The organism is Streptomyces sp. NPDC058796 (assembly GCF_042745235.1).
GTDB lineage: Bacteria > Actinomycetota > Actinomycetes > Streptomycetales > Streptomycetaceae > Streptomyces.
The window spans coordinates 1-98,971 of sequence record NZ_JBHYOP010000017.1 but is presented as its reverse complement, the minus strand read 5'-3'; the positions used below and the strand labels follow the sequence as shown (position 1 = coordinate 98,971).

The following is a 98,971-nucleotide window of genomic DNA, read 5'->3' as shown; positions in this document are numbered from 1 at the left end:
TGGTGGTAGAGGGTGCGGGCCATGCCGGGGTACTGGCAGCCCTGTCCGGGCAGCAGGAAGACGGTGCCGCCGGTGGTCGGGGTGTGGTGGCCGGTCACGAGGGCCGGATGCGGCGCTCCCCCCGCGAGCGCCTCCAGGGCCTCCAGGGCCGTCCGGCGGGATCCTGCGGTGACCACCGCCCGGCGCGGGAACACCGTGCGGGTGGTCACCAGCGCGTCCGCCACCCGCGACAGCGGCAGCTCCGGGCGCTCGGCCAGGTGGGCTCGCAGCCGCGCGGCCTGTCCCCGCAACGCGCCCGGCGTCCTCGCGGACACCACCAAGGCCACCGCCTCCTCCGCCGGTCGGCGCTCCTCGGGCCGGCACGACACCGACGGCGTGGGGGGCGGGGGCTCCGCCAGGACCATGTGGCAGTTCGTGCCGCCCATGCCGAAGGAGCTGACGCCCGCCACCCGGCGTTTTGCGGCCGGCCAGTCGGTCAGTTCCCGTTGGACGCTGAGGCCCAGGTCGTCGAGCGGGATGTCGGGGTGCGGCCGTTCGAAGTTGAGGGAGGGCGGAAGCAGGCCGTGGCTGATGCTGAGCGCCGCTTTGAGCAGCCCCGCGATGCCGGCGGCGCCCTCCAGATGGCCGATGTTGGTTTTGACGGAGCCGACCCGCAGGGCCCGGCCGGCCGGGCGCGTCGCGCCGAACACGGCGCCCAGGGCGGCGGCTTCTACGGGGTCGCCGGCCCGGGTGCCGGTGCCGTGGAGCTCGACGTATGCCACGACGCCGGGTGCCACGCCGCTCGCGCGGTGGGCAGCGCGCAGTACTGCGGCCTGCCCGTCGGGGCTCGGGCGGGTGAGGCCGTCGGTGGCCCCGTCGTTGTTCGTGGCGCTGCCGAGAATGACGCAGTAGACGGAGTCGCCGTCGGCGACGGCCTCTTCCAGGGGCTTGAGTACGACGACTCCGCCGCCTTCCCCGCGGACGTATCCGTTGGCCCGGGCGTCGAAGGTGAAGCAGCGGCCGTCGGGTGAGAGCGCGCCGAACCGGGCGGCGCCGACGGCGTTCTCCGCGGCGAGGTTCAGCTGGACCCCGCCGGCCAGGGCCAGTGCCGAGGCTCCGCTCCGCAGGCTTTCGCAGGCCAGGTGGACGGCCACGAGGGAGGAGGACTGGCCGGTGTCGACGGTGATGCTGGGACCGGTCAGGCCGAGGGTGAAGGAGATGCGGTTGGCGATGATGCCGCGGTTCAGGCCGGTGAGGGAGTGCCGGGTCAGCGCGCCGGGGCCGGGCCGGCGGGCGAGGGCGGCGTAGTCGTCGCCCATGACGCCCGTGAAGACACCGGTGCTGCCGCCGCTCAGATCACCGGGGACGATGCCCGCGTCCTCCAGGGCTTCCCAGCTCAGTTCGAGCATCAGGCGCTGCTGCGGGTCCATCGCCGCGGCCTCGCGCGGTGAGATGCCGAAGAAGTCGGCGTCGAAGGCGTCGACCTGATCGAGGAATCCGCCGCGGTGCGTGCCGGGTTCGCGTAGGGGGCTGCCGGTGTCGCCGCCCGCGCCGGGCAGCAGCCAGCGTCCCTCGGGCACGGTGGTCACGGCGTCGCGCCCGTCGCGCAGCAGTCGCCAGAAGGCCTGCGGGTCCGGTGCCTGCGGCAGTCGGCACGCCACCCCGACGACCGCGATCGCCTGCCGCGGCACCGCTCCGGGCGCCTCCCCGTCATCGTGCATCGCACTCATGTCCCCTCCGCACTCGACCGCGTACCGGACCGGCCGGCGTCCGCCGGACGGCGGACCGCACCAGTTCCGCATCCTCGCGGCCCGTCCAGGGCGCGGCATCTCCGACGTTGCCGCACCACTGGGCAGGACAAACCCGTCCGCGGCAACGGCAACTTGGGAGATGCCGGGCTGTGTGCGGGCACCGGAGAATCCCTGGTGCCCGGGCCGGTGGGCCCGGCCCGATCTCTGCGAGAGGAAGACATGCTCCGTCCAACCAGACTCCTTGCCGCACTCATAGGGGTGCTCGCGATCGTCCTGGCTGCCGCGATCCCCGCGTCGGCCCATGTCACGGTCAGCGATCCCGCGCAGGTGACCGCGGGTACGTTCAAGCGGATCACGTTCTCGGTCCCCAACGAACGCACCGCGGCCAAGACCAAGAAGCTGAAGATCGTTCTGCCCGTCGACGAGTCGCAGAAGCTGGCCCGTGCGCTCGCCAAGCGGCTTCCGGGCTGGAGTATGTCCATCCGCAAGCAGAGCGGCTCCACTGAGATCGGCGAGGGCGTGCTCTCCGTCACCTGGACCGCCTCTTCGTCGGCCTCCTCCATCGCGGCCGGTCAGTTCGAGGAGTTCACCCTGACCGTGGGCCCCATCCCGAACACCGACCGGATCTACTTCGACGCGGTTCAGTACTACGACAACGGCGAGGTCGTGCGCTGGGACCAGCGCCCGACCGCCGAGACCCCGCACCCCGAGCACCCGGCGCCGTCCGTGAAGGTCGTGCCGGCCTCGACCGCCTCCGACGCCAAGGCCGCGTCGACCACCAGCACGGTGGCCCTGGCTGGTGCCGACGCCGCCACCGGGGACGGCCGCGGCTCCTCCGACACCGCCCTGCTGATCGGTGCCGTCGCCGCCGTGGGCGCGGGCGGCCTGCTCTGGCAGCGCCGTCGCGTACGCCACGCCGACCGGGTTTCCTGAGCAGGACCCGCGTCGCCCGGTCCGTGGTCCCGCACACCGTGCGGGGCCGTGGGCCGGGCTCACCGCACGACCGCTGCCGTCAGTCACTCCTCCGCCTCGCCCGTCGCCCCGACGGGGCCGTGGCGGCCGATGCGAAGAGGCCCGATCACATGCCTGAAGTCGCACAGTCCGGCCACTGGGACGATGTGGTGGTGGGCGGTGGCTCCGCCGGCGCCGTCCTGGCCGCCCGGCTCTCCCAGGACCCGGATCGCCGGGTGCTGCTGGTCGAGGCGGGGGTGGAACGCCTGGGCGAACCCCAGGCCTCCTATCCGCTGGGGATGGCGGTACTCAGCGGATACAACTGGGAGTACGCCGCCTACATGGGCACCAGGCCGTCCGGCCGGCAGGGGCCGTACGGGGTGGGCAGGCTGCTCGGCGGGTCCTCCGCGATCAACGGTGCGATCGCCCTGCGCGGCCTGCCCGCCGACTTCGAGGCGTGGGCGGCCGCGGGGAACCCGGAGTGGTCGTGGAAGTCGGTCCTGCCCTACTTCCGCGCCCTGGAGACCGATCCCGACTTCCCCGGCGAGGAGCACGGCAGCGACGGGCCGATCCCGGTGCGCCGTCCCCGGCCCGAGGACCTCGACCCGTTGGCGCGGGGCTTCCTGCGGGCCTGCCGGGAGCAGGGCCTGCCCGAGGTGCCGGACATGACGACCGGCGCCGTCGGGGCGGGGCCGCTGCCGAGCAATGAGCGGGACGGGCGCCGCGTCTCGACGGCCGAGGCCTATCTGGAGCCCGCGCGCGGCCGCCCGAACCTGACGGTGTGGACGCGGACCGAGGTGTCCCGGGTGCTGTTCCGGGGGCACAGGGCGCGCGGGGTGGAGGCACTGCGCGAGGGCCGTACGGTCACGGCCGGGGCGGACCGGGTCACGCTGTGCGCCGGCGGTGTCAACACGCCGCTGGTCCTGGAGCGTTCGGGTCTCGGGGACGGCCGGAGGCTGACGGCGCTGGGCGTTCCGGTCGTCGCCGACCTGCCCGGTGTGGGCGAGGGTCTGGCCGATCACGTGGCCACGGTGATCTGGGCTGTTCCCAAGCCGGAGGTGTGCCGCAAGGGGGTGCCCTGGCATCAGGTGATGGCCCGGCTGGCGCGCCCGGACGGCCTGCCGGACCTCGGGATCTTCCTGGCCGGCAACGTCACCGAGGAGACCATCCCGGAGGTGGGGATGGTGACCGACGAGCGCATCGCCGTCGTGCTGTCGGCCATGCTGCTCGCCCCGAAGTCGCGCGGAGCGGTCCATGTGTCGGGCGCGGCGCCGGGCGACGCCCCGGTGATCACGCTGGGCATGCTGTCGGAACGGGCCGACGTGGAGCGGTTGATGGAGGGCACGCGGCTGCTGTGGTCCCTGGTGCGCTCCCCGTCCATGGCCGGCCATCTCCAGGACGTCCTGCTGTGGACCGAGCGCATGATCCTGGAGGAGGACCGGCTGCGCCGGTCCGTGAGCCGTTTCGCCACGCCGATGTGGCATCCGTCGGGGACGGCCGCGATGGGGCCGGCCGACGACGCCTCGTCGGTGGTGGACCAGTACTTCCGGGTGCATCAGGTGGAGAACCTGCGGGTGGTGGACTCGTCGGTGATGCCGTCGCCGCTGCTCTCCCCCATGAACCTCACCTGCATCATGCTCGCCGAACGGGCCGCCGCGTGGCTGGCCTGATCCTCCGCGCGGGCCCGTTAGGGCCGTGCGGGCAACCGTGTGCGCAACGCCGCCAGACAACCTCAGAACGGGGAGAGCACCGTGAGTGAGATGGACCTCCGCGGCCCGGCTCCCGCCGACCGTGAGCCGGCCGCCGACCTGCCGTCCGGCGCCTCCCACGAGTTTCCGCTGACGGACATCCAGTCCGCGTACATCGTGGGCCGCAGCCGCATGGTGGAGCTCGGCGGGCAGCAGCAGTACTACATCGAGCTGGACGCGGTCGGCTTCGATCCGGCGCGCGGCGAGGACGCGCTGAACGAGATGGTGCGCCGGCACGAGACCCTGCGCACCGTGATGGGCGCCGACGGGTACGGCCGGGTGATGGAGCCGGGGCAGCAGCCCCGGGTGCCGATCCGGGTGGTGGACCTGGCGGGCCTGGACCCGCGGGAGCAGGAGGAGGGCATCCGCCGCACGCGTGAGGGCATGTGCTCCGAGGGCCTGGACCCCACGGGCTGGCCGCTGTTCGAGGTCGTCGCCAGCCGGCTGCGCCGGCACCGCTACCGGGTGCACTTCCGCTACAGCCTGATCCTCGTCGACGCGCCGAGCCTGAACACGGTGGTCGACGAGTGGCTGGAGGTGTACCACGATCCGGGCGTGCGGCTGGCGCCCGTGGAGAAGACGTTCCGTCAGTGGCGGGCCGAGCTGCTGGCCGACGAGCGTGGCGAGGGCTTCGGCAAGCAGTGGGCGTACTGGGAGCAGCGGCTGGACAGCCTGCCGGAGGGGCCGCAGTTGCCGCTGGTGCGCCAGCCGAAGAGCATCGACGCGGTCCGTTTCACCGCCCGGACGGTCTTCCTCAGCCGGGAGCAGTGGGAGACGTTCTGCGCCAACGTCCGCAAGCACCGGGTGATGCCGGCCACCGCGCTGATGCATGTGCTGTCCGAGGCGCTGGCCTCGTGGGCGTCGGTTCCGCACTTCTGTCTCAACGTGGTCCACCTCAACCTGGTGGCCCGGCGCCCGGGTCCGCCCGTGGTGGGGCAGCGCACCGCGACCCTGCCGCTGGAGGTGGACCACCGCGGCGAGGGCGGCTTCTGGGAGCGGGCCAAACTGCTGCAGCGCCGCCTGTGGAAGGACATGGCCAACAGCGATGTGACGGGTGTGCGGATCAGCCGGGAGCTCGCGGCGCGCAGCGGCTGGTCGCAGCGGGCCGCCTTCCCGTACGTCTTCACCAGCAACCAGGGGCCGGGCTGGGACACCCCGCCGCCGCAGAGCCGGCCGGCGTTCCGGCCGGTGGAGCGCATTCAGCACACGCCTCAGGTGCTGCTCGACAACCAGATCCGCGATCTGCCGGGCGGTGGCGTCGCCTCGAACATCGACTTCGTGGACGAGGCGTTCCCGCCGGGGCTGCCGGATCTGCTCGCCGAGTGCTACCGGAGCATGCTGGAGGCCCTGTCCCGCCCGGACGGGGCGGACGGGGAGTCCGACCCCGTTCCGGCCGCCCACCGGGCGCTCGTCGACGCGCTGAACGACACCGCGCGTCCGCTGCCCGAAGGCCGTCTGGAGGACCGGTTCCTGCGGCGGGCGGCCGAACTGCCCGAGGCGCCGGCGGTGGTCACCGAGGGCCTGACGCTGAGCTACGCCGAGCTGGAGGCGCGTTCGCGCGCGGTGGCGCACTGGCTGCTCGGCCAGGGGGTGCGGCGCGGCGACATCGTGCCGGTCGTCATGGTCAAGGGGTGGGAGCAGGTGGTCGCGGTGCTCGGTGTACTCCGGGCGGGCGCCGCGTACGTGCCGATCGACGCGCTCATGCCGAAGGGGCCGATGGCGGACCTGCTGGAGGAGTGTTCGGCCCGGGTGGTGCTGGCCCAGTCCCACACGCCGCCGGAGCTCGGCGGGGCGGCGCGCCCGGTGCTGCACGTGGACGAGACCGGCCCCGCGCAGGACGGCCTGCCGACGGTGGAGTGCGGCGCGGACGACCTCGCGTACATCATCTACACCTCGGGCTCCACCGGCCGCCCCAAGGGCGTCATGATCGAGCACCGTTCGGCGCTGAACACCGTCCTCGACATCAACGAGCGGATCGGACTGGGCCCGGCGGACCGGGTGTTCGGCATCTCCTCCCTCGCGTTCGACCTGTCGGTGTGGGACGTGTTCGGCACGCTGGCCGCCGGTGCCGCGCTGGTGGTCCCGGACCCGGCGCCGCTGCCCGACCCGCTGTCCTGGGCGGCCGCCGCGCACCGGCACGGCGTGACGGTGTGGAACTCGGTGCCCGCGCTCGCCGAGATGCTGGTGGAGGTGGCGGAGGAGCGGCCCGAGCTGGGCCGCGCCCCGGTCCGCGCCTTCCTGCTGAGCGGCGACTGGGTGCCCACCACGCTGCCGGACCGAATGCGGCGGCTGTGGAGCGCGGTCCGTGTCATCGCGATGGGCGGCGCCACCGAGGCGTCGATCTGGTCGAACATCTACGAGGTGGGCGAGACGGACCCGGCGTGGCGGTCCGTGCCGTACGGGCGGCCGCTGACGAACCAGACGATGAAGGTGCTCGACCACCGGCTGGAGGTCCGCCAGCCGTGGGCGGTGGGCCGGATCCACATCGGCGGCGTCGGGCTGGCCCGGGGCTACTGGCGGGACGAGGAGCGCACCGCGGACCGGTTCATCACGCATCCGCGCACGGGTGAACGCCTCTACCGCACGGGCGATCTGGGCCGCTACTGGCCGGACGGCACCATCGAGTTCCTCGGCCGCGAGGACCGGCAGGTGAAGATCCTCGGGTACCGGGTGGAGCCGGGATCGGTGGAGGTGGCGCTGCGCGCACATCCCGGGGTGCGCGAGTGCGTGGTGTGCGTCGACGACGCCCCCGGCGGCCAGCGGCGCCTGGTGGCGCTCACCGTGCCCGAGCCGGACGCACGGCTGGACGGGCAGGCGCTGACGGCCCATCTGCGCGAGCATCTGCCCCACTACATGATTCCGGGGCACATCCGGATCGTGGACCAGCTGCCACTGAGCGCGAACGGCAAGGTGGACGTCGCCCGCGCCCTGGAGCTGGTCGCCGCGCCGCAGGACGGCACGGCCGGGGTGCGGGACGACGACCCGGTGCTCAAGCAGCTCGCCGAGCTGTGGTCGGAGCTGCTGGAGGTGCCGTCCGTCGGCCCGGACAGCAACTTCTTCGCCCTGGGCGGCAATTCGCTGCTGGCGCTGCGGATGGTCAACCGGGTGCGCGGCGAGTTCGGGACCGACCTTCCGCTCGGGCGGGTCTTCGAGGCGCCGACCGTGCGGGAGTTCGCCGGCGCGCTCACCCCGGACGGCGTCAGCGCCCTCCACCGGCCGTCGTGCGCCGTGCAGTTGTCCGACGGCGAGGGGCCGGAGCTGACGCTGTTCCATGTGATGGGCGGCTCGGTGGCGCCGTACGTGCCGCTGGCGCGGAGCTGGCCCGGACCGGTCCGCGCCTTCCAGAGCCGGCCGCACGTCGATATGTCGGAGGACGCCTTCGCCCCGGACCTGGCGGCCATGGCGGCGGGCTATCTGCGGGAGCTGCTGCGGCTGCGGCCGGAGGGCCCGTATCTCCTGGGCGGCTGGTCGATGGGCGGTTTCCTCGCCTACGAGGTCGCGTGCCAGTTGCGGGAGCTGGGCCGTACGGCGCACGTGTTCATGATGGACAGCCGGATCACCGATCTGAAGGTGGCCGACACCGAGGTGGAACGGCATCTGGCGTTCGTGGTGACGCTGGCGCTCGGGCCGGCGCCGCGCACCGTCGAGACGGCGATCCGCTCGGCCCGCCCGGAGAACCTCTCCCAGGTGGCCCGGGACGTCTGTGTCGCGCACGGGCTGCTGCCCGGTGAGGTCGACGTGGCCGGGTACGAACGGCTGCTGCGCATCCAGCAGCACGAGACGCGGCTGACGGCCGACTGGCGGCCGCGGCCGCACGACCAGCCGACGCTGCTGTACATCGCCGACGAGGAACCGCTGCCCGATCCGGCGTCGGTGTGGCTGACGGTGTGTCCCGGCATCGACCTGGTGCGGATGGCGACCGACCACGCGGGCATCGGGCGGCCGCAGCGGCAGGAGGAGATCGCCGCCCATCTGGCGGGGTGGTTCGCCGAGCGGCGGAGGCCGTGATGCGGGCGGCCCAGCTGCGGACCCCGCGCCGGGGCCCCGAACTCGTCGAGGTGCCGGTGCCGGAACCGGGTTGGGGTCAGGTCCTGCTGGCGATGACGGCCGTGGGCCTGTGCCATTCGGACTTCCTGCTGCTGGACACCCCGCTCGGCATGCTGCGGCGCATGGGCATTCCGGTGCCGCTGACGCTGGGCCACGAGCCGGTGGGCACGGTCGCGGCGCTGGGCGCCGGCGTGCACGGGCTGCGCGAGGGCGATGCCGTCGCCGTGTACGGGCCGAGGGGCTGCGGCGCGTGCCGGCGGTGCGCGGGCGGCGCCGAGAACCTGTGCCCGCGCAGCGCCTCCCTCGGGATCGCGCCGCCCGGGCTCGGGGCCCCGGGCGGTCTCGCCGAGTACATGCTGGTGGACTCGGCGCGGCATCTGGTGCCGCTCGGCGGTCTGGACCCGGTCCAGGCCGCGCCGCTGACCGACGCCGGACTGAGCGCCTACCACGCCGTCCGGCGGTCCCTGCCCAAACTGGTCGCGGGAAGCACGGCCGTGGTGATCGGCATCGGGGGCCTCGGGCATCTCGCGGTCCAGTTGCTGAGGGTGCTCACCGCCGCCCGGGTCGTCGCGCTGGACGTGAGCGAGGCCAAGCGGCAGCTGGCGGCGGAACTGGGCGCGCACACCACGCTGATGTCCGACGAGGCGGCCGCGCCGCGGATCCGGGAGCTGACGGACGGGGCCGGCGCGGACGTGGTGCTGGACTTCGTCGGGACTCCGCAGACGGTGGGGCTGGCCGGTGCCTGTGTCGGCATCGGCGGGGACGTGACCATCGCGGGCGTGGGCCGCGGGGCGCTCCCGGTCGGCTTCGACACGCCCGCGTACGGTGTGTCGGTCGCCGGGACGTACTGGGGCACGCGCACCGACCTCGTGGAGGTCCTGGAACTGGCCCGCTCCGGGCTGCTCACGTCACGCGTGCGGACGTTCGCGCTGGACGAGGTCCCCGAGGCCTACGAGATGCTCCGCCAGGGCCTGGTGACCGGCCGCGCCGTCGTCCTGCCGGCACGGTGACCGCCGGCCCCTTGGCGCACCGGCCGTAGGCGGGCGGCGCGCCCCCCGCACGCGGTCCGGCCCCGCTCCCGTCGACGGGAGCGGGGCCGGTCCTTGTGCGGGGCAGGTCAGGAAGTCCGGGCGGCCTTGGCGGCGGCGCGCTCCCGGCGGGCCCGCGCGAAGTCGTCCAGGCCCGCCTCCAGCGCCCGCAGCAGCTCACGGACCTCCGCCTCGGACCAGGTGAGCGCGGGGAAGAGCTGGACACAGCTGGGGCCGGGGTAGACCAGCGCGCCCCGGGCCCGCACCGCGTCGATCAGCTGCATGACGTGCGGCTGCCAGAACACGGTGCCGTTGGGCGTGCGCAGGTGCAGCGCCTGGAAGCAGCCGACGCCCGTCGCCTCCGCGGCCAGGTCGGCCCGGTCGACGAGGTCGGCGAGCCCCTCGGCCAGCAGGCGGCCGTTGCGCCGCGCCGTCGTCAACGCGTCGAGTTCCTCGATCTGCCGCAGGGTCGCGAGGATCGCCGCACAGCTCGCGGGGGTGCCGGCCTGGGTCTCGCCGTGGATGAGCGTGGCGTTGTGCCGGGCGAACTCCTCCCACACCCGGTGGGCGACGAGGATGGCGGAGGCGGCGCAGGTGCCGTTGGTCAGCCCCTTGGAGGTGAGCAGCAGGTCGGGCGACTCGGGCCACAGCTCGCTGGCGAACAGGGTGCCGGTCCGGCCGAAGCCGGTGGCGACCTCGTCGCACACCAGCAGGTAGCCGTGCTCGTGCCGCAGGGTCACCAGAGCCTTGACCAGCTCGGGACCGAGCGCCAGCGAGCCGGTGCCCAGGACGGGTTCGACGACCACGGCCGCGACCTGCGAGCCGCATTCCTCGAGCAGCCTGGCCAGCTCCTGCGGGTCCTTGTGGCCGACGTGCCGTACGAGGCGCGTGTCGGCCCCGTACATCGGCTTCTGGAAGTCCTCGCCGGACAGCGCGAATCCGCCGTAGGTCTGCCCGTGGTAGCTGCCGTACAGGCCGATCACCAGCTTGCGGTCGGGCTCGCCGCGCAGATGAGCGTACTGGCGCACCATCTTCATCGCGACGTCGTTCGCGGAGCTGCCGGACGTCGAGTACAGCACTCGCGCGTAGCGGTCGGGGCCGGCGGCCTCGACGAGGGCGCGGGCGGCGTCGCGCGCGTAGTCGTGCGTGCGCCGGAACGTGCCCATGTACGACGCGTCCAGTGTGGCGTCCGCGACGGCCTGGGCGATGGCTCGGTTGCCGTAGCCGAGGTTGGCGTTCCACAGGCCGCTGGTGGCGTCCAGGACCTCGGCGCCGTCGGCGAAGGTCAGGCGGTGGCCCTGGGCGCGCACCACACGGCGCTCGTCGGCGCCGTGCTCACTGGGCGGCAGCAGCAGGTCCCACACGAGATGATCATCGACTTCTGACACGGGTCGTCCCCTCAGTCGAGCCACGAAGGCCGGTCGGTGATGCGGATGGCGACGGTGGTGCCGCTCCAGCCGGGCGCGGCGGCGTGGAGCACGGCGTGGTCACCGGGCACGAGCGTGCCCGCGGCCAGCATCCGTTCCAGGGAGATGAACTGGTCGCAGCCACCGACGTGTCCGATGGTGCGGCCGGTCTCCCAGCTGGTGGCCTTCGGCCGGATGCCGAGCGGCTCCAGGAACCACTGCTCCAGGGCCCGGCCGTCGGCGTTGACGGAGATCAGCGCGGCCACGTCGGAGGCGTTGAGGCCGGCGTCGACCAGGGAGCGCTGCACCAGGTCGAGACTGAACCCGCTGATGCGTTCGATGGCGTCGGTCATCGGCAGGACGCTCTCGGTGAACTCGGCGACGGTCCGCGCCAGGCTCAGCGGTTCGAACTTCGCCTCCTGCGGCGGCAGCAGGTCGTCGTTGCCGCGGTGCCATCCCTCCAGCAGCGGCAGGGTGCTGGAGTTGACCGCGAGGACCTCGGCGAAGCCGCCGTCGGTGCTCAGCGTGACGGCGGCCGCGCCGTCGCCCATGACGATGCCGGGGGCGAAGCCGCGCCAGCGGTCGACCAGCGGTGTGGAGTGGTTCTCGGCCGCGGTGATCAGCGCGTTGCCGTACTGCGCCGCCCCGGTGAGCTGCCCGATCGCCGTCTCCAGGCTGACGAGCATGCCGTTGCAGCCCTGGCGGACGTCCAGCGACGGGATGGCGTCCAGCCCCAGCTCGCGCATGATGTAGCCGGGCACGGAGATCTCCGCCGGTCCCTGGTAGAAGGCACCGGAGTGCAGGAAGGACGCCACGGGTTCGCCGTCCTCGCCGAGCCGATCCAGGGCCGTGCGGGCGGCTCGGACGGCCATGTCCGGGGCCGAGAGGCCGTCGGCCACGTGGGTGCCGCGCCAGCCGACCGTGTCGTACAGCTCCTGGTCGTACAGGCCCTCGGCGATGGCCTCCTGGGCCGTCACATGGCGCGGCAGGTACGTGCCGACGGAACTGATGTACACGCCTTGCACTTTCACGGAGCATCTCCCCCAGTTCGGGTCGTCTCGGGTGGCGGGAGGAGCCGAGCCCTCACTGGAGCCGCTCCTTCAGGTGGCGCACGAGCAGATCCACGGTGGGGTGTTCGCGCACCAGGGTGGTGGGCAGCCGCAGACCGGTGGCCTTGCTCAGCCGGTTGCGGAACTCGATCGCGCTGAGGGACTCCAGGCCCAGCTCCTTGAGCGTGCGGCCGGTGTCCACGGAGTCCGGGGAGGCGTACGACAGGACGGCCGCGACCTGGGTCCGTACGAGGTCCAGCAGGACCGTGCCCCGCTCGCCGTCCTCCAGGCCGGCCAGCCGGGCACGCAGCGTGCCGTCCGGCTCGGCCTGGGCGCGCGGGGTGACGATCGGCCGGTCCGGCAGGCGCACGAGGCCGCGCAGCAGCGGTGGCAGCGTTCCGGCCCTGGCCCGGCCGCGCAGCACGGTGGCGGTGACCTCGGCGGGCACCAGCAGCGGGCCGCCGCCGGTGAGGGCGAGGTCCAGCAGCACGGTGACGTCGTCGGCGCCGAACGGTGCGAAGCCCGCCCGGTGTCCGCCGCCGGGGGCGCCGGTGGTCCGGCCGTCCGGCCCGTCCCAGTCACCGGCGACGCTCACGCCGGCCTGCCGTGCCGCGTGCCGCCGCTCCATGAGAGCGTCGAGCAGGGCGGCGTCGGCGGCCCGCTCCGGCTGATCCGGGCCGCCGAGGAGCGCGGTGGCGGACGAGAACACGACGAACGCGTCGAGGTCGATACCGCGCTCCAGGAGGAGCCGGTGCAGGGACCAGGCCACCGCGGCCGAGGGCTGGGGGCCCACCGGGGCGGTGACGCCCGCCGGATCGAGCAGCTCCGGGGCCGGGTCACCCGACGGACGGGGTGCTCCCAGGGCCGCGTCGCCCGGCAGATCGGTCAGTTCCGGGGCCGCGTCGCCCGGGGAATCGGGCTGTTTCGAGGTGTCGGCGCCCGGTTGGTGGGGCCGTGCCGGGGCGGTGGTGTCCGGTCGGGGTTGTGGTGCGTCTGGGGGTGTGGCGTGGACGACTGCCGTCAGGGGGGCCGTCGCGGGCAGGGTGTCCAGCAGGGCGGCGAGCGCCTTCGGGTCGGCGGGGTCGCATGCGCTCACGGTGACGTCCGCGCCGTGGCCGCGGAGTTCCGCCGCCAGGTCGGCCACGCCGGGCCGGTCGGCGGCGGCCGGGCCGGCGAGCAGCAGCCGGCGCACGCCGTGCCGGGCGACCAGGTGGCGGGCGACCCGCGCGCCGAGCGGCCCCTTTCCGTCCGTGACGAGGACCGTTCCCCCCGGTGTGAGCCGGGGCCGGTCCGCCGGCCAGGGCCGCGCGGTCAGGCGCGGCAGGTGCGGGTGCCCGGCGCGCAGGGCGAGCTGGGGCGCACGGCTGAACAGGGCGGCGGCGAGGGCGCGCAGCGAGGCCGGCCTGCCGTCGACGTCGACCAGGGCACAGTCACCGGGGTGTTCGGCCTGCGCGGAGCGGATCACTCCCCACACCGGGGCGTCCATGAGTCCGGGCACGTCCTCGCCGTCCCGGACGGCGACCGCCCGCCGGGTCAGAAACACCAGGCGCGCGCCGCGCAGCCGTTCGTCCGACCGCCACCGCTCCACCGTGCGCAGGGCACGCCGGGTGGAGGCATACGCGAGGTCGGGGCCCGGTTCGGCCAGGGGCGGCGCGCCCAGGGACGCGCCGAGGACCAGCACCGTGTCCGGCACCGGGCCGCCCGCCCCGACGGCCTCGCTCAGGGCCGCCATGTCGGGGTGCGCCTCCGCGTAGGTGCCGGCCCTCATCAGCGCCCCGCGCAGCCCGGTCGCGTCGTCGCCGACGACCGCCCAGCGGCCGCGGTCCGCGGGCACGTCGGGCAGGGCGGTCCTGGCCCACTCCACCCGGTGCAGGGCCATGGGCCGGGTCGGCGGGGCGGCGGCCGGTGCGGGGGCGCCGTACGCGAGGGACGTCACCGTCAGGACCGTCTCGCCGTCCGGGTCCACGGCCACGACGGCGCTCTCCCCGCCCGGTCCGGTCACGACCCGCACGCGCAGGCGCACGGCGCCGGTGGCGTGCAGGCGCACACCGCGCAGGACGACGGCGGGCACCTCGTGCGGTGGCCGCGCGGCTCCGTCCTCCGCGCCCTGCGCCAGGCCTGCTGTCGCGAGGACTCCCTCGAGAAGCAGCGGGTGCAGGCCGAAGGCGGGGGCGGTGCTGTGCAGGTGCTCGGGGAGGGCCAGTTCGGTGAGCGTCTCGTCGCCGCGTCGCCACAGGGTGCGCGGCCCGGCCGCGGGCGGTTCGCCGGGGCCGGCGGGCTGCTCGGAGGCGTCCGGCGGAGGCCAGGCGGTGAGGGCCTGTCCGTGACCGCGTACGGCCGGATCGGCCGGCGTGGCGCTGTCGTCGGTGAGGCGGCCCTCGGCATGCCGCGTCCACGGCTGGCCGGGCAGCGCGTCGTCGGCCCTGCTGTGGAGGGTGAGCGGCCGCACCCCCTGCGCGTCGGGGGCGCCCACCCGTACGCGCAGGGCGAGGTGGCCGCGTTCGGGCGGCGACAGCGGGGTGTGGACGGTCAGTTCGGCGAGCCGGCCGCACCCCGCCTCGTCCGCGGCGCGGACGGCTAGTTCCAGGAGGGCTCCGGTGGCCGGGGTGCCCGCAGCGAGCCAGGGCTGGTCGCGGGCGGACAGCCGCCCGGTGAGCAGGACGCCGTCGTCCTCGGGAACGTCCACCACCGCGCTCAGCAGGGGGTGTTCGGCGGTGGAGAGGCCCGCGGCGGTGACGTCGTGGGCCGCGGACTCCTCGGGGCGTGGCCAGTACCGGGTGCGCTGGAAGGCGTAGGTCGGCAGGTCGGCGGGGGCCGGTCCGTCGCCGCCGAGGACGGCGGCCCAGTCGACGGGGACTCCGCTCACCCAGGCCTGGGCGAGGCCGGCCAGGAGGGTGGGGTGTTCGGACCGTCCCGCGCGCAGGGCGGGCGTGAACACCGGTTCCCGGTCGCCGCCGTCGCCTCCGCTCAGCGCCGCCGGTCCCAGGCCGCTGAGCACACCGTCGGGCCCCAGCTCCAGGAACACCGAGGCGCCCTGCCGGGCCAGATGCCGTACGCCGTCGCTGAACCGGACGGCCTGCCGCACGTGCCGTACCCAGTAGTCCGGCGAGGCGAGTTCGCCGGGGGCGGCGAGCCGCCCGGTGAGGTTGGAGACGACGGGCAGCCGCGGGGTGCCGTAGGCCAGGTCGCGGATCTCCTGGCGGAAGGCGTCGAGCATGGGCTCCATGCGCGGCGAGTGGAAGGCGTGCGAAACCCGCAGCCGCTTGGCCCGCCCGCCCTTGTCGCGCCACGCGTCGGCGAGCCGCAGCACCGTCTTTTCGTCCCCGGACACGACCACGGAGTCGGGGGCGTTGACGGCGGCGACGGCCACGTCGGGGCCCGCCGTCTCCAGCAGCGCGGCGGCCTCCTCCTCGCTCGCCTCCAGTGCCACCATGGCGCCGCCCGGCGGCAGCGCCTGCATCAGCCGGCCGCGTGCCGCCACCAGGCGCGCGGCATCGCGCAGCGAGAGCACGCCCGCCACGTGCGCCGCCACGACCTCGCCGATGGAGTGGCCGCCCAGGAAGTCCGGCCGCACTCCCCAGGACTCCACGAGCCGGAACAGCGCGGTCTCCACAGCGAACAGTCCGGCCTGGGTGTACACGGTGCGGTCGAGCAGCTCCGCGGCGCCGGGCAGCACCTCCCCGCCGGGACGGCGTCCGGTCACCACGTCGGCCACCGGTTCAGGCACATGGCCGGCCAGCTCGCGGTCCAGTTCCGTGCAGGCGGCGTCGAAGGCGTCGGCGAACACCGGGAGACGGGAGCGCAGTTCGGCGCCCATGCCCGGGCGCTGTGCGCCCTGTCCGGTGAACAGTACCGCGAGCGGCGCTCGTTGCCGGGTCACTCCCTCGATCAGGCCGGGCGCCTGCTCGCCCTCGGCGAGTGCGGCGAGGCCGTCGAGCAGCTGCGGGACGCGGCCGTCGTCGGTGAGCACGACCGCACGGTGTTCCAGTGCCGCCCGGTGTGCCGCCAGTGCCCGGCCGGTGCCGGCCGCGTCGAGGCCTTCGGTGTTCTCCTCGCGGCTGCGTGCCCAGGTGAGCAGCCGCCGGGCCTGGGCGCGCAGCGCGCCCGCGCCGCGCGCGGAGACCACCCACGCCGCGGCGCCGTCCGCAGCGGCGGTGCGGGCCGCGGTGCCGGGCCCCGCCTCGGCGGCCTGCTCCAGCACCAGGTGGGCGTTGGTGCCGCTGATGCCGTACGAGGACACCGCGGCGCGGCGCGGGCGCCCCCCGGTGTCCGGCCAGGGCTGCTCCTCCGTCAGCAGGGCCACCCCGCCCGCGGCCCAGTCCACGTGCGGCGACGGCTCGTCGACGTGCAGGGTCCTGGGCATCCGGCCGTGCCGCAGCGCCATGACCGTCTTGATGACCCCGGCCACGCCCGCCGCGGCCTGGGTGTGGCCCAGGTTGGACTTCAGCGATCCGATCCACAGGGGCCGGCCGTCCTCGCGGTCCGCGCCGTAGACTGCGAGCAGGGCCCGGGCCTCGACGGGGTCGCCGAGCGCGGTGCCCGTGCCGTGGGCCTCCACGGCGTCCACCTCGCGCGGGGTCAGCCCGGCGTTCGCCAGGGCCTGGCGGATGACCCGCTGCTGGGCCAGGGGGTTGGGGGCGGTCAGTCCGTCGCTCGCGCCGTCCTGGTTGACGGCCGAGCCGCGGACGACGGCGAGCACCGGATGACCGTGGGCGCGGGCCCGCGAGAGGCGTTCCAGGAGCAGGACGCCGGCCCCCTCGGCCCACGCTGTGCCGTCAGCCGCCGCCGAGAACGGCTTGGCCCGGCCGTCCGGGGCCAGTCCGCGCAGCCTGCTGTACTCGACGAACATCGTCGGGGTGGCCATGACCGTCGCTCCGCCGGCCAGGGCGAGGGAGCACTCGCCCCGGGACAGCGCCTCGCAGGCCAGGTGCACCGCGACCAGGGAGGCGGAGGAGGCGGTGTCGACGGTGAGCGCGGGCCCTTCCAGGCCGAGCGCATAGGCCACCCGGCCGGACAGGACGCTGCCGGCGGTGCCGGTGAGCACATGGCCCGCGCTCTGGTCGCCGGCCCGCCGCAGCACGTCCGCGTAGTCCTGGCCGCTGGTGCCCGTGAAGACCCCGACCGGTTCGCCGCGCACGGCGGTGGGCGGGATGCCGGCGCGCTCCAGTGCTTCCCAGGAGATCTCCAGGAGCAGCCGCTGCTGCGGGTCCATGGCCAGCGCCTCGCGGGGCGAGATCCCGAAGAGGCCGGCATCGAAGTCGGCGGCGTCGTACAGGAACCCGCCCTCGTGGGCGAGGGAAGCGCCGGGCCGGCCCGCGTCGGCGGAGCGCAGTCGGTCCAGGTCCCAGCCGCGGTCCTCGGGGAGGGCCGAGACGGCGTCACGTCCGGCCGCCACCAGGTCCCACAGGTCCTCGGGCGAGGTGACCCCGCCGGGGAAGCGGCACCCCATGGCCACCACCACGATGGGCTCACGCTCGCCGGCTGTCACGTTCTCCACCCGTCACCACCTCACGGCGCCATGTCCCGCGCCAGTCGACCGGGGCCGCCGCGTCGGCCCCCACGAACCGGACGGGACGCGCTGCGTGTGCTGCGTGTGCGGCGTCGCCGTCGGCACAGCCCAGCCTGCGATCGCCCGCATCCGCTGTCATCGCCCAGATTGCTCATCCGCCGCCCGACCGCCACGCGCCGGCCGCGCCGCGGCGGGCCCGGCACGGTTCGGCAGGGCTCTCGGCACGGCACAGCGCGGCACACCACCGCGCCGTACGAGAAAGCACGGCGCGGCGCGGCACGGCGAAAGCGCAGCGCGGCCAGGCAGCCGGATCCGGCGTTCGCGCGCCGGATCCGGCTGGCCTCGCGGCCCGCGTGCCGCCGTGGTCGCCTCCGACGACCCGCGGGCCGCCGTGGTCACCTCCGAAGACCCGCGGGCCGCCGTGGTCACCTCCGGCGGCCCGCGCCGCCGTCCTCACCTCCCGCCGGTCACCGTTCGCCGACCAGGTCCTTCGGCCGGCCCGCCGCCGGGTCCTCACCGGGGTCCCGGCCCTCCACGGCGACCCGGGGCAGGGCGCGGTCCAGGCCGCGCGGCAGCCACCAGTTGGCCTTGCCGAGGAGGAACATCAGCGCGGGTACCAGCAGCGACCGCAGGACGAAGGCGTCCACGGCGACGGCACCGGCGAGGGCCACGCCGGTCATGACCGCGGCCTGGTCGGCACTGAAGATCGCGGAGCCGAAGACGAACACCATGATCAGCGCCGCGCAGTTGATGACGCGGGTGGTCTCGGCGAGACCGGTGCGCACCGCGCGGGCGTTGTCCCCGGTGCGCAGCCACTCCTCGTGCATCCGGCTGATCAGGAACACCTGGTAGTCCATGGACAGGCCGAACAGCAACGGCAGCATGAACGCCGGGATGTAGGAGGTGATCGGGCCCTCGCGGCCGAGGCCCAGCGTGTCCAGGCCCCAGCCCCACTGGAACACCGCGACGATGATGCCGAACGCGGCGCCCGCGGCGAGCAGGTTCATCACGGCGGCCGTCAGCGGTACGACGACGCTGCGGAAGGCCAGCATCAGCAGGATCGCGCCGAGGACCGCGATGAGCGGGATGAACACCGGCAGTCGCTCGGTGATCTCCTGGGCGAAGTCCTTCTGGACGGCCGTCTGGCCACCGATGTGGACGTCGAGGGTGGTGCCGCGCTCGGCCTGCGGCACGGTGGTGTCGCGCAGCCGGTCGATGAGGTCGTCGGTCGCCTGGTCCTGCGGCGCGTGGGCGGGGATCACCTGGTACACGCGCGTGGTGGCGTCGGCCGGGGTGGGCAGTGGGGCGACGTCGACGATCCCGTCCATGGTGCGCACCTGGTCGATCAGCCCGTCCAGGGCCCGTTCGTCGCCGGCGCCGCCGGGGACGTCCGCGACCAGTTGCAGCGGCCCGTTGAAGCCGGGGCCGAAGCCGTCGGCCAGCAGGTCGTAGGCCTGGCGTGTGGTCATCGACTCGGGCTGGTTGCCCTGGTCCATGGTGCCGAGCCGCAGCGAGAACGCGGGGATCGCCAGGAGCACCATCACCGCCACGGCGGCCGCTCCCACGGCCCGCGGCCGGCGCTCGACGAACGCGGCCCACCGTACGGCGGCGCGCCCGGCCCCGCTCGTGGGCGCGGCCTCCGCGCTGCCCAGGGCGCGGCGTTCGCGGCGGCTGAGCACCCGCGGACCCAGCATGCCGAGCAGGGCGGGCAGCAGGGTGACCGCGCAGACCACGCTCAGCAGGACGACGATCGCGGTGGCGACGGCGATGCCGTTCAGGAAGCGCATGCCGAGCGCGAACAGCGCCAGCAGCGCGAGGCACACGGTTCCGCCGGCGAAGACCACGGCCCGGCCGGAGGTGTTGAGCGCCCGCTCCACGGACGTCGCCGGATCCAGGCCGGACTTGAGGCCCTTGCGGTGCCGCGTGACCACGAACAGCGCGTAGTCGATGCCGACGCCGAGGCCGACCAGCGAGCCGAGGATCGGGGCGGCGTCGGGCAGGTCCACCACGTGGCTGAGCACTCCGAGCAGGGACACGCCGGTGCCGACCGCGAAGATCGCGGTCACGATGGGGACCAGCATGCCCAGCAGCGAGCCGAAGGCGAGCAGCAGCACGACGGCGGCTGCCAGGACGCCCACCAGCTCCGAGGCGCCCTCGGGCGGCTGCTGCGCGTACTCGATCGCCGCGCCGCCCAGTTCCACGCTCAGCCCGTCGGTGCGGGCGTCCTCGGCACGGTCGACGACCTTCTTGGTGTTGTCCTTGTCGAGGTCGTAGGCCTGCTTGGTGAAGGTGATCTCGGCGTAAGCCGTCTTACCGTCCTTGCTGATGTGTCCGGCGCCGTCCGGGTCGTACGGGCTCACCACGTCGCCGACGTCGGGCATCTCGGCGATGTCGCGCAGGGCGCCGGCCATGCGCTCGCGCACCGCGGCGTCGCGGACCGTGCCGTCCTCGGTGTGCCACACCACGGTGTCGACGTCGCCCGCCCGCTGCGGGAAGACCTTCTCCATCCGTTCGACGGCCCGCATCGATTCGGTGCCGGGCAGGTCGAACGCATTGGAGTAAGAGGTTCCGGCCCCCGCGCCCACGGCGGTGCCGACGAGTGCCACCACCCACAGGAGCAGCACCACCATCCGGTGCCGGTAGCACCATCGCGCCAGCTTGCTCATGACCCTCCCGATGACGGAGCGGAGAACGTACGGGTGGGGAGGGGATCCGGCGTCGGAGACGTGCGGGGGACGACCGCTCCTGCCGCATCCCCTCCCACCGCCGGCCGGGGGGCCGACGCGGGTCCAGGCTGCCCCCCGGCGCTCACAGCGCACACGCAGCCCGCTCACATTCCACGGACATTCGCAGCTCACGCGCGCGCCTCGGATGACACCATGGGGCGCATGCATGTTGGATTTCTCGGACCACTGGAGGTCCGGAACGGGGGGAAGTCCATCGCAGTGGGCGGCACCCGGCTCCGTACGCTCCTGATCAGGCTGGCGCTCGACGCGGGGCGGGCGGTGCACGTGGGCTCGCTGTCCTCGGCCCTGTGGCCGGACGAGACGCCGGTGGACAGCGGGCACGCGGTGCAAACACTGGTCAGCCGGCTGCGCCGGGCGCTGCCCGACGACGCCCCGCTGCGCTTCACCAGCGGCGGCTACTGTCTGGGCGTCGAACCGCAGGCCGTGGACGCCCTGCGGTTCGAGGCGCTCGCCCGGGAGGGTGGCCGCGCGCTGCGGGAGGGCGATGCCCGGGCCGCGTTCAGACTGCTGGACAACGCGATCGCGCTGTGGCGTGGTGAGCCACTGTGCGACATGCCGACGTCGGCGTTCGTGACCGGTGCCGTGGCGCGGCTGGAGGAGCTGCGGCTCACAGCGCTGGAGGACCGGGCCGCGGCCCGGCTCACCCTGGGCACCGAGTTACCCGGGCTGATCGCCGAGTTGGAGGCGCTGTCCTCGCTGCATCCGCACCGGGAGCGGCTGCGCGCCCTGCTGATCCGCGCCCTGGACGCGGACGGGCGGACCGCCGAGGCACTCGGTTCCTACGAGCAGTTCCGCTCCTGGCTGGCCGACCAGCTCGGGATCGATCCCTCCCCGGATCTTCAGCAGACCCAGCTGGCGGTGCTGCGCGGACAGCGCGAGCCCGTGCCGCCGATGGACCGGCGCCACAACCTGCGCGCCGAGCTGACCAGCTTCGTGGGCCGCGACCCCGAGTGCGAGCAGCTGCGCGCCCGCCTCGCCCATGACCGGCTGCTCACCCTCGTCGGGGCGGGCGGCACCGGCAAGACGCGCCTGGCCACCGCGCTGGCCGGCGAGCTGGCGGACGAACTGCCCGGCGGCGCGTGGCTGGTGGAGCTGGCGGCGGTCAGCGCGGACGACGAGGTGGCGACGGCCGTACTGGCCGCCGTGGGCACCCGCGTCATCGGGCCGGCGCAGTCCACGGGCGCCTCGGGCAGCCCGCACCAGGTCGTCGAGCAGCTGGTGGAGGTGCTGTCGGCGGCCGAGACCCTGGTCGTGCTGGACAACTGCGAGCACGTCATCGGCGGCGCGGCCCGGATCGCCGAGGAACTGCTCGGCCGCTGCCCGCGGTTGGGGATCCTCGCCACCAGCCGGGAAGCGCTCGGCATCCTCGGCGAGACCCTCTTCGCGGTGCCGCCGCTCGCCCTGCCCCGGCCCCGGTCGTCCCTCGAGGAGGTGTCCGGGAGCCCGGCCGTGCGGCTCTTCCGCGACCGGGCGGCGAGCGTCCGCCCCGGTTTCGAGGTCACCGCCGGCAACGCGTCGGCGGTGGCGGACGTCTGCCGGCGGCTCGACGGGCTGCCACTGGCCATCGAACTGGCCGCCGCCCGCCTGCGCACCCTGTCCGTCGAGCAGCTGGCGGCCCGGCTGGACGACAGGTTCGGGGTCCTCACCGGCGGCAGCCGTACCGCGCGTCCCGCGCACCGCACCCTGCGCGCGGTGGTCGCGTGGAGCTGGGACATGCTCGACGGGAACGAACGCCGGCTCGCCGAGACGCTGTCGGTGTTCCCGGCCGCGTTCACCCTCGAAGCCGCGGAGGGCGTGGACACCGACCCGGCCACGACCCTGGACACGGTGACCTCACTCGTGGAGAAGTCCGTGCTGCAGGCCGTGGACGGAGCGACGGTGCGGTTCCGGATGCTGGAGACCATCCGGGCGTACGGCATGGAACGCCTCGCCGAACAAGGGGGCCTGGACCGCGCGCGGCGGGCGCACGCCGCGTGCTTCCTGGCCCTCGCCGAGAGCGCCGAACCGCATCTGCGCACCGGCGCCGGCCAGGTGCGCTGGGCGCGCCTGCTCGCCGACGACCGGGACCACCTCCTCGCGGCGCTGCACTTCGCCTGCGAGTCCGAGGACGCGAGTACGGCCGTCCGGATAGGCGCCGCGCTGTGGTACTTCTGGATGCAGCGCGGCGAGCACGCGCTGGCGGTGCAGCTGCTGCGGGCAGCCCTGAGCCTGCCCGGTCGGATCGATGCCGTGCCGCGCGCGGTGGCCACGGTCGGCTGCCTCCTCAACGGCATCTTCGCCGGCGACCCGCACGGCTCCGGCAGCGTGCCGCCCCGCCCGTCCGTGCCCGATGCGTCCGCCCCGCCGCCCGAGGCCCATCCCGCGCTGGCGCTGGCGGCGCCGCTGCACGCGTGGATCAGCGGGGACTCCGAGCGTGGCCTGCGCCTGATCGACGCGCAGCTGGGCGCGACCGACCCGTGGACCCGGGCGATGCTGCGCTTCACCCGGGCCATGTTCGGCCTTAACCACGGCGACGTACGGCAGGGCTGCCGTGATCTGCGGGACAGTGCCCGGGACTTCGCCGCCCTCGGCGAGCGCTGGGGCCAGGCCACCACACTGACGTACCTCGCGGTCGCGCTCATCTCGCGGGGGCGGTTCGAAGAAGCGGTGGACGCCCTGACGGACGCGATGAAACCGGCCGGTGAACTCGGCGGTGACGGCATGCAGCGGATCTGGCTCGCCGTGGCCCACCGGCACGCGGGGCGCGTCGAGGCGGCCCGCGGGGAACTGCAGTCCGTGGTGACCAGGCCGTTCTCGGCGCGTCACATCCGGATGGCGCGGCTGCTGCTCGGGGACCTGGCCCGGCTGGACGGCGATGTCCGCGAGGCCGCACGCCAGTACGCCCTGGCCAAGGACGCCTGCTCGCCCGACACCTTCGACGACGCGGCCTTCGCCACGATGTACTGGACGGGCATCGGCCGGCTGTCGCTCGCCGAGGACGACCCGGTGGCGGCGCGGTACGCGCTGCGCAAGGCGCTCGCCGGAGCGGGGGCCTCCGGTGACATGATGCTCATGGGGATCATCGGCGTCGCGGTGGCCCAGCTGCTGTACCACCGGCGGCAGCCGGGGCCGGCCGCCGTGCTGCTCGGTGCCTCCCACGGGCTGCGCGGTGCCGCCGAGGCCGGCAATCCGGACATCTCCCGGCTGGTCGATGCGCTGACGCGGGAGCTGGGCGAGGCCGCGTACACGGCGGCGTACGACGAGGGCCGCGGCCTGGACCGCGACGACGCCGTGGCGCTGATCCGGTCCCGACTCGATGGACGCGGCGTCCCACGCCTGGCAGGCGCGGCCCACGCCTGACCTCGGGCGGCCTCGGCTCCCCGGACCTGAGCCGCCCGCCACAGACACCCGGAAGGCGCAGGCGATCGGCCGCCCGGTCACGGGGCGTTCGGGCGACTCAGGTGATCCGCCGCCCGGTGACGGGGCGTTGGGGCTGCTCAGCGTCCCGCTGATCGGCGAGGCCGCGGCGGCGGGCCTGGTGCTGTTCTTCGTGGGCATCGAGAACTGTCTGCGCAGTGACGAGGGCAGCCTTCCCGCGTGATCGACGACCTTGCCGACGCGACCTGGGACCGTGAACTCGACGACCTCTTCCTGCGCATCGGCCACCGTTTCGGCCGTGCCGACCTACGACGCCGCATGCGTGACTACGTCCGCGCCCTGCTCGGCCCGGTCGGCCGCAAAAACGGCTGGCAGCCGGCCGAACACGCAGGCCACCGCACCCCCGACGGCCTGCAGCGGCTGCTGAACGGATCCACTTGGAACGCCGACGACATCCGCGACGACCCGGCGAGTTTTTCTGCGGTGGGCCATGTGTTCTTGGAAGCGACGGCGGCGCGAACGGCCTGATGCATCAAGGTCGCCATCGTCCAGGAGGCGGCGGCCAGATCGTATTCCAGTGTCCAGTGGTCGGAAACGAAGGTGCGTACGTGGCCGTCGTCCTCGTCTCTCAACCCTGCGACGTGTTTGTCGATCTCTTCCTTGGTCATCTCTGCCGAGCACTTCAGCTTCTTGCGCATCTCGGCGGAGGTGCCAGCGGGAACCAGGTCCCAGTCTCGGATGCAGGCCACCGCGACCGGGATCTGTTCTCCTTCGCGCTGGAAGATCCGGCTGCAGCGGAAGAGGCCGACGCCGCCGACGCCTACGACGCTCACGCCGCATTCGTTGAACGACTTGCCGACGGCCTGTGCGAGCGCGGGCAGAACGATGGCTTCGGCGTCGCCTTCGACGATGGCGACGCCGCGGGCGAAGAACAGGTTGGCCTTGGTCACGTCAAGGAAGCGGGTGAGGAAGGCGTAGTCGCCCTCGTCGAGGTGAGTCAGCCCAGGGGCCAGTCGAAAGGTGGATCCGCGAGCGACAAGAGTGAGGTGTTCGACCGGGATGGCCGATGCGAGGTTGGGGCTGTGGGTGGTGAGGATGACCTGGACCGGTGGTGTCCCAGCCGTCTTGGCGGCGCCGGCGCGATCCCGCAGAAGGTCCATGATGCGGGTCTGGAGCTGCGGGTGAAGGTGGGCTTCGGGTTCCTCGATCAGCAGTAGGGGCGCGAAGGCGTTGTTGTTGTTCAGCAGGAGCAGTTCGGCCGCCATGGACAGGGCGTTGTCGTAGCCCAGACCGTGTCTGGTCCACTCGCCCGTGCCCGCGAACAAGGTGAGCTCCAGGCGCTCCAGCGCGCGGGCGAGCGTGGCATCGCCTGCGACGCCGATCTCGCCACGCAGTACGTCGGAGCCGATGGAGAACTTCTGGAGGTAACCGGTGTTGATGTCGTCCCGGGCTGCGGTCACCGCGTCGTTGTCGCCGATCTGGCGCTCTGCGCGGCGTAGGTTGCCCACCAGGGTGCTCGCGCTGCCCGTCTTCTCGTCGAAGTCGTCCTCACCTTGTGCGCGCATGGCCGGGTACCCTGCGAGGATCTGTGACAGCCGTGATCCACGGCCCGAGCGCAGCTCTGCCTCGGCGTCCCGCAACGGGCGCAGGTAGGTGGCCTTCAGCAGTTCACGCGCGGCGCCGTCCAGGGCCGGCCCCTGCCCGTCGCGGCCGGTTCGTGTCGTCACCGCGACGCGGTGGGGACGCAGCGGGTCCATCAATTCCGCCTTGACGGTGACGTAGAGGGCGACGTTGCCGTTGCCGTCCACGGTGAGCAGTTCCAAGAAAACCGCTTGTTCTTCCGTCGACAAGTTCTTGAAGCCACAGGTGATCTTGAAGGTGTCTGCACGGCCGTCTGGACCGACATGAATGTCGTCGCGTGTGATGCGGTAGAAGTCCGCGGCCGTCGTCAGAAGGCTCAAGCGGATCGCGTCAATGATGGCCGTCTTGCCGCTGTCGTTCTCGCCGACGAGGACGTTCGTGGCGGGACCGAAGTCCAGGCTCAGGCTGGCGTCCTCGTCACCGTTCTTCTGTGGCGTCGCACCGAAGATCCTGAAGTTTTCTGCGTACAGACAGGCCAGGTACAACGACGCCCCCACGTTCGTCCAAGGCCTGGACCCCCATTGGCACAGGCGCTTGCACGCACGGTCGGACACCTCTCAGCCCCGCAGCGTCCCGCCCCTTGTCCAGGGACTTTTCAGGGACTTTCAACGCTGGCCGAGGGACTTTCCGCCGCCTACGTAACGCAGCACGCCCTGAAAGTGCGGAAAGGGCCTACGACGCAGGTCAAAGGCCCTTTCTCAGGCAAATCCACAGGTGGCGGCAGACGAGTCGGGCTGTACACCGGGTTCTGTTCCTCGCAAGGAGACAGCCGGGGCAACCTGTCGGCATCCCTTCCCCCTCCAGTGCTCTTGAGGCTACACATCACTCGCTACAGCGAGTATTAAGGTGCATTCCGATAGATGTACGCATCCGTCCGAATGCCAGAGCAACAAGCTCAGGGCACGTACGGCGCACTGGAAGGAAACAAAGCCGTGCATGGCGAGTACAAGGTGCCCGGCGGCAAGCTGGTCGTCGTGGATCTGGACGTCGAGGACGGTGTCCTGCGCAACATGCGAGTCGCCGGGGACTTCTTCCTGGAGCCGGACGAAGCGATCCTCGCGATCAACACAGCCCTTGAGGGTTCACCCTCATCGACGGACGCTGCAGGGCTGGCCGCCCGGATCACGGCGGCGCTGCCGGAGTCGACCGTGATGCTCGGGCTGACAGCAGAGGGCGTCGGCATCGCCGTCCGGCGCGCTCTGGCCCACGCGACCGAGTGGAGCGACTACGACTGGCAGCTGGTGCACATGGAGCCGCAGGCACCGGCCCTGCACATGGCGCTGGACGAGGTGATCACCGCCGAGGTGGCCGCTGGGCGGCGAGCCCCGACCCTACGGGTATGGGAGTGGGCCTCGCCTTCCGTGGTGATCGGCAGCTTCCAGTCCCTGCGGAACGAGGTGGACCCCGAAGGGGCCGCGAAGCACGGGATGACCGTGGTACGCCGTATTTCCGGTGGTGGGGCCATGTTCGTAGAACCCATGAGTACGATCACGTACTCACTGTCCGTGCCGGAGTCCCTGGTCTCGGGCCTCTCCTTCGCGGACAGCTACGCCTACCTCGACGACTGGGTGCTCGGCGCGCTCGGCGACATGGGCATCAAGGCCTGGTACCAGCCCCTGAACGACATCGCCACCGAGGCCGGCAAGATTGCCGGTGCGGCCCAGAAGCGCATGGTCGGCCCTGATGGTGGCCCTGGAGCCGTCCTCCATCACGTGACGATGTCCTACGACATCGACGCCGACAAGATGCTCGAGGTGCTCCGTATCGGCAAGGAGAAGATGTCCGACAAGGGCACCAAGAGCGCCAAGAAGCGTGTCGACCCGCTCCGTCGGCAGACGGGCCTCGCGCGGGAGCAGGTCATCGGGAACATGGTCGCCTCTTTCCGTAACCGCTACGGGCTGACTGCCGGCGAAGTCACGGCGGAAGAGATGGCCCGCGCTGAGGAACTGGTGCGGACGAAGTTCGCGACCGAGGAGTGGACCGCGCGCGTGCCGTGAACGCCGCGTCCTGTCGGGTGCCGCCTCGCACCTGGCAGGGCGAGTAGGCCCTTGCCCATGATCACGCCGGGTCGTAGTGTCTTCCCCGTCCGACCTTCGTGGAGCCCGGCAACACGATCACCTACTCGCTGTCGGTGCCGGACGCGCTGGTCCAGGGCCTCTCGTTCCAGGACAGCTACGCCTACCTCGACGACTGGGTGCTGGGCGCGCTCGGCGAGACGGGGATCCGCGCCTGGTACCAGCCGCTGAACGACATCGCCACCGAGCAGGGCAAGATCGCGGGCGCCGCGCAGAAGCGCGTGGTCGGGCCCGGGGGCGGTCCCGGCGCCGTGCTGCACCACGTGACCATGTCGTACGACATCGACGCCGACAAGATGCTGGAGGTGCTCCGCATCGGGCGGGAGAAGATGTCCGACAAGGGCACCAGGAGCGCGAAGAAACGGGTGGATCCGCTGCGCCGGCAGACCGGTCTGCCGCGGGAGGCCGTGATCGACCGCATGATCACCTCCTTCGGCGGCCGCTACGGCCTCACCCAGGGGAAGGTGACCGACGAGGGGCTGGCCCGGGCCCGGGACCTGGCGCGCACCAAGTTCGGCTCCGCTGAGTGGACCGCGCGGGTGCCCTAGGCGTCACAGGTGTGCGTTGGGCGTCGGCGCGCCTCCACCAGTCCCGACTCGTAGGCGAAGACCACCAGCTGCGCCCGGTCCCGGGCGCCCAGCTTGGTCATCGCCCGGCTGATGTGCGTCTTGGCGGTCAGCGGGCTGATCACCATGTGGGCGGCGATCTCCTCGTTGCTCAGGCCGCGTGCGGCGAGCGCGGTGACCTCGCGTTCGCGGCGGGTGAGGCAGTCCAGACCGGGGGCGGTGGCCCGGTCCGGGGGACGGGCCACGAACTCGCCGATCAGGGTGCGGGTGACGGACGGGGAGAGCAGGGCCTCGCCGCTCGCCACCACCTCGATGGCCTGGAGCAGGTCGGCCGGTTCGGTGTCCTTGAGGAGGAAGCCGCTCGCGCCCGCCCGCAGCGCCTCGAAGACGTACTCGTCCAGGCCGTAGTTGGTGAGGATGACCACGCGTACGGCGGTGAGGGCGGGGTCGGAGACGATGCGGCGCGTGGCCTCGATGCCCGGCATCACGGGCATCTGGACGTCGACGAGCGCGATGTCGGGCACCTGCGCCCGCACCAGCGCCACCCCCTGCTCCCCGTCGGCGGCCTCGCCGACCACCTCGATGCCGTCCTCGGCGTCGAGGAGGGCCCGGAAGCCTGCCCGCATCAGCGCCTGGTCGTCGACGAGCACCACCCGCAGGACCTGCTCGCTCATCCCCGCTCCCCCAGCGGGAGCCGGGCCCGTACCGAGAACCCGCCCTCCGCGCGCGGGGCGGCGCGCAGGGTGCCGCCGAGGGCCGTGACGCGTTCGTCCATGCCGGTCAGGCCGGTGCCCGGCGCCGGCGGCCGGGCCGCGTCGCCGGCGCCGTCGTCCTCCACGTGTATCGTCAACTCCCCCTCCTTCTCGGTGCCGTGGTCGATCCGCACCGACACCTTCGCCGGTCCCGCGTGCCGTGCCGCGTTGGTGAGGGCCTCCTGGACGATGCGGTAGGCGGCCCGGTCGACGGCCTGCGGCAGCGGGCGCTCCTCACCGGTGACCGTCAGGTCGACGGCGAGCCCGGCCGCGCGCGCCCGTTCCACAAGGAGCGCCGGGGTGCCGGCCGGTTCGTCGGCGCGCAGCACCTGGAGGGCGGAGCGCAGCTCGCGCATCGCCTCGCCGCTCGCCTCCTGGATGGCCAGCAGCGCGGGCGGCACCTCCTCGCCCCGCTTGCGGGCGAGGTGGACGGCGACGCCCGCCTGGAGCTTGACGATGGAGATGCTGTGGGTGAGCGAGTCGTGCAACTCCCGGGCGATGCGCAGGCGTTCCTCGCCGGCCCGGCGCAGGGCCGCCTCCTCCCGGGTGCGCTCCGCCTCCAGGGCGCGCTGCTCGGTCTGGCGCAGGTACGCCTGCCAGTTGCGGTCGGCGAGCCCGGTCACCACCGCGCACAGGAACCAGCCGGCCAGCAGCCCGGCCCGCTCGGCGACGTCCTGGGTCCCGGGCCCGGTCGCCACGTATCCCGCCAGGAACACCGCGCCGCCGGCCGCCGCGACGCCCCGGTGGCCGACCCGGGCCGCGGTGTGCACGGCGGCCAGGACGGGCAGCGCGGACAGCGGTCCCGGGTGGGCGTGCACCACGTACGCCGTGCCGAGCACGGTGGCGACGGCCAGCACCGCGCGCGGGGCGGCGCGGTGGAAGGCGAGGGCCGCCGAGGCGAGGGCGATGAGCGCGTGGTCGAGGACGGTGGTGTCGTCGTCGAAGGCCGCGACGGTCACGCCGAGCGCGCCGACCACGACCGCGAGGATCGCGTCGGCGAGCCGGTCGCGACCGGTCCGCGTAGTCTGACGCCCACTCATGCCCGCACCTTAGACGGGACCGCCGACGGCCGCGTCGGCCCTGTGGACGGCTTTCGGACTACTCCCGGCGAAGTAGTGGCCGCCCGGAACGGGCTCCGGCGCCGCAGCGGGGACCGTATCCGGCCGTACGACGACCGCGGGCACCCCCACGCCGCACTCTGCTGTCCATGTCCACCACCTTCCGTCACACCGATCCCCTGCCCCCGAAAGCGGCCACCGGCCGCGTCGCGGAGCTCTACGAGCAGATGGCGCGGGACTTCGGCATCCCCGAACCCGCCCCCTTCGTGGCCCTCTCCTCCGCCCCCCCACGCTCCTCGCCCCCACGCTCCTCGCCCCCGCCTGGGCGCTGATGCGCGAGTCCCTGCTCGCCGGCCCCGGCGACCGGACCGGCAAGGAGGTCGCCGCCTTCGGGGTGTCGCAGACCAACGGGTGCCGGTTCTGCGTGGACGCGCACACGATGCTGCTGCACGCGACCGGCGACCACGACCTGGCCGAGCGGCTGGCCCGGGGCCGGGAGCCGGCAGACGGGCAGCACGCGCGCGTGCTCGACTGGGCGCGCCGCACCCGGATTCCGGGCGCCGCGCGGGAGCCGTACCCGTTCCAGCGGGAGGAGGCGCCCGGCTATCTGGGCACCGCGCTGGCCTTCCACTTCATCAACCGCATCGTGTCGGCCCTGGTGACCGAGAGGCTGCTCCCGGCCGACGCGCAGCGGCTGCGTGCGGTGCGGAGCCTGGCGGGCCGGTCGCTGTCCCGCACCGTGCGCCGCCCCGTCGTGTCCGGCGCGTCCCTGCCCCTGCTCGACGACCCCGGCCCCGGACCGGCGTGGGCGGCGCACACGCCGGTCGGCCCCGCGTACGCGGCACTGCGCACGGCCGCCACGGCGGGCGCCGGCCTCCTCGCGGCCGACGACCAGGCCCTCGTGCGCACGGTCGTGCGTGACTGGACGGGTCGCATCCGCCCTTCGACCCGGACCCGTTCCCCGACCGCCGGGAGAGGCCCGGCGCCCGGCTGGCGCTGCTGGCCGCGTTCGCGCCGTCCCGGATTTCCGAGGCGGACGTCGCGGCGTGGCGCCGGCCCGAGCACACCGACCACTGCCTGGTGCACCTCGTGGCGTACGGCGCGTTCGCCGCCGTGGACCGCGTCGAAAGCGCCCTGACCGCACCCACCGTGGAGGAGACCTCATGACCTTCGTCGCCAGCCAACACCGGGCCGAGGCCCGGACCGGCCCCGTCGGCGCCCACTGGGCGGGGCCCCGGACCCGGTACGACGCGGTGCCCGCCGGTGTGCACGACGCCCTGTTCGAGGCGGCGGGCATCGTCCCGGGCGACCGTGTGCTGGACGTCGGCTGCGGGGCGGGCGCCACGACCCGGATCGCGGCGCGGCTGGCCGCCCCCGGTCACGCGGTGGGCGTCGACGTCTCGGCGCCGCTGCTGGAGCGGGCCCGCGCGAGCACGGCCGCCGAAGGGATCGACAACGTCTCCTACGTGTGCGCCGACGCGCGGGGGCACCCCTTCCCCGCCGGCGGGTACGACGTGGTCGTCAGCCGGGGCGCGGTGATGCTCTTCGCCGGCCACGCCGTCGCCTTCCGCCGTCTCGCGCGGGCGCTGCGGCCGGGAGGCCGGCTCGCGTTCGTCTGCCCGCGGCCGCCGGGGCCGCGCCGGGAGGACCCGGAGCGCGTCCGGGAGGTCCTGGCCGGGTTCGCGGAGGTGACGGTCGAACCGGTCACCATGGAGGCGCCCTGGGGCCGGGACGTTCCGGGCACCACCGTCGAGTTCCTGCTGTCGCCGTTGCCCGGCGGCGCGCTGCCCGCCTCCCGGCTGGCCGGCCCGGAGGAGGTGCTGCTCCCGTTCGCCGCGGGCAGCAGGGCGCGGATGCGGGCGGGCGCGTGGCTGGTGACGGCCGTCCGGCCGTGACGCCACCGCCCGCCTCCGCCCGGCCCACCGATACGTCTGCGTCACCGCCCGGGCACGCACCGAGTTCGCCCTTCCGCCGCACAGGGACTCGTGTGACACTGGCGTCCCGTCCGCAGTGCGGACCCCCTCCGCACCATCCCCCACGAGAAGTGCGCCGTGCGTCCTCTTCCCCTGCCGTTCGCCCTGACCGCGCGTCTGGCGCCGGTCGCCGTGCTCGCCACGGCCGGCTGGGCGCTGTCGTCCGGGCCGGACACGACGTCGGCCGCCAAGGACGAGACGCCGCCCGACACCGCGAACCGGTCCGCCTCCGCCCCGGCGACCGAGGCGGTGACCCAGACGTACGCCGCCGCCCCGGCTCCCTGCGAGAGCCTGGCCGAGAAGACGGTCACCTCGCTGGTCCCGGGCGCCAAGGCGGCCGGCAAGGAGATCCCGTCGACGGACACCAAGGTCCGCCGCACCTGTTCATGGAACGCGCTCAAGGGCTACGACTACCGCTGGCTCGACGTCTCCTTCGAGGTGATGAAGTCGGACGAGGCGGCGCAGAAGTCGTACAAGGAGCGGGTCGCCGACCGGAGCGGCGGGGGCGCGGTGCCGGGGCTCGGCGACGAGGCCTACTCCGTCGTGAACCTCACCACCGAGGACGAGCAGCAGACACGCGAGGGCACCGTGCTGGTCCGCGCCTCCAACGCCCTGGTGATGATCACGTACAACGGCAGTGACTTCGAGTCGAAGAAGGCGCCGAGTACGGAGACGATCAACAAGGGGGCCATCAAGGCGGCCAAGGAGGCGGCGGCCGCCCTGGAGGACGGTCAGGGCTGAGCCGGGGCCCCCTTGCCCGGCCGGGTGGCGGGCAGCAGCATCAGCGCCAGGTACAGCACCATGGAGGTGCCGAGGCCCACCGCCCAGCCGTAGTCGGCCAGCGGTTCGAGGAAGGGCACCGGACGGCCGTCGACCAGCGGGTGGAAGTCGGCGCCGCCGATGGCCAGGACGCCGCCGGCGAGGAAGGCGACGACCGCCCGCCAGTTCCAGCCCCGGTCGTACCAGTAGCGTCCGCCCGTGCGGTACAGGTCGACGAGGTCGAGGCGGGCGCGGCGCAGCACCCAGTAGTCCGCGATGAGAATGCCGGCGACCGTGCCGAGCAGGCCGCCGACCAGGCCCAGCCAGGTGAAGATGTAGCCCTGCGGGTCCGAGTACAGCTTCCATGGGAAGATCAGCACGGCGAGGACGCAGGTGACGATCGCGCCGGCCCGGAAACTGACCTTGCGCGGCGCGACGTTGGAGAAGTCGAAGGCCGGTGAGACCAGGTTGGCCGCGATGTTCACCGACAGGGTCGCCACCAGGACGGTGACGAGGGCGAAGAGCAGCCCCACCACGTTGTCCGTCTTCGCGGCGAGCTTCACCGGGTCCCAGATCGGCTCCCCGTAGACCGCCTGCGAGCCGGAGGTGACCATCACGGAGAGGAAGGCGAACAAGGTCATCGTGGTCGGCAGGCCGAGGGCCTGGCCGCGCGTCTGGGCCTTCTGGCTCTTGCCGTAGCGGGTGAAGTCGGGGATGTTGAGGGACAGTGTGGACCAGAAGCCGATCATGCCCATGAGGGAGGGCCAGAAGAGCTTCCAGAAGTCGCCGCCCCAGCCCAGCCGCGACGGCTGCTCGAAGAGCGGACCGAAGCCGCCCGCCTTGTCGGCCATCCACCACAGCATCACGAAGGCGCCGACCAGGACGAAGGGCGCCGCCCAGTTCTCGAACCGGCGGATCGTCTCCATGCCCCGGTAGATGATGGCGACCTGGATCGCCCAGAAGATCGCGAACGACAGCCACATCGTCCAGGCGTAGCCGCCGAACGTCGCCGCGTTGGTCCAGCCGTCGCCGATCAGCTTGCCGGCCAGGAAGTAGATCGCCTCGCCGCCGATCCACGTCTGGATGCCGAACCAGCCGCACGCCACCAGCGCCCGCGCCACGGCGGGCAGGTTGGCGCCGCGGATGCCGAAGGAGGCGCGGGCGAACACCGGGAAGGGGATGCCGTACTTGGGTCCCGCGTGCCCGGTGAGCAGCATCGGGACGAGCACGATCACGTTGGCCAGGGCGATGGTGAGCACCGCCTGCTTCCAGTCCATGCCGACGGCGATCAGGCCGGAGGCGAGGGTCCAGGAGGCGGTGTTGTGGGCCATGCCGACCCACAGGGCGGAGAAGTTGTACGTGGTCCAGGTGCGCTTGGCGACGGGGACCGGCAGCAGGTCCTCGTTGGCGTAGGGGCCGCTCGGCGGTGGGGAGCCCGGGGCGAGCTCCACGCGCCCGTCGGGGAGGGTGACTTGGGCGGACGGCGGTATCGCCGTGGGCGCGGTGTCGGTCATGGGCAGGCCAATCGTGCGGTGGGACGGGAGAGGCCGTGCGTGCGGTGCCGAGGGGGGTGCGCGGGTGCGCCCTGGCCCCTCCCCCGAGGGGAGAGGGAGGGGGTCGGTCAGGCGTTGACGGCCGGGATGATCCGCGTGCCGTAGGCGTCGATCACGGACTCCTGCGCGTCGTGCATGTCGTACAGCGCGAACTGGTCGACGCCGAGGGCGCGCAGGGCCTTGAGCTTGTCGATGTGCTTCTCGGCCGGTCCGATCAGGCAGAACCTGTCGACGATCTCGTCCGGCACGAACCGGGTGTCCGGATTGCCGCTGCGCCCGTGGTGGGCGTAGTCGTAGCCCTCGCGGGCCTTGATGTAGTCGGTGAGTTCCTCGGGGACCGCGCCGGTGTGGGCCCCGTACTTGTCGACGAGGTCGGCGACGTGGTTGCCGACCATGCCGCCGAACCAGCGGCACTGCTCGCGCGCGTGGGCCAGCGCCTCGGGCGAGTCGTCGGCGGTGACGTAGGCCGGGGCGGCGACGCAGATCGTCACCTCGTCCGGGTCGCGTCCGGCGGCTACGGCGGCGTCCTTGACGGCCTTGACCATGTACTGGGTGAGGTAGAGGTCGGCGAGCTGGAGGATGAAGCCGTCGGCCTCCTCACCGGTCATCTTCAGGGCCTTCGGGCCGTACGCCGCCATCCACACGGGGACTTCGGCGCCCGGCTTGATCCAGGGGAAGCGGACGACGGTGCCGCCGCCGAGGTCGGCCTCCTCTCCCCTGCCCAGCGCCCGGATGACCTTGATGGCTTCGCTGATGCGGGCGAGGGTGTTGGGCTTGCGGCCGGCGACGCGCATCGCGGAGTCGCCGCGTCCGATGCCGCAGACGGTGCGGTTGCCGAACATGTCGTTGAGGGTGGCGAAGGTGGAGGCGGTCACCTCCCAGGTGCGGGTGCCCGGGTTGGTGACCATCGGGCCGACCTTGAGTTCCGAGGTCTGGGCCAGGATCTGGCTGTAGATCACGAACGGTTCCTGCCACAGCACGGCGGAGTCGAAGGTCCAGCCGTAGCGGAAGCCGTTGTGCTCCGCCCGTTTCATCAGGTCGACGACGCGGGAGGCGGGCGGGTCGGTCTGCAGGACGAGTCCGAAGTCCATGGGCACCGCTCCTAGTTCAGGTACTGACAGGTGGCGCGCGGGGTGTAGACGCCGTGGCCCTTGCGCCCGGTGTACTCCCGCTCGGTGACGACCGGCACGCCGCGCGAGAGCACGGTCTCCACCCGGCCGGTGATCCGCTTGCCCTCGTACGCCGAGTAGTCGACGTTCATGTGGTGGGTCTCGGCGGAGATGACCTGCTCGGCGTGCGGGTCGTAGACGACCACGTCGGCGTCGGCGCCGGGCGCGATGGTGCCCTTCTTCGGATACAGGCCGAACATACGGGCCGGGGTGGCGCAGGCGATCTCGATCCAGCGGCGGCGGCTGATGTGTCCGTCGACGACGGCCTGGTGGAGCAGGTCCATGCGGTTCTCGACGCCCGGCATGCCGTTGGGGATCTTGGAGAAGTCGCCGCGGCCCAGTTCCTTCTGGCCGGTGAAGCAGAAGGGGCAGTGGTCGGTGGAGACCACTTGGAGGTCGTTGGTCCGCAGGCCCCGCCACAGGGCGGCCTGGTGCTCCTTCGGCCTGAGCGGGGTGCTGCACACGTACTTGGCGCCCTCGAAGCCGGGCTCGGCGAGGTTGTCGGTGGACAGGAAGAGGTACTGGGGGCAGGTCTCGCCGAAGACGGGCAGCCCCTCGTCGCGGGCGCGGGTCAGCTCCGCCACCGCCTCCGTCGCGGAGACGTGCACGACGTACAGGGGCGCGCCGGCGACCTGGGCGAGCTTGATGGCGCGGTGGGTCGCCTCGGCCTCCAGGAGCGCCTTGCGGACCTCGCCGTGGTAGCGCGGGTCGGTTTCTCCGCGGGCGAGGGCCTGCTCCACGAGTACGTCGATCGCGATGCCGTTCTCGGCGTGCATCATGATCAGTCCGCCGTTCTCGGCGGCGCGCTGCATGGCCCGCAGGATCTGGCCGTCGTCGGAGTAGAAGACGCCGGGGTAGGCCATGAACTGCTTGAACGAGGTCACCCCTTCCTCCACCAGCAGGTCCATCTCCTTGAGCGTCTTCTCGTTGACGTCGGAGACGATCATGTGGAAGGCGTAGTCGATCGCGCAGTTGCCCTCGGCCTTGGCGTGCCAGGCGTCCAGGCCGGAGCGCAGCGAGTGCCCGACGCTCTGGATGGCGAAGTCGACGATCGTGGTCGTACCGCCCCAGGCGGCGGCCCGGGTACCGGTCTCGAAGGTGTCGGCGGCGTAGGTGCCGCCGAAGGGCATCTCCATGTGGGTGTGGCCGTCGACACCGCCCGGGACGACGTACTTGCCGCTCGCGTCGATGACCCTCTCGGCCGTGAAGGCCCGGGCGGCCGGGGTTCCGGTGGCGGCGAGGGCGGCGATGCGGCCGTCCTCGATCAGGACGTCGGCGTGGATCTCGTCGGACGCGGTGACGACGAGGCCACCGCGGATGACGGTACGGCTGCTCATGCTGCTTTTCCCTCCTGTCGGGACCCCGCCCGGTCAGGGCGCGGTCAGCGGGGAGTACGCGCCGGGCGCGCGGTCGCGGTAGAACTGCCAGCGGTCGCGGACCTCGCGCAGCTTGCCCATGTCGAGGTCGCGGACGACGAGCTCGGTCTCCTTGTCACTCGCGACCTCGCCGACGAACTGCGCCTCGGGGTCGACGAAGTACGAGGTGCCGTAGAAGTCGTTGTCGCCGTACTCCTCGACGCCGACGCGGTTGATGGCGCCGACGAAGTACTCGTTGGCGACGGCCGCCGCGGGCTGCTCCAGCTGCCACAGGTAGCCGGACAGGCCGCGTGAGGTGGCCGACGGATTGAAGACGATCTCGGCGCCTTCCAGACCCAGCGCCCGCCAGCCCTCCGGGAAGTGCCGGTCGTAGCAGATGTAGACGCCGACCTTGCCGACGGCCGTGTCGAAGACCGGCCAGCCGGAGTTCCCGGGGCGGAAGTAGAACTTCTCCCAGAAGCCGCGCACCTGCGGGATGTGCGTCTTGCGGTACTTGCCGAGGTAGGAGCCGTCGGCGTCGATGACGGCGGCGGTGTTGTAGAGGACGCCGGGCTGCTCCTCCTCGTACATCGGGAGGACCAGGACGAGGCCGTGCTCGCGGGCGAGCCGCTGGAAGCGCTCGACGATCGGGCCGTCCGGGACGCGTTCGGCGTAGGCGTAGAACTCGGGGTCCTGGACCTGGCAGAAGTACGGCCCGTAGAACAGCTCCTGGAAGCAGAGGACTTGCGCCCCTTGCGCGGCGGCGTCGCGCACCGCCTGCTCGTGGACCTGGATCATGGATTCCTTGTCGCCCGTCCAGGCGGTCTGGAAGAGCGCGGCACGGATCACTCGGCTCATCTTCGGCCTCCACTCGCTCGGTGTGGCGCTCGGTGTACGGCGAGACTAGGGGCGGCGGGCGGCCGGACTGAGTGGCACGGTGTCACGTCTGTCGAGGTCGGGCATTGCACGGTGTCACCCCTGTTGGGCGTCGTGGGCGAGGAGCGCGATGTGTACGGAGGCGGCCTGCTCGAAGTCGTCGAGGTCGATGCCGAGCCGGCTCTGTATCGCTTCCAGGCGGCGGTAGAGGGCGGGGCGGGAGACGTGGTGGAGCTGGGCGGTGCGGGACTTGTTGCGTCCGGTTGCGAGGTAGGTGCGCAGGACGGCGAGCAGGTCCTCGTCGGGGCCGGAGAGCAGCCCGTCCAGCTCGCGTTCGGCGAAGGACTGCACGTGCGGGTCGTCGCGCAGCAGCCGTACCAGTCCGCGCAGGTGGACGTCGCGCAGCCGTACGACGGGCGGCGGGTCGAGGCCGGGCGCCGACTCGGCGACGGCGTCGGCGACGTGCCGGGCCTCGCGCAGACCGGCGGGCACGTCGTCCCAAGTCCGGGAGTCGGCCGCCGCGACCACGGCGCGGGAGGACTCCGGCTCGGAGCGCAGCCGGGCGGCGAGGTGGGCGGTGAGTGCCCTGGCGTCCTGGTCGGGGGCGAGACTGAGCAGGACGGCGACACGGTCGTCGTCGAGCCCGGCGGCGATCCCCGCCAGGCCGACCAGCCGCAGTACGCGGTCCAGGCGGGCGGGCTCACCGCCGCGTACGACCAGCGGGACGAAGATCCGCCGGTTGACCGGCAGCCCGGCGGCCCGCGCCCGGGGCAGCAGTTGACGTGCCGGTACGGCGCCGGTGACCAGGTCGGTGAGCAGGCTCCGCGCGGACTGCTCCGCCCAGGAGTCCCAGGAGCCGCCGGAGTTCTGGGCGTAGGTGCCGTGGCCGGCGAGCATGCGGTACAGAACCAGGGCCTCGGCGGCGCGGTCGGCGAGCAGGCGCCCGGCGGCCCTCTCGCCCCGGTAGCCGCACAGCACCAGCCGGCCCCAGCGTTGCCCGCGGCAGCTCAGCTCGGCGCGGATCCAGCCGTCGGCCGACCCGGCACCGGCCTGGCGGGCGATGCGCTCCCAGTCCCGCAGCACGTCGTCGACGGCCGCCCGCTCCCCCGCCGTGGCGAGGACGCGGTGGGCGAGGTTGGTGACGACGACGGGGCAGCCGCCGTGCCGGGCCACCTCGTCGAGCAGGCGCTGCACGGGGGCACCGGCGGTGATCAGACCGGTCAGTTCGGTGCGTACGGCCTCGGAGAGGCTGACCGCGGCGAACTTGCGCCGCAGCAGCCGGGACTGGACCTCCTCGGTGAGTTCGGCGAAGGGGAAGGGCCGGTGCAGGACGACCATGGGCAGTCCGCACCGCTCGGCCGCCGCGCGCATCCCGTCGGGCGGGGCGGGGAAGGCCCGGCCGAGGCCCAGCACGACGGCCGAGGCCTCGGCGCGGTGCAGGGAGCGGACGTACTCGCCCTGCTTGTCCTCGTCGCCGGCGAGCAGCACCCCGGTGGTGAGGACCATCTCGCCGCCGCTGAGCATCACGCCGACGTCGGCGGCCTCGGCGACGTGCACCCAGCGCACGGGCCGGTCGAGCCGGTGGGCGCCGGCCACCACCTCGGGCTGCCCGGCGAGCACCCGCTCCAGCCCGAGGACCTGGCGGACCGACAGGGCGGGTTCCCAGTGCTGCCGGCCCTGGTCCCAGGTGGTGGTCATGGCGGCGCCTCCTCGGCTCGGGACGCGGCTTTCGGGTGTGGTGCGGGGCGCGTTGGTCAATCGCCCTACGGGCGCGCGGGTCAGAGAGCGTGCAGGGCGCGTTCGAGGATCGCCGCGCCCTCCTCGGCCTCCGCGACGGTGAGGGACAGCGGCGGGGCGACGCGCAGGACGCTGGTGCTGTGGCCGCCGCCCTTGCCGACGAGCAGCCCGCCCGCGCGGGCCTCCTCCAGGACGGCGGACGCCGCGTCGGGGGCGGCCTCGTCGGTGCCGGGCCGGGTCAGCTCGACGCCGATCATCAGCCCGCGTCCGCGCACCTCCCGTACGTGCGGCACCTGGGCGGCGACGGCCCGCAGCCGTTCGATGAGCAGTCCGCCGACGCGCCGGGCGTTGCCCTGGAGGTCGTGCTCCAGGAGGTGGTTGAGGTTGGCGAGGCCCGCGGCCATGGTGACCTGGGTGCCGCCGAAGGTGGAGATGCTGTTGGCGTCGAGGCAGTTCATGATCTCGGCGCGGGCGATGACGCCGCCGACCGACATGCCGTTGCCGATGCCCTTGGCGAAGGTCACGATGTCGGGCGGGCCGCTGCGTGCGTGGGCCTGCCAGCCCCAGAAGTGCTCCCCGGTGCGGCCCCAGCCGGTCTGCACCTCGTCGGCGATCCACAGGATGCCCCGCTCGTGCAGCACCTCGCGGAAGGCCGCGTAGAGGCCGTCCGGCGGGGAGGTGAAGCCGCCGACGCCCTGGACGGGTTCGGCGATCAGCGCGGCGGGCGGGCGGGTGTGGCCGAGGACGTCCAACAGGTCGGCGACGCAGGCGTCGATGAAGTCCCGGTCGTCGAGGTGGGCGTAGGGCCCGCGGGTGCGGACGCCGCCGTGGACGTAGAGCGTCTGGAGCGGGGAGAGGGAGGTCGGGGACCAGCTTCGGTTGCCGGTGATGCCGACGGAGCTGAAGCTGCGGCCGTGGTAGCTGTTGCGCATCGCCAGGATCGTGTTGCTGCGCCGGTGGGCGGTGGCGAGCAGCAGGGCGGTGTCGTTGGCCTCGGTGCCGGAGGTGGTGAAGAAGACGCGGGCGTCCGGGATGCCGGAGACGTGGGCGATCCGCTCGGCGAGTTCGACCATGGGCCGGTTGAGGTACAGGGTCGAGGAGTGGATGATCCGCCCGGCCTGCTCGCCGACCGCCTTGGTCACCTCGGGCAGGGCGTGCGCGGTCATCGTGGTGAGGATGCCGCCGAAGAAGTCGAGGTACTTGTTGCCGGCGGAGTCCCAGACGTGCCGGCCCTCGCCGTGGGTGATCTCCAGCGGGTCCTCGTAGTAGAGGGCGAGCCAGTCGGGCAGGACGGAGCGGTGCCGGGCGTAGAGGTCCTTGGTCACGGCTGCACCAGCCCTTCGTAGGCGTCGGGGCGGCGGTCGCGGTAGAAGGCCCACTGCTGCCGCACCTGCTCGATGAGGTCGAAGTCCAGGTCGCGGACGACGAGTTCCTCCTTGGTGTCGCTGGCGACGTCGCCGACGAACTGGCCGCGCGGGTCGACGAAGTACGACGTGCCGTAGAAGTCGTTGTCGCCGTACTCCTCCTGCCCGACCCGGTTGATCGCGGCGACGAAGTACTCGTTGGCGACGGCCGCCGCGGGCTGCTCGAGCCGCCACAGGTGGGCGGAGAGGCCGCGGTGGGTGGCGGAGGGGTTGTAGACGAGCTGGGCGCCGCCGAGGCCGAGTTGGCGCCAGCCCTCCGGGAAGTGCCGGTCGTAGCAGATGTAGACGCCGACCTTGCCCACGGCGGTGTCGAAGACGGGCCAGCCGAGATTGCCGGGACGGAAGTAGAACTTCTCCCAGAAGCCCTTGACCTGCGGGATGTGGTGCTTGCGGTACGTGCCGAGGACGGTTCCGTCGGCGTCGATCACGGCCGCGGTGTTGTAGTAGAAGCCCGACTGTTCGACCTCGAAGACGGGGACGACGATCACCATGCCGGTCTCGCGGGCGAGCGCCTGCATGCGGCGGGTGGTCGGGCCGTCGGGCACGGGCTCGGCCCAGCGGTAGTGCTCGGGGTCCTGGACCTGGCAGAAGTAGGGGGCGTTGAAGACTTCCTGGAAGCCGATGACCCGGGCGCCCCGCCGGGCGGCCTCGCGGGCGTGCTCCTCGTGTTTCGCCACCATGGACTCGGTGTCGCCGGTCCAGGTGGCCTGGACCAGAGCGGCGCGTACGACGTTGGCCATGAGCTGCTCCTTCGACACGACGTCAGAGCCTCTACGCCCGTAGAGCAGGCCGTAGAGGGACGAACGTAAGCCTGGCCGGAGGGGCTTGCCAAGACCATCGTCGTCAAGGCGCGGTGTCGATCGCGTTTCGCACTCCTGTGGGTGAGTGCGGGAGCCCTCAGGCCGCCGCTGCGGGCTCGCACCTCCCGACCAGGTCGTCCATGGACAGCCCCAGCGCGCCGGCCAGCGCCGCCACCGTGAAGAACGCGGGCGTGGGCGCCCGGCCGGTCTCGATCTTGCGCAGGGTCTCGGCGGAGACGCCGGCCACGGCGGCGACCTCCGTCATGCTCCGTTCGCCGCGGGCCGCGCGGAGCAGGCGGCCGAGCTGTTCGCCGCGCTCGCGCTCTTCGGGGGTCAGGGGGGTGCGCACCATGCCGTCATTCTAATACCGGTGCCGCGCGACCGCCCCAATTCAAATACCGGTATAGTAATTGGCATGGTGGAACTGAAGACAGACACATCGATCGACGCCATGCACGCGGCCGGCCAGGTCGTCGCGCGCGCCCTGACCGCCGTACGGAAGGCGGCGGACGTGGGCGTGTCCCTGCTGGAGCTGGACGCGGTGGCGCACGAGGTGCTGCGGGAGGCGGGTGCCGGGTCACCGTTCCTCGGCTACCGTCCCTCCTTCGCGCCGACGCCCTTTCCCGGTGTCATCTGCGCGTCGGTGAACGACGCGATCGTGCACGGCATCCCCGACGGCTACCGGCTGCGCGACGGCGACCTCGTCTCCATCGACTGCGGGGCGACGCTGGACGGCTGGGCCGGCGACTCGGCGGTCAGCTTCATCGTGGGCGCCCCGCGCGCGGCGGACGTGACACTGATCGAGACCGCCGAGCGCGCCCTCGCGGCGGGCATCGGGGCGGCCGTCGTCGGCAACCGCGTCGGCGACATCGCGCACGCCATCGGCACGGTCTGCCGGTCGGCGGGCTACGGCATCATGGAGGACTTCGGCGGCCACGGCATCGGCCGGCACATGCACGAGGACCCGGGGGTGCCCAACGAGGGCCGGCCGGGGCGCGGGCTCCCCCTGCGGCACGGCATGGTCATCGCCATCGAGCCGATGCTGATCAGCAGCGGCCGGGACGACTACCACCCGGCCCCGGACGGCTGGACCCTGCGCACCAACGACGGATCGCGGGCGGCCCACGTGGAGCACACGGTGGCGATCACGGACAGCGGCCCCCGCGTGCTGACGTCCCGGGACGGCCTCTGACGACGCCGTGGGCCGGGCGCCGCGAGGACCCCACGAGGGCCAGGGGCGGAAGCGGCCCCCTGGCCCCCGGCGCGGGGCGCAGCACCGTGGCCCCGGTGAGGGGCGCAGCACCGGGGGCTCGGCGTGGGACCCAGCACCGTGCCTCCGATGCGGGACGCGCACCATGGCCGGGGCAGGGCGCAGCACCGTGCCTCCGATGCGGGACGCGCACCATGGCCGGGGCACGGCGCAGCACCGTGCCTCCGATGCGGGACGCGCACCATGGCCGGGGCAGGGCGCAGCCTCGTGGGCCAGCAGGAGACCCGCCCACGGGGCGGTACGGGACGCAGCGCCACGCCCCGACCCACGCGTCCTCCCGAAACGCGACACAGCACCACGACCGGGGCGGGGCCCGACACCACGACCAACAGCAGACCCGACCCCACGGCCGAAACCGGACGCAACACCGCGCCCCAGCAGAAGACGCGCCCACGGACCCAACACAGCACCCAGCACCGCACCCCCGACACACGCCCCAGCCCTCGAAGCGCAACACACCACGGCCCAGGCGGGAGCCGGCGCCGTTGCCCCGAGGGGGACGACCGGATGCCCCGGCGCGAGACGGACTCGTACCCCCGCGCGGGACAGCCACGTCAGCCCGGGAGGGATGATCCCCGCGCCCCGGCGCAAGACGGACGCCACCGCCCAGGACCAGACGAGCCCCGCGACCCGGCACACCGCGTCCGCCGCCCCGCACCGGGCGCCCGCAGCCCCCGCACGCCACGCCTCGTGCCCGGCGGCGCGGCGCTCCGCCCGCCCGGGTTGCCGGACATGCCCGCCGGAGCAGAACGTGTCATGTTGGGCATGACCGCGCCCCGACCGGGTTACCCGGCCCCGGCACGTCGACAGCGATGCAGCGGAGGTCCGTACACGATGACCAGCGGCTACATGGGCCCGGAGGGCGACCCGTTCGCGGAATTCCTGGCACGCTTCTTCGGCGGGCCCAGGCCGAGGCAGATCGACATCGGCCGGCTGCTCAGCCAGCCCGCCCGGGAGCTGGTGCGCGGGGCCGCGCAGTACGCCGCCGAGCACGGCAGCCGGGACCTGGACACCGAGCACCTGCTGCGGGCGGCGCTCTCCACCGAACCGACCCGGGGCCTGCTCAGCCGCGCCGGCGCCGACCCGGACTCGCTGGCGTCGCAGATCGACGAGCGCAGCGGCCCGGTGCAGCACCCGCCGGGCGAGGTGCCGCCGCCCACCTCGCTGTCCCTGACCCCGGCCGTCAAGCGCGCCCTGCTGGACGCGCACGAGCTGGCCCGGTCGACCGGCACCGGCTACATCGGTCCGGAGCACGTGCTCAGCGCCCTGGCCGCCAACCCGGACTCGGCCGCCGGGCACATCCTGAACGCGGCCCGGTTCGCACCGTCGTCTGGTCTGCCGACGGAGACGCCGGACGCGGCGAAGGGCCGCACCGAGGGGCCGCAGGCCACCAACACCCCGACCCTCGACAAGTACGGCCGCGACCTCACCGACCTGGCACAGCAGGGCCGGATCGACCCGGTGATCGGGCGCGAGGACGAGATCGAGCAGACCGTCGAGGTGCTCTCCCGGCGCGGCAAGAACAACCCGGTGCTGATCGGTGACGCGGGCGTCGGCAAGACCGCCGTCGTCGAGGGGCTGGCCCAGCGCATCACCGACGGCGACGTCCCCGACGTGCTGATCGGGCGCCGGGTGGTCGCCCTGGACCTGACCGGCGTGGTCGCCGGCACCCGCTACCGGGGTGACTTCGAGGAGCGGATGAACAACATCGTGGGCGAGATCCGCGCCCACTCCGACCAGCTGATCATCTTCATCGACGAGCTGCACACCGTCGTCGGCGCGGGCGGTGGCGGCGAGAGCGGCTCGATGGACGCCGGGAACATCCTCAAGCCGGCCCTGGCCCGCGGCGAGCTGCACATCGTGGGCGCCACCACGCTGGAGGAGTACCGCCGGATCGAGAAGGACGCGGCCCTCGCCCGCCGCTTCCAGCCGATCCTGGTCCCGGAGCCCACGACCGCGGACGCCATCGAGATCCTGCGCGGCCTGCGCGACCGCTATGAGGCCCACCACCAGGTCCGCTACACCGACGAGGCGCTGGTGGCGGCCGTGGAGATGTCCGACCGCTACCTCACCGACCGCCGGCTCCCGGACAAGGCCATCGACCTGATCGACCAGGCCGGCGCCCGGGTGCGGCTGCGGGCGCGCACCAAGGGAACCGACGTACGGGCCATGGAGCGCGAGGTCGACCAGCTCATCCGGGACAAGGACCAGGCGGTCGCGGACGAGCAGTACGAGCAGGCGACGCAGCTGCGCGACCGGATCGTCGAGCTGAAGCAGCGGATCACCGAGGCCGACGGCGGTGGCGAGGCCGACGAGGGCCTGAACCTGGTGGTCGGCACCGAGTCCATCGCCGAGGTGGTGTCCCGGCAGACCGGCATCCCGGTGAGCAGCCTCACCCAGGAGGAGAAGGACCGGCTGCTGGGCCTGGAGTCCCACCTGCACGAGCGGGTGGTCGGCCAGGACGAGGCCGTACGGGTCGTCTCCGACGCCGTACTGCGCTCCCGCGCCGGTCTCTCCAGCGCCGACCGGCCCATCGGCAGCTTCCTCTTCCTCGGCCCGACCGGCGTCGGCAAGACCGAACTGGCACGGGCGCTGGCCGAGGCCCTGTTCGGCAGCGAGGACCGGATGGTCCGGCTCGACATGAGCGAGTACCAGGAGCGGCACACGGTCAGCCGCCTGGTCGGCGCCCCGCCCGGTTACGTCGGGCACGAGGAGGCCGGTCAGCTCACCGAGGTGGTGCGCCGGCACCCGTACTCGCTGCTCCTGCTGGACGAAGTGGAGAAGGCCCACCCGGACGTCTTCAACATCCTGCTCCAGGTGCTGGACGACGGCCGGCTGACCGACTCGCAGGGCCGCACGGTGGACTTCAGCAACACGGTCGTCGTGATGACCAGCAACCTGGGCTCCGACGTGATCACCCGGCGCGGCGCCGGCATCGGCTTCGGCGCCGGCGGCTCGGAGGCGGACGAGGAGGCCCGGCGCGAGCAGGTGCTGCGCCCACTGCGCGAGCACTTCCGCCCCGAGTTCCTCAACCGCATCGACGAGATCGTCGTGTTCCGCCAGCTCAGCGGCGAGCAGCTGCGGCAGATCACCAGCCTGCTGCTGGAGGAGACCCGGCGCATGGTGCACGCGCAGGGCGTCACGGTCGACTTCACCGACGCGGCCGTGGACTGGATCGCCGAGCGCGGCTACCAGCCCGAGTACGGCGCGCGGCCACTGCGCCGCACCATCCAGCGCGAGGTCGACAACCAGCTGTCCCGGCTGCTCCTCGACGGCCGCATCGCGGAGGGCGGCCGGGTGACGGTCGATGTCGAGGACGGGCGGCTGGCGTTCCGCACGCCGCAGCAGCCCGTCCCCGAACTGTGAGCCCTAGCGCACCGGCCTGACGACCATCGCCGAGCCGCCGCCGCGTCGTTCCTTCTCGGCGGCGGCCAGCCACTTGCCGTTCGGCAGCCGCTGCACGCCGGTCGCCGCGCCGATCTCCGGGTTGCGCTTGAAGGAGTGCCCGATGGCCTCCAGTTCCTCCCGCAGGCCACTGTCGTAGAGCCCGGGTTCGAGTTCCGTCTGCGCGGCGTTGCGCTGGCTGGCGCGCGGGGCGGCGATCGCGTCGACGAGCGGGAGGCCGCGGTCGATGACGCCGGTGAGGGTCTGGAGCACGGTGGTGATGATGGTGGCGCCGCCGGGCGAACCGACGGCCACGACCGGCTTGTGGTGCTGGTCCAGCACGATCGTCGGCGCGATGGAGGAGCGCGGGCGCTTTCCGGGACCGGGCAGGTTCGGGTCGTGGACGGCCGGGTTGGCGGGGGCGAAGGAGAAGTCGGTCAGCTCGTTGTTGAGCAGGAAGCCCCGGCCGGGCACGGTGATGCCACTGCCGCCGGTCTGCTCGATGGTGAGCGTGTAGGCGACGACGTTCCCCCACTTGTCGGCCACGGTCAGGTGCGTGGTGCTCTCGCCCTCGTACGTCGTCGGCGCCGCCGTACCGCCGTCCGCGCAGGGGGCGGGGTCGCGGGGGTCGCCGGGCGCGAGGGGGCTGGTGAGGACCGCGTCGTCCTTGACCAGGCACTCGCGCGAGTCGGCGTACCGCTGCGACAGCAGCTCCTTCGTCGGTACGTCCTCGAAGGCCGGGTCGCCGACCCAGCGGCCGCGGTCGGCGAAGGCGATGCGGCTGGCCTCGATGAAGCGGTGCAGGTAGCGGGCCTTGCTCGCCTGGGAGAGGTCGGTGCGCTCCAGGATGTTGAGGGCCTCTCCGACCGTGGTGCCGCCGGAGGAGGAGGGGGCGATGGAGTAGACGTTCAGGCCGCGGTACGAGGTGCGCGTGGGCGCCTGGAGTTCGGTCTCGTAGGCCGCGAGGTCCTCGGCGGTGAGGTCGCCGGGGCGGGCGTTCCAGCCGGAGTCGGGGTCCACGGGCGGTTCGCCCACGGTGTCGACGATGTCCTCGCCGAGTTCGCCGTGGTAGATCGCGTCGACGCCCTCGCGGGCCAGCTCCTTGTACGTGCGTGCCAGGTCCGGGTTCTTGAACGTTGAGCCGACGACGGGGAGTTCGCCGCCGGGGAGGAAAAGTTCGGCGGTGTCCGGGAAGTAGCGGAACCGCTGCTCGTTGGCGGCGGTCTGGGAGCGGAAGGTCTCGTCGACGGTGAAGCCGTGCCGGGCCAGGCGCTCGGCGGGCTTGAGTACCGAGGACAGCTTCCGGCTGCCCCACTTGTCCAGAGCGGTCTGCCAGGTGGCGGGCGTGCCCGGGGTGCCGACGGCGAGGCCGCTGCTGACGGCGTCGGCGAAGGGGATGGGCTCGCCGTTCTCCGTGAAGAGGTCCTCGTCGGCGCTCAGCGGCGCGGTCTCGCGGCCGTCGATCGTGCGTACGGTACGGGACTCGGCGTCGTAGTAGACGAAGTACCCGCCCCCGCCGATGCCGGCGGAGTAGGGCTCGGTGACGCCGAGGGCGGCCGCGGTGGCCACGGCCGCGTCGACGGCGTTGCCGCCCTTGCGCAGCACCTCGATCCCGGCGGCGGAGGCGTCCGGATCGACGCTGGCGACCGCGCCGCCGTACCCGACGGCGACCGGGGTCTTGGGGACGGCGGGACTGCTCTGCGCGGCGGGTGGCGCAGCCGCCCCCACCGACACCACGGCGGCCGAGACCGCCAGGACCGTCAGATTCCGTGCGACAGGGCGACGCAGCATCCGCACCTCCAGGGAAAGGCCGTCCGGGCAGCTTAGTTGAACGTCATGGTCGCGTCAGGAACGCCTGGAGAACGCATACGAGACGGTCCCGCCGCGGCCCGTCGAACACCGGTACGCCGACGCCCGCTAGCATGCGCGCCCATGACTGACGACGTACGCAACATCGTCCTGGGCGTGGTCGCGGCGGGCATCAGTGCCGCGCTGGGCTGGCTGGCCCGCACCTACCTGTGGAAGCGCAGACTCCGGCGCAAGCAGGCGTTCTTCGGGCTGCCGGACAGCTCCGAGTCGCTGCTCGTCGTCAACCGTGACCCGGCCGCCACCGAGCCGGCGGTCCACCGCTTCGACGTCTTCGCACTGCTGGAGCTGGCCGCCCTGATCAAGGACTGCGGTGCCCATACGCAGGTGGTGACCCAGGACATGGTCCACCAGGGCTTCGGCGAACGCACGGAGTTCTGCGTGGGCGGGCCCGGGTCGAACCGCCGGATGGCGGCCCACATGGCGGCCATGCTGCCCGGGGTGCGGGTCAACGTCGACCCCGAACCCGGTCCGGACCGCGGCGCCTTCCAGATCGGCGCCGAGCGCTACCGCATGGACCCGGGCATCACCGAGTACGTCCTGCTGGCCCGGCTGACGGCCGGGGACCGGCGCGAGGCGCGGCCCGCGTTCCTGTTCTGCGGGCAGCGAGCCATCACCAACCAGGCCGCCACCCGCTACCTGGCACGGCACCACGAGAAGCTGGCGCGCAAGCACGGCACCAACTCCTTCGTACTGCTGCTGAAGGTGGTCAACTCTCAGGCCTACGGCCCGGACGTCGTCGAACTCGTCGGAGACGTGACCCGGGCGGCGACGAGCCCCCTGCCGGCGCCGGCACAGACGCAGGCGACCCGCAATTCCCACCGGGCTTCCTGAGCCCGGTGTGCAGCTGACCTTCTCCTCGGCCGCGGACGCGCCGTCGCGGTGTCCGTTGCGCCGCGCGAGCAGTGATCTCCGGCTGCACCTTGCGTGTGCCCCTGTGCGTTCGTGTGTGGCCCGACGACCGCAACATACCGGGAAGGAAGGCACCTTTGCCGACGACACGCACCTTCCGGGCAATAGCCCTATTTACGGCAGATCACGCTTCCGCGACTTCGCCGTACAGCTGCGAGAGTTCGGGAGCGCCGTCCGCCGCCCAGGCGCGACCGGAGGCCACCACGTCGAACTCCCGGCCGGAAGCCAGCCGGACGACGGGCTGGCCGTCGGGCCGGATGGACCAGGCGGCACCCGGCACGGTGCGCACGATCACGGTGCCGAGGTACAGACCGGCGTCGTTGCCGAGCCAGTCCAGGATCTCGGCGTCGCCGCGCCACCGGGGCAGCATCTGGTCGAGACGCTCCAAGGAGACCTCGGAGTCGTCGAGTCGGACCCCCTCCCGCAGCGCCTGCGAGCGCAGCAGGTCGCAGTCGGCGAGCAGGTCGCCGATCCCCTCGGCGTCGTGAACCCGGGGATCTTCACGCCGTCTGCCGAGGAAGGGGATGTTCATACCTCCAGATTGTCATTCGTGCCCCGGTGCGCACCACAGGGCGCGCGGAAACGACGGGCGGCGGGCGTGGCGGGTGGCTACACCTCCAGGTCCACCACGACCGGTGCGTGGTCCGAGGCGCCCTTCCCCTTGCGCTCCTCCCGGTCGACGTAGGAGTCGGTGACGGCCTTGGCGAAGGGCTCGTTTCCGTAGACCAGGTCGATGCGCATGCCTCTGTTCTTGGGGAAGCAGAGCTGGCGGTAGTCCCAGTAGGTGAAGGGGTGGTCGTACTTCAGCGGGCGCGGCACCACGTCGGACAGGCCGGCACCGCGCAGGGAGGCGAGGGCGGCGCGCTCGGCGGGGGTGACGTGGGTGGAGCCCTCGAAGGCGGCGCGGTCGTAGACGTCGTCGTCCGTCGGCGCGACGTTGTAGTCCCCCATCACGGCGAACGGGCGGCTGCCGGCCGCGTCACCCTCGACGGCGGCGCGCAGCGCCTCGAGCCACTGGAGCTTGTAGGCGTAGTGCGCGTGCTCCACCTCGCGGCCGTTGGGCACGTACACCGACCAGACGCGGACCGGGCCGCAGGTGGCGGAGATCGCGCGGGGCTCCTGCGCGTCCTCGTAGCCGGGGTCGCCGGGCAGGCCCTTGACGACGTCCTCCAGGCCGACGCGGGAGAGGACCGCCACGCCGTTCCACCGGCCGGTGGCGTGCACCGCCGCCTCGTAGCCCTTCTCGCGCAGCTCGTCGAAGGGGAACTGCTCCTCGGCGACCTTGGCCTCCTGGAGGCACAGCACGTCGGTGCCGCTGCTCTCCAGCCAGGCGAGGAGCCTCGGCAGGCGGGCGGTGATCGAGTTGACGTTCCAGGTCGCGATGCGCATGTCCCACAACCTACCGGGCGGGACTGACAACGCGGCTCCGGTCCCGGGCCGGCCCGGGCGTCGGTGTTCTCACACCGGAGTGCTCACACCCGCGCGCTGTCCCCGGGGGCCAGCCGCAGGTGCTGCGCGCCGCCCAGCTCGCCGATCTGGCGGTCGTAAACCGGGCGGGCCAGGTCGGTGAGGAGCGCGTCGTGGATGTCGTAGGCGCGCTGCGGCTTCACCTCGCGGACGTAGTCGATGACCTCGGCGATCTTGTTCCACGGCGCCATGACGGGCAGCATCAGCGTCTCGACCGGGTGGTCGGGGACGGTGAGGGCGTCCCCGGGGTGGAAGAGCTTGCCGCCGTCGACGAGGAAGCCGATGTTGGTGACGCGCGGGATGTCCGGGTGGATCACCGCGTGCAGTTCGCCGTGCACCCGCACGTCGAAACCGGCGGCGGTGAATGCGTCGCCGTGGCCGACGGTATGCACGCGGCCGGGGAAGGCCGCGGAGATCTTCTCGGCGACCGACTTCAGCGTCCAGATCCCGGCGGCCGGATTGTTCTCCATCGCGGCGCGCAGCCGCAGCTCGTCGAAGTGGTCGGGGTGCTCGTGGGTGACGAGGATCGCGTCCGCGCCGAGGGCCGCGTCCTCCTCGCTGAATCCACCGGGGTCCAGGACGAGCGTCTGCCCGTCCTTCTCGAGGCGGACGCAGGCGTGCGACTTCTTGGTGAGTTTCATGACTCCATCCTGCCGCCGCACGCCGTTCCCCGGCCCGCCGGGACTCACTCGGGCGGCGTGGTCTCCTCCCGGATGACCTGCTGCGCCACCCGGAAGGCGCGGTTCGCGGCCGGTACACCGCAGTAGACGGCCGTCTGGAGGAGTACTTCCTTGATCTCGGCCGGGGTGAGGCCGTTGCGCAGGGCGGCCCGGATGTGGGGCGGCAGTTCTTCGAGGTGACCGCCGGCGACCAGGGCGGTGAGGGTGACACAGCTGCGGGTGCGCCGGTCCAGGCCGGGACGGTCCCAGACCTCGCCCCAGGTGTACCGGGTGAGGAACTCCTGGAAGTCCCCCGAGAACCCGTCCGCCTGCGCCAGCGCCTGGTCGACGTGCGCGTCGCCGAGCACTTCCCGGCGCACCTTGAGCCCGGCGTCGTACGGATCGGGCCGTTCCTGCGCCGGTACCGAGGGCGCCGGGGCGATCTCGGCGATGGGCGCGGTCTGCGGCGGGGGCGGCGCCATGGCCGGCTGGACGGGCGCTGCGGAGACCGCGGGGGCGGGCGGTACGGCCGCGGGGGCGGCGGGAACGGCCGGGTGGGCGGCCGGGACGGCGATCTGGCCGGTGGAGGCGTCGTGGGCGGTCTGCCAGGCCGTGGAGAAGTGCCGCACCAGCAGGTCGGTGACGGCTCCGGGCTGCTCGACCGGGACGAGGTGGGAGGCGCCCGGGACGACGGCGAGGCGGGCGTCCGGGATGCCGGCCACCAGCGTACGGGCCTCGGCGGGGCCGGTGACCTGGTCGTCGGAGCCGACGAGGACCAGGGTGGGCACCCCGACCTGCCCGAGCTCGCCACGCACGTCGAACGCGGCGAGCGCCTCGCAGGCGGCGATGTAGCAGCCGGGGTCGGTGGTCCGCACCATCTGCACGGCCCACTCGGTGATAGCGGGCTGAGCGGCGGCGAAGCCTCCGGTGAACCACCTCTCCGGCGAACTGCGGGCGATCGGGTCGAGCCCGTTCGTACGGACGATCACCCCGCGCTGGCGGAACTCGTCGGCGGTGCCGAAGCGTGGAGAGGCGGCGATCAGCGCGAGGGAGGCCAGGCGCTCGGGGTGGCGCAGGGCCAGCTCGATGCCGACGGCGCCGCCGAACGCGCAGCCCGCGTACCCGAAGCGCTGCACGCCGAGCCCGTCGAGGGTGGCCAGCAGGCGCGAGGTGAGGTCGGCGACGGAACCCGCCGGGTGGGCGGGGGCGCCGCCGTGCCCGGGCAGGTCGAAACGGAAGACCCGCCACTGCTGCGCAAGCTCGGGCACCTGCCGGTCCCACATGTGCCATGTGGTACCCAGTGAGGGACCGAGGATCAGGACCGGGGCCTCTTCTGGCCCGTCAAAGCGGTATTGCAAGGTGTTCGACGGTGTCTCACTCACGCCCCAGACCCTCTCACGTCTCACAGACGCCCCTATAACGCGGGGGTGCGGGAAACCGGTCTGACCAGGGTGAAGACCTCGCGGGCCGCGTATCGCTCGAGGCATCGGATGATCTCGCGGCGGGTCTTGCCCTCCTGGGGACGGCGTTCGTAGTACGCCCGAGTGCGCGGGTCGTGGCGTGGCCGGGTGAAGACGATGCGGTGCAGGGCGGCGTTCGCCTGGCGGTCGCCGCCCTGGTTGAGCCGGCGCGTGCGCCGCCGGCCGGAGGAGTGCTCGATGGGGCTGACTCCGCACAGGGCAGCAAAGGACGCCTCGTGTTCAGCCGCTCGGGGTTGTCTCCATGGTGATCAGGAGAGTGACGGCGCTGTCCGGGCCGATACCCACCGGTTCGAGCAGTTGTGGCGCGTGGTGTTCGACGAGCCGGGTCAGGCGTTGGGGTCTACGACGCGGAGACCAGTACGCCGATCACCACGCCCGCCGGGGACGGCGTACTCGTCTCCGCGCAGCCCGGCGAGTGGGCGAGTGGGCGACCGTGCGGGTCCCGGACGGGGCAACTGACGGACGGCAAGGCGTACAAGTCCGCACCAACGCCTACGAGTTCTCGTACTGCCGGGAGACGCTGACGGTCATGCCGGCCATCCGCTGTGGCGGGCGTGCCCCATGCATCGTCTCGCTGCGCCGGCAGACGCAGATCGGCGAGGTGGCCGAACGGACCGGCCTGCCACTGCGCACGGTCCGAGTCGTGGTCCCTGTCGCTGGGAGCGGCCGAAGTGGTACCAAGGAGCTCAACGCACCCGGTCTCGCACCGTACCGGCACGCACCGCGCAGCTGCGCATGAGGACGCACACCCTCCGGTAACGTCAAGGTATGAGTCATCCACATCCAGATCTCAAAGCTGCTCCGCCCCTGCCCGAGGGAGGGCTGAGGATCGTCGCCCTGGGCGGCCTCGGTGAGATCGGCCGCAACATGACCGTCTTCGAGCACGCGGGCAAACTGCTCGTCGTCGACTGCGGCGTGCTGTTCCCGGAGGAGACCCAGCCCGGAGTGGACGTCATCCTGCCGGACTTCACCTCCATCCGGGACCGCCTGGCCGACATCGTGGCCATCGTCCTGACCCACGGCCACGAGGACCACATCGGCGGCGTGCCCTACCTGTTGCGCGAGCGGTCGGACATCCCCGTCGTCGGGTCGAAGCTGACGCTGGCGTTCCTGGAGGCCAAGCTCAAGGAGCACGGCATCCGGCCCCGCACGGTGCGCGTGCGTGAAGGCGACCGACGGACGTTCGGTCCCTTCGACTGCGAGTTCGTCGCCGTGAACCACTCCATCCCGGACAGTCTCGCGGTCGCCGTCCGTACCGCTGCCGGCCTGGTTCTGCACACCGGCGACTTCAAGATGGACCAGTTTCCCCTGGACGGCCGCATCACCGACCTCCGTGCGTTCGCGCGCCTCGGCGAGGAGGGCGTCGACCTGTTCCTCGTCGACTCCACCAACGCCGAGGTGCCCGGTTTCACCGTCTCCGAACGCGACCTGAACCCCGCGATCGAGCAGGTCATGCGCACCGCACCGCGCCGGGTCATCGTCTCCAGTTTCGCCAGCCATGTGCACCGCATCCAGCAGGTTCTGGACGCCGCGCACGAGCACGGCCGCAAGGTCGCCTTCGTGGGCCGGTCCATGGTCCGCAACATGGGCATCGCCCGCGAACTGGGTTACCTCAAGGTCCCCTCCGGGCTGGTCGTGTCCACGAAGGAACTGGAGAAGCTGCCCGACCACCGGGTCACCCTGGTGTGCACCGGCTCGCAGGGCGAACCGATGGCCGCACTCTCGCGGATGGCCAACCGCGACCACATGATCCGCATCGGCGAGGGCGACACCGTCCTGCTCGCCAGCTCCCTCATTCCCGGCAACGAGAACGCCATCTACCGGGTCATCAACGGCCTCACCCGGTGGGGCGCCCACGTCGTCCACAAGGGCAACGCCAAGGTGCACGTCTCCGGCCACGCCAGCGCCGGCGAACTTGTCTACTGCTACAACATCATCAAGCCCCGCAACGTCATGCCCGTGCACGGCGAATGGCGCCATCTGCGGGCCAACGCGGACCTCGCCGTCCGCACCGGGGTCGATCCCGACCGGGTGGTCATCGCCGAGGACGGGGTCGTCGTCGACCTCGTCGACGGCCGCGCCGCCATCACCGGCAAGGTGCCCGCCGGCAACGTCTACGTCGACGGCATGGAAGTGGGCGGAGCGACCGAAGCGTCCCTCAAGGACCGCCTCACCCTCGCGGAAGAGGGAGTCGTGACCGTGGTGGCCATCGTCGATACCGACTCAGGAGCCCTGGCCGAGCCGCCCGACTTCCTGGTCCGCGGTTTCGTCCACGACGACACCACCTTCGAACCCGTCGTCCCCGTCATCGAGAAGACGCTCGCCAGGGCGGCGGAGGAAGGCGTCGGCGACGCACACCAACTCGAACAGCTCATCGCCCGCGCCGTGGCCAACTGGGCCTTCCGCACCCACCGGCGCAGGCCCCTCGTCATTCCCGTGATCATCGACGCCTGACCGGAGGCCGCACCGGGCCCACGCGACTGCCCACCGGACCCTGCCAGGCCGCACCCAGGGAGGGGAACGGGCGAACGCCGCTGAGGGAGCGGCGAGACGACGGATCGGCTCACTCACGCAACGGGGACCGCCGAGTCGGACGCCTTCTCCGCCTCGGGGCGGTCGACGCCGGAAGGCCTTCCGGTTTCCATGGTGCGCTCGAGGAAGCGCGACAGGGACCCGACGTGGGTCGGGTGGATTTCTGAACGGGTCACAACCTCTTGCTGCCGGGGTCCCCGTTGTGTGGAAGACCTGAATACGGCCCCGGCCCCTGACCCGGGCTACGGCAGGTGCACGTGGCCGTGCGCGGGAAAGCGAGGGTGTGCGGTTTCCGGCGCCGTCCCCGAGCAGCGGCCGGCGCAACTCCCGCCACGACCCGGGAACGGCTTTGAAAGCAGGCCGACATCGTCGACGAGCACCAATACTCTAACGAGAGGTAAGAGTTGAGGGCCGCGACAACGGTGCTGCGCAACGGTCTCGCGGTCCGCGGCCGATGGCGGCCCCGAGATGACGCACCGAAACCCCCGCCCGATCCCAGGCCGCCTGCCGCGCGGTGGTACGCAGCAGGCGGCTTCGAGGTCAGTGACCTCCGGTGAGCTGTCCGGCCAGGCGCTGGTGCATGTCGGCGCTGGGCTCGTTGAGGCCGACGATGGTGACCTTTTTGCCGCGCTGGGCGTACTTGGTCTCGATGGCGTCGAGGGCGGCGACCGAGGAGGCGTCCCAGATGTGGGTGCCGGACAGGTCGATGACGACGTCGTCGGGGTCGCCCTTGTAGTCGAACTGGTAGACGAGGTCGTTGGAGGAGGCGAAGAACAGCTCTCCCGTGACCGAGTAGACGACCTGCTTGCCGTCGGGGTCGACGACACCGGAGACGTTGGCCAGGTGGGCGACCCGCTTGGCGAAGATGATCATCGCGGCGACGGAGCCGACGACCACGCCGATGGCCAGGTTGTCGGTGGCGACCACGACGACCACCGTGGCGGCCATGACGATCGTCTCGCCCAGCGGCATGCGCTTGAGGGTCTTGGGCTGGATGGAGTGCCAGTCGAACGTGCCGACCGCCACCATGACCATCACGGCGACGAGTGCCGCCATCGGGATGTCGGAGACGACCGGACCGAAGACGATGCACAGGACCATGAGGAAGGAACCGGCCAGGAAGGTGGACAGGCGGGTGCGGGCGCCGGAGACCTTCACGTTGATCATCGTCTGGCCGATCATGGCGCAGCCGCCCATGCCGCCGAAGAAACCGGTGACGATGTTGGCGATGCCCTGCCCCATGGACTCGCGGGTCTTGTTGGAGCGGGTGTCGGTGATGTCGTCGACGAGCTTGGCGGTCATCAGGGACTCCATCAGGCCCACCAGCGCCATGGCGAGCGCGTAGGGGGCGATGGTGGTCAGGGTGTCCATGGTGAACGGCACGTCCGGCAGGCCCGGGACGGGCAGGGACGACGGCAGCTCACCCTTGTCACCCACGGCGGGAACCGCGATACCGGCGGCGATGGTGATCACGGTCAGCACGATGATGGAAACCAGCGGCGCCGGGATCACCTTCGTGACCTTCGGGAAGAAGACCATGAGGGCCAGACCACCGGCGATGAGCGGGTAGACGGCCCACGGGACGTCGTGCATCTCCGGCACCTGGGCCATGAAGATCAGGATGGCCAGGGCGTTGACGAAGCCGACCATGACCGAGCGCGGCACGAACCGCATCAGCTTGGCCACCCCGAGAGCACCCAGGATCACCTGGAAGACACCGGCCAGGATGACGGCAGCGACCAGATACCCCAGCCCGTATTCGTTGTTGAGGGGCGCGATGACCAGGGCGACGGCACCGGTGGCGGCGGAGATCATGGCCTTGCGGCCACCCACCACGGAGATGACGACGGCCATGGTGAAGGAGGCGAACAGGCCGACGCTGGGGTCGACGCCGGCGATGATCGAGAAGGAGATCGCCTCGGGGATGAGGGCGAGGGCGACGACCAGGCCGGCCAGCACCTCGGTGCGCAGGACCTTGGGAGAGGCAAGCCAGTCGGGCTTGGACATGCGGAACCTGGGAGCTGCGGACAGCGGTGAGGACATGCAACCGTTCCTGTTCAGGCGCACGCGTCCGTTGCCGCTGGACACACGCGCAGGGCGTACGTGATTCCACGAGAGACGAATCCCCCGGCAGCCCGGCCGCCTCGGCGGGGGCCTTGCCGGACAGGGCGGCAACCCTCAGGTCGCCGGTCGGGCATCATTGCCCGGAGTCTTCGGTGCCGTCACAGGCTCCATCGGGGCCCGCGCTGCGGCGCTTGCGCCCCTGCCGTGCATGGAACTGCACCATCGAGCACATCCGGAAGTCTACTCTGACGTGAGTGCAGAGTGCGAGTTGCGGCTTGTGAATCGCAGGTAAACAGCCCACGAGTTCCTGTGATCGTTCTCACGTAGACTGACGCACTTGACTGTTTCGAAATCAGGCGGACGACAGAGGGAGATGGCTGAGCGATGACGGAAGCCCGGCAGATGCAGATCGGCGAGGTAGCCGAGCGGACCGGTTTGTCGTTGCGCACCATCCGTCATTACGAAGAAGTCGGCCTGGTTATTCCCTCGGCCCGCAGCAAGGGCGGCTTCCGGCTGTACACGGCGGCCGACGTGGACCGGCTGATGGTGATCCGCCGCATGAAGCCGCTCGACTTCTCTCTGGAGGAGATGCGCGACCTGCTGGACATCACCGACCGGCTCGCCGTGTCCGACGACGCCCCCACGGGAGAGGAGCGGGAAAGGCTGCGGGAGCGCCTGGACTCCTACCGGAAGGTGGCCGACGCGCGCTGCGAGACGTTGCGCGCCCGCCTGACGATGGCCGAGGACTTCGCCGCCACGCTCCGGCAGCGGCTCGAACACTGACCCTGCGGCAGGGTATCCGGCCGGCGACCGCTCACCACGAACGTCCCGTCGCCCGACCGCCTCGGACGCCAGTCCAGCCGGTTGGCTGCGCACACCACTCACCGGCATCGAGGCGATGACCGGGAAGGGATCCCATGAGCCTGCGTTTCGAGGAGATCGACTGGCGTCCCACACGGCTGGGAGACATCAGTCTGCGGCGGCGTCGGCACCCGGCCTCGGGTGATGACGTGTACGAGGTCAAGCTCGGCGACGAGTTCTTGATGTCCAGCCTCTTCACCGAGGGCGAGATCGCTCTGGCCCGGCTGGGTCTCGCGGCGACCACCGGCGGTGACCTGGACGTCGTCGTGGGCGGACTCGGCCTCGGGTACACGGCTCGGGCCGCACTGGACGAGGCTCGCGTGCGCTCGCTGATCGTCGTTGACGCGCTGGGGGAAGTGATCGACTGGCACCGGCGCGGGCTGGTGCCGCTGGGTGACGCGCTGACGTCGGATCCTCGGTGCCGCATGGTGAACGGCGACTTCTTCGCCATGGTCGCCGATCCTCAAGGACTCGACCCGCAAGAACCCGGCCGCCGCTTTCACGCCATCCTGCTGGACATCGATCACTCACCGCGGCATGTCCTCCACCCGGGGCACGCCTCCCTCTACCGACCCGCGGGACTCCGTGCCCTCACGGACCGCCTCCATCCCGGCGGTGTCTTCGCGCTGTGGTCGAACGACCCGCCCGACCAGCAGTTCTGCTCCGTACTCGCACAGGTCTTCGCCGAGCACGAGGCGCACGTGGTGGCCTTCGACAACCCTCTGCAGGGCGGCACCGCGACCAACACGGTCTACCTCGCGAAGAAGGACCCAGCATCCCCTCCCGGTCAGGAGTGACCGCGAAAGGTGGGGCGCGCCCGTCCTGGGAGGGCGGGCCGCGCACCGTCAGCGACGGGGCGACCGTGCTCCCGCTCCGACAGTGTGCCCGTCGCCCCAGTCGGCCGGTTCCCGGGCGGCGCCGTCCGTCTCCAGCACACTCAGCCGGTTGTGGGAACTCAGGTGGGTGCGGAGCAGCATCGCGGTCACGTCGGCCTGCTCCGACGCCTCGGTCATGCCCGGCACCTCAGACAGGTGGCCCCGATGCCGTCCGACGCGATCAGCCTGACCTCCGACTGACGGAGCGCCGGCGAGCCGGTCTGATCGCCTGCCCACCCGGTCCCCCGCGGCAGGGCCTGGAGCGGCACTCACGTCTCGGGGACGCTGCCCTGGTCACCACCACGGCAGACGGTGGGCGTTCGGGGGGCAGGGCTTCGGCCGTTACGGGCTGGTCCGTTGCGGATGAGGCAAGGCGAGCCCGCACACCGATGGCGCGTCCTTGACCCCACGGGACGTCGCCCCTCCCCTACGGGCTCCGCATGGCTCGCGACCCGACGGCTCTCCGGACACCGCTCCGGGGAAGCGCCGCGCCGCGGCTCTGTGCAAGCGCACCGCTACCAGCGGTCCAGCCAGGGTTCGGCGGACCATACTTGGCTGTGGGGGAGTCCCCGCAGTGGCCTGGAACGAGAGGGTGGAAAGCCGGTGAGCAGCGACACCGAGGGGCTGAGGAAGGTCGACGTACGGCTCAAGTGGGATCCGAGCACCTGGGACCGGCCGCCTCACCACCTCGACATCATCGCCACGACCTACGCCGCGGACGCACCGCACGGGCGGCCGGTCTACGTCGTCCAGTTCGACAAGCGATCGCCGGACGGGACCATCAACATGAGCCGGCACAGCCGGACCGGTCAGGGCTTCGGCTTCGTCGAGGAGATGACGTTCGAACTCGACCGCCTGTCGCCCTCCTTCGCACGCGTGGTCGTGGGAGTGGCGATCCATCAGGACGACGGCCGCAAGACCTTCGGCGACGTGTCGAACACCGAAGTCGTCGTCACCGAGGGATACAGGAAACTCCTGACGGACGGCTTCGAGCGGGTCGCCTGGGCCACTGCCGCCACGGTGGCGGAGTTCACCCGGAACACCTCCGGGGTTTGGGAGTTCCAGGAAGCGGTCCGAGGCTTCGACAGCGACCCCGTCCTCTTCACCACGGAGATGGGCAGCGCACCACGGCGCTGACCGCGCCACGACGCGCGCTCGTGCACCGCCGAGAGCTTTGGCGCCGCCGAAGAGACCGAGGCGCCGGTCACCAGTGCAGTTCCCCAGCGAAGCCCGTACGGGAGGCACTTGGCGCCGTTCGACCGTCGTCCTGGGCGGCGACCCACTCGGTGGCGCCGGGGTGCGTGCCCTCTCCGGCGACGAGTGAGAGCACCACGACGTCGTGTTCACCGCCTTGGAAGGTGCGGACTGTACCGACGCGCAGTCGCTGGACGGCTCGTACGGGCAGGTCGGTCCAGTAGAAGAATCGTTCGAGACCCTGCGATGCGCGGGTGGCGGCGGAAGTGTTCGTCGAGCAGCAGGGTGTCACCGGCGGATGGCGTAGAGAACGAGCCCCAGTCCGCATGCACGACGGCGGGAATGCTGTCTGCCGATCCTCCCAAGCCACTCGAGCGACTGGGCGCGATCGGCACTTGACGCGCCTCAGTCCTCCGGCGTCCAAGCCGCCACCAGTTCCAGCAGCCCCGGGAACCGGGCGTTCAGATCGTCGACGCGCACGTGGCTGCGGCGCTCGAGCCCGTACTGGCGCTGGCGCGTGACGCCCGCCTCGCGCAGCGCCTTGAAGTGATGGGTCAGTGAGGACTTGGGGCGGTCGAAGCCGAACCAGCCGCAGGTGTGGTCGAAGCTCTCCGACTCCAGGAGCAGCTTCCGGACGATCGTCAGGCGCAGCGGGTCGCTGAGCGCACCGAGCACCGTCTCCAGGCGCAGTTGGCCGACGGCCGGTTCCGGCAGAGGCTCGGGCAGGTCAGACGGCTCGGGGAGCACCTTGAAGGCGGGCGCGGCGGCCGGGCTCGCGGGCATCGGCAACTCCTCATCACGCGATTCCTATGTACGACTCCAATCGTACTGCATGCTAAGTTCGACTCAACTCGTACTGCTCAAGTGGTGGCAGGCCAGATCGGGAGGAACCGTCATGCCCGAAACCCGGAGCGCATCCGCAACCGCCGCGGAAGGGCGGCGCCGAGAAGACGCGGCGCAGGCCGTGGCGCGGCCCTCAGCTCCGCTGTGGTGGGTGTGGCTCGCCGCATGGCCGGTCACGGCGGTGTTCGTGCTGTCGAACGCGGCGACCCCGCTGTACGTGCTGTGGCAGCGCGACATCGGGTTCTCCAAGGGCACGCTCACCGTGGTGTTCGCCTGCTACATCGTCGGCCTCATCGGGTCGCTTCTCATCTCCGGCGTGGTCTCCGACCGGCTCGGGCGCAAGCCCGTCCTGCTGCCCGCCCTCGGCCTCGCGCTCGCGGCATGTCTGATCTTCTCGACCGCCACCAGCGTGACCGCGCTCATCGTGGCCCGGCTGTTCACCGGCATCGCGGTCGGCGCCGTCGTCTCGGCCGGGATGGCGGCGGTGACCGACGTCGCCGGACCCGAGCGCAAGCGGATCGCCGCACTGCTCGCCTCCTGCGCGATGGTGTTCGGCGCCGGGCTCGGCCCGCTGCTCGCCGGGGTGCTCTCCGAGGCGGCGCCCGAGCCGACCGTCACCGTCTTCGTCGTCGAGGGGGTGCTCCTGGCCACCGCGGTGGCAGCCGTGCTGCGCATGCCCCTGCGGCGTCCCGAGGTGCGCGCCAAGGGCGCCTGGATCCGAGTGCCCGGCGTCCCGAACGGCAACGGCGGCCGGCTCACCCTGGGAATCGCGGTCTTCGCGCCCGGCATCACCGCCACATCCTTCGTGCTCTCGCTCGGCCCCTCGCTCCTGTCCGGGCTGCTGGGCACCACCAGCCGGATCGTCGCCGGAGCCATGGCGTTCGTGATGTTTCTCGCCGCGGCCGGTGTGCAGTTCGCCGCGCGGCGACTGAAGCGGCGCACCATCCTCACCGCCGGCGCGTCCTGCACCGCGCTGAGCGTGATCACGCTGACCGTCGCCGTGCACACCTCCTCGGTGCCGGCCCTGGTCGCCTCCGCGCTGCTGGCCGGCGCGGGCCAGGGCATGGGCCAGCTCGGTGGTCTGTCACTGCTCAACTCGAGTGTCCCGCCGCGGCGCCTCGCCGAGGCCAACGCCGCGCTCAACGTCGGCGGATACATCCCGGCGGGCGTTCTGCCCGTCTCTGCCGGCTACCTCAGCGACGCGGTCGGCCTGGCCGACGGCACCACCGTCTTCGGCGTCGCCCTGCTGGGTCTCGCGGTCGCCGGCGGCCTGGTCGTGCGGGTCACCCGGCGCCAAGTGACGGACCCCGCCTGAGGATTCGCGAGCCCGTGCCTCGGCGGCCTCGTCGGCGGTCTCAGCGCGGCGCCAGCCGCCGTCGCCCGGCGCAACCCGGAGGGCCCTTGACGTGCGACGGCCGACGGCCCGGGGGTGGCGGTCCGCAGAGGTAGGACTGCCGCCCCCGGGCCGGTTCGGCCGGGGCCTGCGGGGGATTCAGGCCCCTGCGTTCCGAGGTTACGCAGACGGCTCCCGCGCCACACCTGGCGTTCGTCAGGCGCGGAACTTACCTTCGACAGTGCGGCTCACACCCCGCTGCGCAGTTCGCGCAGGAACTCCGCCACCCGGAAGGCGAGTTCGATGGACTGGGCGGCGTTCAGCCGCGGGTCGCAGGCGGTCTCGTAGCGGCTGGCCAGGTGGGTGTCCAGCACCTCGTCGAGGTCGCCGCCGAGGCATTCGGTGACGTCGTCGCCGGTGAGTTCGAGGTGGATGCCGCCCGGGTGCAGGCCTTCCTCGCGGTGTACGGCGAAGAACTCGGCCACCTCGGTGGTGATGTCGGACAGCCGGCGGGTCTTGTAGCCGCTCTCCGAGACGAAGGTGTTGCCGTGCATGGGGTCGCAGGCCCACACCGGGGTGTGCCCGGCGTCCCGCACCGCCCGGAGCAGCGGCGGCAGCAGTTCCGCGCCGCGTCCCGCGCCGAGCCGGCTGATCAGGACGAGGCGGCCCGGGGCGCGGTCCGGGTCGAGCCGCTCGCACAGCTCGCGCAGGTCGGCGGCGCCGGTGGACGGCCCCACCTTGACGCCGACCGGGTTGTCCACCCCGGCCAGCAGCTCCACGTGCGCCCCGTCGAGCCGGCGGGTGCGGTCGCCGATCCACAACATGTGCGCACTGGTGTCGAACCAGCCGCGCCGCTTCTCGTCGTACCGGATGAGTGCCTGTTCGTACTGCGGCAGCAGTGCCTCGTGCGAGGTGTAGAGCTGCACCTGGTGCAGGGCCGCCTGGGACCGGGTGTCCACGCCGCACGCGGCCATGAACCTGAGGGCCCGGGTGATGTCGTCGGCGGCCTTCTCGTACCGCTGTCCGGCGGCGCTGCGCCGGACGAACTCCTGGTTCCAGTCGTGGACCTGGCCCAGATCGGCGTAGCCGCCCAGGGTCAGCGCGCGCAGCACGTTCAGGGCCGCCGACGCGTGGTGGTAGGCGCTCAGCAGCCGGCCGGCGTCCGGGCGGCGGGCCTCGGCGGTGAACTCGGGCCGGTTGACGATGTCGCCGCGGAAGGCGGGCAGTTCGACGCCGTCGACGGTCTCCGTGGGCCGGCTGCGGGGCTTGCCGAACTGGCCGGCGATGCGGCCCACCTTCACCACCGGCAGTCCGGATCCGTAGGTGAGCAGGATGGCCACCTGGAGGATCACCCGCAGCTTGCCGCGCACCCCGGCCTCGGTGCAGGAGCCGAAACGTTCCGCGCAGTCGCCCGCCTGGAGCAGGAAGCCCTCCCCCGCCGCGACCTGGGCCAGGGAGCGGCGCAGGTCGAGGATCTCCTCGGGAAGCACCAGAGGCGGGCGCAGCGCGAGGGTGTTCTCCACCCCGCGCAGTTCCTCGGGATCGGGCCAGTCCGGTTGCTGGGCGGCCGGGCGGCCGCGCCACGAGTCCGGGCTCCACACGGTCGGTCCACCGCCGCCCGCCGTCCGGGTCCCGTCCGGGACCGCCCGTTGAGTCGTGTGGGTGTCGCTCGCCGTCATCCGACCAGTTCCTTGATCGTGGCACCGGGATCCCCGGCCCGCATGAGCAGTTCTCCGACCAGGACCGCGTCCACTCCGGCCCCTTCCAGTGCGCGGGCGTCCGCCGCGCCGCGGACTCCGCTCTCCCCGACCATGACGCGTCCGGTGCCCACCCGCCCGCGCAGCCGGGCCGACAGTGTCCGGTCGATCGAGAAGTCCCGCAGGTCGCGGTGGTTGACGCCGATGATGTCGGCGCCCGCCGCGAGGGCCACGTCCACCTCGCGCTCGTCGTGCACCTCGACCAGTGCCGTCATGCCCCGGGCCCGGGTGTGGGCGAGGAGTTCGGCGAGCCGTTCGGGACTGAGTGCGGCGACGATCAGCAGCAGGGCGTCGGCGCCGAGTGCGCGGGCCTCCAGGATCTGGTACTCGTCGGTGATGAAGTCCTTGCGCAGCACGGGCAGGTCGCAGGCGGCGCGGGCGACGGCCAGGTGCTCGGGGCTGCCGCCGAAGCCGGCCTCGTGGGTGAGCACCGACAGGGCGTGGGCGCCGCCTTCCTGGTAGGCGCGGGCCAGTTCGGCGGGCCGGTAGTCGTCGGTGAGCGGCCCCTTGGAGGGGCTGCGCGGCTTCATCTCCGCTATGACCCCGAGGCCCGGTCCGCGCAGGGCGGCGGCGAAGTCCCGGGCCGGGGGTGCGGCGGCGGCCAGGTCGGCCAGCTCCGCCTCGGGACGTGCCGCGCGCCGGCGTCGCGTCTGGAGTTCCGCGTCGGCGACGAGGGTGTCGAGGATGCCGCTCATGCCGGCACCTCCACGTCCGCGCGCTGCCAGGAGGCGCGGGTCCAGCGGTCGAGCAGGCCGGCGGCGGCACCGCCGTCCACGGCGGACCCGGCCAGCCGCAGCGCGTCGGGCCAGGTGCCGGCCAGGTCGGCGACGCGCAGGGCCGCCGCGGCGTTGAGCAGCACGACGTCCCGCGCGGGCCCGCGTTCGCCGGCCAGGACACGGCGGACGACGGCCGCGTTGACGGCGCGGTCGCCGCCGGCCAGGTCGCCGGGACGGGACCTGGCCAGCCCGTACTCGGCGGGGTCGAAGCGGTGGGTGGTGCGGCGGCCGTCGCGCAGCTCGACCATGTGGGCCGGCGCGCCGGTGCTCAGTTCGTCCATGCCGTCCTCGCTGTGGAAGACCAGGGCGCTCCTGACGCCGAGCCGGTCGAGGACCTCGGTCATCGGTTCCACCAGGTCCCGGCTCGGCACGCCCAGCGTGCGCAGCCGGGCACCCGACGGGTTGCACAGCGGCCCGAGCAGGTTGAACACGGTGCGCGCGCCCAGTTCCCGGCGCGGGCCCGCCGTGTGCCGGAAGGCCGGGTGGAAGACGGGGGCGAACAGGAAGGTGATTCCGGCGCGGTCCAGGCAGGCCGCGGCCTCCTCCGCGCCGAGGTCGATGCGGATGCCCAGTTCCTCCAGCACGTCGGCGCTGCCGCAGGCGGAGGAGGCGCTGCGGTTGCCGTGCTTGGCGATCCGCACCCCGCAGGCGGCGGCGACGATCGCGGACGTGGTGGAGATGTTGAAGGTGTTCAGACCGTCGCCACCGGTTCCGCAGGTGTCGAGCAGGTCACCCGCGCACGGTACGGGCGTGGCGAACTCCTGGGCGGCACGGGCCATGCCCACCAGGTCGTCCACGGACGCGCCGCGCACCGTCACGGCCAGCGCGAACCCGGCGATCTGGGCCGCCGTCGCCTCGCCGCGCATGATCACGCGCATCGCCTCGGCGGCCTCGCTCTCGGTGAGGGGCCGCCGTACGAGCGTTCTCAGTGCCTCAATCATCAGCGCACTCCAGGAAGTTCGCGATCAGCTGCTTGCCCTCGGGGCTGAGCACCGACTCCGGGTGGAACTGCACCCCGTGGACGGGGTGCTCGCGGTGGCGCAGGCCCATGATCGTGCCGTCCGCCGTGCGGGCCGTGACGACCAGTTCGTCCGGCAGACCGGTGGGTGCGACCACGAGCGAGTGGTACCGGGTGGCGGCGAACGGGTCGGGCAGGCCGGCGAGGACACCGCTGCCGTCGTGGTGCACCGCCGAGGCCTTGCCGTGCACCTGCTCGCCGCGCACCACCGAGCCGCCGAAGGCGGTGGCGATGCTCTGGTGCCCCAGGCACACGCCGAGGATCGGCAGCCGTGCGCCCAGCTCGCGGACGGCCTCGACGCAGATCCCCGCCTCGGCGGGCGTGCCGGGGCCCGGTGAGAGCAGCAGCAGGTCGAACGCCGCGAGCTCGGTGAGGCCGACGGCGTCGTTGCGGAAGACGGTGGGTCTGCCGCCCTGTTCGGCGACGTAGTGGACGAGGTTGTAGGTGAACGAGTCGTAGTTGTCCACGACCGCGACCCGTGGCCCGGCACCCGGTCGGGTTTCCCGCGGCGCGCTCACGTCCCGGCCTCCGCCCGCCGTACGGCCGTGAGCATGGCCCGCGACTTGTGCAGTGTCTCGCGGAACTCGGCGGCGGGGTCGGAGTCGGCGACGATCCCGGCGCCCGCCTGTACGTGCACCTGCCCGTCGGCGACGACCATGGTGCGCAGCGCGATGGCGAAGTCGGTCAGCCCGTCCGTGCCGACGAACCCGAGGGCGCCGCCGTACACGCCGCGCCGCTCGGGCTCCAGCTCGGCGATGATCTCCATCGCCCGGATCTTGGGTGCCCCGGAGAGCGTGCCGGCGGGAAAGGCGGAACGCAGGGCGTCCAGCGCGTCCCGGCCCGGTGCGAGCCGGCCGGCGACGGTGGACGACAGGTGCATCACGTGGGAGAAGCGCTCGACCCGCATCAGCCGCTCCACCCGGACGGTGCCCGGTTCGGTGACCCGGCCGAGGTCGTTGCGTCCGAGGTCCACCAGCATCACGTGCTCGGCGCGTTCCTTCTCGTCGGCGAGCAGTTCCCGCTCCAGCCGCAGGTCCTCCTCCGGGTCGGGATGCCGGGGCCGGGTGCCGGCCAGGGGGCGGGTGCGTACCGTGCGGCCGGTCGCCTTGACGAGGAGTTCGGGCGAGGCGCCGATGATGTGCCGGCCGCCGCCGAGGCTCAGGTGGTACATGTACGGCGAGGGGTTGGTCGACCGCAGGTGCCGGTACAGGTCGAGCGGTGCGGCGCGCAGGGGTCTGCTGAGCCGCCGGGAGAGCACGATCTGGAAGGCGTCGCCGGCGGCGATGTGCTCACGGGCGCGGGCGACGCGGTCCGTGAACTCCGCCTCGGTGAGGTTGGCGGTCCAGCCGTCCGTGTCGGTGCCCGCCGGAGCGGTGTCGGCGAGCGGGCGGCCGGCGAACCCGGCGGGCCGGTCCGCGTCGCGGAGCCTGCGGTTGAGGTGCGTGATCCGGGCGACGGCGTCGTCGTAGGACTCCAGGGCCGGGCGGTACAGGGTCATCAGCAGGACCCGCCGGGTGGCGTGGTCGAAGACGACGAGGTCGTCGGCGGCCAGGAAGGCGGACTCGGGCAGTCCGGGCGGCTCTCCCGCGGCGAGGGGCAGGTCCTCGAAGTGGCGGGCCGCCTCGTAGCCGAGGTAGCCGACGATCCCGCCGTGGAATGGCGGCAGTCCGTGCACCGGGGCCGCGGAGCGGGCCAGGAAGGCGCGCAGCGCGGTCAGCGGGTCGCCGCCGGGCAGGTCCAGCGGTACCGGGCGGTGGCCGACGTACGAGTAGCGTGCCACCCCGCCGGAGACCGGCACGCTCTCCAGCAGGAAGCCCGCCTCGTCCGGTCCGCACAACTGGGAGAAGGCGGTGACGGGGCTGACGGCGTCGTCCAGGAACTCCTGGTGCAGCGGGATGACGTCGTGCTCCCGGGCCAGTGCCGCGGCGGCGGAGCGGTCCGGGACGGTGACGCGGGCCGCCTCGGCCGCCTCCCGTGCCTCCTGTGCGTCCCGTGTGTCCGCGGTGCGCGGCTCGGCGGCCTGGGTGGTCATGCCGTCTTCCCGGCGACGGAGGAGACCCGGCCCACCCCGGCGACGGCGCGCCGGGGGATGGTGACGCGCCACCCGCCGGTGGCCTCCTCCCGGCGCAGTTCGCAGGAGGTGAGGCTCCCCGGGGTGTCCGGGTAGCGGAAGACGGCCTTCGCGGTCTCGGCGACCCAGCGGTACGCCTCGGTCTCGGTGCGGCCCTCGAAGACCTTGACCAGGCCGTACATGTTGAGCAGGTATCGGCCGATCTCCAGGTCGGCCTCCTCGGGGGTGGCGCCGACGGCGGTGTACGGGTCGTCGATCTCCACCACCTCGCGGTGGTCGTATCCGGCCTTCTCCAGGTATCCGTCGATCTCGTCCCGGGTGAAGTGCAGGAACTTGTGGCCGGTCGCCGAGTACACGTCGGTGACCTCCTCGAACCACACGTCCACGGGCGAGCCGACGAGGAAGTCGTGCAGGACGAACGCCCCGCCGGGGCGGAGCATCCGGTGTGCCTCGGTGGCCACCGTCTGGCGGTCCGAGGGCGGCACGTGGTGCGAGCCGTAGGCCAGGAGTACGGCGTCCACGCTGCGGTCGCGCAGCAACGGCTGCTCGGCCCGCTGGAGGAGGGCGGGTACGCCCGCCGCCCACGCCGTCGTCACCATGTGGGGGGACGCGTCGCAGGTGAGGATGTTGAAGTCGCCGATGCCCAGGTCGTCGCAGACCTTGCGGACCAGCCCGTCCCCGCCCAGCAGCTCGGCCAGGACCGGCCGCTCGCCGTCCGGCGTGCGGCGGGCGGTGCCGGCGAAGCCCGGGAGCTTCCTGATACCGGTCTCACGGGCCCGCCGGTTGAGGGTCTGTGCCTGCACGTACTCCACGCCCCGGCTGCCCTCGCCGTCGGCACCGAAGTCGTCGTGCCGCGGTGGGGCGCTGTCCCAGGCCGCCTCCCAGGCGGCGACCCTGCCCGGGTCGGCGAGGGCGTGCAACTCGGGGTGGTGCCGCCGCAGTTCCGCCAGCTGTCCCCGCACGTCGTCCCCGGCCACGGGGCGTCCGCTCGTCTGTGCGCGCATGCGTCGGGATCTCCTCGGGTGGGGGTGAACGCGGGCCAACGCGATGCCCGCCGAACGTGCGGCCACGACCTTAGGAGCGTCGACTTTCTCCTCGGTATCGATCGGCTTTCGCCCCGCCGGGCCAAGATCCGTCCCTGTCGAAAGTAAGGCGCAAGAGACGTCGTTCGTTCCTGGTGACGGGGGATGACGGGCTCCTACAGTCACTTCGCGGGGGACGCAGCCAAGACCGGAACTGAGCGCGGAGTCGAGCCCGGGAGGGCGTCAGGGATGAAGAACCAGTTGGACGAGCCGGGGGGCACGACACGCGTCGGCGGGAGAGGCGGCCTCACCGCGGCCGAGGTCGCCGAACGGGTCGCGGCGGGGCAGGTCAACGATGTGCCGGCCCGGTCGAGCCGCAGCATCGGCGAGATCGTCCGCAGCAACCTGTTCACACGCATCAACGCGATCATCGGCGTGCTGTTCGTCATCGTGATGATCGTCGGGCCGGTGCAGGACGGACTGTTCGGCGGGGTCATCCTCGCCAACACACTGATCGGCATCATCCAGGAGGTGCGCGCCAAGCGGACCCTGGACCAGCTCGCGATCGTCGGTGAGAGCCGGCCCCGCGTCTGGCGGGACGGGCAGCGGGTCGAGCTGAGCGCCTCCGACATCGTCATCGACGACACCATCGACCTCGGCCAGGGCGACAAGATCGTGGTGGACGGCACGGTCACCTCGGGCGACAACCTGGAGGTCGACGAATCGCTGCTCACCGGCGAGGCCGACCCGGTGGTCAAGCAACCCGGTGACCCGGTGATGTCCGGCAGCTTCGTGGTCGCCGGGTCGGGGACCTTCACCGCCACCCGGGTGGGCCGGGAGGCGTACGCCTCGCAGCTCGCCGAGGAGGCGAAGCGCTTCAGCCTCGTCAACTCCGAGCTGCGCAACGGCATCGACCGGATCCTGAAGTTCGTCACCTACGCGATCATCCCGGCGGGTGTCGCGCTGATCATCACGCAGTTCGTGGTGAACGACGACAACTTCTCGGAGGCGATCCGCCGCATGGTGGGCGGTCTCGTCCCCATGGTCCCCGAGGGCCTGGTGCTGCTGACCTCCCTGGCCTTCGCGGTCGGCGTGGTCCGGCTCGGCAAGAAGCAGTGCCTCGTGCAGGAGCTGCCCGCGATCGAGGGGCTGGCCCGGGTGGACACGGTCTGCCTGGACAAGACGGGGACGCTCACCGAGGCCTCGATGGACATCGACGAGGTCCTGCAACTGCTGCCGGACGTGCCGGCCGAGGCGGTGCTCGGCGCCCTCGGCGCCGCCGACGAGCGCCCCAACGCCAGCCTCCAGGCGATCATCGAGTCCTACCCCGCACCCGAGGACTGGCGGCGCACCGCCACCGCGCCCTTCTCGTCCGCGCGGCGCTGGAGCGGCGCCTCCTTCGTCGAGCCGTCCGGCGCCGAGTCGGCATGGCTGCTCGGAGCCCCGGACACGATGCTGCCGGCCGGGCACTCGGTGCTCACCGCCGCCGACTCCTACGGGGCGCGGGGGCTGCGCGTGCTGCTCCTCGCACGCTGTTCGCGGCCGCTGGACGCGCTCATGGACGACCCCGCCGCCGTACCCGACGCGGTCACCCCGGCGGCGCTGGTCGTCATCAAGCAGCGGGTGCGGCAGGAGGCGCCGGCCACCCTCCGGTACTTCGCCGACCAGGGCGTGACGGCGAAGGTGATCTCGGGCGACAACGCCGTCTCGGTGGGCGCCGTCGCGTCCAGCCTGTCGCTGCCGGGAGCGGAGCGGCCGGTGGACGCCCGGTTCCTGCCCGAGGACCCGAGGGAACTCGCCGACGCCGTCGAGGAGAACTCCATCTTCGGGCGGGTCGGGCCGCAGCAGAAGCGGGACATGGTGGGCGCCCTGCAGTCGCGCGGCCACACGGTGGCGATGACCGGCGACGGCGTCAACGACGTCCTCGCGCTCAAGGACGCGGACATCGGCGTGGGGATGGGATCGGGCAGCCCGGCCACGCGGGCGGTCGCGCAGATCGTGCTGCTGAACAACAACTTCTCCGCGCTGCCCTCGGTGGTCGCGGAGGGGCGCCGGGTCATCGGAAACATCGAGCGGGTGGCCAACCTGTTCCTCACCAAGACCGTGTACTCGGTGCTGATGGCGCTGGTCGTCGTGATCGCCCAGGTGCCCTACCCGTTCCTGCCGCGCCACATCACCCTGGTCGGCTCCCTCACCATCGGCATCCCCGCGTTCTTCATCGCGCTCGCCCCCAACAAGGAGCGTGCCCGGCCCGACTTCGTCGGTCGCGTCCTCCGGTTCGCGATCCCGGCCGGCGCGCTGGCGGCCACCGCCACCTCGGTCGCCTACCTGATCGCCCGGTCCGTGTACGACGACAACCTGGACGCCGAGACCTCGGCGGCGACCCTCGCGCTCTTCCTGACCGCGCTGTGGGCCCTGGCCATCATCGCCCGCCCGTACACCTGGTGGCGGGTGCTGCTGGTGCTGACCATGGCGGTGAGCTTCGCCGTGGTGCTGGTGGTGCCGTGGCTCCAGGAGTTCTTCCAGCTGAAGCTTGTCGGTGTCGCGGCGCCGTGGGCGGCGGTCGCCTGTGCGGCGGTCGCCGGACTGGTGCTGGAGGTGGTCTGGGCCCGGATGCGGCGCAGGCTCGACGCCAAGTGAGCGACCGGGCGGTCGTCCCCCGTACCGCCCGGTGAGAGGAAGGGACGCCCGGTCCGTGCCGGGCGTCCCTTCCGTCTGTACGGCTCCCTGTCGCCGAGGGCGTCCGGATCCAGCCAAAGTCCACTCCGGTTCGACCGGACGCGACGCCTCCGGCCCACCCCGGCCCCGTCGGCCGCAGCACACCGCGACATCCGCCGCCACCAGCGGACTTCGCATTCTTCGGCTATCCACGGGGAAGGTGACCGACGAGTAACCGAGGGGCCGGATCCAAGCCTCGAGGGAATAAGAAACGCCGCACTAACCAAAGCCAGGGCAGAGACCTGACGAAAGTTGAGTGTTGGAGTTGAAGAAGATCCGTATTATTCGACTGCAGGCAGGGGGGAGCCGGCTACGACGGTAAAAAAACGCAGGTCACATTGGGCCGAACCGCAGGCAGCGCCGCGCCGGCGACCACGACCGCGACATTCGCACCGATCCCCCTCACACTGCCGCCCGGCCACCGGGCCCGGGCGTACGGCACCGAACGGAAGTGAGGAACTCACGCAGACCAGGAACCGCTGACGCACAGAGACCGGATCCGGAGGTGAGCGACATGGCGACGAGGGCCCTACCAGCGGTGAACCCGGCTGACCCGACCTACGCGAAGGTTTCATGTCCACGACACCCAACAGATTCGGAGAGTCACAGCACGCAGACATCAGCACAACTTGACGCGGGGGTATCAAGAGGTCATGAATCTTCGGCTGATAGAACCGATACACAAGGGAATCGGCAATACGGAGAACTCTCAAAAGGAGTTTCCCGCAGTCGGTCTCGAATTCGGAGTGCTCGGGCCGCTCGAAGTGAGCATGAACGGCCGAGGCCTTACCGTGGGCGGCCCCAGGCAACGTGCCGTGCTTTCCGCTCTGCTCCTCTCGTTCAATCAGGTAGTCTCTTTTGACGCCCTGATAGAAAAGGTCTGGAACGGCCGTCCGCCGAGTACGGCGCGCACTCAGGTGGCCATTTGCATCGCCACTCTGCGCAAGATCTTCCGCACCGCCGGCCTGGACCGGGAAACCATCATCACGGCCACGCCCGGCTACATGCTCAGCCTCACCGGCCACTCGCTCGACTCGCTCCGCTTCGAGCAACTGGTGGCCCGGGCCACGGAGCTGACGGCCGAGAACCGCCCCGCGCCCGCGGCGGACGCGCTGCGCCAGGCGCTGGCCCTGTGGCGCGGCCCCGCGCTCGGCGGCGTCTACGCGCCGTTCGCCGAAACCGAGGCGGCCCGCCTCGACGAACAGCGGATGCTGGCCGTGGAACAGCTCACCGCGCTTCGCCTCCAACTCGGCGAGCACCAGGCCGTCCTGGGTGAACTCCAGGCACTGGTCGGCGCCTGTCCACTGCGGGACCGGCTGCGCTACTACCTGATGCTCGCCCAGTACCGTTCGGGCCGGCGTGCGGAGGCGCTGACGACATTTCGCGACGGAATGCGACACTCCATCGAAGAGATCGGTCTTGAACTGGGCACCGACCTCCAGGCGCTGCACGACTCGATCCTCCGGGACGAATTCCCACAGCTCGACGTCCCGGGCATAGCGATGCAGCAAAGAGACAGACAGCAGACCGTTCCGAGTCAGCTTCCGGAAAGCGACGCCTACTTCATCGGGCGTAGTCGAGAGCAGTGGCTGATGGATGATGTGCTGCTCGACGGATCCGCGCACAATCCCTCCCCCATCGCCTACATCACCGGAAGTCCCGGAATCGGAAAGACGAGCCTCGCCGTCAACTGGGCGCACCGCACGGCCCACAGATTCCCCGACGGTCAGTTGTTCGCCGACCTCCGGGAGGGCGACACACTGGGGGTGCTCCACCAGTTCCTGCGCCAGCTGGGAGCCGAGGGCCCGCTGCCCACCGAGCCCGCGGACGCGGCCGAGCGGTACCGCGGGATGCTGGAGGGCAGGCGCGTCCTGATCGTGCTCGACCACGCCTCGTCATACGCCCAGGTGCGTCATCTGCTGCCCACGAGCGGCGGGTGCTGCGTCCTCATCACCGGCCGGGCCAACCTGGACGAGCTGATGCAGAAGTACCGCGCCCTGCGCCTGCGCGTGGCGCCGCTGTCGGACGACGAGTCCCGGGAGACGCTGACCAGTGTGCTGCGGGACGCCAGGGCGGAGGAATCCCCCGAGGCGACCAGCCGGCTCGCCGCGCTGTGCGGGCACACCCCGCTCGCGCTGCGGGCCGCCGCGGCCCGGCTGCTCACCAAGACGCACTGGCGGGTCCTCGATCTGGTCCGCCGACTGGAGCGCTCGGGCGACCGGCTGGCGGAACTCAGCATCGGGGACGACTCGCTGCGCGCCCGGCTGGACCGCAGCATGCGGGAGCTGGACCCCAGGGTGGCCTCCGCCTACCGGGAGTTGAGCCGTCTCGACGACACGGACTTCGACGCCGAGCAGGCGGCGCAGGTGCTCGGCACGGATCTTATGGAGGCCGAGGACCTGATCGAGACCCTGGTCGACGCCCAGCTCCTGGAGGCGGTGGGCCGCGGCGGCGCCTGGGGCGAGATGCGCTACCGGTGGCAGGAGTTGGTGCGGCTGCACGCCTTCCACTGCCTGACGGCCGCCACCCCGGTCGGGGCGGCGCTCGCCGACTGAGCCGGGGTACGACATCGGCCCGTACGCCCCAGCCGGGGTCGTACGGGCCGTCGCGTGCGCCAGGCGTCAGTTGCCGGCGCTCATCGCCTCCACGAGGCTCCTGGGCCGCATGTCGGTCCAGTTCTTCTCCACGTACTCCAGGCACGCCTCCCGGTCGGACTCGCCGAAGGCGACCGTCCACCCTGCGGGCACGTCCACGAACGACGGCCACAGCGAGTGCTGCCCCTCCTCATTGACCAGCACGAGATAGCGGCCGTCTGCGTCTTCGAACGGATTGGTCACGTCTTCATTCCTTCCGGGAGCGTCGGGTGAACTCTGCGCGAGTCGCGGACCCTGCCGACTCCGGTCAAGGTACGGGGACCGTCTTTCCTTCCGATATCGATCCGTTTTTTCCACGGGCCGCCGCGGACTGCTCAGCGGCCGTGGTCGACGACCTCCGGGGCGTGCCGGACCGCCGTGTCGAGACGGGGGCCGTGCTGCCGCAGCCGCTCGTCGAGGTAGGCGACCACCAGCTCCCGGGTGATCCGCTGGGCGTCCGCCGCGCCGAGCGTGACCTCGGGGCCGGCCGCTCCGGTCCGCTCCAGGAGCGGGGCGTAGTCGGTGAAGGAGAGGTGCCCCGCACCGCGCACCGACAGCCAGCGGCGCGTTCCCGACAGGTCCCGCCAGGTCCGTCCCCAGGTGGCGTCGGCGCCGGGGCGGCCGTGCCCGCCCGCGCCGAGCAGCAGGAACGGCCGGTCCACCGGGCTCTTCCCGGCCGTGTGCACGGTGCCGTCCAGGTTGGCCGCGGCGGCGAAACCCGCATCGGTGCGCAGCGCCTCGAAGGCCGCGGCACCGCCCATGGAGTGGCCCACCACCGCCACCCGCGACGGGTCCAGGGGCGGCAGCCCCGCCGTGCCGGGCGACCCGAGCAGCCGATCGCGCAGGAAGCGGAGGTCGGCGGCGCGGACGGCGGCCACCCGGGCGCCCTCGGGACGCCGTTCGCAGGCCAGGCAGCCGGTGACGCGGCCGTCGGGGTGGCTGATGGCCGGGGCCTCGTAGGCGTGGTCCACGGCGGCGACGGCGTAACCCCGGCTCGCCAGTTCCTCGGCCAGTCCGGTCAGCGAGGTGCGGGGCAGTGCGAAGCCCGGTGACAGCAGCACGAGGGGCAGGCCCGTCGCGGGCGCGGCGAGCGGCGGAGGGGCCAGGCGCGCGTGGACGCGGGTGCGGCTGAGCAGGTCGGCGGGTACGCCGCGCACCCGGTGGAAGCGCAGGATCAGCTCCGACTCCCGCGCGGTGACGTAGGAGGCGTGCGGCGCACGGGAGGGCAGTGCGGGGTACCAGAGCGAGACCGTCAGCTCGCGGTGCCGGTCGGGGTTCCAGGGGTCGCGCCGGGAGGTGTCGCTCAACTGGGTCGTGCGCAGGCCGACCGGCAGGGCGCCGGTCGGCGCGGGCAGGGCGGGCGCGTCCCGGGCCACCTCGGGTGCCGGGGCGGCGGCCGCGCTCCGCCCGCCCTCGCAGGAGGGCGCGACGGCCAGCAGCAGCGCGGCCGCGAGGGCCGCGCATCGACGTCCCGCACGGCCGGCTCCGGTCACTTTCGTCATCAGCGCTCACTTCGTCGGAAGCAGGAACACTGATGACGTTAGGAGGGAAAACCGCGAGGTGACAGCGGGGACGGCGCTTTCATGACCTTGGTCGGCAGGAGTCTGTGCGATCTCCGTGGGCCGAACGGTGCCACGCCTGGACCTTGGTCGTCTGCTTCGCCGCTTTCCCCTTTCTTATGGCAGGGGTCCTTCCGGCGGGGGGTTCTTCCGGGGGCTCTTGGGCAGGGCCGTCACATGAAGACCAGCGCGAGGCTCGTGCTCCGCACCCCGGTGACGTCCTTCGGGCCGTACTCCGACTCGGTCGGGTCGTAGTCGAACTCGACGTACGCCTCGCCGCCCGGGAAGTGCGGGCAGGCCATGTGGCTGCTGCTGGAGTCGGTTCCGGTGGCGGTCTGCCAGTCGATGGACCAGGCGACGCAGCCGGAGTCGCCGCCCGTGAAGGGCCCGCCGGGCTTGAGGTCCTCGACGTAGCCGGTCACGCGCACGCCGCCGCCGTCGACGCATACGGTGATCTCGCCCCGGCCGAAGTCCTCGGTCTCACTGTCCGTCAGACAGCCGGGTGCCGCGGTCCCGTCGGGCGTGGCGGAGGCCGTCGTCGGCGGGAGCAGGGCGGCCGCGCCGATGGCCCCGGCGAGAGCCGCGGCGCGCGGGATTCCGCGCATGGTGGTGTCCTTTCCGTCGGGGTTGCCGGTCCGTGCAGGTGGTGCTCTCCGCGCGCTGGTCCTTCGACCCGGCTCAGGGCCGGGGCGTGTCCGGCTCCCGGATGCGGGCCCGTCCCGCCGCACCGAAGCGCAGGGTCTCCCGCAGCCGGACCGGGCCGGTCGCGTCCCCGGACCGGGCGGCGTCCCGCAGTTCGCGGGCCATCGCCTGCGCCTCGGCCGCCCAGTCGTCCAACTGGTCGGCTACGGGACCGGCGTTGGCGGTCAGGATCTCCGCCCAGCGCTCCGGGTCGCCGTCCGCGGTCCTGGTCACGTCGCGCAGGTCCTGGCCGGCCAGCCGTACGGCCGACTCGTCGCCGCCCAGCAGGCGCGCGGCGACCAGGCTCGCGACCAGGTGCGGGGCGTGCGAGACGAGTGCCACGGCGCGGTCGTGTGCCTCGGGGGCGAGCAGCACCGAGACCGCCCCGCACAGTGCGACCAGTTCCAGCGCGCAGTTCAGGGCGAGGTTCCCGGTGGCCTCGGTGGGGGTGAGCGCCCAGGGCCTGCCGTCGAAGAGGTCGGCCCGCGGCTGGGCCGGGCCTTGTCCGCCGCCGACCACGGGGGCGCCGCTGACCAGCGAGGTCAGGTCGCAGCCGTAGGCCCGGACCTCACGGTGCAGGGGCACCTTGACGCCGGAGACATCGGTGTAGCAGCGGGCGGTGCCGAGCTTCTGGTGCTCGGCGAGGACCGGGGCGACCTGGTCGGGCGGCACCGCGAGGACCGCGATGTCGGCCTGCCGCGGGGGTCGCGCGGCGAAGCCCGCGCCGCAGCGTTCGCCGGCCAGTGCCGCCTCGGGGTCGGCGTCGGTCAGGTAGGTGGTCACGCCGTGCCGCCGCAGTGCGAGCCCCACGGATCGGCCGATCACTCCGGCACCCACGATGACGACGCTGCGCATGCGCCTTCCTCTCCTCGGCTCGGACCCTCTCCGGCGGGGCTCGGGCCGGCTCCCGCCGGAGTGCCGGCCCGTGCCGCGGGTCAGCCGAAGATCTTGACAGCCTGGTAGTACGTCCAGGCGGTGCTGTTGCAGGCCGTGTTCTTCTCGCCGGTGTAGCCGGTGCAGACGCGCTTCATGTCCTCGTAGAAGGCGCTGTCGAGGCGGCTCTTGTTGGCGTCGAACTGGCCGGCCGCCTTGTAGTTGCGGTAGCCGAAGTCATGGCGCGCGCAGGCGCTGTCGAAGGGGAAGCCGAAGGGGTTGTCGGGCGCCTGGGTGCACCCGTCGGTCGACCAGTCGAACCCGTAGGCGGCCCAGGCGGACTGGTTGCGGTTGGCCGCGAGCCACGCGTTCTGGCTGGACGCGCTGGTCTGCGTGAACGAGGAGAGCACCTGCGGCTTGTCCGCGGGGGCCGCCTGGGCGGGGGCGGCGGCGACGCCGAGCGCGAGCGCCGAACCGAGGACGGCGAGGGTGGTCCTGGTCTTCGTCGTGGTGCGCATGGAACAGCCTCCAAGGTGGGGTGAGGATGCGGCTCCACCACCTTGGCGAGGCCCGCTATGTGCCCCTTATCGCACCGCTATCGCCCGTCGGCCCCCGCGCGTGCGGACACGGCGAAGGGGCCGCACACCGACGGGCGGAGTGCGGCCCCTTCGTGTTCCGCGGGGGGTGGAGTACGGACTTCCTAGGCGTCTCGGCGGCGCAGGACGGCGGAGCCCGCCACGTAGGCGGCCAGCGCCCACAGCACGAGGACCAGCAGGGCGACTCCGCCGCCGTAGGGGTCGCTGTCCTGGGTCAGCAGGACGGTGCCGGCGACGCTGGGCATGTAGTCGGAGGCGGTCTCCAGCCACTTGGCGCCGACGACGCCCATCAGCTGCGGCAGCGCGAGCAGCACCATGATGAGGGTGGTGATGGTGCCCGCCGCGCTGCGCAGGACGGTGCCGAGTCCGACGGCCATCACGGCGAGGAGCCCGAGATAGACCCCGGCGCCCAGTGCGGTGCCGAGCAACTGGCCGCCGGTGTAGTCGCCGTATTCGCCCATCAGGGGCGCGGCCACCAAGGTGCCCAGCAGGCTGAAGACGAAGCCCGCGGCGATCACGACGGCGCCGATCACCAGGGTCTTGCACCGGAGCATCCGGCCGCGCTTGGGCACGCTCTGCAGCGTCGTGCGGATGGAGCCGCTGGAGTACTCGCTGGTGAGGGCGAGGGTGGCGAGGACCACGATGGCCAGCTGGGAGATGAGGAAGGCCTGGGACGCGTGGTGCGGGGCGGGCATCGTGACGTCGACGCCCTTCTTCGCGCTGGCGTCGGCCGACGCGCCGACGATGGCGGCGAAGCCCACCGTGAGCAGCAGACCGACGGCCAGGTTCCACCAAGTGGCCCGGACGCTCCAGAACTTGGTCCACTCGAACGCGACGGCGCCCTTGAAGCCGCCGCCCTTCACTGGGCCCACGAGCTTGGGGGCGGTTGCAGTAGTAGTCATGTCCAGTTACGCCTTCTGGTGGTCCGGAGCTTCGGTGGCCTGGGCGAGCGCGGGAGAGCCGTACTCCACGCTCGCGGCGGTGAGTTCCATGTACGCCTGTTCCAGGCTGGCCTTGCGCATGCTGAGTTCGTGGATGGGGACACGGTGGTGGAACGCCAGGTCGCCGATCTCCTCCAGCGTGCCGCCGACGACGAGGAGTTCGTCGGGCGTGGAGCCCGCGCCGGGCTCGACTCGCAGTCCGGACTCCAGCAGCTCCCGCCTCAGCACGTCGGGCTGCGGGGTCCGGACCCGGACGGCGGTCAGCGAGCTGCCCGCGATGACCTCTTCGATCGGCGCGTCCGCGATGATCTTCCCGCGGCCGATGACCAGGAGGTGGTCGGCGGTCTCCTGCATCTCGCTCATCAGGTGACTGGAGACGAAGATCGTCCTGCCCTCCGCGGCCAGGGAGCGCATCAGCTCGCGGACCCAGCGCACGCCGTCCGGGTCCAGTCCGTTGACCGGCTCGTCGAAGAGCAGCACCTTGGGGTCGCCCAGCAGGGCCGCGGCGATCCCGAGCCGCTGGCCCATGCCGAGGGAGAAGGAGCCGATGCGCTTCTTCGCCACCTCGGTCAGGCCCACGGTCTCCAGGACCTCGGCGACCCGGGAGGCCGGGATGCCGTTGCTGCGGGCCATACCGAGCAGGTGGTGGTAGGCCGAGCGGCCGGGGTGGCCGGCGCGGGCGTCGAGCAGGGCGCCGACCTCGCGCAAGGGGTGCCGCAGCTCCTCGTAGCGCTTGCCCCTCAGCAGGGCCCGCCCCGACGTCGGCGCGTCCAGACCGACGATCATGCGCATGGTCGTCGACTTCCCCGCGCCGTTCGGGCCGAGGAATCCGGTGACCTTTCCCGGTTTGATCTCGAACGAGAGGTCCGAGACGGCCGTCTTGTCGCCGTACCGCTTGGTCAGTCGGTCCAAAGTGATCATCGCCTGGTGGCTCCTTCCAAAGTCACGTGTTCAACGCTAGGGAGAGGAGAAGGGCGAAGGCATCTGGCGATCGGCAACGACCGCATTCGACTTTCGGCAGATCCGGAGGCCGCGACCCTTCTTGTACCGTGCTGGAATGCACCGATGGCAGGCCGTGCGCCGACGAATCCGATCGCTCCTGCGGGTCCTGTGCTCCGAACGCCCTTTCGCCCGGCGCGGTGATCTGGTGCTGGTCCTGGTCCTGCTGGCGCCCTCGGCGTTCAGTACCCAGGCGCTGGTGACCACGCCGGTCAGCTGGCTGACCGCCTGCCTCGTCATCACGGCCGCGGTCGTGGTGCGGCGCACGGCGCCCCTGCTGTCCCTGCTGCTGGCGGCGCTCCTCACCCTGTTCTATCCGTGGTTCGGCGCGAGCCTGTGGCCGGCGATGGCGACGGTGGTGCTCAGCTGCCTCGCGGGCCGCAGACTGACCCGGCTGTGGCCCGCGCACCTGGTGTTCCTCTGTGTCGCGGTGACCGGACTCCTGCTCGTGGGCACGGTCGCCCAGACCAAGGACTGGCTGAGCCTGCTGATGACCGAGTTCATCGCCTGCGTGCTGCCCTGGTGGGCGGGGAACTGGTGGAGCCAGCGCACCGCGCTGGCCCATGCCGGCTGGGAGCACGCCGAGCAACTCGAGTGGCGCCAGCGTTACATCGCCGACCAGGCCAGGATGAAGGAGCGGGCCCGGATCGCGCAGGACATCCACGACTCCCTCGGTCACGAGCTGAGCGTGATGGCGCTGCTCGCCGGCGGGCTGGAACTGGCCCCCGGGCTGTCGGAGCAGCACCGTGAGTCCGTCGGGCAGTTGCGCGAGCGGTGCACGATGGCCACCGAGCGGCTGCACGAGGTGATCGGGCTGCTGCGGGAGGATCCCACGCCCTCCCTGACTCCCGCCCACGAGTCCATCGCCCAGCTCGTGCGCCGGTTCCAGCTCTCGGGCACGCCGGTGACGTTCCAGGAGGACGGGGCTCGGGACCGGCCGGGCACACCACTGCTGTCCGACCTCGCGGCCTACCGGGTGGTGCAGGAGGCGCTGACCAACGCGGCCAAGCACGCCCCGGGCGCCCCCATCACCGTCCAGGTGACGCACACGGCGGACGAGACCGTGGTCTCGGTCCTCAACGAACGGCCGGAGCACGGCCCGGACACGCCGGCGGCGGGCAGCGGGTCCGGGCTGATCGGCCTCGACGAGCGCGTCCGGCTCGCGGGCGGCACGCTCCGGACGGGGCCGCGGTCCGGTGGCTTCGAAGTACACGCGCGGCTGCCGCGCAGCGCCTCCTCGGCATCGCGGTCCACCGAGCCGCCGAGCGGCGCCACCGGGACCGGCGCCCCGGGGCCGCACACCGGGGAGGGCGGCGCGGACGGCGGCGGCACGGGCGCGGACCACGGGGCCGGCCCGGCCGACGCGGCCCGGCCCGCGACCGCCGCGCCATGGCTCAGCGCCTCGCGGACCGCACTGCTGCGCACCCGGGCCCGGCTCAGGCGCGACGCGCGCCGGGCCGCATTGATCCCGGTGGTGCTCGGGGCCGCCATCGTGGTGTTCCTCGTCGGACTTTACGTCTTCACCTCGGCGACGACGTCGGTCAGCCCCCAGGACTACGCCGGGATACGGGTCGGGGAGACCCGTGACGAGCTGACGCCGGTCCTGCCGGACCGGCGGATCAGGAAGCCGCCGCCGGTCATCTCCGAGCCGTCCGTGCCGGCCGGCGCGACGTGCGAGTACTACCGGGCGAGCAGAAGTCTCCTGGACTTCGGCGACACGATGTACCGGCTGTGCTTCAAGGATGATGTCCTGATGGCCAAGAACACCCTCTGACCACCAGGGAAGGATCGGATGATTCGCGTACTGCTCGCCGACGACGAGACCATCATCAGGGCCGGGGTTCGCTCCATCCTGACAACCGAGCCGGGCATCGAGGTGGTCGCCGAGGCGTCCGACGGGCGTAAAGCGGTCGAGCTGGCCCGCAAGCACCGGCCCGACGTGGCGCTGCTCGACATCAGGATGCCGGAGATGGACGGCCTGACGGCCGCGGGAGAACTGCGGACCACCAACCCGGACACCGCGGTGATCGTCCTCACCACCTTCGGCGAGGACAAGTACATCGAGCGCGCCCTCGACCAGGGGGTGGCCGGCTTCCTGCTCAAGGCGTCCGACCCGCGGGACCTGATCTCGGGCGTGCGGGCCGTGGCGTCCGGGGGGTCCTGTCTCTCGCCGCTGGTGGCGCGGCGGCTGATGACCGAGCTGCGCCGGGCGCCGTCGCCGCGCTCGCAGTTGTCCGGGGAGCGCACCATGCTGCTGACCAAGCGGGAGCAGGAGGTCCTCGGCATGCTGGGGGCCGGGCTGTCGAACGCGGAGATCGCGCAGCGGCTGCACCTGGTCGAGGGCACGATCAAGACGTATGTCAGCGCCATCTTCACCCAGTTGGAGGTCCGCAACCGGGTGCAGGCGGCGATCATCGCCTACGAGGCGGGGCTGGTGACGCGGAGCGACCTCGGCAGTTGAGGGGCCCGGGCGGGTCAGGCGCCCGCCCGGTCCTTGACGAAGCGGGCCAGCCGCGCCGCTCCCTCGGCGGCCCGGTCGGTGGTGAGGTAGCTGCACGAGAGCCGGATCTGCCGATCGCCCGCGTCGTCCAGGTGGAAGTGGCGCATCGGCGTCCAGATGACGCCGTACTTCTCCGCGGAGACGTCCAGCGCGGCCTCGTCCGCCTCGAACGGCACGTCGAGGGTGAGGAAGAAGCCGCCGTCGGGGTCGTTCCAGCGCACCCCGTCCGTCTCCGGTGAGCCGGGCGGGAGTTCGGCGGCGAGGGTCTCCCGCAGGCACCTCATGGTGGCCTGGTAGTGGCGTGCGGAGGTCTCGTTGGCCGACCGCAGTCCACCGCCGTTCTGGAGGAGCAGTCCGGCGACGGCGGCCTGGCTCAGGCTGGAGGTGTTGACGGTGACCATGCTCTTGACCTTGGCCAGCTCCTCGGCGAGCAGTCCTGGCGGCCGGCCGTCCGCGCCCGCCACCAGCTGGTCCGCGACGACGAAGCCGACCCGGGCGCCCGGGAAGGCGGTCTTCGCGAAGGAGCCCAGGTAGACGACGCGCCGTTCGGTGTCGAGGGACTTGAGGGTGGGGCGGCGCACCGAGCTGAACACGCCGTAGGGATTGTCCTCCAGGAGCAGCAGCCCCAGCCGGCCCGCGGCGTCGAGCAGGGCGGTGCGGTCCTCCCGGCGCATGCTGACGCCGGTCGGGTTGGAGCAGTCGGGCACCACGTACAGGCACCTGGCGCGCCGGCCGCTCGCCTCGATCTCCCGGACGGTGCGTTCGAGCCCTTCCAGGCTCGGGCCGTTCGGGGTGCCGGGCACCGGTACGACGGGGATGTCCAGCAGGCTCGCGGCGCCGGTGATGCCGACGTAGGCGGGGCTGTCGACGAGGAGTACGTCGTCCGGGCCGGTGAACAGGGCACGGAGGGTGAGGAGGACGGCCTCCTGGCAGCCGACCGTCACGACCACGGCGGCGGGGTCGACCGTCATGTCCTCGTCGACGTCGAGCATGCGCGCGACGATGTCCCTGATCTGGCCGGCGGTCTCGCCGTACTGGTACAGCGCCGTGCGCACCCGTTCCTCGGAGAGGCCGCGCCCGCGCAGGTGGTCGAGGTAGGTCTCGATGAGCCCGGGGACGCGCGCGACGTCGAAGTCGCCCTCGTACGGCCGTCCCGGGGCGAAAGAGATCGCCTGCGGGTACCGGAGGGTGACCTCGTTGAGGAAGGTCATCGTGTCGAGCAGCGGAGCGGAGAGGCTGGGGTGCAGGGCGGTCCGCGGCAGGGCCCCTTCGGGATCCGCGCTCGCTCGGGTGGTCGTCATCCGTGGCTCCTGTCTGTGTGCGGCGCCGTGCGGGGCACGGTGGTTGGGCCCGGGGGCGGCGAGCCCGGCTGTGGCGGGACCGGACGTGGCGGAGACAGCGTGTCCGGGCCGATCGTGCCGGTGGTGGTGTGGCCCGTGAGGACCATGGTGTCGGCGAACTCCGCGGTCAGCAGGTCGAGCATCCGGCGTACGCCCGTGCCGCCGCCGGCCGCGAGCGCGTACAGTGCCGGCCGCCCGACGAGGACGGCGCGGGCGCCGAGGGCCAGCGCGGCGAGGATGTCGGCGCCGGTGCGGACGCCGCCGTCGAGGAGGACCGGGACGCGTCCGCGCACGGCGGCCACCACCTCGGGCAGGGCGTCCAGGGTGGCCGGCACGCCGTCGAGTTGGCGGCCCCCGTGGTTGGAGACGACGACGCCCTCGACGCCCGCCCGCACCGCTGCCTCGGCGTCCGCCGCGGTCAGGACGCCCTTGGCCAGCACCGGGAGCCCGCTCACCGACTCCAGCCGGGCCACGAAGGACCAGTCCAGGCCGCGGTCGAAGGTCAGCCTGCTGTGCGCTCCCGGGGTGGCGCTGCCGGCCGCCGCCGAACCGGCCAGGTTGGCCGGGGTGATGTGGGCGGGCACTGTGAACCCGTTGCGGAGGTCGCGCAGCCGGCGGCCGGTGAACGGGGTGTCGACGGTGAGCACCAGCGCCTGGTAACCGCTGTCGCGGGCCCGGCGGGCCAGGTCCAGGGTGGTGCCGTGGTCGCGGAAGCAGTACAGCTGGAGCCACAGCGGTGCACTCGCGGCGTGCGCCACCTCTTCGAGGGACCGGCTCGCGAAGGTGCTCACGACGAGCGGGAGACCGAGGGCGCCCGCGGCGGCGGCGGTGGCCGGTTCGCCGTCGGGATGGGCGAGTTCGTGGTAGGCCACCGGCGCGATGCCCACCGGCGCCGCCCACCGGGCGCCCAGCAGTTCCACGGAGGTGTCCGGCTCCTCGACGCCGGGCAGCGCCCGGGGCCGCAGCCGCACGGCGTCGAAGACGGCCTCATTGGCGGTGAGGGTCCGCTCCCGTCCGGCACCTCCGGCGATGAAGTCCCACACTTCGGGGGGCAGTCGCCGGCGCGCGAGCCGGGCGAAGTCGTCGAGCGTGAGCGGCTCGCGGTCCGGCTCCCCGGAGGCGGCGCCGGCGGGCGCACGGGTGGCGGACGTCATCGACCGGCCACTTCCCGCTCCCTCTCGACGGCCTCGTACAGCGCCTTGATGTTGGAACTGCCGAAGCCGCGGGCTCCGTTGCGCTGGATGTACTCGTAGAAGAGGGTGCCGCGCGGGTAGGGCGAGCGAGTGAAGATCTGCAGCAGGTAGCCCCACTCGTCGCGGTCCGCGAGGACGTTGGTCTCGCGCAGGTCGCCGATGGCGTCGGCCATGGCGCCGACCCGCTCGGTGAGCAGGTCGTAGTAGGCGCCCGGGGTGCGCAGGAAGGCGACACCGCGGTTGCCGAGCGAGCGGACCGACTCGACGATGTCGTCCACCAGGAAGGCCAGGTGCTGGACGCCCGGGCCGTCGTGGGCGGTCAGGAACTGGTTGATCTGGCCCGGTACCCGGGTGTCGTCCGGCTCGATGAGCGTGAAGGTGATGCCGCCGTCGGCGTTGCGCACGACGATCGAGTCCATCGCCTGCTCGCCCACCTCGATGTACTCGGAGGAGTAGTAGGGCATGTCGAAGGCCGCCTCGTAGAACTCGGCGGTGCTCCGCAGCGTGCCGGCCTCCAGGCAGACGGCGACGTGGTCGAGGAAGGGCCGGGGGCCCGCGTGGTCCGTGGCGGCCGGCAGCAGTGCCCAGTCGCGGTCGGGCGGCAGCGGTGCCGCGCCGTCGCCGGTGGCGGCGACCAGCGTGTGCCGGATCTCCCCGAAGCCGGAGACGGCGGCGAACCACGCGTCCTGGCCCGCCCGCCGCGAGGGGGCCGGCGCCTGCAGCGCCCGGGCGCCGGCGACGACCGCGCGGTCGAAGCAGGGGCGTACGTCGTCGCAGGTGAAGGCCAGGTCCGCGATGGAGTCGCCGTGCCGCTCCACGTACCGGGCGACATCGGTGTCCGGCCGCAGCGCCTGGGTGACCACGAGGGTGACCTCACCGCTGCGCAGCACGGTGGACCGGCGGTCGTGCGTGCCGGTGGCGGGCCCCGCCACGGCCAGGGGGACGAAGCCGAGGCTGTCGACGAGGAAGCCGGAGGCGTCCCGGTCGTCCGCGACGTACAGCTCGGCGTACGCAATGGCACTGGGCGGCATGCGGATCTCCAATGGACGAAGGGGAGAATTACGGGAGCGCCCGCGGGAAAGAGGGGCGACGCATTTTTTGGGGCAGCCATGGAAAATGCGCGTGACTACACTCTACAAATCACCCGTATAACCTCGCTATCGGCTGGTTATCAACCTTCCTACCTGCGGTTATCCACCTGGATAACGATATTGACCATCTCGTCGCGACCTTGCTAGCGTCCCAGTTCGCCCTTAGTCGAATGCCATCCGGGCTACACCGTATTTGTTTTACCGCGCGCCACTGAGAGGCCGGGGGTTCCGGCAGAGGATTGTGAGGAGACAGGTGTCTGAGAAGTCTTCGGTCCGGCACGGTCTGACCAGCGCGCAGCACGAGGTGTGGCTCGCGCAGCAGCTGGATCCGCGCGGCACGCACTACAAGACGGGATCCTGCCTGGAGATCGACGGGCCGCTGGACCACGCGCTGCTGAGCGCGGCCCTGCGGCACACCGTGACCGAGACGGAGACGCTCTGCTCCCGCTTCCTCACCGACGAGGACGGCCACCCGTACCGCGCGTACTGCCCGCCCGCGCCGGAGGGTTCGGACGCCGTCGAGGGCCCGGACGGAGTGCCGTACACGCCCGTGCTGCTGCACCACATCGACCTCTCGGACCACGCGGACCCCGAGGGCGAGGCCCAGCGGTGGATGGAGCGGGACCGTGCGACGCCGGTGCCCCTGGACCGGCCCGGCCTCAGCAGCCACGCGCTGTTCACGCTCGGCGGCGGCCGGCACGTGTACTACCTGGGCGTCCACCACATCGTGATCGACGGCACCAGCATGGCGCTGTTCTACGAGCGGCTGGCCGAGGTGTACCGGGCGCTGCGGGACGGTCACGAGGTGCCCGCCCACTCCTTCGGGGACACGGACCGGATGGTCGCCGGTGAGGAGGCCTATCGCGGCTCGGCGCGGCACGAGCGGGACCGGGCCTACTGGACCGGCCTGTTCGCCGACCGTCCCGAGCCCGTCTCGCTCACCGGCCGGGCCGGCGCCCGGGCGCTGGCGCCGACGGTACGGAGCCTGACCCTCGGCCCGGAACGCACGGGCGTGCTCGGCCGGGCCGCCGAGGCGACCGGCGCGCACTGGGCGCGCGTGGTGATCGCCGGCGTGGGCGCCTTCGTGCACCGGATGACGGGCGCCCGGGACATCGTGGTGTCCGTGCCGGTCACCGGCCGCTACGGCGCGAACGCCCGGACGACGCCCGGCATGGTCTCCAACCGGCTGCCGCTGCGGCTGGCGGTGGACCCCGGCGACAGTTTCGCGCGGGTGGTCGAGAACGTGTCCGGGGCGATGAGTGGCCTGATGGCGCACAGCCGCTACCGCGGTGAGGACCTCGACCGGGAGCTGGGCGGCTCGGGGGTGTCGGGCCCCTCGGTCAACGTCATGCCGTACATCAGGCCGGTGGACTTCGGCGGTCCGGTCGGCCTGATGCGCAGCATCAGTTCGGGTCCGACGACCGACCTGACCATCGTGCTGTCCGGCACCCCCGAGACCGGCCTCCGCGTCGACTTCGAGGGCAACCCGCAGGTGTACGGCGTCCGGGACCTGGACTCGTTGCAGGAACGCTTCGTCCGGTTCCTGGCCGACCTGGCGGCCGACCCCGCCGCCAGTGTCGACGACGTCGCGCTGCTCACGCCTCACGAGCGGGACCTCGTTCTCGACGGATGGAACGACACCGCGCGCGAGGTGCCCGCCGCGACACTGCCCGAACTGCTCGCCGCGCGGGCCGCGCGCACCCCGGAGCACGAGGCCGTCGTCTACGAGGGCACCTCACTGACGTACGCCGAACTCGACGCCCGCGCCGAGCGGCTGGCCCGTGCGCTGGCCGCCCGGGGCGCGGGCCCGGAGCGCTTCGTCGCGGTCGCCGTGCCCCGGTCGACCGAGCTGGTCGTGGCGCTCCTCGCGGTGCTCAGAGCGGGCGCGGCGTACGTGCCCGTCGACCCCGGTTATCCGGCCGACCGCATCGCGCACATCCTGCGGGACGCGGGCGCGATGCTCGTCCTGACCACGCGGGAGGCCGAGGAGCGGCTGCCGCGGGACGGCACGCCCCGGCTGGTCCTCGACGGCCCGGCCGCCGTCCCGGAGCCCGCCGCGACCGCACCCGCGACGGCACCCGGCCCCGACCACCCGGCCTACGTCATCTACACCTCCGGGTCCACCGGGCGCCCCAAGGGCGTGGTCGTCTCCCACCGGGCGATCGTCAACCGCCTGGCCTGGATGCAGGACACCTACGGCCTGGAACCGTCAGACCGGGTGCTGCAGAAGACGCCCTCCGGCTTCGACGTGTCCGTGTGGGAGTTCTTCTGGCCCCTCGTCCAGGGCGCCACGCTGGTCGTGGCGCGGCCCGAGGGCCACCTGGACCCGGCCTACCTGGCCGACACCGTCCGACGTGCGGGCGTGACCACCCTGCACTTCGTGCCGTCGATGCTCGACGTGTTCCTGCGGGAGCCGTCCGCGGCCTCGCTCAGCGGACTGCGCCGGGTGTTCTGCAGCGGCGAGGCCCTCTCGGCGGAGCTGCGCGCCCGCTTCCGCTCCGTGTCGGACGTACCGCTGCACAACCTGTACGGGCCCACCGAGGCCGCCGTCGACGTGACGTACTGGCCGTGCGCCGAGGACACCGGCGACGGTCCGGTGCCGATCGGGCGCCCGGTGTGGAACACCCGGATGTACGTGCTCGACGCCGCACTGCGCCCGGTCCCGGCCGGTGTGCCCGGCGAGCTGTACATCGCCGGCGTGCAGCTCGCCCGCGGCTACCTGGGCCGTCCCGGACTGAGCGCCGAGCGCTTCACCGCCGACCCGCACGGAGTTCCCGGCAGCCGGATGTACCGCACCGGCGACCTCGCGCGCTGGAACCACGACGGCAGCCTCGACTACCTCGGCCGCGCCGACCACCAGGTGAAGCTGCGCGGCTTCCGCGTCGAACTCGGCGAGATCGAGGCGGCGCTGGTACGGCAGCCGGAGGTCGACCAGGCCGCCGTCATTCTGCGCGAGGACCGGCCGGGCGACCAGCGTCTCGTCGCCTACACCGTTCCCGCGCCCGGCTCGGAGGCGGACGCCGCCCCGCTCACCGCGCGCCTGCGCGAGCTGCTGCCCGGCTACATGGTGCCCGCCGCATTCGTCACCCTGCCCCGGTTGCCGGTCACCCCCAACGGCAAGCTCGACCGCCGGGCCCTGCCCGCACCCGCGCGCACCGAGCGGTCCGGCGGACGGGCCCCGCGCACGCCGGACGAGGAGCTGCTGCGGACGCTGTTCGCCGAGGTGCTGGGCGTCGACGAGGTCGGCGTGGACGACAACTTCTTCGAACTGGGCGGCCACTCGCTGCTCGCCACCCGGCTGATCAGCCGCATCCGCTCCACCGCCGGCGCGGAGGTGCCGATCCAGCGGGTCTTCGAGTCGCCGAGCGTGGCGGAGCTGGCCCCGGCGCTGGAGGAGACCGGGCGGGCCCGCGCGGCGGTCACCGCCCGTCCGCGCCCCGAGCGGCTGCCGCTGTCCTTCGCACAGCAGCGCCTGTGGTTCATCCACCAGTACGAGGGGCCCTCGCCGCTGTACAACATCCCGGCGGCGCTGCGCCTTTCCGGCCGGGTGGACGAGGCCGCGCTCTCGGAGGCCCTCGCGGACGTGGTGGCCCGGCACGAGAGCCTGCGCACGGTCTTCGCCGAGGACGCGCACGGCCCTCAGCAGGTGATCCTGGCTCCCGAACACGTCCCGTCCCGCCTGGAGACGCTGGACAGCGCCCCGGAGCGGCTGACCGACGACCTCGCGCGCACCGCGCGGCACTGCTTCGACCTCACGCGGGACGTGCCGCTGCGGGCCACGCTGCTGCGGGTCGCGCCCGAGGAGCACGTCCTGCTGCTCGTCCTGCACCACATCGCGGGCGACGGCTGGTCGCTGGCGCCCCTCGCCCGTGACCTCGGCACCGCCTACGCCGCCCGGTCGGCCGGCCGGGCCCCCGACTGGGCGCCGCTGCCGGTGCAGTACGCCGACTACACGCTCTGGCAGCGCGAACTGCTCGGCACGGGCGACGACGAGACGGGGAGCGAGGCCGGAGGTGAGGGCGGCGGCGAGGGCGCCCGGCAGCTCGCGCACTGGCGCGCGGCGCTCGACGGACTGCCGGAGCGGCTGGAACTGCCCACCGACCGGCCGCACCCCGTGCGCCGCGACAACTCCGGCGCCCGCCTCGACCTGACGGTGCCCGCCGGCCTGCACCGCTCGCTCGCCGCGCTGGCCGGTGAGGCCCGGACCAGCGTCTTCATGGTGCTCCAGGCCGCGCTCGCGGGGCTGCTGACACGGCTCGGCGCCGGCGAGGACGTACCGATCGGCTCGACCATCGCGGGCCGCACCGACGCGGCGGTGGAGAACCTGGTCGGCTTCTTCGTCAACACACTCGTGCTGCGCACCGACACCGGCGGCGACCCCACCTTCCGCGAACTGCTCGGCCGCGTCCGCGAGCGCGACCTGGCCGCCTACGCCCACCAGGACGTGCCCTTCGAGCGACTCGTGGAGGCGGTCAACCCGGACCGGGCCACCTCCCACCACCCGCTGTTCCAGGTGATGCTGACCTTCGACACCACCCAGCAGGACGCCTTGGGCGAGCTCGGCCGGCTGCCCGGGATCAGCACGTCGCTGCTGCCGGTGCACACCGGGCTGTCCCGGTTCGACCTCGTGTTCGCCTTCGACGAGCGGCGGGACGCGGAGGGCGGGCACGCCGGGCTGGACCTCGCGGTGGAGTTCAGCACCGAACTGTTCGACACCGGGACCGTCCGCACCCTCACCGAGCGGCTGCTTCGGCTGCTCACGGAGGTCGCCACCGACCCGGGCGTACGGCTCGGCGACGTCGACGTGCTCCTCCCCGGCGAACACCACGACCTCCTGCTGACGGCCAACCGGCCGGACGGCGCCCCCGCTTCCCCCTCGCCCGTCACCGCCACGCTGCCCGAGCTGTTCGAGCGGCAGGTTGCCCGGCACCCGGGCCGCACCGCGCTGACCTTCGAAGGCTCCTCGCTCTCCTACGCCGACCTCAACGCCCGGGCCAACCGCCTGGCCCGGCTGCTGACGGCGCGCGGCATCGGCCCCGACGCGCTGGTCGCCCTCGCCCTGCCCCGCTCGGCCGAGCTGGTCGTGGCACTGCTCGCGGTGGTCAAGTCGGGCGCCGCCTACGTCCCGCTGGACCCCGGCTACCCGGCCGACCGGCTCGCCCACGCGCTGTCCGACTCGGCGCCCGCCGCCCTGCTCACCGACCGCTCCACCGCCGACCGGCTGCCCGCCCACGAGGTGCCCCTCGTCGTCCTCGGCGACGGCCCGGCGCACCCGGACGGCGACGCGACGGACCCGTACCCCGCCACCGACCTCGCGCAGAGCGAGCGGATCAGGCCCCTCGACCCGAGGGACACCGCCTACGTCATCTACACCTCCGGCTCGACCGGCCGCCCCAAGGGTGTGGCCGTGCCGCACCGCAACGTCGTGCGGCTCTTCTCCGCCACCGAGCAGTGGTTCGGCTTCGACGAGCACGATGTGTGGACGCTGTTCCACTCGTACGCCTTCGACTTCTCGGTGTGGGAGCTGTGGGGTCCGCTGCTGCACGGCGGCCGGCTCGTCGTCGTCCCGCACGACGTCAGCCGGGACCCCGCCGCCTTCCTGTCCCTGCTCGCCCGCGAGCGGGTCACCGTCCTCAACCAGACGCCGTCCGCGTTCTACCAACTGGCCGCCGCAGACCGGGAGAGCCGCGACGAACTCGCCCTGCGCACGGTGGTGTTCGGCGGCGAGGCCCTGGACCTGTCCCGGCTGGCCGACTGGTACGAACGGCACGCCGAGGACGCGCCGGCCCTGGTCAACATGTACGGCATCACCGAGACCACCGTGCACGTCTCGCACTTCGCCCTGGACCGGGCCACCGCCGCGGCCGCGTCGGCGAGCACGATCGGCGTCAACATCCCCGACCTGCGCGTCTACGTCCTCGACGACCGGCTGCGCCCCACCGCGCCCGGCGTCACCGGCGAGATGTACGTGGCCGGCGCGGGACTGGCCCGCGGCTACCTGGGCCGCCCGGCGCTCACCGCGGACCGCTTCCCCGCCGACCCGTACGCCGCCCTGTTCGGCGAGCACGGCACCCGCATGTACCGCACCGGCGACCTGGCCAGGCGCCGCACCGACGGCAGCCTGGACTACCTGGGCCGCGCCGACCAGCAGGTGAAGATCCGCGGCTTCCGCATCGAGCCCGGCGAGATCGAGGCCGTGCTCGCCGCCCACCCCGCCGTCGACGACGTTGCCGTGGTGGCGCGGGAGGACGTCCAGGGCGACCCGCGGCTCGTCGCGTACGTGGTGACCGGCACCGGCACGACCGCCCGCGCACTGCACGACCACGCCGCCGGACACCTCCCCGACCACATGCTGCCGTCGGCGTTCGTCACACTGGACGTGCTCCCGCTGACGCCCAACGGCAAGCTCGACACCAAGGCGCTGCCCGCCCCCGCCCACGCGGGGCAGGTCACCGGACGCGCCCCGCGCGGGCCGCGCGAGGAGATCCTGTGCTCGCTGTTCGCCGAGGTCCTCGGGGTACCCCGGCTGACCGTGGACGACAGCTTCTTCGACCTCGGCGGCCACTCCCTGCTCGCGACCCGCCTGGCCTCCCGCATCCGCAGCACCCTGGGCGTCGAACTGTCCGTGCGCCGGCTGTTCGAGAGCCCGACCGTCGCCGGGCTCTCCGCCGCCCTCGACGGGGCCGAGCGGGCCGGGGCGGCGCTGACGGCCGGGGCGCGCCCGGAGCGGCTGCCCCTGTCCTACGCCCAGCAGCGGCTGTGGTTCCTGCACCAGCTCGAAGGCCCCTCCCCCACCTACAACATCACCGGTGCGCTGCGGCTGACGGGCGCCCTCGCCCCCCAGGCGCTGCGCGCGGCCTTCCAGGACGTCGTGGTACGCCACGAGAGCCTGCGGACCGTCTTCACGGAGGACGCGCGGGGCGCCCGGCAGACCGTCCTCGACGCCGCGTCCGTGCGCTTCGAACTGCCGGTCACCGACCTCACCGAGGACCTGCTCGGCCGCCGGCTCGAAGAGGCCGCCCGGCACTGCTTCGACCTGACGACCGACATCCCGGTGCGCGCGGAGCTGTTCCGGCTCGGCACGGACGAGCACGTGCTGCTGCTGATGGTCCACCACATCGCCGGTGACGGCTGGTCCCTCGGCCCGCTGGTCCGCGACCTGGCCGCGGCCTACACGGCCCGCGCGGCCGGTCACGCCCCCGACTGGGCGCCGCTGCCCGTGCAGTACGCGGACTTCACCCTGTGGCAGCGCGCCTCGCTCGGGGACGCCTCCGACGCCACCAGCCCCGCCGGCCGGCAGCTCGCGTACTGGAAGCAGGCCCTGGCCGGACTGCCCGACCGGCTCGAACTGCCCGCCGACCGGCCGCTGCCGGCCGTCGCCTCGCACCGCGGCGGCCGGGTCCCGCTGACCGTCCCCGCCGACCTGCACCGTGGCGCGGTGGCTCTGGCCAGGGAGTCCCGCACCAGCGTCTTCATGGTGCTCCAGGCGGCCCTGGCGGCCCTGCTGACCCGACTGGGCGCGGGTGACGACATCCCCCTGGGCACACCGGTGGCGGGCCGCGGCGACGACTCCGTGGACCAGGTCGTCGGCTTCTTCGTCAACACCCTGGTGCTGCGCACCGACACGAGCGGCGACCCCACCTTCCGGGAGCTCCTCGACCGGGTGCGGGACACCGACCTCAGCGCCTACGACCACCAGGACCTGCCCTTCGAGCACTTGGTGGACGTCCTCTCGCCGACCAGGTCGCTCTCCCACAACCCGCTCTTCCAGGTACTGCTGAGTCTGGACACCACCCAGCAGGACGCCCTGGCGGCGCTCGCCACCACCGGCCTCGGCGTGCGCCTGCTGGACGTGACCACCGGCGTCGCCAAGCTGGACCTCGCCCTGGAACTCGCCGAACACCGCGACGCCGAGGGCGCCCCCGCCGGACTGGTGGGCGCGGCCGAGTACAGCGCGGACCTGTTCGACGAGGGCACGGTCGCGCTGCTGGTCGAGCGGTTCCTGCGGCTCCTGGCCGCGCTGGTCGCCGATCCCGGCCGGCGCATCGGCGAGGTGGACGTGCTCAGCTCCCGGGAACTGGACCGCGTCCTGGTCGAGTGGAACGACACGCCCCGCAGCCCGGTGGACCGCACCTTCGCCGACTACGTCGCCGAGCACGCCGCCGACCGCCCGGACCACCTCGCCGTCGAGTCCGCGGACGGAACCCTGACCTACGGTGAACTGAACGAGCGTGCCAACCGGCTGGCCCGCCGCTTCCTCGAACTGGGCGCCGGCCCCGAGAGGTTCGTGGCGGTCGCCCTGCCCCGCTCGGCAGACCTGGTCGTCTCGGCACTCGCCGCCTTCAAGGCGGGCGCGGCCTACCTTCCCGTCGATCCGGCCTACCCCGCCGAGCGCATCACCCACCTCGTGCGGGACGCGTCGCCCACCCTCGTCGTCACCACGTCCGCCCTGGCCGCCGGACTCCCGGACACGGGGACGCCCGTCCTCCTGCTCGACGGCGCCGGGACCGCCTCGGCCCTCGCCGCGCTCCCGGGCCACGACGTCACCGACGCCGACCGGCCGGCCCCGCTGCGCCCCGAGCACCCCGCGTACATGATCTACACCTCGGGTACGACGGGCCGCCCCAAGGGCGTCGTCGTCACCCACACCGGCCTGCCCGGCCTCGTGGACATCTTCACCCGCGACTGCGCGGCGGGCCCGGGCAGCAAGGTGCTCCAGCATCTCTCGCCGAGCTTCGACGCCTCGTTCTGGGAGCTGGCGATGGGGCTGCTCACCGGCGCCGCCCTGGTCGTGGCGCCGCAGGAGACCACGCCGGGACCGGAGCTGGCCGAGCTGGCGACCCGGCACGCGGCGACCCACCTGAGCCTGACGACCTCCGTCCTCGGACTGCTGCCCGAGGGGTCGCTGCCCGAGGGCCTGACCCTCGTCGTGGGCGCCGAGGCGATCCCGCCCGAGCTGGTGGAACGCTGGTCGCCGGGCCGCACGATGCTCAACTCCTACGGTCCCACCGAGACCACGGTCTGCTCCACCATGAGCGGGCCGCTGTCCGGCCCCCTCACCCCGCCCATCGGCTCCCCCGTCACCAACAGCGCCGTCTACGTGCTGGACGCGGCCCTGCGCCCGGTTGCGCCCGGTGTGCCCGGGGAGCTGTACGCCGCCGGACCGCACCTGGCCCGCGGCTACCACGCCCGCCCCGGCCTGACTTCCGAGCGGTTCGTGGCCAATCCCTTCGGCGCCCCCGGCACCCGGCTCTACCGCACCGGCGACCTGGTGCGCTGGCTGCCGGACGGCGAACTGGAGTACCTGGGCCGCGTCGACACCCAGGTCAAGATCCGCGGCCTGCGGATCGAGCCCACCGAGATCGAGGCGGTCATCACCGAGCGCCCGCACCTGGCGCGGGCGGCCGTGATCGTACGGGAGGACCGGCCCGGCGACCGGCGGCTCGTGGCCTACGTCGTGCCCGAGACCGGCCGCACGGTGGACACCGCCGCGCTCCGCGCCGAACTGCGCGAGACCCTGCCGGACCACATGATCCCGACGGCGTTCGTCGTGCTGGCCGCGCTGCCGCTGACGATCAACGGCAAGCTGGACCGCAACGCGCTGCCCGCCCCCGACTACTCGGCCCGCACCTCGGGCCGGGCCGCCCGCGACCCGCGCGAGCGGCTGCTGGTCGAGCTGTTCGGCGAGATCCTCGGCGTGGAGTCGGCCGGCGTCGACGACGGCTTCTTCGACCTGGGCGGGGACAGCATCCTCTCCATCCAGCTCGTCGGCCGCGCCCGAGCGGCGGGCCTGGTCCTGTCCGTGCGGGACGTCTTCGAGCACCAGACGCCCGCGCTGCTGGCCCGGTCGGCCGCCGAAGGGACCGGCCCGGACCACTCCGCACCGGACACGGACGTCCCCGCGTACGGCCCGACGCCCCGCACCCCGATGATGGGCTGGTTCGCGGACCTCGGCTCCGACATGGCGGAGTTCAACCAGTCACTGGTCCTGCGCGTGCCCGCGGCTCTCGACTTCGACCGGCTCGGCACCGCCCTGCGGGCCGTGCTGGACCGTCACGACGCGCTGCGCATGCGGGTGGCCGACGACTGGACGATCGAGGTTCCGGAGCCGGGCTCCGTGACACCGGCCGACTGCCTGGTCCGCTTCGACGCCGTAGGCCTCGACGAGTCCGCCGTGCGCTCGGCGGTCACCGAGCAGGCGCGGGCGGCCCGGGCCCGTCTGGCTCCGGCGGACGGCCGCATGCTCCAGGCGGTCTGGCTCGACCGGGGCACCGCCCAGGACGGTCTGCTCGTCCTGGTCGCCAACCACCTGGTCATGGACGGCGTCACCTGGCGCATCCTCATCCCGGACCTGGCGGCCGCCTACGCCGGCGACACCCTCGCGCCCGTGGGCACACCATGGCGCCGGTGGGCGCTGGCCCTCACCGACCTCGCCGGGCAGCCGCGGACCGAGGAGGAGCTGGAACACTGGCGTTCGGTACTCGGCGACACCCCGCGCGCCCTGCGCGTGGACCCCGCGCGGGACACCCACGCGACCGCGGGCGAGATCACCGCCGAACTCGACGCGGACACCACCGAGGCCCTGCTCACCTGGGTCCCCGGTGTCTGCCGCGCGACCATCAACGACGTGCTCCTGAGCACCTTCGCCCTGGCCGTCGCCCAGTGGCGGCACGGCCGCTCCGAGCACCCGGCCGCACCCGTCGTCGTCGACCTGGAGAGCCACGGCCGGCACGAGGAGGCGGTGCCGGGCGCCGAACTCAGCCGCACCGCGGGGTGGTTCACGTCGATGTACCCGGTCCGGCTGACCCCGCCGGCCGCCTCCGGCGACGTGTCGGCGATCCGGACGCTGAAGGCCGTCAAGGAGCAGCTGCGCGCCGTGCCTGGCGACGGCGTCGGTTACGGCCTGCTGCGCCACCTCAACCCTCGCACCCGGGACGTCCTCGCCGCGCTTCCCGTCCCCGAGTTCGGCTTCAACTACCTCGGCCAGATCGGCCAGGAGGGCACCGACGAGGCTCCCTGGACCATCGAGGGCGGCGACGTCGCCGGCATCGACGGTGCCATGCCGCTGGCCCACCCCGTGGACGTGAACGCCGTCGCCCGGGAAACCGCCGACGGCACCCGGCTGCGTGCCCGCTGGACCTACTCCCGCACCGTGCTGGAGACCGAGGACACCCAGCGGCTGGCCGACGCCTGGTTCCGGATGCTGCGCCGCCTCGTCGAGGAGGCCCGGCAGCCCGGCGCCGGCGGCCTCACCCCCTCCGACATCGCGCACCCGACGCTCGGCCAGGACGAGATCGAGCACTTGGAGAGCGACCTCCCCGGCCTTCAGGACGTCCTGCCCCTCGCCCCCCTCCAGGAGGGCTTCCTCTTCCTCAACCTGTACGACGAGCACGCCCGCGACGTCTACGTCGGCCAGCTCGCCTTCGACCTGGAGGGCACCTTCGACGGCGCCCGGATGCGCGCGGCGGCCCACGCCTTGCTGCGCCGGCACGCCAACCTGCGGGCCGGGTTCCGGCAGACCGGGTCCGGCGCGTGGGTGCAGGTGGTGCCCGCCGACGTCGACCCGGACTGGCGGGAGTACGACCTGACCGACCGCGCCGAGAACGAGCGGGACACGGAGGCCGCGCGTCTGGCCGCCGACGACCGGGAACGCCGGTTCGACCTCACCAGCCCGCCCCTGATGCGCTTCACCGCGATCCGGCTCTCCGCCGACCGCGTCCGGCTGGTGATGACCAACCACCACATCCTGCTCGACGGCTGGTCCATGCCCCTGCTCTGGCAGGAACTGACCGAGCTGTACGTCTCCGGCGGCGACCCCGTGAGTCTGCCCCGGGTCCGCCCGTACCGCGAGTACCTGGCCTGGCTCGACGCCCGCGACCGGGAGGCCGCCCGGACCGCCTGGCAGGAGTCCCTGTCCGGCCTCGACGAGGCCACCCTCCTCGCCCCGGGCGCCGGCCCGGCCGAGGCGGCGCCGCTGAGCGTCCCCTTCGGACTGGACCGCGACGCCACGGCCACCCTCTCCGCCTGGGCGCGGAGCCAGGGGGTGACCATGAACACCGTGGTGCAAGGCGCCTGGGCACTCGCCCTCGCCCAGGCGACCGGCCGCGACGACGTCGTCTTCGGCGCCACCGTCTCCGGCCGCCCACCCGAGCTGCCCGGCGTCGAATCGATGATCGGGCTCTTCATCAACACCCTGCCCGTCCGCGCCCGCCTCGACCACGCCGAACCCCTGGGCGACCTCTTCCGCCGCCTCCAGGCCGAACAGGCCCGCCTCCTGGACCACCAGTGGGCCGGACTCGCCGACATCCAGCGCTGGGCCGGACACGGCGAACTCTTCGACACCGCCATGGTCTTCCAGAACTACCCGGTGAGCGCCGACACGACGAGCCGCCAGCTCGACGGGCTGCGGGTGGCCGGTTACGACGCGGTCGAGAGCACGGACTTCGCCGTCAACCTCGTGGCCCACACCCGCGACGACGCCCTGCGGCTGCGCCTCGACCACCGCGCGGACACCTGCCCCGGCGACCTCGTCCGCTCGCTGGCGGACCGGATGCTGCGGGTTCTGGAGGCCCTGGTCACCGACTCCGACATCCCCGTGGCCCGCCTGGACACCCTCGACCCGGCCGAGCGGGAGCGGGTCCTGGTGGAATGGAACGGGCCCCGCACCGAACTCCCCGGCACACCACTGCACGAACTGATCACCGAGCAGGCCCACCAGACACCGGACGCGACCGCCGTGGTGTGCGAGGACGCCTCCCTCACCTACGCCGAGCTGGACGCCCGCGCCAACCAGCTCGCCCGGCACCTGCTGGAACAAGGCCTGGGAGCCGAGGACTTCGTCGCGATCGCACTGCCGAAATCACTCGACGCGATCACCAGCATGCTCGCCGTCCTCAAGACCGGCGCCGCCTACCTGCCCATCGACCCGGACTACCCCGCCGAGCGCATCAACTACATCCTCGACGACGCACGACCGGCCCTCACCCTCACCGAGCCAGTGAACCCCGCAGACTACGAGAACCGACATGACGGGCCTCTGACGAATGCGGATCGCCGTAGCCCGTGGTCACCACGCCACGCCGCCTACATGATCTACACCTCCGGCTCCACCGGCCGCCCCAAAGGCGTCATCATCGAACACCACGCCCTGGC

62 protein-coding genes and 2 pseudogenes are annotated in these 98,971 nt (G+C 72.6%); 23 read left to right on the top strand and 41 right to left on the bottom strand.

The genetic code is table 11. From position 1 onward, the window contains the following. Positions 1–1,709: type I polyketide synthase (locus ACFW47_RS32475; RefSeq protein ID WP_386307947.1), on the bottom strand; the 1,709-nt coding region annotated here is incomplete at its 3' end. Between the two features lie 240 nt (positions 1,710–1,949). Here ACFW47_RS32475 and ACFW47_RS32470 point away from each other — a divergent pair. The 4 genes from ACFW47_RS32470 (at position 1,950) to ACFW47_RS32455 (ending at position 9,486) form a co-directional block, all read left to right on the top strand. Next, entirely contained in the window at positions 1,950–2,663 is a 714-nt protein-coding gene (locus ACFW47_RS32470; RefSeq protein WP_386287649.1) for a YcnI family protein, read from the top strand. A gap of 149 nt (positions 2,664–2,812) precedes the next feature. Beyond that, positions 2,813–4,351: a GMC family oxidoreductase gene (locus ACFW47_RS32465; RefSeq protein WP_386287647.1), complete on the top strand. Its 1,539-nt coding sequence runs from the start codon at positions 2,813–2,815 to the stop codon at positions 4,349–4,351. Positions 4,352–4,441: 90 nt separating this feature from the next. Then, a complete protein-coding gene (locus tag ACFW47_RS32460) occupies positions 4,442–8,437 on the top strand; it encodes an amino acid adenylation domain-containing protein (protein WP_386307952.1) in 3,996 nt (1,331 codons plus the stop codon). Then, entirely contained in the window at positions 8,437–9,486 is a 1,050-nt protein-coding gene (locus ACFW47_RS32455) for an NAD(P)-dependent alcohol dehydrogenase (RefSeq protein ID WP_386287645.1), read from the top strand. The genes ACFW47_RS32460 and ACFW47_RS32455 overlap by 1 nt, the downstream gene beginning before the upstream one ends. A 107-nt stretch (positions 9,487–9,593) precedes the next feature. Here the strand turns inward: ACFW47_RS32455 and mpaD are convergent, their stop codons facing one another. From mpaD to ACFW47_RS32435, 4 genes are all read right to left on the bottom strand, one after another. Then, a complete protein-coding gene (mpaD, locus tag ACFW47_RS32450) occupies positions 9,594–10,892 on the bottom strand; it encodes a daptide-type RiPP biosynthesis aminotransferase (RefSeq protein ID WP_386307945.1) in 1,299 nt (432 codons plus the stop codon). An 11-nt stretch (positions 10,893–10,903) separates the two neighbouring features. Continuing rightward, positions 10,904–11,926, bottom strand: coding sequence for a ketoacyl-ACP synthase III family protein (locus tag ACFW47_RS32445; RefSeq protein WP_386287642.1), 1,023 nt, complete (start codon positions 11,924–11,926; stop codon positions 10,904–10,906). 67 nt (positions 11,927–11,993) lie between these two features. Next, complete coding sequence (locus tag ACFW47_RS32440) at positions 11,994–17,456, bottom strand: type I polyketide synthase (RefSeq protein WP_386307944.1); 5,463 nt, start codon at positions 17,454–17,456, stop codon at positions 11,994–11,996. Between the two features lie 479 nt (positions 17,457–17,935). After that, positions 17,936–20,134, bottom strand: a complete 2,199-nt coding sequence (locus ACFW47_RS32435; protein WP_386307942.1) for an MMPL family transporter — start codon at positions 20,132–20,134, stop codon at positions 17,936–17,938. Between the two features lie 222 nt (positions 20,135–20,356). Between ACFW47_RS32435 and ACFW47_RS32430 the strand changes: the two genes are divergently transcribed. Beyond that, positions 20,357–23,554 (top strand): BTAD domain-containing putative transcriptional regulator, encoded by a 3,198-nt coding sequence (locus tag ACFW47_RS32430; RefSeq protein WP_386307941.1) that lies wholly within the window; start codon positions 20,357–20,359, stop codon positions 23,552–23,554. A gap of 344 nt (positions 23,555–23,898) precedes the next feature. On the opposite strand, the gene ACFW47_RS32425 is transcribed toward ACFW47_RS32430, so the two are convergent. After that, on the bottom strand, positions 23,899–25,698 hold the full coding sequence (locus ACFW47_RS32425; protein WP_386307940.1) for an ATP-dependent endonuclease: 1,800 nt from the start codon (positions 25,696–25,698) through the stop codon (positions 23,899–23,901). Positions 25,699–26,145: 447 nt separating this feature from the next. Here ACFW47_RS32425 and ACFW47_RS32420 point away from each other — a divergent pair, with 447 nt between their 5' ends. Together ACFW47_RS32420 and ACFW47_RS32415 are read left to right on the top strand one after the other, a co-directional pair. Next, positions 26,146–27,210 carry a biotin/lipoate A/B protein ligase family protein gene (locus tag ACFW47_RS32420; protein ID WP_386307950.1) on the top strand — a complete coding sequence of 355 codons (1,065 nt, stop codon included), beginning with the start codon at positions 26,146–26,148 and terminating at the stop codon, positions 27,208–27,210. Positions 27,211–27,305: 95 nt separating this feature from the next. After that, positions 27,306–27,836: pseudogene (locus ACFW47_RS32415) on the top strand (biotin/lipoate A/B protein ligase family protein); the annotation flags it as partial. Here the strand turns inward: ACFW47_RS32415 and ACFW47_RS32410 are convergent. Next, positions 27,833–28,528, bottom strand: a complete 696-nt coding sequence (locus ACFW47_RS32410; protein WP_386307938.1) for a response regulator — start codon at positions 28,526–28,528, stop codon at positions 27,833–27,835. The pseudogene ACFW47_RS32415 and the gene ACFW47_RS32410 overlap by 4 nt on opposite strands. Then, positions 28,525–29,646: a sensor histidine kinase gene (locus tag ACFW47_RS32405; RefSeq protein WP_386307936.1), complete on the bottom strand. Its 1,122-nt coding sequence runs from the start codon at positions 29,644–29,646 to the stop codon at positions 28,525–28,527. The genes ACFW47_RS32410 and ACFW47_RS32405 overlap by 4 nt, the downstream gene beginning before the upstream one ends. Before the next feature lie 167 nt (positions 29,647–29,813). On the opposite strand from ACFW47_RS32405, the pseudogene ACFW47_RS32400 reads away from it, so the two are divergent. The 3 genes and pseudogenes from ACFW47_RS32400 (at position 29,814) to ACFW47_RS32390 (ending at position 32,378) form a co-directional block, all read left to right on the top strand. Beyond that, a pseudogene (locus ACFW47_RS32400) lies at positions 29,814–30,831 on the top strand (carboxymuconolactone decarboxylase family protein). Further along, positions 30,828–31,559, top strand: coding sequence for a class I SAM-dependent methyltransferase (locus ACFW47_RS32395; protein ID WP_386307935.1), 732 nt, complete (start codon positions 30,828–30,830; stop codon positions 31,557–31,559). Before ACFW47_RS32400 ends, ACFW47_RS32395 begins: the two are co-directional and overlap by 4 nt. A gap of 156 nt (positions 31,560–31,715) precedes the next feature. Further along, entirely contained in the window at positions 31,716–32,378 is a 663-nt protein-coding gene (locus tag ACFW47_RS32390; protein ID WP_386287623.1) for a hypothetical protein, read from the top strand. On the opposite strand, the gene ACFW47_RS32385 is transcribed toward ACFW47_RS32390, so the two are convergent. The 8 genes from ACFW47_RS32385 to ACFW47_RS32350 all read right to left on the bottom strand — a co-directional run bounded on the left by ACFW47_RS32385 (position 32,369) and on the right by ACFW47_RS32350 (position 41,662). Beyond that, positions 32,369–33,910: an NCS1 family nucleobase:cation symporter-1 gene (locus tag ACFW47_RS32385; protein ID WP_386307933.1), complete on the bottom strand. Its 1,542-nt coding sequence runs from the start codon at positions 33,908–33,910 to the stop codon at positions 32,369–32,371. The two genes, ACFW47_RS32390 and ACFW47_RS32385, sit on opposite strands and share 10 nt — an antisense overlap. A 107-nt stretch (positions 33,911–34,017) precedes the next feature. Further along, entirely contained in the window at positions 34,018–35,040 is a 1,023-nt protein-coding gene (locus tag ACFW47_RS32380) for a TIGR03842 family LLM class F420-dependent oxidoreductase (RefSeq protein WP_386287619.1), read from the bottom strand. A gap of 11 nt (positions 35,041–35,051) precedes the next feature. Then, on the bottom strand, positions 35,052–36,455 hold the full coding sequence (gene hydA / locus ACFW47_RS32375; RefSeq protein WP_386287617.1) for a dihydropyrimidinase: 1,404 nt from the start codon (positions 36,453–36,455) through the stop codon (positions 35,052–35,054). 33 nt (positions 36,456–36,488) lie between these two features. Continuing rightward, the gene (locus ACFW47_RS32370) at positions 36,489–37,331 is read right to left on the bottom strand and encodes a nitrilase-related carbon-nitrogen hydrolase (RefSeq protein WP_386287615.1); all 843 of its coding nucleotides are present in this window, start codon (positions 37,329–37,331) and stop codon (positions 36,489–36,491) included. A 114-nt stretch (positions 37,332–37,445) separates the two neighbouring features. Further along, on the bottom strand, positions 37,446–39,047 hold the full coding sequence (locus ACFW47_RS32365; protein ID WP_386307932.1) for a PucR family transcriptional regulator: 1,602 nt from the start codon (positions 39,045–39,047) through the stop codon (positions 37,446–37,448). A gap of 80 nt (positions 39,048–39,127) precedes the next feature. Then, complete coding sequence (locus tag ACFW47_RS32360) at positions 39,128–40,411, bottom strand: aspartate aminotransferase family protein (protein WP_386307930.1); 1,284 nt, start codon at positions 40,409–40,411, stop codon at positions 39,128–39,130. Beyond that, complete coding sequence (locus tag ACFW47_RS32355) at positions 40,408–41,250, bottom strand: nitrilase-related carbon-nitrogen hydrolase (RefSeq protein WP_073730463.1); 843 nt, start codon at positions 41,248–41,250, stop codon at positions 40,408–40,410. The genes ACFW47_RS32360 and ACFW47_RS32355 overlap by 4 nt, the downstream gene beginning before the upstream one ends. A gap of 157 nt (positions 41,251–41,407) precedes the next feature. After that, positions 41,408–41,662 carry a helix-turn-helix domain-containing protein gene (locus tag ACFW47_RS32350; protein ID WP_043378025.1) on the bottom strand — a complete coding sequence of 85 codons (255 nt, stop codon included), beginning with the start codon at positions 41,660–41,662 and terminating at the stop codon, positions 41,408–41,410. A 63-nt stretch (positions 41,663–41,725) separates the two neighbouring features. On the opposite strand from ACFW47_RS32350, the gene map reads away from it, so the two are divergent. Further along, a complete protein-coding gene (gene map, locus ACFW47_RS32345) occupies positions 41,726–42,502 on the top strand; it encodes a type I methionyl aminopeptidase (protein ID WP_386287607.1) in 777 nt (258 codons plus the stop codon). A gap of 912 nt (positions 42,503–43,414) precedes the next feature. Then, the gene (locus tag ACFW47_RS32340; RefSeq protein WP_386287605.1) at positions 43,415–45,946 is read left to right on the top strand and encodes an ATP-dependent Clp protease ATP-binding subunit; all 2,532 of its coding nucleotides are present in this window, start codon (positions 43,415–43,417) and stop codon (positions 45,944–45,946) included. Between the two features lie 3 nt (positions 45,947–45,949). On the opposite strand, the gene ggt is transcribed toward ACFW47_RS32340, so the two are convergent. Then, a complete protein-coding gene (gene ggt / locus ACFW47_RS32335) occupies positions 45,950–47,752 on the bottom strand; it encodes a gamma-glutamyltransferase (protein ID WP_386307949.1) in 1,803 nt (600 codons plus the stop codon). Between the two features lie 144 nt (positions 47,753–47,896). On the opposite strand from ggt, the gene ACFW47_RS32330 reads away from it, so the two are divergent. Next, positions 47,897–48,664: a hypothetical protein gene (locus ACFW47_RS32330; RefSeq protein ID WP_386307929.1), complete on the top strand. Its 768-nt coding sequence runs from the start codon at positions 47,897–47,899 to the stop codon at positions 48,662–48,664. A 202-nt stretch (positions 48,665–48,866) separates the two neighbouring features. Here the strand turns inward: ACFW47_RS32330 and ACFW47_RS32325 are convergent, their stop codons facing one another. The 5 genes from ACFW47_RS32325 to ACFW47_RS32305 all read right to left on the bottom strand — a co-directional run bounded on the left by ACFW47_RS32325 (position 48,867) and on the right by ACFW47_RS32305 (position 52,528). Further along, the gene (locus tag ACFW47_RS32325; RefSeq protein WP_386287602.1) at positions 48,867–49,274 is read right to left on the bottom strand and encodes a DUF6278 family protein; all 408 of its coding nucleotides are present in this window, start codon (positions 49,272–49,274) and stop codon (positions 48,867–48,869) included. A 77-nt stretch (positions 49,275–49,351) separates the two neighbouring features. Next, positions 49,352–50,131 carry an exodeoxyribonuclease III gene (locus ACFW47_RS32320; RefSeq protein WP_386287600.1) on the bottom strand — a complete coding sequence of 260 codons (780 nt, stop codon included), beginning with the start codon at positions 50,129–50,131 and terminating at the stop codon, positions 49,352–49,354. 83 nt (positions 50,132–50,214) lie between these two features. Further along, complete coding sequence (locus ACFW47_RS32315; RefSeq protein WP_386307928.1) at positions 50,215–50,850, bottom strand: MBL fold metallo-hydrolase; 636 nt, start codon at positions 50,848–50,850, stop codon at positions 50,215–50,217. A gap of 44 nt (positions 50,851–50,894) precedes the next feature. Beyond that, positions 50,895–52,250: a 4-carboxymuconolactone decarboxylase gene (gene pcaC / locus ACFW47_RS32310; RefSeq protein WP_386307927.1), complete on the bottom strand. Its 1,356-nt coding sequence runs from the start codon at positions 52,248–52,250 to the stop codon at positions 50,895–50,897. Positions 52,251–52,282: 32 nt separating this feature from the next. After that, entirely contained in the window at positions 52,283–52,528 is a 246-nt protein-coding gene (locus tag ACFW47_RS32305; protein WP_386307948.1) for a transposase, read from the bottom strand. 589 nt (positions 52,529–53,117) lie between these two features. Here ACFW47_RS32305 and ACFW47_RS32300 point away from each other — a divergent pair. After that, positions 53,118–54,803, top strand: coding sequence for a ribonuclease J (locus ACFW47_RS32300; protein ID WP_386276246.1), 1,686 nt, complete (start codon positions 53,118–53,120; stop codon positions 54,801–54,803). 618 nt (positions 54,804–55,421) lie between these two features. On the opposite strand, the gene ACFW47_RS32295 is transcribed toward ACFW47_RS32300, so the two are convergent. After that, positions 55,422–56,924, bottom strand: coding sequence for a SulP family inorganic anion transporter (locus ACFW47_RS32295; protein ID WP_386307925.1), 1,503 nt, complete (start codon positions 56,922–56,924; stop codon positions 55,422–55,424). A gap of 405 nt (positions 56,925–57,329) precedes the next feature. Between ACFW47_RS32295 and ACFW47_RS32290 the strand changes: the two genes are divergently transcribed. Next, complete coding sequence (locus ACFW47_RS32290) at positions 57,330–57,728, top strand: MerR family transcriptional regulator (protein ID WP_386276248.1); 399 nt, start codon at positions 57,330–57,332, stop codon at positions 57,726–57,728. A 134-nt stretch (positions 57,729–57,862) separates the two neighbouring features. Continuing rightward, positions 57,863–58,603: a spermidine synthase gene (locus ACFW47_RS32285; protein WP_386276249.1), complete on the top strand. Its 741-nt coding sequence runs from the start codon at positions 57,863–57,865 to the stop codon at positions 58,601–58,603. Positions 58,604–58,651: 48 nt separating this feature from the next. Here ACFW47_RS32285 and ACFW47_RS32280 read toward each other — a convergent pair whose 3' ends face one another. Next, complete coding sequence (locus tag ACFW47_RS32280) at positions 58,652–58,819, bottom strand: hypothetical protein (RefSeq protein WP_386276250.1); 168 nt, start codon at positions 58,817–58,819, stop codon at positions 58,652–58,654. Between the two features lie 465 nt (positions 58,820–59,284). Here ACFW47_RS32280 and ACFW47_RS32275 point away from each other — a divergent pair, with 465 nt between their 5' ends. After that, entirely contained in the window at positions 59,285–59,818 is a 534-nt protein-coding gene (locus tag ACFW47_RS32275; RefSeq protein ID WP_386276251.1) for a TerD family protein, read from the top strand. 462 nt (positions 59,819–60,280) lie between these two features. Here ACFW47_RS32275 and ACFW47_RS32270 read toward each other — a convergent pair whose 3' ends face one another. Further along, positions 60,281–60,658, bottom strand: a complete 378-nt coding sequence (locus ACFW47_RS32270; protein ID WP_386276252.1) for an ArsR/SmtB family transcription factor — start codon at positions 60,656–60,658, stop codon at positions 60,281–60,283. A gap of 112 nt (positions 60,659–60,770) precedes the next feature. On the opposite strand from ACFW47_RS32270, the gene ACFW47_RS32265 reads away from it, so the two are divergent. Then, complete coding sequence (locus ACFW47_RS32265) at positions 60,771–62,033, top strand: MFS transporter (RefSeq protein ID WP_386307923.1); 1,263 nt, start codon at positions 60,771–60,773, stop codon at positions 62,031–62,033. Positions 62,034–62,299: 266 nt separating this feature from the next. Here the strand turns inward: ACFW47_RS32265 and ACFW47_RS32260 are convergent, their stop codons facing one another. Genes ACFW47_RS32260 through ACFW47_RS32235 form a run of 6 tightly spaced genes read right to left on the bottom strand, consistent with a single transcriptional unit; the run spans position 62,300 to position 68,677 of the window. Further along, a complete protein-coding gene (locus ACFW47_RS32260) occupies positions 62,300–63,730 on the bottom strand; it encodes a class II 3-deoxy-7-phosphoheptulonate synthase (protein ID WP_386276254.1) in 1,431 nt (476 codons plus the stop codon). Then, positions 63,727–64,503: an indole-3-glycerol phosphate synthase TrpC gene (trpC, locus tag ACFW47_RS32255; protein WP_386276255.1), complete on the bottom strand. Its 777-nt coding sequence runs from the start codon at positions 64,501–64,503 to the stop codon at positions 63,727–63,729. Before trpC ends, ACFW47_RS32260 begins: the two co-directional genes overlap by 4 nt. After that, positions 64,500–65,525 carry an anthranilate phosphoribosyltransferase gene (gene trpD, locus ACFW47_RS32250; RefSeq protein WP_386307922.1) on the bottom strand — a complete coding sequence of 342 codons (1,026 nt, stop codon included), beginning with the start codon at positions 65,523–65,525 and terminating at the stop codon, positions 64,500–64,502. Before trpD ends, trpC begins: the two co-directional genes overlap by 4 nt. Next, positions 65,518–66,120, bottom strand: a complete 603-nt coding sequence (locus ACFW47_RS32245; RefSeq protein WP_386276257.1) for an anthranilate synthase component II — start codon at positions 66,118–66,120, stop codon at positions 65,518–65,520. The genes trpD and ACFW47_RS32245 overlap by 8 nt, the downstream gene beginning before the upstream one ends. After that, positions 66,117–67,634 (bottom strand): anthranilate synthase component I family protein, encoded by a 1,518-nt coding sequence (locus ACFW47_RS32240; protein WP_386307921.1) that lies wholly within the window; start codon positions 67,632–67,634, stop codon positions 66,117–66,119. Before ACFW47_RS32240 ends, ACFW47_RS32245 begins: the two co-directional genes overlap by 4 nt. Next, positions 67,631–68,677, bottom strand: a complete 1,047-nt coding sequence (locus ACFW47_RS32235) for a class I SAM-dependent methyltransferase (RefSeq protein ID WP_386307919.1) — start codon at positions 68,675–68,677, stop codon at positions 67,631–67,633. Before ACFW47_RS32235 ends, ACFW47_RS32240 begins: the two co-directional genes overlap by 4 nt. Positions 68,678–68,944: 267 nt before the next feature. Here ACFW47_RS32235 and ACFW47_RS32230 point away from each other — a divergent pair, with 267 nt between their 5' ends. Continuing rightward, positions 68,945–71,335, top strand: coding sequence for an HAD-IC family P-type ATPase (locus ACFW47_RS32230; protein ID WP_386276260.1), 2,391 nt, complete (start codon positions 68,945–68,947; stop codon positions 71,333–71,335). A gap of 731 nt (positions 71,336–72,066) precedes the next feature. Continuing rightward, on the top strand, positions 72,067–73,968 hold the full coding sequence (locus ACFW47_RS32225) for a BTAD domain-containing putative transcriptional regulator (RefSeq protein WP_386307917.1): 1,902 nt from the start codon (positions 72,067–72,069) through the stop codon (positions 73,966–73,968). Between the two features lie 66 nt (positions 73,969–74,034). Here the strand turns inward: ACFW47_RS32225 and ACFW47_RS32220 are convergent, their stop codons facing one another. The 7 genes from ACFW47_RS32220 to ACFW47_RS32190 all read right to left on the bottom strand — a co-directional run bounded on the left by ACFW47_RS32220 (position 74,035) and on the right by ACFW47_RS32190 (position 79,617). Beyond that, a complete protein-coding gene (locus ACFW47_RS32220) occupies positions 74,035–74,250 on the bottom strand; it encodes an MbtH family protein (RefSeq protein ID WP_019328564.1) in 216 nt (71 codons plus the stop codon). A 131-nt stretch (positions 74,251–74,381) separates the two neighbouring features. Next, complete coding sequence (locus tag ACFW47_RS32215) at positions 74,382–75,548, bottom strand: alpha/beta hydrolase family protein (protein ID WP_386276263.1); 1,167 nt, start codon at positions 75,546–75,548, stop codon at positions 74,382–74,384. Positions 75,549–75,778: 230 nt separating this feature from the next. Continuing rightward, positions 75,779–76,210 carry a hypothetical protein gene (locus ACFW47_RS32210; protein ID WP_386276264.1) on the bottom strand — a complete coding sequence of 144 codons (432 nt, stop codon included), beginning with the start codon at positions 76,208–76,210 and terminating at the stop codon, positions 75,779–75,781. A 73-nt stretch (positions 76,211–76,283) separates the two neighbouring features. Continuing rightward, a complete protein-coding gene (locus tag ACFW47_RS32205; protein ID WP_019328561.1) occupies positions 76,284–77,141 on the bottom strand; it encodes a prephenate dehydrogenase in 858 nt (285 codons plus the stop codon). Between the two features lie 80 nt (positions 77,142–77,221). Continuing rightward, positions 77,222–77,677: a phospholipase gene (locus tag ACFW47_RS32200; protein ID WP_386307916.1), complete on the bottom strand. Its 456-nt coding sequence runs from the start codon at positions 77,675–77,677 to the stop codon at positions 77,222–77,224. A gap of 182 nt (positions 77,678–77,859) precedes the next feature. Beyond that, complete coding sequence (locus tag ACFW47_RS32195; protein WP_386307914.1) at positions 77,860–78,657, bottom strand: ABC transporter; 798 nt, start codon at positions 78,655–78,657, stop codon at positions 77,860–77,862. A 6-nt stretch (positions 78,658–78,663) separates the two neighbouring features. Further along, positions 78,664–79,617, bottom strand: coding sequence for an ABC transporter ATP-binding protein (locus ACFW47_RS32190; protein WP_386276267.1), 954 nt, complete (start codon positions 79,615–79,617; stop codon positions 78,664–78,666). A gap of 136 nt (positions 79,618–79,753) precedes the next feature. Here ACFW47_RS32190 and ACFW47_RS32185 point away from each other — a divergent pair, with 136 nt between their 5' ends. Together ACFW47_RS32185 and absA2 are read left to right on the top strand one after the other, a co-directional pair. Then, positions 79,754–81,469, top strand: coding sequence for a sensor histidine kinase (locus ACFW47_RS32185; RefSeq protein ID WP_386307913.1), 1,716 nt, complete (start codon positions 79,754–79,756; stop codon positions 81,467–81,469). An 18-nt stretch (positions 81,470–81,487) separates the two neighbouring features. After that, complete coding sequence (gene absA2 / locus ACFW47_RS32180) at positions 81,488–82,156, top strand: two component system response regulator (protein WP_386276269.1); 669 nt, start codon at positions 81,488–81,490, stop codon at positions 82,154–82,156. 14 nt (positions 82,157–82,170) lie between these two features. Here the strand turns inward: absA2 and ACFW47_RS32175 are convergent, their stop codons facing one another. From ACFW47_RS32175 to hppD, 3 genes are read right to left on the bottom strand one after another with little or no spacing between them, the layout of a single operon-like run. Then, a complete protein-coding gene (locus tag ACFW47_RS32175) occupies positions 82,171–83,496 on the bottom strand; it encodes a PLP-dependent aminotransferase family protein (RefSeq protein ID WP_386276270.1) in 1,326 nt (441 codons plus the stop codon). Continuing rightward, positions 83,493–84,689 carry an alpha-hydroxy acid oxidase gene (locus tag ACFW47_RS32170; protein ID WP_386307912.1) on the bottom strand — a complete coding sequence of 399 codons (1,197 nt, stop codon included), beginning with the start codon at positions 84,687–84,689 and terminating at the stop codon, positions 83,493–83,495. The genes ACFW47_RS32175 and ACFW47_RS32170 overlap by 4 nt, the downstream gene beginning before the upstream one ends. Beyond that, a complete protein-coding gene (gene hppD / locus ACFW47_RS32165) occupies positions 84,686–85,759 on the bottom strand; it encodes a 4-hydroxyphenylpyruvate dioxygenase (RefSeq protein WP_386276272.1) in 1,074 nt (357 codons plus the stop codon). Before hppD ends, ACFW47_RS32170 begins: the two co-directional genes overlap by 4 nt. A 313-nt stretch (positions 85,760–86,072) precedes the next feature. On the opposite strand from hppD, the gene ACFW47_RS32160 reads away from it, so the two are divergent. After that, on the top strand, positions 86,073–98,971 hold a 12,899-nt coding region (locus tag ACFW47_RS32160), incomplete at its 3' end, for an amino acid adenylation domain-containing protein (protein ID WP_386307911.1).

What these genes read in the sequence shown, in the direction of transcription:
- ACFW47_RS32350 (WP_043378025.1), bottom strand. Translation starts at nt 41,662, where the DNA reads ATGGTGCGCACCCCCCTGACCCCCGAAGAGCGCGAGCGCGGCGAACAG.
- ACFW47_RS32195 (WP_386307914.1), bottom strand. Translation starts at nt 78,657, where the DNA reads ATGACTACTACTGCAACCGCCCCCAAGCTCGTGGGCCCAGTGAAGGGC.
- ACFW47_RS32430 (WP_386307941.1), top strand. Translation starts at nt 20,357, where the DNA reads ATGCATGTTGGATTTCTCGGACCACTGGAGGTCCGGAACGGGGGGAAG.
- ACFW47_RS32170 (WP_386307912.1), bottom strand. Translation starts at nt 84,689, where the DNA reads ATGACGTCCGCCACCCGTGCGCCCGCCGGCGCCGCCTCCGGGGAGCCG.
- ACFW47_RS32370 (WP_386287615.1), bottom strand. Translation starts at nt 37,331, where the DNA reads ATGAGCCGAGTGATCCGTGCCGCGCTCTTCCAGACCGCCTGGACGGGC.
- map (WP_386287607.1), top strand. Translation starts at nt 41,726, where the DNA reads ATGGTGGAACTGAAGACAGACACATCGATCGACGCCATGCACGCGGCC.
- ACFW47_RS32355 (WP_073730463.1), bottom strand. Translation starts at nt 41,250, where the DNA reads ATGGCCAACGTCGTACGCGCCGCTCTGGTCCAGGCCACCTGGACCGGC.
- ACFW47_RS32455 (WP_386287645.1), top strand. Translation starts at nt 8,437, where the DNA reads ATGCGGGCGGCCCAGCTGCGGACCCCGCGCCGGGGCCCCGAACTCGTC.
- trpC (WP_386276255.1), bottom strand. Translation starts at nt 64,503, where the DNA reads ATGAGCGGCATCCTCGACACCCTCGTCGCCGACGCGGAACTCCAGACG.
- ACFW47_RS32340 (WP_386287605.1), top strand. Translation starts at nt 43,415, where the DNA reads ATGACCAGCGGCTACATGGGCCCGGAGGGCGACCCGTTCGCGGAATTC.
- ACFW47_RS32185 (WP_386307913.1), top strand. Translation starts at nt 79,754, where the DNA reads ATGCACCGATGGCAGGCCGTGCGCCGACGAATCCGATCGCTCCTGCGG.
- ACFW47_RS32395 (WP_386307935.1), top strand. Translation starts at nt 30,828, where the DNA reads ATGACCTTCGTCGCCAGCCAACACCGGGCCGAGGCCCGGACCGGCCCC.
- hydA (WP_386287617.1), bottom strand. Translation starts at nt 36,455, where the DNA reads ATGAGCAGCCGTACCGTCATCCGCGGTGGCCTCGTCGTCACCGCGTCC.
- ACFW47_RS32435 (WP_386307942.1), bottom strand. Translation starts at nt 20,134, where the DNA reads ATGAGCAAGCTGGCGCGATGGTGCTACCGGCACCGGATGGTGGTGCTG.
- ACFW47_RS32295 (WP_386307925.1), bottom strand. Translation starts at nt 56,924, where the DNA reads ATGTCCTCACCGCTGTCCGCAGCTCCCAGGTTCCGCATGTCCAAGCCC.
- ACFW47_RS32265 (WP_386307923.1), top strand. Translation starts at nt 60,771, where the DNA reads ATGCCCGAAACCCGGAGCGCATCCGCAACCGCCGCGGAAGGGCGGCGC.
- ACFW47_RS32215 (WP_386276263.1), bottom strand. Translation starts at nt 75,548, where the DNA reads ATGACGAAAGTGACCGGAGCCGGCCGTGCGGGACGTCGATGCGCGGCC.
- ACFW47_RS32290 (WP_386276248.1), top strand. Translation starts at nt 57,330, where the DNA reads ATGACGGAAGCCCGGCAGATGCAGATCGGCGAGGTAGCCGAGCGGACC.
- ACFW47_RS32205 (WP_019328561.1), bottom strand. Translation starts at nt 77,141, where the DNA reads ATGCGCAGCGTCGTCATCGTGGGTGCCGGAGTGATCGGCCGATCCGTG.
- ACFW47_RS32270 (WP_386276252.1), bottom strand. Translation starts at nt 60,658, where the DNA reads ATGCCCGCGAGCCCGGCCGCCGCGCCCGCCTTCAAGGTGCTCCCCGAG.
- ACFW47_RS32405 (WP_386307936.1), bottom strand. Translation starts at nt 29,646, where the DNA reads ATGAGTGGGCGTCAGACTACGCGGACCGGTCGCGACCGGCTCGCCGAC.
- ACFW47_RS32330 (WP_386307929.1), top strand. Translation starts at nt 47,897, where the DNA reads ATGACTGACGACGTACGCAACATCGTCCTGGGCGTGGTCGCGGCGGGC.
- ACFW47_RS32240 (WP_386307921.1), bottom strand. Translation starts at nt 67,634, where the DNA reads ATGACCACCCAGGCCGCCGAGCCGCGCACCGCGGACACACGGGACGCA.
- ACFW47_RS32385 (WP_386307933.1), bottom strand. Translation starts at nt 33,910, where the DNA reads ATGACCGACACCGCGCCCACGGCGATACCGCCGTCCGCCCAAGTCACC.
- ACFW47_RS32470 (WP_386287649.1), top strand. Translation starts at nt 1,950, where the DNA reads ATGCTCCGTCCAACCAGACTCCTTGCCGCACTCATAGGGGTGCTCGCG.
- ACFW47_RS32410 (WP_386307938.1), bottom strand. Translation starts at nt 28,528, where the DNA reads ATGAGCGAGCAGGTCCTGCGGGTGGTGCTCGTCGACGACCAGGCGCTG.
- ACFW47_RS32325 (WP_386287602.1), bottom strand. Translation starts at nt 49,274, where the DNA reads ATGAACATCCCCTTCCTCGGCAGACGGCGTGAAGATCCCCGGGTTCAC.
- ACFW47_RS32210 (WP_386276264.1), bottom strand. Translation starts at nt 76,210, where the DNA reads ATGCGCGGAATCCCGCGCGCCGCGGCTCTCGCCGGGGCCATCGGCGCG.
- ACFW47_RS32300 (WP_386276246.1), top strand. Translation starts at nt 53,118, where the DNA reads ATGAGTCATCCACATCCAGATCTCAAAGCTGCTCCGCCCCTGCCCGAG.
- ACFW47_RS32280 (WP_386276250.1), bottom strand. Translation starts at nt 58,819, where the DNA reads ATGACCGAGGCGTCGGAGCAGGCCGACGTGACCGCGATGCTGCTCCGC.
- ACFW47_RS32380 (WP_386287619.1), bottom strand. Translation starts at nt 35,040, where the DNA reads ATGGACTTCGGACTCGTCCTGCAGACCGACCCGCCCGCCTCCCGCGTC.
- ACFW47_RS32285 (WP_386276249.1), top strand. Translation starts at nt 57,863, where the DNA reads ATGAGCCTGCGTTTCGAGGAGATCGACTGGCGTCCCACACGGCTGGGA.
- ACFW47_RS32175 (WP_386276270.1), bottom strand. Translation starts at nt 83,496, where the DNA reads ATGACGACCACCCGAGCGAGCGCGGATCCCGAAGGGGCCCTGCCGCGG.
- ACFW47_RS32225 (WP_386307917.1), top strand. Translation starts at nt 72,067, where the DNA reads ATGAATCTTCGGCTGATAGAACCGATACACAAGGGAATCGGCAATACG.
- ACFW47_RS32460 (WP_386307952.1), top strand. Translation starts at nt 4,442, where the DNA reads ATGGACCTCCGCGGCCCGGCTCCCGCCGACCGTGAGCCGGCCGCCGAC.
- ACFW47_RS32465 (WP_386287647.1), top strand. Translation starts at nt 2,813, where the DNA reads ATGCCTGAAGTCGCACAGTCCGGCCACTGGGACGATGTGGTGGTGGGC.
- ACFW47_RS32235 (WP_386307919.1), bottom strand. Translation starts at nt 68,677, where the DNA reads ATGCGCGCACAGACGAGCGGACGCCCCGTGGCCGGGGACGACGTGCGG.
- ACFW47_RS32320 (WP_386287600.1), bottom strand. Translation starts at nt 50,131, where the DNA reads ATGCGCATCGCGACCTGGAACGTCAACTCGATCACCGCCCGCCTGCCG.
- ACFW47_RS32260 (WP_386276254.1), bottom strand. Translation starts at nt 63,730, where the DNA reads ATGACGGCGAGCGACACCCACACGACTCAACGGGCGGTCCCGGACGGG.
- ACFW47_RS32365 (WP_386307932.1), bottom strand. Translation starts at nt 39,047, where the DNA reads ATGACCACCACCTGGGACCAGGGCCGGCAGCACTGGGAACCCGCCCTG.
- trpD (WP_386307922.1), bottom strand. Translation starts at nt 65,525, where the DNA reads ATGATTGAGGCACTGAGAACGCTCGTACGGCGGCCCCTCACCGAGAGC.
- ACFW47_RS32230 (WP_386276260.1), top strand. Translation starts at nt 68,945, where the DNA reads ATGAAGAACCAGTTGGACGAGCCGGGGGGCACGACACGCGTCGGCGGG.
- ACFW47_RS32200 (WP_386307916.1), bottom strand. Translation starts at nt 77,677, where the DNA reads ATGCGCACCACGACGAAGACCAGGACCACCCTCGCCGTCCTCGGTTCG.
- absA2 (WP_386276269.1), top strand. Translation starts at nt 81,488, where the DNA reads ATGATTCGCGTACTGCTCGCCGACGACGAGACCATCATCAGGGCCGGG.
- ACFW47_RS32190 (WP_386276267.1), bottom strand. Translation starts at nt 79,617, where the DNA reads ATGATCACTTTGGACCGACTGACCAAGCGGTACGGCGACAAGACGGCC.
- ACFW47_RS32315 (WP_386307928.1), bottom strand. Translation starts at nt 50,850, where the DNA reads ATGAAACTCACCAAGAAGTCGCACGCCTGCGTCCGCCTCGAGAAGGAC.
- hppD (WP_386276272.1), bottom strand. Translation starts at nt 85,759, where the DNA reads ATGCCGCCCAGTGCCATTGCGTACGCCGAGCTGTACGTCGCGGACGAC.